74 protein-coding genes and 1 pseudogene are annotated in these 91,989 nt (G+C 73.2%); 39 read left to right on the top strand and 36 right to left on the bottom strand.

Annotated features, from left to right (window positions below; translation table 11 throughout):
- Window positions 1-224 (top strand): BTAD domain-containing putative transcriptional regulator (locus AC156L_RS21695; protein WP_484407204.1); only part of this gene is annotated, 224 nt, incomplete at its 5' end.
- Window positions 225-477: 253 nt separating this feature from the next.
- Window positions 478-702 carry a hypothetical protein gene (locus AC156L_RS21690; RefSeq protein ID WP_330878902.1) on the top strand — a complete coding sequence of 75 codons (225 nt, stop codon included), beginning with the start codon at window positions 478-480 and terminating at the stop codon, window positions 700-702.
- 2 nt (window positions 703-704) lie between these two features.
- Here AC156L_RS21690 and AC156L_RS21685 read toward each other — a convergent pair whose 3' ends face one another.
- Genes AC156L_RS21685 through AC156L_RS21675 form a run of 3 tightly spaced genes read right to left on the bottom strand, consistent with a single transcriptional unit; the run spans window position 705 to window position 3,208 of the window.
- Window positions 705-1,337 (bottom strand): LysE family translocator, encoded by a 633-nt coding sequence (locus AC156L_RS21685; protein WP_330878903.1) that lies wholly within the window; start codon window positions 1,335-1,337, stop codon window positions 705-707.
- A 9-nt stretch (window positions 1,338-1,346) separates the two neighbouring features.
- Window positions 1,347-1,868, bottom strand: a complete 522-nt coding sequence (locus tag AC156L_RS21680) for a pyridoxamine 5'-phosphate oxidase family protein (protein WP_330878904.1) — start codon at window positions 1,866-1,868, stop codon at window positions 1,347-1,349.
- Window positions 1,865-3,208, bottom strand: a complete 1,344-nt coding sequence (locus AC156L_RS21675; RefSeq protein ID WP_330878905.1) for an SUMF1/EgtB/PvdO family nonheme iron enzyme — start codon at window positions 3,206-3,208, stop codon at window positions 1,865-1,867. Before AC156L_RS21675 ends, AC156L_RS21680 begins: the two co-directional genes overlap by 4 nt.
- Before the next feature lie 1,004 nt (window positions 3,209-4,212).
- Here AC156L_RS21675 and AC156L_RS21670 point away from each other — a divergent pair.
- Window positions 4,213-4,488, top strand: a complete 276-nt coding sequence (locus tag AC156L_RS21670) for an SbtR family transcriptional regulator (protein WP_484407205.1) — start codon at window positions 4,213-4,215, stop codon at window positions 4,486-4,488.
- Between the two features lie 122 nt (window positions 4,489-4,610).
- On the opposite strand, the gene AC156L_RS21665 is transcribed toward AC156L_RS21670, so the two are convergent.
- The 3 genes from AC156L_RS21665 to AC156L_RS21655 form a co-directional block, all read right to left on the bottom strand.
- Window positions 4,611-6,050: a dihydrolipoyl dehydrogenase family protein gene (locus AC156L_RS21665; RefSeq protein ID WP_330878906.1), complete on the bottom strand. Its 1,440-nt coding sequence runs from the start codon at window positions 6,048-6,050 to the stop codon at window positions 4,611-4,613.
- Between the two features lies 1 nt (window position 6,051).
- On the bottom strand, window positions 6,052-6,609 hold the full coding sequence (locus AC156L_RS21660; protein ID WP_330878907.1) for a hypothetical protein: 558 nt from the start codon (window positions 6,607-6,609) through the stop codon (window positions 6,052-6,054).
- Between the two features lie 227 nt (window positions 6,610-6,836).
- Window positions 6,837-7,433, bottom strand: coding sequence for a TetR/AcrR family transcriptional regulator (locus AC156L_RS21655; RefSeq protein WP_484407203.1), 597 nt, complete (start codon window positions 7,431-7,433; stop codon window positions 6,837-6,839).
- A 90-nt stretch (window positions 7,434-7,523) separates the two neighbouring features.
- Between AC156L_RS21655 and AC156L_RS21650 the strand changes: the two genes are divergently transcribed.
- Window positions 7,524-8,087: a TetR/AcrR family transcriptional regulator gene (locus tag AC156L_RS21650; protein ID WP_330878909.1), complete on the top strand. Its 564-nt coding sequence runs from the start codon at window positions 7,524-7,526 to the stop codon at window positions 8,085-8,087.
- Window positions 8,088-8,125: 38 nt separating this feature from the next.
- Here AC156L_RS21650 and AC156L_RS21645 read toward each other — a convergent pair whose 3' ends face one another.
- A complete protein-coding gene (locus AC156L_RS21645) occupies window positions 8,126-8,554 on the bottom strand; it encodes an organic hydroperoxide resistance protein (protein WP_330878910.1) in 429 nt (142 codons plus the stop codon).
- Between the two features lie 1,050 nt (window positions 8,555-9,604).
- Between AC156L_RS21645 and AC156L_RS21640 the strand changes: the two genes are divergently transcribed.
- Complete coding sequence (locus AC156L_RS21640) at window positions 9,605-12,655, top strand: AfsR/SARP family transcriptional regulator (protein ID WP_330878911.1); 3,051 nt, start codon at window positions 9,605-9,607, stop codon at window positions 12,653-12,655.
- Between the two features lie 23 nt (window positions 12,656-12,678).
- On the opposite strand, the gene AC156L_RS21635 is transcribed toward AC156L_RS21640, so the two are convergent.
- The 3 genes from AC156L_RS21635 to AC156L_RS21625 form a co-directional block, all read right to left on the bottom strand.
- Window positions 12,679-13,395: an LmbU family transcriptional regulator gene (locus AC156L_RS21635; RefSeq protein WP_330878912.1), complete on the bottom strand. Its 717-nt coding sequence runs from the start codon at window positions 13,393-13,395 to the stop codon at window positions 12,679-12,681.
- Between the two features lie 303 nt (window positions 13,396-13,698).
- A complete protein-coding gene (locus AC156L_RS21630) occupies window positions 13,699-13,905 on the bottom strand; it encodes a hypothetical protein (RefSeq protein ID WP_330878913.1) in 207 nt (68 codons plus the stop codon).
- 196 nt (window positions 13,906-14,101) lie between these two features.
- Window positions 14,102-15,160, bottom strand: a complete 1,059-nt coding sequence (locus AC156L_RS21625; protein ID WP_330878914.1) for an ATP-grasp domain-containing protein — start codon at window positions 15,158-15,160, stop codon at window positions 14,102-14,104.
- A 461-nt stretch (window positions 15,161-15,621) separates the two neighbouring features.
- Between AC156L_RS21625 and AC156L_RS21620 the strand changes: the two genes are divergently transcribed.
- Window positions 15,622-16,578: an O-methyltransferase gene (locus AC156L_RS21620; RefSeq protein ID WP_330878915.1), complete on the top strand. Its 957-nt coding sequence runs from the start codon at window positions 15,622-15,624 to the stop codon at window positions 16,576-16,578.
- A gap of 336 nt (window positions 16,579-16,914) precedes the next feature.
- Window positions 16,915-18,819, top strand: a complete 1,905-nt coding sequence (locus AC156L_RS21615) for an AfsR/SARP family transcriptional regulator (protein ID WP_330878916.1) — start codon at window positions 16,915-16,917, stop codon at window positions 18,817-18,819.
- Window positions 18,820-18,848: 29 nt separating this feature from the next.
- Here AC156L_RS21615 and AC156L_RS21610 read toward each other — a convergent pair whose 3' ends face one another.
- From AC156L_RS21610 to AC156L_RS21585, 6 genes are read right to left on the bottom strand one after another with little or no spacing between them, the layout of a single operon-like run.
- On the bottom strand, window positions 18,849-19,658 hold the full coding sequence (locus AC156L_RS21610) for an ABC transporter permease (RefSeq protein ID WP_330878917.1): 810 nt from the start codon (window positions 19,656-19,658) through the stop codon (window positions 18,849-18,851).
- 7 nt (window positions 19,659-19,665) lie between these two features.
- Window positions 19,666-20,436, bottom strand: a complete 771-nt coding sequence (locus tag AC156L_RS21605) for an ABC transporter permease (RefSeq protein ID WP_330878918.1) — start codon at window positions 20,434-20,436, stop codon at window positions 19,666-19,668.
- On the bottom strand, window positions 20,436-21,386 hold the full coding sequence (locus AC156L_RS21600) for an ABC transporter ATP-binding protein (RefSeq protein WP_330878919.1): 951 nt from the start codon (window positions 21,384-21,386) through the stop codon (window positions 20,436-20,438). The genes AC156L_RS21605 and AC156L_RS21600 overlap by 1 nt, the downstream gene beginning before the upstream one ends.
- Complete coding sequence (locus tag AC156L_RS21595) at window positions 21,383-22,474, bottom strand: hypothetical protein (RefSeq protein ID WP_330878920.1); 1,092 nt, start codon at window positions 22,472-22,474, stop codon at window positions 21,383-21,385. The genes AC156L_RS21600 and AC156L_RS21595 overlap by 4 nt, the downstream gene beginning before the upstream one ends.
- Window positions 22,471-23,271 (bottom strand): hypothetical protein, encoded by an 801-nt coding sequence (locus AC156L_RS21590; RefSeq protein WP_330878921.1) that lies wholly within the window; start codon window positions 23,269-23,271, stop codon window positions 22,471-22,473. The genes AC156L_RS21595 and AC156L_RS21590 overlap by 4 nt, the downstream gene beginning before the upstream one ends.
- Window positions 23,268-24,455 (bottom strand): M16 family metallopeptidase, encoded by a 1,188-nt coding sequence (locus tag AC156L_RS21585; protein WP_330878922.1) that lies wholly within the window; start codon window positions 24,453-24,455, stop codon window positions 23,268-23,270. Before AC156L_RS21585 ends, AC156L_RS21590 begins: the two co-directional genes overlap by 4 nt.
- A 505-nt stretch (window positions 24,456-24,960) precedes the next feature.
- Here AC156L_RS21585 and truD point away from each other — a divergent pair.
- The 9 genes from truD to AC156L_RS21540 all read left to right on the top strand — a co-directional run bounded on the left by truD (window position 24,961) and on the right by AC156L_RS21540 (window position 34,069).
- The gene (gene truD / locus AC156L_RS21580) at window positions 24,961-26,169 is read left to right on the top strand and encodes a tRNA pseudouridine(13) synthase TruD (RefSeq protein WP_330878923.1); all 1,209 of its coding nucleotides are present in this window, start codon (window positions 24,961-24,963) and stop codon (window positions 26,167-26,169) included.
- Entirely contained in the window at window positions 26,166-27,170 is a 1,005-nt protein-coding gene (locus tag AC156L_RS21575) for a hypothetical protein (RefSeq protein WP_330878924.1), read from the top strand. The genes truD and AC156L_RS21575 overlap by 4 nt, the downstream gene beginning before the upstream one ends.
- Window positions 27,167-28,861, top strand: coding sequence for a B12-binding domain-containing radical SAM protein (locus tag AC156L_RS21570; protein WP_330878925.1), 1,695 nt, complete (start codon window positions 27,167-27,169; stop codon window positions 28,859-28,861). The genes AC156L_RS21575 and AC156L_RS21570 overlap by 4 nt, the downstream gene beginning before the upstream one ends.
- Window positions 28,861-29,736 carry a radical SAM/SPASM domain-containing protein gene (locus AC156L_RS21565; protein ID WP_330878927.1) on the top strand — a complete coding sequence of 292 codons (876 nt, stop codon included), beginning with the start codon at window positions 28,861-28,863 and terminating at the stop codon, window positions 29,734-29,736. The genes AC156L_RS21570 and AC156L_RS21565 overlap by 1 nt, the downstream gene beginning before the upstream one ends.
- Window positions 29,733-30,377, top strand: a complete 645-nt coding sequence (locus AC156L_RS21560; RefSeq protein ID WP_330878928.1) for an ATP-binding protein — start codon at window positions 29,733-29,735, stop codon at window positions 30,375-30,377. The genes AC156L_RS21565 and AC156L_RS21560 overlap by 4 nt, the downstream gene beginning before the upstream one ends.
- Window positions 30,378-31,022 (top strand): hypothetical protein, encoded by a 645-nt coding sequence (locus AC156L_RS21555; protein WP_330878929.1) that lies wholly within the window; start codon window positions 30,378-30,380, stop codon window positions 31,020-31,022. It abuts the gene before it with no gap.
- An 86-nt stretch (window positions 31,023-31,108) separates the two neighbouring features.
- On the top strand, window positions 31,109-32,476 hold the full coding sequence (locus AC156L_RS21550) for a glycosyltransferase family 2 protein (protein ID WP_330878930.1): 1,368 nt from the start codon (window positions 31,109-31,111) through the stop codon (window positions 32,474-32,476).
- The gene (locus tag AC156L_RS21545) at window positions 32,473-33,411 is read left to right on the top strand and encodes a hypothetical protein (RefSeq protein ID WP_330878931.1); all 939 of its coding nucleotides are present in this window, start codon (window positions 32,473-32,475) and stop codon (window positions 33,409-33,411) included. The genes AC156L_RS21550 and AC156L_RS21545 overlap by 4 nt, the downstream gene beginning before the upstream one ends.
- A gap of 1 nt (window position 33,412) precedes the next feature.
- Complete coding sequence (locus AC156L_RS21540) at window positions 33,413-34,069, top strand: class I SAM-dependent methyltransferase (RefSeq protein WP_330878932.1); 657 nt, start codon at window positions 33,413-33,415, stop codon at window positions 34,067-34,069.
- A gap of 10 nt (window positions 34,070-34,079) precedes the next feature.
- On the opposite strand, the gene AC156L_RS21535 is transcribed toward AC156L_RS21540, so the two are convergent.
- Entirely contained in the window at window positions 34,080-35,078 is a 999-nt protein-coding gene (locus AC156L_RS21535) for a GDSL-type esterase/lipase family protein (RefSeq protein WP_330878933.1), read from the bottom strand.
- A 277-nt stretch (window positions 35,079-35,355) separates the two neighbouring features.
- Here AC156L_RS21535 and AC156L_RS21530 point away from each other — a divergent pair, with 277 nt between their 5' ends.
- From AC156L_RS21530 to AC156L_RS21440, 19 genes are all read left to right on the top strand, one after another.
- Window positions 35,356-36,201: an SAM-dependent methyltransferase gene (locus tag AC156L_RS21530; RefSeq protein ID WP_330878934.1), complete on the top strand. Its 846-nt coding sequence runs from the start codon at window positions 35,356-35,358 to the stop codon at window positions 36,199-36,201.
- Window positions 36,198-36,887, top strand: coding sequence for a PIG-L deacetylase family protein (locus tag AC156L_RS21525; protein ID WP_330878935.1), 690 nt, complete (start codon window positions 36,198-36,200; stop codon window positions 36,885-36,887). Before AC156L_RS21530 ends, AC156L_RS21525 begins: the two co-directional genes overlap by 4 nt.
- Before the next feature lie 73 nt (window positions 36,888-36,960).
- The gene (locus tag AC156L_RS21520) at window positions 36,961-38,226 is read left to right on the top strand and encodes a nucleotide sugar dehydrogenase (RefSeq protein ID WP_330878936.1); all 1,266 of its coding nucleotides are present in this window, start codon (window positions 36,961-36,963) and stop codon (window positions 38,224-38,226) included.
- Window positions 38,223-39,665, top strand: coding sequence for a glycosyltransferase family 2 protein (locus AC156L_RS21515; protein WP_330878937.1), 1,443 nt, complete (start codon window positions 38,223-38,225; stop codon window positions 39,663-39,665). Before AC156L_RS21520 ends, AC156L_RS21515 begins: the two co-directional genes overlap by 4 nt.
- Window positions 39,650-40,630, top strand: a complete 981-nt coding sequence (locus AC156L_RS21510) for an NAD-dependent epimerase/dehydratase family protein (RefSeq protein ID WP_330878938.1) — start codon at window positions 39,650-39,652, stop codon at window positions 40,628-40,630. The genes AC156L_RS21515 and AC156L_RS21510 overlap by 16 nt, the downstream gene beginning before the upstream one ends.
- Window positions 40,623-41,441, top strand: coding sequence for a phytanoyl-CoA dioxygenase family protein (locus AC156L_RS21505; RefSeq protein WP_330878939.1), 819 nt, complete (start codon window positions 40,623-40,625; stop codon window positions 41,439-41,441). The genes AC156L_RS21510 and AC156L_RS21505 overlap by 8 nt, the downstream gene beginning before the upstream one ends.
- A 28-nt stretch (window positions 41,442-41,469) precedes the next feature.
- Window positions 41,470-42,525, top strand: a complete 1,056-nt coding sequence (locus AC156L_RS21500) for a thioesterase domain-containing protein (RefSeq protein ID WP_330878940.1) — start codon at window positions 41,470-41,472, stop codon at window positions 42,523-42,525.
- On the top strand, window positions 42,522-43,715 hold the full coding sequence (locus tag AC156L_RS21495; protein WP_330878941.1) for a radical SAM protein: 1,194 nt from the start codon (window positions 42,522-42,524) through the stop codon (window positions 43,713-43,715). Before AC156L_RS21500 ends, AC156L_RS21495 begins: the two co-directional genes overlap by 4 nt.
- On the top strand, window positions 43,712-45,667 hold the full coding sequence (locus tag AC156L_RS21490; protein ID WP_330878942.1) for an aminotransferase class I/II-fold pyridoxal phosphate-dependent enzyme: 1,956 nt from the start codon (window positions 43,712-43,714) through the stop codon (window positions 45,665-45,667). The genes AC156L_RS21495 and AC156L_RS21490 overlap by 4 nt, the downstream gene beginning before the upstream one ends.
- 10 nt (window positions 45,668-45,677) lie before the next feature.
- A complete protein-coding gene (locus AC156L_RS21485) occupies window positions 45,678-47,966 on the top strand; it encodes a lantibiotic dehydratase (protein WP_330878943.1) in 2,289 nt (762 codons plus the stop codon).
- Entirely contained in the window at window positions 47,963-48,970 is a 1,008-nt protein-coding gene (locus AC156L_RS21480) for an ABC transporter ATP-binding protein (RefSeq protein ID WP_330878944.1), read from the top strand. Before AC156L_RS21485 ends, AC156L_RS21480 begins: the two co-directional genes overlap by 4 nt.
- Complete coding sequence (locus tag AC156L_RS21475; protein WP_330878945.1) at window positions 48,967-49,803, top strand: ABC transporter permease; 837 nt, start codon at window positions 48,967-48,969, stop codon at window positions 49,801-49,803. Before AC156L_RS21480 ends, AC156L_RS21475 begins: the two co-directional genes overlap by 4 nt.
- Entirely contained in the window at window positions 49,803-50,582 is a 780-nt protein-coding gene (locus AC156L_RS21470; protein WP_330878946.1) for an ABC transporter permease, read from the top strand. Before AC156L_RS21475 ends, AC156L_RS21470 begins: the two co-directional genes overlap by 1 nt.
- A gap of 33 nt (window positions 50,583-50,615) precedes the next feature.
- The gene (locus AC156L_RS21465; RefSeq protein ID WP_330878947.1) at window positions 50,616-51,659 is read left to right on the top strand and encodes a MupA/Atu3671 family FMN-dependent luciferase-like monooxygenase; all 1,044 of its coding nucleotides are present in this window, start codon (window positions 50,616-50,618) and stop codon (window positions 51,657-51,659) included.
- A gap of 30 nt (window positions 51,660-51,689) precedes the next feature.
- The gene (locus AC156L_RS21460) at window positions 51,690-56,603 is read left to right on the top strand and encodes an amino acid adenylation domain-containing protein (RefSeq protein ID WP_330878948.1); all 4,914 of its coding nucleotides are present in this window, start codon (window positions 51,690-51,692) and stop codon (window positions 56,601-56,603) included.
- Entirely contained in the window at window positions 56,600-57,727 is a 1,128-nt protein-coding gene (locus tag AC156L_RS21455) for a GNAT family N-acetyltransferase (RefSeq protein WP_330878949.1), read from the top strand. Before AC156L_RS21460 ends, AC156L_RS21455 begins: the two co-directional genes overlap by 4 nt.
- Window positions 57,728-57,776: 49 nt before the next feature.
- Window positions 57,777-59,825, top strand: coding sequence for a PhoX family protein (locus tag AC156L_RS21450; RefSeq protein WP_330878950.1), 2,049 nt, complete (start codon window positions 57,777-57,779; stop codon window positions 59,823-59,825).
- Window positions 59,826-59,887: 62 nt separating this feature from the next.
- Window positions 59,888-60,880: a phosphotransferase enzyme family protein gene (locus tag AC156L_RS21445; protein WP_330878951.1), complete on the top strand. Its 993-nt coding sequence runs from the start codon at window positions 59,888-59,890 to the stop codon at window positions 60,878-60,880.
- A gap of 384 nt (window positions 60,881-61,264) precedes the next feature.
- Window positions 61,265-62,794: a trypsin-like serine protease gene (locus tag AC156L_RS21440; protein WP_484407199.1), complete on the top strand. Its 1,530-nt coding sequence runs from the start codon at window positions 61,265-61,267 to the stop codon at window positions 62,792-62,794.
- A 46-nt stretch (window positions 62,795-62,840) separates the two neighbouring features.
- Here the strand turns inward: AC156L_RS21440 and AC156L_RS21435 are convergent, their stop codons facing one another.
- The 12 genes from AC156L_RS21435 to AC156L_RS21380 form a co-directional block, all read right to left on the bottom strand.
- A complete protein-coding gene (locus AC156L_RS21435) occupies window positions 62,841-73,103 on the bottom strand; it encodes an amino acid adenylation domain-containing protein (protein WP_484407197.1) in 10,263 nt (3,420 codons plus the stop codon).
- A complete protein-coding gene (locus AC156L_RS21430) occupies window positions 73,100-74,287 on the bottom strand; it encodes an MFS transporter (protein ID WP_330878954.1) in 1,188 nt (395 codons plus the stop codon). Before AC156L_RS21430 ends, AC156L_RS21435 begins: the two co-directional genes overlap by 4 nt.
- 129 nt (window positions 74,288-74,416) lie before the next feature.
- Window positions 74,417-75,130, bottom strand: a complete 714-nt coding sequence (locus tag AC156L_RS21425; RefSeq protein WP_330878955.1) for a 7-carboxy-7-deazaguanine synthase QueE — start codon at window positions 75,128-75,130, stop codon at window positions 74,417-74,419.
- Between the two features lie 63 nt (window positions 75,131-75,193).
- Window positions 75,194-75,850, bottom strand: a complete 657-nt coding sequence (locus AC156L_RS21420; RefSeq protein ID WP_330878956.1) for a 7-cyano-7-deazaguanine synthase — start codon at window positions 75,848-75,850, stop codon at window positions 75,194-75,196.
- 19 nt (window positions 75,851-75,869) lie between these two features.
- Entirely contained in the window at window positions 75,870-76,859 is a 990-nt protein-coding gene (locus tag AC156L_RS21415) for an isopenicillin N synthase family dioxygenase (RefSeq protein ID WP_330878957.1), read from the bottom strand.
- Window positions 76,860-76,870: 11 nt separating this feature from the next.
- The gene (ectB, locus tag AC156L_RS21410; protein WP_330878958.1) at window positions 76,871-78,133 is read right to left on the bottom strand and encodes a diaminobutyrate--2-oxoglutarate transaminase; all 1,263 of its coding nucleotides are present in this window, start codon (window positions 78,131-78,133) and stop codon (window positions 76,871-76,873) included.
- Window positions 78,134-78,165: 32 nt separating this feature from the next.
- Window positions 78,166-78,936: a class I SAM-dependent methyltransferase gene (locus tag AC156L_RS21405; protein ID WP_330878959.1), complete on the bottom strand. Its 771-nt coding sequence runs from the start codon at window positions 78,934-78,936 to the stop codon at window positions 78,166-78,168.
- Window positions 78,933-80,153 carry an MFS transporter gene (locus tag AC156L_RS21400; protein ID WP_330878960.1) on the bottom strand — a complete coding sequence of 407 codons (1,221 nt, stop codon included), beginning with the start codon at window positions 80,151-80,153 and terminating at the stop codon, window positions 78,933-78,935. Before AC156L_RS21400 ends, AC156L_RS21405 begins: the two co-directional genes overlap by 4 nt.
- A gap of 1 nt (window position 80,154) precedes the next feature.
- Complete coding sequence (locus AC156L_RS21395; protein ID WP_484407196.1) at window positions 80,155-81,411, bottom strand: ATP-grasp domain-containing protein; 1,257 nt, start codon at window positions 81,409-81,411, stop codon at window positions 80,155-80,157.
- A 106-nt stretch (window positions 81,412-81,517) separates the two neighbouring features.
- Window positions 81,518-82,105: a GTP cyclohydrolase I gene (gene folE, locus AC156L_RS21390; RefSeq protein WP_330878962.1), complete on the bottom strand. Its 588-nt coding sequence runs from the start codon at window positions 82,103-82,105 to the stop codon at window positions 81,518-81,520.
- A gap of 52 nt (window positions 82,106-82,157) precedes the next feature.
- Entirely contained in the window at window positions 82,158-82,523 is a 366-nt protein-coding gene (locus AC156L_RS21385) for a 6-pyruvoyl trahydropterin synthase family protein (RefSeq protein WP_330878963.1), read from the bottom strand.
- Window positions 82,524-82,674: 151 nt separating this feature from the next.
- The gene (locus AC156L_RS21380; RefSeq protein ID WP_330878964.1) at window positions 82,675-83,313 is read right to left on the bottom strand and encodes a helix-turn-helix transcriptional regulator; all 639 of its coding nucleotides are present in this window, start codon (window positions 83,311-83,313) and stop codon (window positions 82,675-82,677) included.
- 478 nt (window positions 83,314-83,791) lie between these two features.
- Here AC156L_RS21380 and AC156L_RS21375 point away from each other — a divergent pair, with 478 nt between their 5' ends.
- Window positions 83,792-84,955, top strand: a complete 1,164-nt coding sequence (locus AC156L_RS21375) for a hypothetical protein (protein ID WP_330878965.1) — start codon at window positions 83,792-83,794, stop codon at window positions 84,953-84,955.
- A gap of 337 nt (window positions 84,956-85,292) precedes the next feature.
- Here the strand turns inward: AC156L_RS21375 and AC156L_RS21370 are convergent, their stop codons facing one another.
- Window positions 85,293-85,928 carry a helix-turn-helix transcriptional regulator gene (locus tag AC156L_RS21370; protein ID WP_330878966.1) on the bottom strand — a complete coding sequence of 212 codons (636 nt, stop codon included), beginning with the start codon at window positions 85,926-85,928 and terminating at the stop codon, window positions 85,293-85,295.
- A 313-nt stretch (window positions 85,929-86,241) separates the two neighbouring features.
- Window positions 86,242-86,625 carry a hypothetical protein gene (locus AC156L_RS21365; protein ID WP_484407194.1) on the bottom strand — a complete coding sequence of 128 codons (384 nt, stop codon included), beginning with the start codon at window positions 86,623-86,625 and terminating at the stop codon, window positions 86,242-86,244.
- Between the two features lie 410 nt (window positions 86,626-87,035).
- Between AC156L_RS21365 and AC156L_RS21360 the strand changes: the two genes are divergently transcribed.
- The 3 genes from AC156L_RS21360 to AC156L_RS21350 all read left to right on the top strand — a co-directional run bounded on the left by AC156L_RS21360 (window position 87,036) and on the right by AC156L_RS21350 (window position 89,456).
- Window positions 87,036-87,419 (top strand): hypothetical protein, encoded by a 384-nt coding sequence (locus AC156L_RS21360; RefSeq protein WP_330878968.1) that lies wholly within the window; start codon window positions 87,036-87,038, stop codon window positions 87,417-87,419.
- Window positions 87,420-87,486: 67 nt separating this feature from the next.
- Window positions 87,487-88,506: an aldo/keto reductase gene (locus tag AC156L_RS21355; RefSeq protein WP_330878969.1), complete on the top strand. Its 1,020-nt coding sequence runs from the start codon at window positions 87,487-87,489 to the stop codon at window positions 88,504-88,506.
- A 104-nt stretch (window positions 88,507-88,610) separates the two neighbouring features.
- On the top strand, window positions 88,611-89,456 hold the full coding sequence (locus tag AC156L_RS21350; protein ID WP_330878970.1) for a patatin-like phospholipase family protein: 846 nt from the start codon (window positions 88,611-88,613) through the stop codon (window positions 89,454-89,456).
- A 69-nt stretch (window positions 89,457-89,525) separates the two neighbouring features.
- On the opposite strand, the gene AC156L_RS21345 is transcribed toward AC156L_RS21350, so the two are convergent.
- From AC156L_RS21345 to AC156L_RS21325, 5 genes and pseudogenes are all read right to left on the bottom strand, one after another.
- Window positions 89,526-89,849 carry a hypothetical protein gene (locus AC156L_RS21345; protein WP_330878971.1) on the bottom strand — a complete coding sequence of 108 codons (324 nt, stop codon included), beginning with the start codon at window positions 89,847-89,849 and terminating at the stop codon, window positions 89,526-89,528.
- A gap of 119 nt (window positions 89,850-89,968) precedes the next feature.
- A complete protein-coding gene (locus AC156L_RS21340; protein ID WP_330878972.1) occupies window positions 89,969-90,250 on the bottom strand; it encodes a DUF1918 domain-containing protein in 282 nt (93 codons plus the stop codon).
- 45 nt (window positions 90,251-90,295) lie between these two features.
- Window positions 90,296-90,964, bottom strand: coding sequence for a CBS domain-containing protein (locus AC156L_RS21335; RefSeq protein WP_330878973.1), 669 nt, complete (start codon window positions 90,962-90,964; stop codon window positions 90,296-90,298).
- Window positions 90,965-91,118: 154 nt separating this feature from the next.
- Window positions 91,119-91,652 (bottom strand): flavodoxin family protein, encoded by a 534-nt coding sequence (locus AC156L_RS21330; RefSeq protein ID WP_330878974.1) that lies wholly within the window; start codon window positions 91,650-91,652, stop codon window positions 91,119-91,121.
- A gap of 34 nt (window positions 91,653-91,686) precedes the next feature.
- A pseudogene (locus AC156L_RS21325) lies at window positions 91,687-91,989 on the bottom strand (histidine kinase); the annotation flags it as partial.

Here is a 91,989-nt window from a genome sequence, read left to right as displayed (position 1 = left end):
GCCGCCAATCCGACGCCCTCGCCGCCTTCCTGACCATCCGCAAGATGCTCGTCGAACAACTCGGCAGCGAACCCGGCGAAGAACTCCGCCACGTCCAGCAGCACATCCTGCGCACCGCCGACAACCCCGACTCCGTGCGCGTCCCGCCGCAGGGCCGTCCCGCGGGTGGGGTCAACCACCTGGAGAACCGGTGGCGGCTCATCGGCGCACCCAGCTTCGGCTGACGGCGGCCCCGGCCCGCGGGCGGCAGGACCGGTTCGAGTTCGTCGAGGTCGGGCTGGACCAGCCCGACCTCGCACGACGGGGTGGTCGAGCGGGCGGGCCGGTGAGGTCTGGCGGCGCTCGGCGACCACCCGCGGTCCGGTGACGAGGAGGTCCGGCTCGTGGTGCAGGTCGAGAGCGCGGCGGCACTGTCCTACCTGGACGGTCTCGCTCCCCGCCGGAGGGTGGTCGGGGCACCGCCGGGGAGTGGCGCCTGTGGACGGACGCGATCCCGAGGTGGCCCTGGCGTTCCACCGCACCCCCGACCCCGACCGCGAGGGCGAGTTCCCACTGGGACGGTCGCCGCGCGTCGAGACCAACCCCGAACCCGCCCGGTTCCACGTCCACACCATCGTCCGCTCGCCCAACGGCGACGACCACGGCCGCGACCTGCTCGCCCAGCACCACCGGCTCCACCACGGCGGCGGTGGAGCCGGTTGAGCTCAGGCCTCGGACAGGGTGCCCGCGAAGACGCCGAGGAGCACGTAGACGACGCCGCTGGAGACCTCCAGCGTGCGACGGCGGCGCGCGGTCCTGCGGATCTTGCCCGCCAGCGCGCTGGCCAGCACCGCGTACGTGCCGTCGCTGAGGACTCCCAGCGCGACGAACAGTGCGCAGAAGAACGCTATCTGCGTTCCCAGCGAACCGCGGGCCGGATCGAGGAACTGGGGCAGGAACGCGGCGAAGAAGATCATGGTCTTGGGGTTGAGCAGCGCTACGACCACACCCTGGCCGAAGATCCGGTTCATCGAGGACGGCGGTGGCTCGCCCGTGCTCGCGGCAGTGTCCCTGCTGAGCCGGAGCTTCTCGATCCCCAGCCAGATGAGGTAGGCCGCGCCCAGGTACTTGATGACGTGGAAGGCCGTCGACGAGGCGGAGAGCAGGGCGGAGAGGCCCAACGCGGTGGCGACCACGTAGAACAGGGTCCCCACGTGGATGCCGAGCACCGACACGAGGCCCGCGGTGCGGCCCTGGGCGACGCTCCTCGTCACGATGTAGACCACGGCGGGGCCCGGCATCAGGAGCAGCGCGACGGTGGCGGCGGTGAAGAGCAGCGCGTTCGACAGCGGCGGCATCTCCCCGGCCTACCGCTCTCGGGGGCGATCGGGCCACGCCGGGCGGTAGCTCAGCTCCACCGTCCAGATGTCGTCGGGAACCATCCTGCACAGCTTGGTGCCGAACGCCGACGGGTCGGGGCGGAGCTGGAAGCGCGGGTCCCAGTCGTCCTCGTGCGGGCCCGCGTAGCGCGTGAGGATGCGCCTGCCGCGCGGCACGTCGAAGTCGACCACCGAGGCCTTGCCGTGCGCGATGACCTGCCGGGTCTCGCCCGTGTCGTAGTCACAGGTGTCGATGACCAGTTCGAACTCCGGGTCGACCGCCAGTCGCTGCTCCAGGACGGACCAGGCCCCCGTGAGCTTCCAGAAGGCCTGGTCCTCCCAGATGTACCAGAACGGTCGGATCACCGGCCCGTTGAGCGCGATGCGGCCGACCAGCGGGCGGGCGAGGAACCGCTCCACGTCGAACTGGGCGCCGTCGAACGGCCCGAAGACCCCGTTCTCCCGCCTGAAGTGGACCCTGCGTGCCCTGATGTCCCGGTTGACGGTCACCTCGCCACCTCGTACACGCAGCGGAAGCCGACCTCGTTGTGCCGGTCGGTGAGCAGGTCCTTGCCGCGGTAGAAGGTCGTGAGGCAGACCGGTGGAGAGGTCCACGTACCGCCCCGCAGCACGTGGAAGGCCTCGGGCCGGTTCATGAACGTCGATCCCTTGCGGCCCTGGAAGAACGGCGCCATGTCGGACTTGGAGAAGAAGTTCGTCCTGGTGATCTCCCAGACGTTGCCCGCCATGTTCAGGGCACCGTGGGGGCTCGCCCCGGCGGGCAGCGAGTCCGCGGGCAGCACCGGCCGCTTCGGCCAGGTCGTGGTGGTGCGCACGAGCAGTTCCTCCAGTTCCGCCAGGTCGCGCAGCTCGTCGTGCTCGTACGCGGACAGGACGCACTGCGCCTTCGCCCGGTCCCACTCGTCGCCCCACGGGTACACGCGGGCGTCGGTGCCCCTGGCCGCCTTCTCCCACTCGTCCTCCGACGGCAGCCTGCCGCCCGCCCAGCGGGCGAACGCGTACGCGTCGTACCAGTCGACGCCGACCACCGGCAGCGTCGGTTCGTTGAAGCGCGGATCACGCCAGTGCGCGGGTGTGTAGTCCTTGCCGGGTGGCTCGTCGGGGTGGGCGAACTCGGCGCCGCCCCTGGCGTCGGCGAGGAACTCGGCGTACCGCGCGTTGGTGACCGCGGTGCGGTCGATGTGGAACGACTCGACCTCGACCACCCGCAGCGGGTTGTCGGTGTTGTCCATCTGGAACGGACCGATCTCCTGCACGTTGGCCCCGGCGATGAAGGGACCGCCCGGTACCAGGACGGCGTCGCGCAGGTCGGGTTCCCGTCGCGCTGCGCGCACCGCGGCGTGCTTGTCGGCGAAGTGCTCGTCCTCCAAGCGCCGCAACCGGTCCGGGTCGCGGGTGCCGAAGAAGTCCCACAGCGCCCTCTTGGTGAACGCCGCGCCGCAGCCGACCGGCTTGCGCGCGTACGCGGGCTTGCTGAAGTTGCTGGGCCACCCGGAGATCCTGATCATGTGCTCGACCGCTTCCGGGATGCGGTGCTCACCGGCCGACTTGATCGCGGTGAACGCGACCCAGTCGACGTCGTCGTGCGTGGCTTCGCTGATCGCCTCCCTGGCCTCGGCGGACCCGGTGAACCGGGCGGCGAGCGCCTCGACCGCGATGCGGCGCACGTTCCAGTCGGGGTGACCCGCGGTCAGGTCGCACAGGTACCGGACCAGCGGGTCGGAATCGGCGCTCCGGTCGACGGCCTCCTCCAGCCCCCTCAACCGATCCGCGTACGCCTGGTCGTCGAGGGTCGACAGGGCCACCGGCTCAACCAGTTCACCGAACACGTGAATTCCCCTACTCTGGCTGGTGAGAGCGTCGGGTGGCGTTGCGGTCGCCACCCGACGCCCGTTGTCACTCACTGGGCGGCTGTCACCACTTGGTCGCCGCCTCGCCCGCCTCGCGGGAACCGATGAACTCCTCGTTCGTCATAGCACTCCTCCTCTCGATTTCGATCGCTCCACACAACCGCACCGGCGAAACCACACCGGCGCGGAACCCAGCGGGAAAAGAGGTATTGAACTCAGACGCTTGTCACGCCAAATCTGCGTCGAATAGCGGAAGCGCGAATGAACCCGGCCGACAGTGCGGTGAAAAGCGTGTCATGACCATGACTCCCCAGAGTCGCTCCCCAGCAGGTCCTGAAACCCAACGTAGCGACGAGAACAGGGCTCCGCTACACCCCCCTACAGGTTCACCCAGAAGGACCAGCAGCATTGAAGAACACCTCGTGAGGCCTCTTTGCACGCCTTTCAACTGCGATTACCCGATTCACTCCCACCGCGAAAATTAACGAACTCGAACCGCGGAAAGTCACCGTGGAAAAACGTGCACAACACCGCCGCAACGAACACCCGCGACGGCGCACGACCCACCACCGAACCCTCACCACCACGAGTTGCTCGATCACCTCCGACGCGACTCCACCGCGGTCGACCGCTCCCCTCGACCCGAGCGAACCGACAGGAGGAAGACGACCATTTCACGAGAAACAATGATCGAGCCGCCGAACCCGGAAACCACGAGCGGTCGAAAGGCCGCTCGGTCCTCGACAGCGAGGTCCACCCCTGGTCGGGCGCCACACCGCCGTCGACCCGGCGCTCCGCTCACCGTTGGTGGGGTCGCGCCACGTCGGCCGCAGACCGCTCGCCGCCGCCCTCCCGCCGCGACGCGCGCCTCAACCGCGAACTGCTCATCGGCCACGCCCGCACCGCCTTCGCCGAACAGGGCGTGACGGCCTCGCTCGAAGGGATCGCGCGCGGCGCTCCCCGACGACGAGCGCACCGAGGCGCTGCACGACCGCCCCTGCCTGCCCGCCGAACGCGCCCTCTCCGACGCCCAGCGAGCGGGCGCCCTGCGCCCCGACGTCACCAGCGCCGACGTCGTCGTGCCGCTGCGGGCGAGCGGCAGGATCGTCGAGGCCACCAGCGGGGTCGCGTCGCAGGCCTGGCGGCGGCACCTGCACGTGGTGCTCGACGGGTTCCGCGCCACCAACCGGCACGACCTGCCCCGCGCGCCGCTGGACGACGCCCAGCTCCACCGGGCGGTGGCCCGCCCCACCCGGTGACGGGGACGGGCACCGCACCGCCGGGCGCGGCCCGCCTCACCCGGTGACGGGGACGGGCACCGCACCGCCGGGTGCGGCCCGCTCGGTCCGCACCGCGCCCCCGCGCCGACCGTCCGCACGGGTCAGCGGCCGTAGGCCTCCAGCAGCCGCAGCCACACCTCGCTCACGGTCGGGAACGCGGGAACCGCGTGCCACAACCGGTCCAGCGGAACCTCACCGACGACGGCGATCGTCGCGGCGTGCAGGAGTTCGGCCACGTCCGGGCCGACGAGCGTGAACCCGACGACCACCCGCCGGTCCTCGTCGACGACCATCCGCGCGTGCCCCCGGTACCCCTCGGCGTGCAGGGAGGCCCCGGCGACGGCGGCCAGGTCGTGGTCCACCACCCGGATCCGCAGCCCGGCGGCCTCGGCGGCGGACGCGGTGAGGCCCACCGACGCGACCTCCGGGTCGGTGAACACCACCTGCGGCACCGCGCGCTCGTCGGCCGTGGCCGCGTGCCCGCCCCACCGACCGTCCTCGACCGCTCCTCCCCCGGCCCGCGCCACGATCACGTCGCCCACGGCCCGCGCCTGGTACTTGCCCTGGTGGGTCAGCAGGACGCGCCGGTTCACGTCGCCTGCGGCGTAGAGCCTGCCGCCGTCGACCGGTTCGCCACCGGCACCGACGACCCGCAGCGTGTCGTCGACGGTGAGCCAGGAACCCGGCTCCAGTCCGACGGCGTCCAGGCCGATGTCCGCGGTGTTCGGCGTGCGGCCGACCGCGACCAGGAGTTCATCGGCCTCCACCTGCTCGCCGGTGGTGAGCGTGATGGACACCGTTCCGTCGCCGGCGCGCTCCACCGACCGGGCCTCGGCGCCGACGCGGACCGAGACACCCCTGTCCCGCAACGACTCCACGACCGCCTCACCGACGAACGGCTCCGCGAGGGGCAGCACGCCGTCACGGGCCAGCACCGTCACCGACGACCCGAGCCCGTTGAACGCGGTGGCCATCTCCGACGCCACCACCCCGCCGCCGATGACGGCGAGCCTGCCGGGAACGCTCCTCGCGGCGGCGGCCTCCCTGCTGGTCCACGGTGCCGCGTCGCGCAGACCCTCGACGTCCGGGACCAGCGCGCCGCTCCCGGTCGCGACGACGACCGCGTGCCGGGCGGTCACCGTGGTCGTGGCCCCGTCCTCGCCGGTCACCTCGACCACGCGGGCGGAGGTGATCCGGCCGTGCCCCCGGTGCAGCGGAACGCCGATCCGCTCCAGCCAGGACACCTGCCCGTCGTCCCGCCAGTTCGAGGCGAACGCGTCGCGGCGGCGGAGCACGGCAGCCACGTCCAGCTCCCCCGTCACCGCCTCGCGCGCGCCGGGCACCTGCCGGGCGGCCCGCAGCGCCGCACCGCCGCGCAGCAGCGCCTTGGTGGGCATGCAGGCCCAGTAGGAGCACTCGCCGCCGACCAGCTCGCGCTCGACCACGGCGGCGGTCAGCCCGCCCCGCACCACCCGGTCGGCCACGTTCTCGCCGACGGGACCCGCGCCGATGACGACGACGTCGTAGGTCGCGGCGCCCACGTCAGCTCTCCCCGGTGGCGCGGCCGAGGCGCAGCGCGGAGACGAGGAAGAAGATTCCGCCGACGACCGCGTAGCCCGCCACGGTGGTCAGCACCGCGTTCTCCGCGCCCGCCATCGCGATGAACGACGACCCCGCCAGCACGGAGATGCCGCCGCTGAGGATCATCGGCCACTGGCCGCCCATCGCGCGACGGCCGACGCCCACGGCCAGCTGGACGAGTCCGGAGACGATCGCCCAGGCACCCCACACGCGCAGGACCGCGGGCACACCGGACGTGGCGGCGACGGCGAGACCGACGGCGGCGAGCAGGCTGATCCCGATGTTCACGTACAGGCCGAGCGGCGATCCGGTGGCGCGGGACGACCGCGCGTCCACGACCGCCGCGCCGACGTCGAACAGCGGGTAGAGGACGAGCAGGGCGATCCCGAGCGGTCCGAGCTGCGATCCGAAGGCGAACAGCAGGCCCGCCCAGACGATGGCGAACGCGAACCGCACGAAGTACAGCCGGCGCAGCGCCGGGGCGAGTCCGGTGGTGGCGGGCGTGTCGAGGGTGGTCACGGTGGTCCCTTTCCGAGGTGTGCACCGACAGGAGCGCCGTCCGACGACGGCGTGGCGACCTGATGCGATACCGAACGTTCTGTCTCGTCCCAGTATTACGACGGGGGTTCGACGTTGTCAAGACAGAACGTTCTATCTCAGAGTGAGGGCAGCACGGAGGACCGAGGATCGCGCGGCCGGAGTCCCGCGGTGGACGGAGGGGTCCACCGCGCTCGGGAAACCCGTGGTCAGGCGGGGTCGGACGCGGCGTGCGCCCGCACGAGCCCTTCGACGCCCCGCAGGAAGGTCTCGCAGACCAGCGCCGGGTCGAACAGGCAGCCGGACGCCATGGCGCCGTCGCGCAGCATGACGAAGTGCCGGGCGGCGGCCTCGGCCGACTCCTCCCGGACGAGGACCAGCAGCTCCGTGACGGTGTCCAGGAACCACTGCCGGTGGGCGAGGACGGCCCGGTGCACCGGGTGGTCGGGGTCGGAGTACTCCGCCGCGGCGTTGAGGAACGCGCACCCGCGGAAACCCGGCGACCGGATGCCCTGCGCGATCGACTCGCCGACGGCCACGAGGGTCTCGACCGGCGGCAGCCCGCTCGCGGCGGCAGCGCCCACCTGGCCGCGGATGGCCTGGTCGGCCTCGTGAAGGTAGGCGAGGACGAGGTCCTCCTTGCCGGGGAAGTGCCGGTAGAAGGTGGCCCGCGTCACCTGCGCCTCGGCGAGGATGCGGTCGACGCCGACGGAGTGGATGCCCTCGGCGTAGAAGATCCCGCTCGCCGTGGTCAGCAACCGGGTTCGCGCCTCGGACGGCCTGGCCTCTGACGTGCTGCGCACCATGCCTCCATATTATCGAAAGAACGTTCGGTCTTCCATTCGGCGGGGACGGACGGTGATCGCCGGGCGGGCGCGATCCGTATCGTGGGGGCGGTGAACCCGTCGATGCGAGAGCGGCTGCTCGCGGCCGCGACCGAACTGTTCTACGCGCAGGGCCTGCGAGCGGTCAGCGCCGACAGGATCATCGAGCGGGTCGGCACGACGAAGGTGACGTTCTACCGCCACTTCAGGACCAAGGACGACCTGATCGTGGCGTACCTGGAGCACAGCGCCGCCCTCGACCGCCAGGCCGTCGAGCGGGCCGTCGCCGGGGCCGACGGCGACGTCGACGCGGCGCTGCGGCTCATCGGCGAGGAGATCGGCAGGACGGTGTGCGGTCCGGGGTTCCGCGGCTGCGCCTTCCTCAACGCCGCCGCCGAGTACCCCGATCCCGACAGCCCGGTGCGCGGGGTCGTCGACGCGCACCGGGCCTGGTACCGGAAGACCTACGACCGGCTGCTCGCCCCGCTGGGCCTGCCGGACCAGGCCACCGCCACCGAAGCGCTCCTCCTGCTGCGCGACGGCGCGATGATCGCCGGTTACCTCGGCGAGCCGAGCGGCACGGCCGACGCGTTCCTGCGCGGCTGCCGCGGCGTGATCCACGGCGGAGGGCGCTGACCGCACCGGTCAGCCGTCCCTCCACAGTGGAGTCGAGGTCAGGCCGCGACCGCCTCGACCGTCACCGGGACGTTGCCGCGGGTGGCGTTGGAGTAGGGGCAGCCCGCGTGCGCCGCCGCGACGAGGTCGTCGGCGGTGGCCTGGTCCAGACCGGGGAGGTGGACGCGGAGCGCGGCGCCGAGCCCGAAGCCGCCCTCCGGGGTGGGGTGCACGCTCACCTCGGCCACCACCGACGACTCGTCGACCCGCACCCTCCGCCGTCCCGCGACGAGCTTGAGCACCGAGTGGAAGCACGACGACCACCCCACCGCCAGCAGCTGCTCGGGGTTGGTCGCCCCACCGGGGCCGCCCAGTTCCACGGGGAGCGCCAGCGTGACGTCGAGCAGCCCGTCGTCGGTGCGCCCGCGCCCTCCCGCGCGACCGCTGCCGGTCGAGGTGGCGGTCGCGGTGTACAGGGTCTCGGCCATGCCTGGCTCCTCAGGTAGACGAACTAGTAACTCTACCTGTGAACCTAGCAGTGCTCCCCCGGCGAGCACCAGACGTCCGCGGTCAGACCGGAACGGGAGCCCCTGCACCGCCAGGGCCACGGGCGCGACGGCCTGGACCGCCCGACGACCGACCCCACCCGAGACGACGTGGACCAGCACCCGGTGCCTCCGCCCCACGTGCGCGGTGTCCACCAGGGACCGCCACGCGGTGAGCGGCAGCGCCGCCGCCCGCTCGCGGCTGGTGGTCGACGGCTCGCGGACGAACTGCCGCGCGGGGGCGGTGACGTGCTCGGCGCAGCCGCCCGCCGCGCGGGAACCAGGGCGTGCCGCACGTCGCGCAGGGCCGTGACGCCGAACCCGGCCTCCTCCACGACACCGGACACGTCCCGGCCCGGCACGAACGGCGGCTCCCCGAGCACCCCGCCACTGCGGGGGCATCGAGGTGAAGGGCTCGCCACGACCACTGCGCGCCCGACGGGACAGCACCCCGACCACGACGTCCACGCCTCGCGGTGCCGCGCACCGCTGGACCCACTGGCGGACAAGTGCTCCGCCCCGGCCATCGGCGCGCCGGGACGGTGCCAGTTGGGACGCACTCCACATCCCTGTCTCCATTGGAGACGGAGAACCGTCGCGGTGGCGCACCCGGCTCAGGACGTCCTCGCGGTGCACGGGACCGCGACACACCTGACACGACCTCGCGACACACCCGAGGAAGAATCCCGTTGGCGGCCAACCCCTTTCGCCAACCGGACGGGTGCGGGGCGTCGGTCGCGCACAACCGCTCCCCCACCGCGCCCGGTGAAGGACCACACGCAGAACCACCGGCAGAACTGGGGCGGGGACAGGAGGATCGGCGTCGAAATGCGGCGAGTAAGCGCCATCCACGTGGCAATGCGGGCCCGTGCTTGGGAGACTGCGAGTGACCCCTGTCCGGCAGCAGCACCTCCCAGGCGCGCCGTGTCGCGTTCCTGGCGCCCGATGTCGACAGGACGTGGTTCCCCGTCCAGAAAGCCAGTGGTGAAGCGGATGCCCACCGACAGCAGTCAGGACTCCAGGCTCCGGATCAACGTCCTGGGGTCGGTGGAGTGCTGGTTCGGCGGTGAACGCGTCCGGCTCGGAGGGCTCGTCCAGGAGCGGGTGCTGGTGTCGCTGGTGCTGGAGGCCGGTCAGGTGCTGTCCGTCGCCCAGCTCGTCGACGCGGTGTGGGAGGACTCCTCCCCCGCGACGGCGACGCACCAGGTGCGCAAGGCGGTGGCGCGCCTGCGGCAGCTCATCCCCGGCGGTTCCGGGGTCCTGGTCACCGAGACGTCCGGTTACCGGGCGGTTCTCACCACCGACCAGGCGGATCTGCTTCAGTTCAACGCTTTCCTGGCCGGCGCGAGGACCGCGATGCTCGACCGGGACGAGGAGTCCGCGGCCGACCACCTCGAACGGGCGCTCGCGCTGTGGCGGGGCGAGGTGCTCTCGGGCGAGGGCGGACAGCTGATCAGGGGTGCGGGCGCGGCGTTGCTGGAACGGCGGACCGCGGCCGTCGAGCAGTTGATCAACCTTCGCCTGGCCCGCGGCGAGAGCGCCGAACTCGTCGGCGAGCTGCGCGCGCTCGTGGCCGCGCACCCGTTGCGCGAGCGGCTCCGCGGCCAGCTGATGCTCGCCCTGTTCCGGTCCGGCAGGCAGGCCGACGCCCTGGAGGAGTTCGGCCAGGTGCGCTCGCTGCTGGCCGACGAGCTGGGCATCGACCCCGGCACCGACCTCACCGCGCTGCACGAGCGGATCCTGCGCAACGACCCCGATCTCGTCGTCCCCGCGCCCGCCGCGCCCGCACGGCACCCGCCGAGGCCGCTGCCCGAGCCGGACCCGCCGCGGCAGACCCGTTCCCTGCCCAACGACCTGACGGACTTCATCGGGCGGAAGCAGGAGTTGGAGATCCTCAGGCTGCTCATCGACGCCCCGCCGAACCGCGGCCCCCGCGTCCTCGCGATCGACGGGATGGGCGGGGCGGGCAAGACGTCGCTCGCGGTGCGGACCGCCTACAGCGTCGCCGAGCGGTACACCGACGCGCAGCTCTACCTCGACCTGCGCGGGTTCACCCCGGCCGAGCAGCCGATGTCCGCGCCCGCGGCGGCGGAGGCGCTGCTGCGGATGCTGGGCGTCCCGACCGGGAACCTGCCGGACGAACCCGCGGCGCGCGTCGAGTTCTGGCGGGCGTCGGTGGCCGACCGGAGCGTGTTGCTGTTGCTGGACAACGTCTCCGACGTCGCGCAGGTGCGCCCCCTCCTGCCCGCAAACCCCCGTTCCCTGGTGCTGATCACCAGCCGCACCAGGCTGATCGACCTCGACGGGGCGCACTGGATCTCGCTCGGCACGATGAGCAGCGAGGACAGCACGGCCATGGCCGCCACGGTGTTGAGCGACCAGCGCGCCGCCGCCGAACCGGAGGCCGTGGCCGACCTGGTCGAGCTGTGCGGCCACCTGCCCCTCGCCCTCCGGATCGCGCTCAGCAGGCTGGCCAACCGGCCGAGGTGGTCGATCGCGTACCTGGTCGACCGGATGAGCGACGAGTCGCGGCGGCTCGACGAACTGCGGTCCGACGAACGCGGGGTCGAGCTGACGCTCAAGATCTCCTACGAGGGCCTCGACGCCCGCCACCGGGCGTCCTTCCGCCTGCTCGGGCTGCACCCCGGCCGAGACATCGACGTCAGCTCGGCTGCGGCGCTGTTCGGCTGTTCCGAGTCGGCCGCGGAGACGACGCTGGAGACCCTCCTCGACGCGCACCTGTTGCAGCAGCACGAGTTCGGCTACTACGCGTTCCACGACCTGGTGCGCAGCTTCGTGCGCCAGACCCTGAACTCCACCGACCACGGCGACGCGGCGGACGTGCCGACCGCGCTGGAGAGCCTGCTCGACTACCTGGTGCACACCAGCGACCACGTGTGCAACCTCCTCTTCGCAGGCCGCGTGCGCCTGCCCACCGGGCTGGCGAACCCGCCGCCCGTTCCCCCGCAGCTGCTGGACCACAAGAACGCGCGGGTGTGGCTGGCGCGGGAGCGGGCCACGCTGGAGGCGGCCGCCGTGCTGGCGCACGAGCGGGGGTTCGACCGGCACACCGCCCACCTCACCCGCAACGTCGTCTTCCAGCTCGACGCCATCGGGCTGTACACGGAGTTCGCCGAGATCACCGAACTGTCCGTCCGGTCCTCCCGCAGGCTCGGGGACCGCGAGCTGCTGCACCTGAGCCTGGCCAACTCGGCCGTGGCCAACTGGAAGCTCGGCCGGTTCGAGGCCGGGATCGCCGCCATCTCGGAGGCGCTGGAGATCGCCCGCGAACTGGGGGACACGCGGGGCGTCGCGAAGGGCATCGGGATGCTGGGGCTGCTCACCGCGCACACCGGGCGGTTCGACGAGGCGCTGCCGATGCTCCAGGAGTCGATCGGCATCAAGCGCGAGCTCGGGGTGGCCAGGGCCGAGGCCGAGTCGCTGGTGAACCTCAGCTCCCTGTACGAGGAGTGGGGGCGCTACCCCGAGGCCGTGGAGGCCGCGAGCCGGGCGGTGGCGCTGGACGACGAGCACCACATCCACGGGCAGCAGATCATCGCCTGCGCGAGCCTGGCCCAGGCGCACATCGGCATGCACGCCTACGAGAAGGCCGACGCGCACCTGGGCGTCGCCAGGGCCCTGGTCGAGGAGTTCGGCGCGCCCGCGGGGAACGCCGCCCTGGTGTTCGCCCTGTCCGCGCTGGCCCTGCACCGGCTCGGCAGGCACGACCTGTCGAACCACTACGCCGACATGGCCCTGAGGAACCACCGCGGCCACTGGACCACGACCCGCCAGGTGGAGATCGACAACATCGTCGGCAGGCTGCGCCGGGCCCAGGGCCGCTACTCGGACGCCCTCACCCACCACGAGAGCGCGTGCGAGGTGGCGGCGGCCATCGGCTACCGCATCGCCGAGGCCCGCGCGCTGGCGGGCATCGGCGAGGCCGAGAACGCCCTCGGGCACACCGAGGCGGCGCGGGAACACCTGCGGCGCGCCGACGAGAGCTTCGCGGCCATGGGCGTGCCACCGGCGGCCCGCTCCTGAGCGACGACGGCCCCGCTCCCCCACTACCCCGTCACCGGGTCGTCCTGCTCCACGCTGCCGCCGCCACCGTCCGGCCCCTGCCCGAGGGCCATCTGGGCCGCGTTGTCCAGCGCCACCAGGATCCACTTCTCGAAGTCGACACCGTCCTGCTCGGCCGCGGACCGCCACCACCGGACCTGGCCCTGCGGCGCGGTCACCCTGGGCAGCACGACCTCCTGGGCCGGTCGGCGGTCGCGGGAACCGGTGCGGGACCGGCGGATGGCCTCGCGCAACCGGTTGCGGGACCAGCGGTTCAGCTCCGCCTCGTCCAGCCAGCGGTCCTGCTCGTCGTCGGGGAGCGCGGCCACCTCGGCGTGGTGCTGGAAGCTGAGCTGCTCGCGCCTGCGGGAGTAGTCGAACCTGCGGGCGATCCACGCGTAGTTGCGCAGCGTCTGGTAGTCCAGCCCGGCCTCGTCGATGGCGTGCCGGTAGCGGTCGCGGTACTGCTCCTGGCCGCGGACCAGCCAGTCGCCGAGGCACCACGCGCTCGAATCGGCGATCCGGGCGATCTGGACGCCCGCCCTGGCCCAGCCCTCGTAGGTGAGGGCGGTCGGGAGCGTCAGCCCGACGCGCGAGAACAACACCCGCCCAGCGGTGTCCGCGGAGCGGTGCGGCTCGGGTCGGGCGTGGGGAACGGCGCCGTTGCCGTTCCCCGCACGCGGCGGGCCGCCGGAGCCGGGCGGGGTGACCGTGCTTGGCATCGTGCTCGACCTTTCGTTCGCGACGTGCCCGAGCGGGTGCGCGTGCCGACCGGCAACCGCCGGGACCGCGGTCTGGACACCGCGCCCTGGAGCCGGCAAAATTTTCCGCGGCCCACAGGCGTTCCCGGCGCAGCACCGGGCAGGCTTCGGCGCGCAGCACCGGCCGTCCTCCGACACCGGGGTGAGGGCGGTCTGGTCATGCGGGGGTCGTGCCGGTAAGCGTTGTCCCGAAATCGGGTCATCCACCGGATTCCCGTGGCACACGGCCATCAGCAGGCGGTCCACGGCGTCGTCCGGTGAGCATCACGACATCTCCCCGGCCGCGGAACTCGGCCCCTCCTCCGAGCAGCAGTCCGGCACTTCCCCGGAATCCGGGCTCGTCGACAGCGTGCCGAACCCGGACGCCGCCACCGCGCGAACGTCGTGCCGCGGAACGTGGATCTCCTGCGTCGTGCCCAGGTAGCCCGCGGCGGCCGCCGTGACGAACACCGCCAGGGACACCGTGCCCAAGACCTTCCGGAGGACACCCTGTCGGGAGGTGTCAACCCGGCCACCGGATCGCGTCGTTCCGCTCATGTCGATCTCTCCTCGCACTGGTCGTTCGGCTTGGCTCCAATCCTGTGAGCAGGCGATTCCTCTGAGTTCCGCGTGCGGTACCCGCCCGCGGGAACGAAAAGGGAACTCGTGCGAAACGGACACGCGGTGATCAGCTCGACGAGGCTCCCGCTTCGTCGAGACGCGTGCGGACGACCTCCGGCGACACCCCCTCCACGACCACGCTCGACTCCCGACCCCCCTCGGGGGAGCCAGGAACCGGGGAGAACCGCGCCCCGGCGAACCACCGCGGTCGCGGCGGCTGGAGGAGGGCGCCCGCCAACGCCCGGAACAGCTCGGTCGGGACGTCGAACCCGGTGGCGACCTCGATCAGCTCCGACACCCCGTCGACGCTGAAGCACGGCCGCGACCGCAGGACGCGGGGCTCGGGACCGACCAGCGCGACCCGCGTCTGCGCGGGGCCGAACTCGTGGCCGATCAGGTCGAGCATGCTCGTGACGGCGGCCCTGACCCGCACCATCCTGGATTCGACCAGGCTCGCCGGGTACACGTAGGACCTCGTCCCGGTGCCCTCGACGCGCTCGGTGATCCCGACGACCCGGTGCATCCCGTCGACGGTGAGCGTGGTGACGACGACCTCGGGGTCGGAGGACAGCTTCTCGACCACGAACGGGCCCCGGTGCGGCTCGTGCGCCCGCACCCACTCGTCGGTGTCCTCGTCCGACCGGACGACCACCTCGTCCCGGTCCGTGCGGATGACGGCCTGCCACCCCAGGTCGCCCACCACCTTGCGCACCTCGTCGACCGTCGCGACGGTCGACTCCCCCACCGCGGAACGCCAGTTCGGGACCAGCTCGCGTCCGAAGGGGTCGTCGTCCGCCCACGCCGCCGAACGGGGCTCGCGCAGGGGGAAACCCTCGCCGTCGAGGACGTGGGTGATGCCGTGGTCGCGGACCAGCCCGCGGACCACCGCCGCGATCCCCGGCCCCCGCCCCGCGTCCACGTGGACCACCCGGTCGGCGGGCAGCGGCACGTCCTCGGCTCGTCGCTCCCCGTCGAGCACGACCCGCAGATCCAGCCCCGCCCGCACGGCCTTGCGCACGAGCGGTGGGCCGGGGAGGACGAGCAGCAGGCGCGGGGGCGGCGAGGACTGGGCGATCACGACGACGCCCCTCTCCGCCCGGTCCCCGCTGATCTCTTCACGTGACAACGCGACATGACGTTCTCCACAGTTCTGCCGGCCGCCCGAACTCACCGGCCGCCACCGGCGATCGACGTGATTCCTCTTGAGTTGACGTGGTCACCGCCACGGCAGCCGTCCCGAACTCCGCCCAGTGCGCCACGGGCACGACCCCGCACCGCGGGCGGGTCGTGGCGGGTGGCGTTCCGCTCACGGGGGATGACCTTCGGGAGGCTTCCGCAGGATAGGTCCTCCGAGTCCGGAGCACAGCAGAATACGCGCGCAGGCGCGAACACCTCCGACGGACGCCGGCGGGACGGCGCGCACGCCGTCCCGCCGGCGGGACACGGCCGACCCGCGCCCTCCCGTCGGCGGCACACCGCTTCCGCGGTCCGGACTTGAACCGACGGCCACCTCTCGAAGAAGGTCCAAGCCGACCCCCGCGCGACGATTCACCGCGGACCACCCCACGACAGGACTGGACGACGACCATGAGCGAAGCCGAACTCCTGCCGCACGACCGGTTCCTGGAGTCGATGGACTCCGGCTACGGACGCCTCGGAGCGTCGAGGGCGAGCCAGGCGACGTGCCGCATGACGCAGAACCGCCTCGGCCGGGAGCTGCGCGACCGCGGCGAGATCGACCTCACCGGGACCGAGCAGGACGACTGGTCGTTCAGCGTGTTCTCCCAGGGCGACGAGGACGGCCTGCTGCTGGCGATCTTCTCGGTCCTCGGCCACGGTGGTCGACGAGTCCTCGACATCGGCTCCGGCAAGGGCCTGATGGGCAACTCCGCCAACCTCCTCGTGCACCACCGCTGGCGGGGGTGGCTGGTCGACGCCGACGCCCGCCGCCAGCGCATCGCCCGCGCGTTCTTCCGCGCCCAGTACGAGACCCGGTGGACGATGCCCGCGCTGCACACGCGGGTCCTGAGGTCCGCCGACGCGATGTCGGTGCTGACCGACCTCGGCGTCCCGACCGAGGTCGACCTGCTGTCCGTCGACATCGACGGCGACGACCTCTGGATCCTGGACGCGCTCCACGAACTGCGTCCGCGGGTGGTCGTGGTGGAGTTCCAGCACTACTGGGCGCCCGACCTGGCCGTGTCGGTCCCCCGGGTGCGGGACGCGGGCCTCTCCGCGGCGCACCGGTGGTACATGGGGGCTTCGCTGAAGGCCTTCGACGACCTGCTGGTCGCGCGCGGCTACGAGCTGGTCGCCATCTCCTCGGGCGGCTTCAACGCGTTCTACGTCCACCGCGAGGAGAACCGGGGTCGGATATCCCGCATGACGGGGGACCAGGCGGCGGCGCGGGTCGAGTGGACCGTCGAACTGGCCGAGCGCTCGCGCGCGGTGAGCGCGCTCCCCGTGCAGCCGGTCCACGTCGAGAACGGGCGCCTGGTGTGCGACGGACCACCGCGGGTGGTGCCGAACGAGTGGTCCCGGTAGTCGCTCCCGGTACTCCACAGTGGACACGCGATCGCACGGCGGCCGAGCCCGCGCGGGCGGGACAGGCCTCGACCGGAGGCCCGTCCCGCCGGCGGGACACCGCCGACGTGCGCGGCCTTGCCGCTCCCGAAGACGCCTGCCTATGCTCTTCGCAAGGCGAACGAGCACGGGAATCCCCAGCTGACGGCGTTTCGCCGCCCACCGTCCGACGCACTCCAGCGGTCATGGACGAACGACGCGCTCCGGTCTCCCGGTACGGCGCGATTCACCGACATCCGAGGGCCCACGTCCGCCGCGACGGCGGGCTCCGGAGTGGAATGCAGTCGAAAGAGGATCATGAGCGACATCCAGCGTTTCGTCGGACGACAGGAGCACGGCGGCGATCCGGACCGGCGCGGGGCCGACCCGCTGCGGTTCACCGTCCTCGGACCGGTGCGAGCGGTGCGCGGTGGCAGGACGCTCCCCACCGGTTCCCCGCAGCAGCAGGCGTTCCTGGCGGCGCTGCTCCTCCACTCCGGACGCGCGAGCGGGCTGTCCGAACTGGTGCACGCGCTGTGGGGCGAGAACCCGCCCGACGCCGCGGTCTCCACGGTGCGCACCCACGCGTGGCGCTGGCGCACGCTGCTGGAGCGCGGCGGCGGAGCGCCCAGCGTCCTGGTGTCGGTCGGTGACGGCTACCGCCTGGTCGTCCCGGAACTGGGACTGGACCTGGACTTCGCCGAGAACCTCGCGCACCGCGCCAGGCTGGCCGCCGCCGACGGCGGGCTGGAGCTCGCGGACGGCCTGCTGGCCGACGCCCTCGCGCTGTGGCAGGGCAACCCGCTGTCCGGCCTGCCCGGCCCGTTCGCCGAGCAGCAGAGGATCCGCCTCGGTGAACTCCGGCTGGCGTGGACCGAGGAGCGGCTCCGCATCGCGCTCGCGCTGGGGCACCACGCGCTCGTGCTGCCCGAGTTGACCCTGCTGGCCGCGGAGCAGCCGTCGCGCGAGCACGTCCACGAGCTGCTCATGCGGGCGTTGCACGCGGCAGGCCGCCAGACCGAGGCGCTGGCCGTGTTCAGCCGCCTGCGCCACGCACTGGTGGAGGAGCAGGGCATCGAGCCGGGGCAGGCCCTGAAGTCGCTGCACCACAGGATCCTGGCAGGCGGGACACCCGACCCGCAGTCGAGCGCCTGGCGGCCGGGGCGGGCGGCCGGAGTGCCGGGGATCGTGCGCGCGGGCGCGGTCCCGGTACCCAGGCAGCTGCCCCCTGGGACCGTGGACTTCACCGGTCGGCACGAGGAGATCGCCACGGTGGTGCGCGGTCTCACCGCGCCCGCGCGCCGCTCGCCCGCGGTCGTCGCGATCACCGGCGCCATCGGGGTGGGGAAGTCCGCGCTGGCCCTCCAGGCCGCGCACCGGCTCCACGACGCCTTCCCGGACGGCGAGCTGTACGCCGACCTCGGCTCCGACGACGCGGGGTCGACCACCGCCGGGGTGCTCGAAGGGTTCCTGCGCGCGCTGGGGCTGCCCGCCGACGCGGTGCCGGAACGGGTGTCCGAGCGGTCGAAGATGGTCAACACCGTGCTCGACGGGCGGAAGGTGCTCGTCGTCCTCGACAACGTGCGCGTCGCGGAGCAGGTCCGGTCCCTCGTGCCGGGGTCGGCGGGGTGCGGGGTGCTGATCACCGGCTGGGCGCCCCCGTTCGGGGTCTCGACCACCGAACGGGTCTGCCTCGGGGTCTTCACCGCCGACGAGGCGCTGGCGCTGCTCGGCGCGGTGGTGGGCCCGGACCGGGTCGCCGCCGACCGACCGGGTGCGCTCGCCCTGGTCGAGGCGTGCGGGCTGCTGCCGCTGGCGGTGCGGTCCGCGGGGGCGCACCTGGCCGCCAGGCCGGGCTGGAGCTTCGACGTGCTCACCGCTCGGCTGGTGAGCGATCCCGCGGGCACCACCAGGTTGGGCTCCGGCGACCGGTCCATGCTCACCGCGCTGCGCGCGATCGAGGGCCAGCTCACCGACGACCAGCACCACGCCTTCCTGGCGCTCGCCTCGGAAGGGCCCGAATTCGGTCTGCGCGCGGCGAGTTCGGTGCTGGGCGTCGCCGAGCAGGAGGCGGAGGACCTGGTGGAGTCGCTGGTGGACGTGGCCGTGCTGGAGTCGCCCGCACCGGGCCAGTACCGCTACTCGCACCTGCTGTGGTCCTTCGCCCGCTACTACGCGCGCTTCCACTACGAGCGGCCGGACCCGACGTCCCGGATAGCGTGACGCCGGGACGACCGTTCCGCGGGCCGGGCTCAGGAGTAGACCACCGATCCGGTGCGGCGGGCGCGGGCGGCGGTGAGCCGGAAGACCGCGAGCGCGAGCGCCAGCCAGCACGCGCCCGCGACCGCGGCGGGCAGCGCGCGGGACAGCACGGTGCCGAGCGGCTCCGCGTCGGCCACGGCGCGAACGGCCCGGAGGCCGTGGGTCAGCGGCAGGCACTCGGCGGCCAGCTGGACGGCGCCCGGCCAGTACGACACCGGCACCTGCACCCCGCAGACGGCCATCATCACCAGGTAGGCGGCGTTGGAGGTGATGTTGCGCAGGCCCGTGGTACCCAGGACGGCCGCGGCCAGCACGAGCCCGAACGCGTAGGTGCTGAACGCGGTCAGCAGCACCAGCGGGACCACCGTGAGGAACTGCCCCACCGTCCAGTGCACCCCGAACAGCGGGGCCAGCACCAGCAGCGAGACCAGGGAGGTGCCGGACCCGCTGATCGTCCACTGGAGGCTTCGGCCGACGAACACCAGCCCCAGTTCGGCGGGGGCGGCCACGAGCAGCGGCAGGGTGCCCGCGCGCCGCTCCCACGTCGTGGAGGCCACCACCATCATGACCTCGATGACGCAGGTCATCAGCGAGTTGCCGATCACGAGGTACCTGGTGTGCTCCGCCGACCCGATCAGGTGGCCGACCACGGTGAAGAACGCGACCTGCGCGAGCATCCGGCCGAGCCAGCCGACGGTCCAGCTGGTCGGGGTGTAGGTGGCCCTCAGGTCCGCCAGGGCGTTGAGGGAGGCGTGGCGGACGACCGCCAGCGGACGGGGTTCGGCGAGCAGTTCGGTCATCGGGCCCTCACGTGTGGGAGAGGTTGCCGAGTTCGCGCGCGCGGCGCACGAAGCGGCGGGTCAGGGCGGCGCCGAGCAGGTAGCCCGCCACCCCGAGCAGGGCGACCGCGCCCAGCTCCGGCAGCACGTTGCCCGTCGGCGCCGGGTCGAGCGAGGTGCGCAGCAGGTCGCCGCTCCAGGACAGGAAGACCAGGCGCGACAGCGGCTGGACCCAGTCGGGCAGGAACGAGATCGGCACCATCACCCCGGACAGCAGGTAGATCGGGTAGCTCAGGGTGTTCTGCACGGTGCGCGCGGACGGGGTGAGCACGAAGACCGCCGACAGCGAGGTGGCGGTGCCCGCCATCGCCAGCGCCGACAGGAGCATGCCCGCCCCGAACACCAGCGGGTGCGCGACGTCCAGCACGATCCCGAACAGCCCGGCGGCGACCAGCCAGGACTCGGCGAAGGTCAGCAGGCCGAGCACGGTGACGGTCGTGATCCGGGCGGTCACCAGGAGGGGGAAGGACACCGGGGTGGCCACCAGCCCCTCCAGCGTGCCCCAGGAGCGCTCGTTGCCGATCAGGTCGCCCGCCAGGAACAGGGCGACGGCCCACAGCGACATCAGGCACGGCGCCAGCACGGCGTGGGTCGCCAGGTCCGTGCGGCCCGCGAACTGGCTCAGCGCCAGGAAGACGACGGTGAACAGCGGTGCGGTGACGAAGACGCTCAGCGTGTCCGGTGTCCGCCAGGCCAGGGCGGCCTGGAACCGGAACGCGGCGAGCACCGTGCGCGGCATCAGCCCACCACCATCCCTCGTCCGCCGACCAGGCGCAGGTAGACCTCTTCGAGGCTGGGGCGGCCGGTGCGCAGCGAGGTGGCACCGGCCGCCACGAGCAGGCCCAGCACCTCGGCGGTCGCGGCGCCGTTCTCGGTCTCGATCAGCGTGCTGATCCCGGTGGTGGACGTCGAGATCACGCCCGGCACCGCCCTGACGGCGTCGACGAGGCCCTCGGGCATCGCGTCGACCTCGATCCGCTCGTAGTGGGAGATCAGCCGACCGATGGTGGCGGGCTCGCCGGAGGCCAGCACCCCGCCGCGGTCGATCAGGGTGACGCGGTCGCACACGGCCTCGGCCTCCACCATGTCGTGCGTGGTGAGCAGGACCGTGCGGCCGTCGGCCCGCAGACCGGCGACCAGGTCGCGGAACTCGTGCGCCGCCACCGGGTCCATGCCGGAGGTGGGTTCGTCCAGGATGAGCACCCTGGGGTCGGCGACCAGCCCGCGGGCCAGGTGCAGGCGCTGCTTCATGCCCCTGGAGTAGGTGTCCACCCGGTGGTCGGCGCGGTCCGTCAGACCGACCCGGTCGAGCAGCCGGTCGACGCGACTGCCGAGCCCCCTGCCGCTCAACCCGTACATCGCGGCCCAGAACCTGAGGTTCTGCCGGGCGTTCAGCCGCCCGTAGAGCCCTTTGTCACCACCGAACACGATGCCGATCGACCGCTTGACCGCCGCCGTCGCGGTCACGACGTCGTGGCCCAGCACGGACGCGGTGCCCGCCGTGGGCAGCAGGACGGTGGACAGGACGCGGCACAGCGTCGTCTTGCCCGCGCCGTTGGGACCGAGCAGCCCGTGGACCGTGCCCTCGGGCACCGCCAGGTCGACCTCCCGCAGCGCGCGCACCGGTGGCGCGCCCTTGCGCTTGCCGGGGAACGTCCTGGTGAGTCCCCTGATCTCCACCGCGTTCACGACGGGCTCCCTTCGACGGCACCGGGGCGGTGCGGCCGGTCCAGTTCCCGCAGCGCCGATTCGTGCAGCAGCGGGTCGACGAGTCCGGACCCCACGAGGAGGTAGTCCCCGAAGGGCGTGGCGGCGAGGTGCGCGTCGCCTGCGCGGCGCACGGCGACCACCTCCCGCTCAGGCCTGCGTTCCACGCGCAGCGGCATCCCGTACACCGGCACGCCCGCGGCGATCCTGCGGGGGACGTCCGTCCCCGGCCCGGTCCCGTGCGCCGCGCGGGTCTCCAGTTCCCGCTCGGCGTGCGGGGCGAGCGATCCCGCCAGCGGGGCGAGCGCGCGCAGGTCCACGACGGACGCCGCGCGCGACACCAGCTCCGCCAGCTCCGGCGCCACCCGGTGGCGCGCCGCGGCGTCCACGACGGACGCCAGGTCGTCGGGGGCGTCGTCGTCGAGCACCACCAGGTCGAGCACGTCCTTGGCGGTGAACGCGCGCTGGAACCGCTCCTCGGTCACCGACAGCAGGTCGGCCAGCCACGGGTCCGGGGGCAGCGGTGCCCGTACCGGCACCGCCGCCTGGTCGCCGGGGAAGGCCATGGTGCTGATGTCGACCCTGATGTCCCTGTCCAGCACGGCGTCGGCCGCGGGCCAGGTCAGCGAGGCGACCACGTGCCGGTCCGGGCCCCCGCCCAGCAGGGACACGCTCACCTCGGGCGTGGTGGGCGCGAGGGCGTCGACCAGCCGCGCCACCCGCCACAGCGCGACCTCGTCGGGCACGACCAGGTCCAGGTCGCCCGCCGGCCGCAGGATCCCGCTCGGGTAGCGGCGCGCCAGCGCGGGCCCCTTCATGACGTCGACCCGGACCTCGGAGGAGACGTGCTCCACCACGGCCGCGTAGTCGGCCGCCCGGCCGCGCGCCCTGCGCAGCTCGTCCGCCGAGCCGCTGCCCAGCCGGACGCCCTCCTGCTCGAAGACCGAGAGCACCAGGTGCGGCAGGGTGAACGCGGTCGAGCGGGCCTTGCGCAGCAGCGCGCGCAGGCTCTCGTGCTCCTCCACCTCCAGGGTCCGGTAGAGCAGCGGGATGTCGAACCGGGTGCTCATGGCGCGGTGCCTCCGTCTCCGAGCGGACAGCGGTAGAAGCTGTGCCAGGTCCGCCAACCGCGGCGGAACAGCGAGCCCAGCACGCGGTCGCCCGCCTCCGGCGTGGCCACGACGTGGCCGACCAGGGGGCGGCCCTCCTGCCGGGCGTAGGCGGCGCACACCGCGACCAGCGCGGAGACGAGCGCGCGGACGTCGTGCTCCGGTTCGACGAGCGCGTCCAGCAGTTCGACGAACCCGACTCCCCTGACCTCGTCGACGGCGTCGGTGAGCAGGGTGGCGTGACCGATCGGGTCGGCCTCCGGGCTCGGGCCCACGACGTACGTGCGCCGCGCCGGGTGCGCCATGGTCGCGGCCGCGGCCTCCGCGGCGCCGTCACCGGGACCGCCGAGTTGGTGCTGCGCCAGGGTGAACGCCCGCTCCAGCCAGTCCCGGACGAACGCCCGGTCCTCCTGCCGCTCCAGCCGCACGTCGGCGGTCGGCGGCCCGACCGGGCCCTCGTAGCCGACGTAGACCAGTTCCCTGGTCCACCCGCTGCCCGCGAGCAGGTCGCCGGGTGTGGTGGCGTCCACCCGCACCAGCGCGGAATCGTTGCCGGGGAAGGCCTCCGCCAGCGCGGCGCGCAGCCGGTCCCGTGCGGCCGCGGTGCCCACCAGGCCCCCGTCGCAGTACTCGACGAGGACCCGCCGCCGCCTGCTGACCGGGTCGACGTACTCGCCCGCGACGTAGGGCACCCCGTCCAGTTCGGCCAGCAGCCCGGCCGAGGTCGCCGCCTCCAGGTACGCCGCCGCCGCTGTCACGACGCCACCGACACGCACAGGTCGGCGAGCACGCGCCGGGCGGCCAGCACGACCTGCGCACCGGTCACCTCGCGCAACGCGGCCAGCTCCTGGTCCACGGACCACTCGACGGTGCCCGCCAGCGTCCGCTGCGCGATCAGCCTGGCGTACTCGGCGGGCACCTCGCTCCCCCGCACCAGGTGCATCTCGGCCTTCCGGCGCGCGGCGGCCAGGTCCTCGTCGGACGGACCACCGCTCGCCAACTCCTCCAGCGTGGCCGTGATCACCTCGACCAGGGCCTCGCCGTTGCCGACGTCGACGCCCGCCAGCACCCGCCAGGCACCGGCCTCGGTGTAGGCGCGCGACCACGACTGGAACGCGTAGGCCAGCCCTCCGTCGTTGCGCAGCCTGCGGTAGAGCAGCGACGCGGGGCTGGAGCCCATCAGGTTGGACAGCAGGACGTAGGCCAGCCGGTCGGGGTCGGTGGCGCTCGGGCCGCGGCCCCCGACGCACGTCCAGGCGAACCCGTCGGGCCAGCGGGGCGCGGGGCGGGTTCGCGGAGGCGGGCTGATCGGGACGCTGCCACCACGCCCCGACCGCCGGGCCGGAGAGCGGTGGAGCCCGGTCGCGCCGGGCAGGTCCGGCCCGACGACGACCAGCGCCATCGGACTGGTCAGGAAGACGTCGCGGTGGTGGTCGAGCACGTCGTCGAGCGACGTCGCCCCGACCTCCTCGGCCGTGCCGCCCACCGGCCTGCCCAGGGGGTGGGAGCCGAACACGTCGGCGAGGAAGGTGTCCTGGACGACGTCGCTGGGGTCGGCCGCCGCGGCGGCCAGTTCCTGGAGGACGACGGCGCGTTCCCGGTCGAGCACGGCGGCGTCCAGCCGCGGCTCCAGCACGGCCCCGCGCAGCAGGCGGGTCACGTCCGCGGCGTCGGAGGCGTGCACCTGGGCGGTGAACAGCATCAGTTCGAGGCCGGTCTCGGCGTTGGCGTCGCCGCCGAGGCGCTCGACGTGTTCGCACAGCGACGTGGGCCCCACGACCGGTGCCGACATCAGCAGGTGCTCCAACAGGTGCGCGAGACCACCGCGGTGGGCCGGGTCGTTCCTCGCGCCGTACGCCACCGCGAGGCACAGGCTCGTCGTCCGCAGCCTCTCGTCGACGTGGCCGAGCACGGGAACCTGTCCGGGGGCCTGGTCGGCCATGGTCGTCCTTTCCGTATCGGGCTGGCCCACGCCGTGGACCGCGACCCGTGGTCGCGGTCCACGGCGGCACTGCGCGATCCGCCGGGGATCACGGTGTCCGTCAGCTGTTCTTCACCTTGACCTTGTCCAGGCGGGGACGCAGGTTCGCGGCGTGACGACGCATTCTCTTCACCTCCAGACCAGGAGAGCAGGGAATCGGGCACGACAATTGCGAAGTAATGCGGAGCGCATGATCGCCGTACTCGACTTCGACTTGTCCGAAGCTAGCAGCGCCCCCGAACCCGAGCAACCCCGAACCCGCCGAAAAACAGATCCAGACTATTTGAGACGGCCTAAGAACGGCCGGGACCACGTCAAATATTTGACGACTATCTTTTGCAGATCCTCCGGTTAGCCACACGGGTCGGCGAATCCCTACCGTGGCCCTCGTCGGCTCGAACGTCCCGCCACACGACGTCGACCTGCGACGACATCAGGGCCTGACCAGCAGCCAAGGAGGAATCGGGTGTCGATATCAACAAGCGCGGACGCTGGGACCGTCGGCGGCCCCGGTCGGACCGGAGGCCACGGGCTGCCCCACGAGGAAATATCGCCACCATTCGACCACCTCGCTCCGGCGACGCCCACGACGAATGCTTTCGACGTCGTCCTCAAGCGCCGACCGGAAGACTTCATCGTCGTCGAGAACCTCATCCCTCCGGTCACCCAGGAAAGCGGAGCCGCCGTCCGACTGGCCCGGTTGAACAAACTCGGTTACACCACCTTCGAGGCGGTGTCCGCCATCGGTGAATTCTTCGAGGTCCCCCGCGCGGACGTCGGTTACGCCGGGCTCAAGGACGAGGACGGGATCACCGAGCAGCTCGTCAGCCTGCCACCGGGCCTGGACGCGAGCCGGTTCGCCGAGTTCACCGCCTTCCACGGCGGAACCACGCGGTACATGCGCCTGTCGGACGCCGGGCACGGCCGGGAACCGCTGCGGATCGGCCGCCTCAACGGCAACGGCTTCCGCCTCGTCGTGCGACGACTGGCGCCGGAGCTCGCGGAGGTGCTGCGGTCCGGCGCCCGCGAGCACACCCTGTTCTTCGTCAACTACTACGACACGCAGCGCTTCGGCGTGCCCGGCGGTCCGAAGAGGACTCACCTGATCGGCCGGGCGCTGCTCGACGGCGACCACGCCGCGGCGTTCGACCTCCTCCTCCGGTCCGGTGCGGCGGAGGCGGTGGCCGCGGCCGGGTTCTCCGGCCCGCCCGAGGCGTTCTTCTCCGCCCTCGATCCCCGGACGGTGTCGTTCTACCTGTGCTCGCACTCCTCCGGCGCGTGGAACGAGGAGGTGCGCCGCACCCTGGCCCGCGTGGCAGCGCGCGAACCGCTCGCCGTGCTCAGGGACGGCATCCCCTACGCCTTCGCGACCTCGACCCCGGACGTGCTGGCCCTGCTGCGGACCGCCGCGGACCTCCCGTACGACAAGTACCGGTGGGAGGACGGGGAGATGCGTCGCTCCACGTCCGTGCGGCCCACCGTCGTGCAGGCGCGGATCACCGTCGACGGTGTCGTGCCCGACGAGTTCTTCCCCGGCCGCTCCGCCTGCGAACTGTCGTTCTTCCTGCCCTCCGGCTGCTACGCCACCACCGCCGTGAGCCAGTTCCTCACGCTGCTGTCCCACGACGCGCCCGCGGCCCGCGGCGGCGCGAACCGGAAGGTCGAGAGCCCATGACCACCACCGTCGACCCGCACACCTTCCGCGTGCGCTGGTGCGGCCAGGAACTGACCGTCTCGGGAGCCGACCCGGCGCTGTGGCTCGGGCTGGACGGCGGTCGCGACCCGATCCGGCTGGACCGCTTCCGGGTCGAGGCCGTCGGGGCGGGTGCCGCGGGCACCGAACCGGCGGTCCGGCACGTGCCGGACGGCGAGCCGCACATCACCAGGGCGGGAGACCAGGTCGTCGTGCACGGCCCGGCGGACTTCTGGCTGCGCAACGAGCGCATCGGCTGCGTCGTCGTGCAAGCCTGGGACCGCAACTTCCTGCGCGCGGGCAGGATCGTCGTGCACGGGGCCGTCGTCGACCTCGACGGCGAGGGCGTGCTGCTGACCGGCCCCAGCGACTCCGGCAAGACCAGCGTCGCCCTGGAGCTGTGCACCGCGCACGGCGGCAGGATGATGGCCAACGACCACGCCGTCGTGGACCTCACGGGCCCGCGACCCGTCGTGCTGCCGGGCGAGGACAACACGTTCGCGTTCCGCAGCCAGGCCATGTGGCTGTCCGACCGGGAGCTCTACCGGGAGCTCTACGGCGAGCCGGACGACCTGCGACCGCACGAGCGCCGCCGCACCAGGCCCGAGGAGCTGGGCATCGAGGTCGGCACCTCGGCGGTGCCGCTGCGGCGGATCTACTTCGTCGGCGTCGGCACGACGGTGCACCCCGTCCGCTACCCGAGCCCGCGCACGCGCTCCTGGATCCGGCTCTACGCCGACATCACCGGCCGCGTGCGGGCCTCCACCATGCTGCTGTTCGACGACGACGGCCGGATCGGTCCGGCGCTGCCCGACCTCGCCGACCCGACCACGACGGTGGCGGTGGCGCGGCGGCTGAGCCCCGTGCTCGACTCCGGCATCGTCCACGACCTGCGCGGCACACCGGAGTGGTGCGCGCGGGCCGTGGTCGACGACCTGCGCGCCGACCGGCACCCGCGAGCGGCGGGGAGGTCGACGACGTGAGCGTCTCCGCGCACTTCTGCTTCTACCGCAGCCTCTACTCGCAGTCCGCGGCGTCCGTCACGGTCGCGATGACCGCCGCGGCGGTCCGCGCCACCGGCCGCTCCGCGACGCTGACCCTGCTGGCCAAGGGCGAGCACCGCAACGCCTCGCAAGCGCTCGCGGACGCGCCCCCGGACGCCGTGCTGCTGGCCAAGCCGAACTTCCAGGACGCGGCCGAATCGCTGTGGCTGGTCGACGGCCTCGGCGAGGCGGCCGACTACCGGGCGGTGTTCCTGTTCGGGGTGTACGCCACCGGGAACGCCGAGGAGCTGCTGGCCCTGCTGCCCCACGTCGACGGCGTCGTGGTGGGAGAGCCGGAGGCGACCGTCCCCGGTCTGCTCGACGCGGTCGAGCGCGGCGACTGGCGCTCCGCTCCCCCGCCCGGCGTGCTGGTGCGGGGCGACGACGGGACCCCCGTGCGCGGCGACGGCCTGCCGTCGACCATCTCCCTCGACGGCGGACTGCTGCCGGTGCGCGACGTCGAGGAGGGCGAGGCGGCCAGGATGGCGAACCTGGAGGCGGGCAGGGGCTGCGTCGCGATGTGCACCTTCTGCCACGTGCCGACCATGGACATCGCCGTCGGCGCGCCCAAGCGCCGCGCGAAGGAACCCGCGGCCGTGGTGGCCGAGATCGCCGCGCTCCAGGCGATGGGCAAGCGGTACTTCGTCTTCAACGACCCGCTGTTCTGGGCAGGACCGCGCGACACCGCGCGGGTCACCGAGATCGCCGGGCTGATGCTCGAACTGGACCGCAGGCCGTACTTCATGGTCTACCTGCGCACCCGGCCGTTCCCCGACGACGACCTGCTGGCGCTGCTGGCCGAGGCCGGGCTGGTGCGGGTGTTCATCGGCGTGGAGTCCGGTTGGGCCCCGACGCTGAAGATCTACCGCAAGGGAACGGCGCAGGACGAGTACGCCGAGGCCAAGCGGAGGTTCGAGGCGCACGGGATCAGCCACCACATCGGTTTCCTCGCGTTCAACCCGTTCTCCACCCTGCCGCAGCTGCACTTCGACGTGGACTACCTCGCCGGGCACGGCCAGCTGCACCGGCTGGGCACGATCCTGGAGCGCGCCCGCCTGGTGCCCGGTACGAAGCTGCGCCGGGACACGGAGCGGGCGGGGCTGATGCGGCTGCCCCGCGACCCGCTGACCGCCGACGCCGCGTACAGCTACGTCTTCAGCGACCCGCGCGTGCACGTCGCGCACCGCTGCCTGGAACAGGCGCTGCGGCGCGACTACGGCGGCAGGCAGAAGTTCCTGGAGTACCACTTCACCAGCACCGAGTTCCTGCGCCACCTGGTGGCCAGGCAGGCGGCCGTCGAGGGGACCCCGCCGGTGCCCGCGCGGTGGTGGGACGACCTGCGGGCCATGCACGACCGGGTCAGCACCCTCGTCTCGGACTACTGCCACGCCCTGTTCGACGTGGCCGACGGCGTCGAGCCGGACGCCGCGCGGGCCGCGATCGAGGCGGGCCGCGAAGCGGTGCTCGTGGACGCGCACCGACGGGCGGGCACCAGGGCCTTCGTCCAGGACATGACCAAGCTCGAACGCCGAACCGAGGTGGCCGCCGCGGTCCTGACGCGCGACGTGGCGCGGGCAGGCTACCGGGAACCCGTGGAGTCCCTCTTCACCTCGACCGAAGGGAGGGTGTGATGCCCGCGCTGCCGGACTTCCCGCGCTTTCTGGAAGTGCAGACCGTGACCGCGTGCAACGCCGCCTGCACCGTGTGCCCGCACCCCGAGGTGGTCAACGAACTGCCCAGGGGTCGCATGAGCGACGAGCTGTTCGGCTCGATCGTGGAGCAGTGCGTGGACCACCAGGAGGGCCTGACCTTCGCGCCCTACCTCAACGGCGAGCCGCTGATCGACCGGCGGCTGGCCGAGCGGATCGCGCTCGTCAACGACAGGCTCCCCGCCGGCTCCGTGGAGGTGTCGACCAACGTGTCGATGCTGGACGACCGCAGGCGCGCGGAGCTGGCCGAGGTGCGCGTGGACGACCTGCGCCTGTCGGTGTTCGGGTTCACGCCGGAGACGCACGCCCGGCTGATGCCCGGCCTGCGGTTCGACAGGGTGTGGGCGAACATGGTGGCGCTGGCCGAGGACGACAGGTGGCGCCGGTCGGTCGGCGTCGTGGGGGTCGTGCTCCTCGACCACCCCGCGGTCACCGAGGAGGACGTCGAACTGGCCGAGAAGTACTGCGCGGACAACGGTTTCGAGCTGTACCGCTGGGGGGTGCTCGACCGCAGCCGCAACGTGGCGAGCTTCTCCAACAACACGTGGCGGGACCGGGTCGTCGGGTGCGAGCAGAACCGCCACCGGGAGCGGCTGCACGTCCGGTTCGACGGCACCGTGATCCTGTGCTGCCAGGACTGGCGCGCCGAGATCGTGGTCGGGAACCTGCGCGAGTCCTCCATCCAGGAGCTGTGGCACGGCCCGGTCTACACCGCGCTGCGCAGGCAGATCGAGGACGGCAGGCCGGGCGTGGCGCCGGAGCTGTGCAGGCGGTGCAAGCTCTCGGTGCCGGGATGACGGCGGGACTGGTGGTCGGCGTCGACGGGGTGGTCGCCAGCGGCAAGACCACTCTCGTCCGCGAGCTGACGAGCAGGCTGGGGGCGGTGCTCGTGCCGGAGTACGCGCCGCACCCCGGCGTGGGGCCCGGCGTCGCCCCGCCCGCGGACGTGCCGTCCGGCTGGCGGGTGCAGCGGCACTACCTCGTCGAGGAGGAGCGGCGGGGGCGGGCGGTGGGTCCCGGCACCACCGCCGTGCTCGACCGCACCGTGCTGTCCCAGGCCGCGCACGTGGACGCCGTGCACCGCACGGGAGGTCCGGACCTGCGGTCGCGGCTGGCGGACTGGCTGGCGCGGGGACGTGCGGTGGAACCCGATGTCGTGGTGACCCTCACCGGGGAGCGCGACGCGTCGCGGGAGCGGTGCGCCGTGCGCGAGGCGGGCCCGGACCGGCACGGCACCGCCGACCTCTACGTGGACGAGGAGTACCAGCGGGCCTTCGACGCGTTCCTCGGCCGCCTGGCGGAGCGCCTGCCGGACCGGGTCGTCGTGTTCCCGCCGTGCCCCGAGCCGCGGGCGGTGGCGGACCGCGTGCTGTCGCGGTCCGCGCGCCGCCGCCCGCCGCGCCTGGTGACGGCGCTCGTGGACGAGTTGTGGTGCTGAATGAAGACGATCGTGGAACTGCTCGGACCGCCTGCCGCCGGGAAGACGACGCTGGCCGGGGTGCTGAACGGCGGGATGTCCGTGGTCCCCGAACAGCTCAGGGCGCTGCTGCTCGAACCCGACCCGCCGCCGCCCGGCGAGGAGAGGCAGGCCGCCGTCGCCCGGCGGATCGCCGCGGAGGTGGCGGCCAGCCCCGAGGGCACCGTGCTCGTGGACGTCGGGTGGCTGTCGCTGATCTCCTTCGCCTGCGCGGAGTGGCCCGTCGAGCGGGCCCGGCGGGTGGCCGACGCGGTCGTCGACGCGGCACGCGCCGCCGGGGAGTGCCGGTACGCCGGGCTGGTGGTGCTCGACGCGGGTGACGAGGAACTGCGCGGGCGCGCCGCGGCCGACGCGCCGACCGGCCGCCGACGCGGTGCCCTGGAGGACAACCTGGCCAGGTTCCACCGGGAGGACGCGCTGCTGCGCACGGCGGAGGCGTTCCTGCCACCGGGGACGGTGCTCCGCCCCCACCAGTCCGATGTGGATGGCCGGGCCGCCGAGGTGCGGTCGTGGCTGGCCCGCGGCGGAGCGGGGGTGGACCCGTCGAGCCTCCTGCGACGGGTTGCCGGGCTGTGGACGCGGGTTACCGACACGAGCACGAGGTGATGCGGGATGAACGAGAAGTCCGGCGGTTCCCCGGCACGCGGCGGGTCACCGCGCCGCCGTCCGGTCCGGCCCGCGGGGGTGACACCGTGAAGCCCTCCGCACCGATCAGGGTGACGGCCGCGGCGGCCGTCGGGATCGGGCTCGCCGCGCGGGGACTGCTGTGGCGCTCCAGGGTGCGGCGCTCGGCGTCGGCCCCGACGTGGGTGCCGCCGCCGCGCGGGGCGGAGCCCTCCCCGGACGTCGCGGTGGTGGTCCCGGTGCTCGCCGAGCAACCGCGGCTCGACCGGCTGGTCGAGCACATGCGCGACCTGCGCGCGGCGGGCGAACCGGTGGCCCTCGTGCTCGCCTCCACGACCCGTGAGCCCGCCGTCCCCGGTCTTCCGGGGACGCCGGAGCTGTGCGACCGCTGGGCGGCCCGGTACCCCTGGATCTGCCACCACCAGGTGGACGACCCGGCGGGGATGATGGCCTCGCAGCTCAACGGCGTGCTCGACGTGTGCTCGCGGGTGCGCGAAAGCCGGTACGTCGCCATCTACAACGCGGACTCGCTGCCCGCGGCGGGCACCCTCAGCACCGCCGCGCAGATCATGGACCGCCACCCGCGCCCGGTCGTCGTCCAGCAGCACGGCCTCTACCTCCGCAACTGGCACGACCTCGGCACCGCACCGCCGTTCTCCCGCGCGGTGCTGCGGGCCGCCGCGGCCTGGCAGTGCCGCTGGAGCCTGGGCTTCGAGCGGGTGCACGCCCTGCGGTCGGCACGGGCCCGCGTCGCGCCCGCCGCCCGACGCCTGCCTGCCCCGTTCGCCTACGTCATCGGCCACGGCCTCCAGATGCGCCTGGCGGACCTGGTCGCGGCGGGCCGGTTCACCGAGCGGTTCCCGAACGAGGACGCGCACCTGTCGGTCGCGCTCGCCGCCCGCGGTGTGGCGGTGGTGCCCAACCCGCACTGGGAACTGGCCGACAGCCCGGACTCGCTGCGCGGCCTCCTGGTGCAGAAGCGGGTGTGGTTCCACGGACCGGCGGGCGCGCTGCGCTACCGGCGCGACCTGCGCGACAGCGGCGTCGCCGCGGACCGGGACCTGCGCCTGCCCGCCTACCGACTGCTCCACCACGCGATCTGCTGGGCGGGCGGGCCGCTGCTGGCGGCGGGCGCGCTGCTCGCGGCCGGGCCCGCGACGTTCGCCGGTGTGCTGGCCGGACTCGTGGTGTACCTGGTGCCCGCCAACGACCTCGCGCTGCGGCGGGCCGCGGAGCTCTCCGGCCTGCGGGTGCGGCCCGCCGAGCGGCTGGAGGCCGCGCTCGGCGCGCCGGTGGCCTACGCCCTGCACGGCGCGTCCGCCTACTGGGCCGTGGCGCTGTCCCTGCGGCACGCCCTGCTCGGCACCGCACCGGGCAAACCGCGCACACCCATGCGGTGGACGGCGGACTCGAACCCACTTGAGGAGGCTCTGTGATCGAGGTACGGCTCGAACGGGTCGGAACCGTGCTGCGGCTGCGGGTTCCCGACGAACTGGCGACCGCGGTGGCCGGGCTGCGGCACTACCGCGAACCGGACCCGGCGGCGCCCGTCACCCACGAGGTCACGGTCACCGACGCGGCCACCCCCGGCTTCCGCTACCTGGAGGACGCGACCGAGTTCGCCGCGCCGATCCACCAGGTGACCAGGGACGGCCTCCAGGTGGTGGTGGAACAGGCCTTCTGCCGCGCGTTGGACGCCGCGGGCCGGGTCGTCCTGCACACCTCGGCCGTCAGCGACTCCCGCCGGGTCTGGGCGATGTGGGGCCACAGCGGCGCGGGCAAGACCACCCTCGCGCTGGGCCTGCACCAGCGGCTCGGCTGGCCGCTGATCTCCAACGGTTCGCTCGTCGTCGGGCTCCAGGACGGCGTGCCGACCGCGATCGGCACGGTCAAGCGGCACGTGAAGCTGCGCGCCAGCTCGCTGCGCCACCGGCCCGGCGGAGCGGGAAGCGGGTCGAGCACCGGCGGCTACGAGGACAAGGTCGACGTGGACCTCGGCGAGTTCGGCGCCGACCGCGTCACCCTGCCGCTGCCGATCGAGCGGCTGATCTTCGTGCGGCTCGTGGCCGCGCTGCCGGGTGCGCTGGTGGCCGACCTCGACCCGCGCCGGATCGCAGTGCAGCTCTACGAGGACATGGTGCGCCACCTGCACGGCGGTGAGTTCTTCGTGTTCGGCGGGGACGGCCGCGTGCTGTGCCCGGTGCCGTCCGCCGCCACCGACGCGGGCCACCGCGCCAGGGTGCGACTGGTGGAGGCGTTGACCGCCCGCTCCACCGCGCTGACCGGACCGCTGGACGACTGCCTCGCCGTGCTGACCGGTGCCGGGTCGGCGCGGTCGCACCGGCCGGAGGTCGAGCGCACGGGGGCGTGAGGTGGAGACCGGGCTGGACGGGTTCGGCTGGCGGACCCTGGAGTCGGCCCGCATCCCCAGCACCCTGACGTGGGACCGCGACCTGCTCCTCTCGCTGCCCGGCGGGCGCGTGCTGGACATCGGGTGCGGACCGGCACCCGGTTCGGTGCCGACGCCGGGGGGCACCAGGATCTGCCTGGACCACAACCTGTCCGCGGTCGCGAACGCCCGCGGGTCGACGCGGTGCGACCTCGCGGTCTGCGGCGACGCCTCCGCGCTCCCCTTCGCCGCGGGCACCTTCGACGTCGTCCTGTGCAAGGCCGTGCTGACGGCGGTGGTGGACGAGGGGAGGTGCCGTTCGGTCATCTCCGAGTCCGCGAGGGTGGCCCGGCGCGGCGGAGCCGTGGTCGTGTCGGACTTCCTGATCAACGACCGCGATCCGTACTACGCCGCCCGGTACGACGCGTGCGCGGTCGGCCCCTACGGCACCTTCCTCGCCGTCGACCCCTCCGGCGGTTCCGCGGGCGACTACACCGCGCGGCACTTCGACAGGCGGTGGGTGGTCGACCAGGTCGCGATGAGCGACGCGCTGGACCTCGTCGGCTACACCGAGCAGCGGGTGCGCACGCGGTCGGGGCGGGAGTCCGTCGGGTTCACCGCCGTCGTCCACCGCAGGTGACCCCGCCCGGTCAGGTCCTCCGCCGCGGAGCCAGGTGCGGGGCCAGCCTGGTGGCCATGAGCCGGTAGCCCGCCGCGGTCGGGTGCAGCCCGTCGCCCAGCAGGTCGGCCTCGGCGGGCCCGAGGACCTCCGGACCGTGCACCAGGCTCAGCCGCGGGTCGACGTGCCGCAGCTCGTCGTGGATCCCGACCAGCTCCCCGCGCACGTCGGCCAGGGTCATCCCGGCCCCGTTCACCGCGTGCTCGCGGGCCGGGCTGGTGATCGGCGTGATCAGCACCACCGGGGTGTCCGGGTGGCCGTCCCGCACGGTGGCCAGGAACCCGGCCACAGCGGGCCGGAACGTGCGCCGGGTGAAGGACGACCTGCCGTGCACGTTCACCCCGAGGCACAGCGCGATCAGGTCGGCCGGGCCGTCCCGCACGAACCGGGCCACCACCGGGTCGAGGTGGCACTGCCCGGAGAACCCGAGGCAGCGCAGGTCCCAGTCGTGCTCCGCGGCGACGAGCGCGGGCCAGGTCTCCGACGGTCCCGCGGCGGCCGTGCACTGCGAGATCGAGCTGCCGTAGAGCACCCACCTCGGGCGGGGGTCGACCGGGACCACGGTGCTCGCGCCGAACAGCGACAGGGCTCCCAGGCGCGCGAAACCGAACTGCGGCAACCAGATCCGCACCACCTTCTCCCCCGGCGGCAGGTCTGTCCCCACCACGCCGTCGCCGTCCACCGCGCACCGGGCGTGCAGCACGCCGTCCACGACGACGTCGAACGGGGCGGGCCGCCGGACGTCCTCGGGGCTCTCCGTCCGCACCGGCCAGCTCAGCCCGGTGGCGTCCGTGCGGAACTCCACCCGCGCTCCTGCCGCCATCCGCGCCTTCTCCGCCAGCTCCGGGTCCACCGGCCACGCCGAGGCGGGCAGCCTCGACGGCACCACCCACCCGCCGTCCCGCCGGACCTCGGCCACACCCCGGACCGCTCCCACCCCGGAGCCCACGTCCACCACCAACCGGTCCACCGGACAACCCTATCCGGATTCGAGTCGTTGAGACGCGGAAAAGGGTGGGACCCGGTCGAATATTTCACGGTTACCGTTCATATATCTCGATGATTGCCATCGCGGTCGACGAATGTCTACCGTCGTCACCGTGCACGGAACGCCTTGCCGGCCGGGTTCCACTTGGACGGAATAAGACGACATCACCATCTCGCCCGTCATGACACCCAGGGCCCGGCCGGCGAGCAAGGCGCAATTCCGTGCACATCACCACCACAAGGCGAGGAGCAGATCCAGGGTGAGTCTGGAGACGAACATGTCGAACGCCTTCTACGACCCGGAATTGTATTCCCGGAAAATCGGCTACGCCCCGCGCTTCGACCGGGTCTACGCGGACAGGCTCGCGGGAGCGCCCGCCGGTTCGACCGTGATGGAACTCGGGTGCGGCACCGGCGACGTCCTGCTCCCGCTGGCCCGCAACGGGGTCCGCGCCATCGGCGTCGACAGCTCGGCGGACATGCTCGGCCACTTCGAACGCCGTCTCCGCGACGAGCCCACCGCCGTCTCCGAGCGCGTGAGGCTGATCAGGGAGACCCTCCCCGACGTGCCGCCCGCGGGCCCGGTGGACGCGGTCATCCTGCCGAACGACATCGTCTCGCACCTGGTCGACGACGCGGCCGTCGACCGGCTGTTCGCCAACGTCCGCTCCGCCCTCGGCCACGACGGCGTCCTGCTGCTGGACGTGGCCCGGTTCGACGTCGTCGAACTGGGCTCGATCGCCGCCGCACCGCACGGCCTCACCCGCCCCCACGGCTTCTTCCCCTACACGGGCGACCACCACCTCCGGGTCGAGGAGCACCTCACGTACGACAGCGCCTCGGGCGTGGCCGACAGCGTCATGCGGTACGAGGTCCTGGACGCGGACGCCGAGGTCAGGTCGGTCCGGTACCGCAAGCTCCGGCTCCGCCCCAGGCGCACGCGCGAGATCACCCTCGCCCTGCGGCTCGCGGGCTTCGAGGTCACCGACGTCGAGGACGTCGGGCACCTGCTCGGCAAGGGGCCGGGAGAGCCGGGGGACGTCCTGGTCCAGGCCCGACCGGCCCGCCGCTCCTCGACCGTCCCGCACGGGGGAGGCACCCGGTGAACGCCTACGACACCGTGCTGGTGATCTCGCCGCACGCCGACGACGAGGTGCTCGGGTGCGGTGGGCTGCTGGCCCGCCTCGCCACGGCGGGCAGCCGGGTCCACGTGCTCTACCTGTCGGTCGACGGGATGAGCCACTACGGGCTGGCGAACCCGGTCACCTTCCGGGAGAGGACCGCCGAGATCGACCGGGTCGGCAAGCTGCTCGGCTTCGAGCACACCATCGCCTACGGCGACCGGCAGCTCACCGAGCGCCTCGACACCCTGCCCCGGCGGGAACTCGTCGACCTGTTCCAGGACCACGTCGACCGGCTCCGACCCGACCTCCTGCTGCTGCCCAGCGGGGACGACTACGACCAGGACCACGTCGCGACGTTCTCCGCCGCGTTCGCCGCCGCCCGTCCCATCGGCCGCACCTTCGGCAAGTGGCTCGTGCCGCACGTCATGAGCTACGAGATGTCCAAATTGCAGTGGGCGAACAAACCGCTCGCCCTGTCCACCGCATTCATCGACATCAGCGACCACCTGGAAACGAAGCTGGCCGCGTTGCGCGAATACACCAGCCAGCACAGACCGGTTCCCCACATTCGCAGCGAGGAATCGGTGTCGGCTCTCGCCGTGCTGCGCGGCGCCGAAATAGGAGTCCGCTACGCCGAGGCGTTCGAAGTCCACCGGACCCTCCTCTAGTGCCGCGACGGCACCAGGTCCACACCTCAGTCGGCAGTCGGCCGGGCGGAGCCCGGCGGAGGGAGAACCGCACATGGAAGCGGTACGCACCGATCGCGTCGTCGTGGTCGGACTCGGCTACGTCGGCATCCGGATAGCGCACGAGGCGGTCATGGCCGGGCTGTCGGTCCACGGCTACGACACCGACCGCGAACGGGTCGACCTGCTCAACTCCGGTCGCTCCTACGTCGACGACCTGAGCGACCCCGACGTCGCCGCCATGCTGGCCCTGGGGTTCGAGGCGAGTTCCGAACCGGGGGTCCTGGCCTCGGCCACGGCCGTCGTGGTCTGCGTCCCCACCCCCCTGCGCGCCGACCGCACACCCGACCTGGCCGCCGTCCGCACCGCGGCCCGCACGATCGCGCCGTTCCTGCGCGCCGACGTGCTCGTGTCGCTGGAGTCGACGACGTACCCCGGCACCACGGAGGAGGTCTTCCGGCCGTTGCTGGAGACCGGCGGTCTCACCGCGGGCGAGGACTTCTCGCTGGTGTACTCCCCGGAGCGGATCGACCCCGGCAACCGGAGGTTCGGGCTGCGCAACACGCCCAAGATCATCGGCGGGCTCACCCCGCAGTGCGCCGAACACGCGGCGCGGGTCTACGGCAAGATCGTCGACCGCACGGTGTTCACCGCGGGGCCCCGCGAGGCGGAGATGGCCAAGCTGCTGGAGAACACCTACCGCAACGTCAACATCGCGCTGGTCAACGAGCTGGCGATGAGCTGCGAGGCGCTGGGGATCGACGTCTGGGACGTCGTCTCGGCGGCCGCCACGAAACCGTTCGGGTTCGAGAGCTTCCGGCCGGGTCCCGGCGTGGGAGGGCACTGCATCCCGGTCGACCCGCGCTACCTCTCGCACTGGGCGCGCACGTCGGGACGGCGGCTGGGCGTCGTCGAGGCCGCCGACGAGGTGAACACGGGGATGCCCGCCTACCTGGCGGGCAGGCTGGAGCGTTCGCTGCGCGAGCGCGGCCTCCCGCTCCGGGAGGCGTCGGTGCTGCTGCTGGGGGTGACCTACAAGGCGGACATCGCCGACACCCGCGAGACCCCCGCGGCCCCGCTCGTCCGGATCCTGCGGGAGCGCGGCGCCCGTCCGCACTTCCACGACCCGCACCTGTCGGAGTGGTCGGTCGACGGCGTCCCGGTGGCACCGGCCGACCTCGACGGGCAACTGTCCACCATGGACGTCGTCGTGCTGCTCCAGCCCCACGCGGCCTACGACGTCGACGACGTCTGCGCCCGGTCGCGCGCGGTGTTCGACGCGCACGGCGTCTCCAGGTCCCCGAACGCGGTGGCGCTGTGAACGGGCGGCGGACGGACGGGACCCGCGCGCTCGCCGTCTCGGTGGTCATCCCCGCGCACAACAGGTCGACCGCGCTGCGCAACGGTCTGCGCAGCCTGAGGACGCAGACCCTGGCCCGCGACGCGTTCGAGGTCGTGGTCGTCGACGACGGCTCCGAACCACCGCTGTCCGGTGAGGTCTCCGACCTCGTGGACGGCGACCACGTCCGGCTGGTCCGCCACGACTCGGCGCTCGGCGCGGGCGCCGCGCGGAACACCGGTGCGGCGGCGGCGCGCGGCGAACTGCTCGTGTTCCTCGACGTCGACTGCCTGTGCCACCCGGACCTGCTCAGCGCGCACCTCGGGGCGCAGGCGGGCGGCCCGGTCGCGGTCTGCGGCTACGCGGGCGGCCGGGAGACCACGCCCGCGGCGTGGCGGATGGCGCTGGGCGACGACTGGGACTTCGCCGACGCGGAGGCGACGTTCGCCCGTGCCGCGCGGACCCCGGCGCTGCACGACCCGCTCACGGAGCTGCTCGCCGTCCCCCGGCCCGCCGACTGGGCGTTCTTCTGGACCCTCAACGTCAGCGTGCCCAGGTCGGCCTTCGACCTCGTCGGCGGGTTCAACCGCGACTTCGAGGTGAAGGGCTGCGAGGACCTCGAACTGGGCTACCGGCTGGCGAAGGCCGGGTTCCCCACCGTGTTCGCCCCGGACGCGATCACGATCCACCAGCCGCACGAGCGCGACCGCAACGCCGAGGTCGTGCGGGACCGCCGCAACGAGCACGTCCTGGTGCGCGCGTACCCCACCGTCGAGGTGGAGGCGGTGTGCAGCTACGACATCGCGAACTCCCGCGAACTGGTCCCCGCCGTCGAGCGGTTCGCCGAGGGCCTGGTGGCGGAGACGTCGGACTGCGCCCACCTGGGACGGCTGCCCCGGCTGGTCGAGCGCATCGCGGCGAGCGGCCGGGTGCTCCTGGTGGGCGCCCCGGCGGGGTGGCCCGAGCACCTGCGCGGGCACACGACGGTGTGCTACCCGAGCGACGTCGGCCCTCAGCGGCACCTCCGGTTGCTGGGGACCCGGATCCCCGTGGAGGACGGGCACTTCGACCTCGGTGTGCTCACCGACTACTGGCGCCAGTTCCCGGAGCGCACGGTCAGCCGCGTCCTCGCCGAGATGCACCGGACCTGCCGGGACGTGCTCGTCCTGTCGGGGGTGAGCGGCACGCCGGTCGAGCGGCCCGACCAGGACCTCGCCGCGGCGCTGGCCGCCCACGACCACCCGTACTGGGAGTTCACCGTCCGGCTGCGCCGGGAGCTGCACCAGTTCGACCTGGCCGAGTGGGAGCGCGGCGGGCAGGGGACGACGGCGTTCCGCTGCGCCCCGATCGACTGGCCGACCGCCGAGCTCGGCGGGAACACCGCCGTCGCCGTGGAGGAGGGGCCGTGCGCACGCTGGTGACCGGAGGAGCGGGCTTCATCGGCTCCCACCTGACCGAACACCTGCTCCGGGCGGGTGACGAGGTCGTCGTCCTCGACGACCTGAGCACCGGCAGCCCGTCCAACCTGGCCGCCGTGGCGAACCACCCCGGTCTTCGGCTCGTCGTGGGCTCGGTGTGCGACCGGGAGGTGGTGGACCGGTGCGCGCGCGGTGCGGACCGCGTCTTCCACGCCGCCGCGTCGGTGGGCGTGCTCAAGATCCTGGAGAAGCCGCTGCACGGCCTGCGCACCAACGTGCACGGGACCGAGGTCGTGCTCGACGCCGCGCTCCGGCACGGTGCCCCGGTCCTGATCACCTCCACCAGCGAGGTCTACGGCAAGAACACCAGGACCGGCCTGCGCGAGGACGACGACCGCGTGCTGGGCTCGCCGCTCAAGAGCCGCTGGTCCTACGCGGAGGCCAAGGCGGTGGCCGAGTCGATGACCCGCGGCTACGTCACCGAGCACGGGCTGGCCGCGGTCATCGTCAGGCTGTTCAACACCGTGGGGCCGCGGCAGACGGGCCGCTACGGCATGGTGGTGCCCCGCTTCGTCGGGCAGGCGCTCACCGGGCGGCCGCTGACCGTCCACGGCGACGGCCGCCAGGTCCGCTGCTTCTGCCACGTCCTCGACGTGGTCCCCGCGCTGGTGGCGCTGCTGGACGACGAGCGGGCGCACGGTGACGTGTTCAACCTCGGCGGCACCGAGCGGGTGAGCATCGGCGAGCTGGCCGAGCGCGTGATCGCGGCCACCGGCTCGACGAGCGACGTCGTCCACCTGAGCTACGAGCAGGCCTACGGCGAGGGGTTCGAGGACATGCGCCGCCGCGTCCCCGACTCCTCCAAGGCGTTGGCGCGGATCGGTTTCCGCCCCCGACGCGACCTGGACGACGTCATCGCCGACGTCGCCGACCACTGGAAGACCCGCCTGGAGGTCGAACATGCGTGACCGGACTCGGAGGACGACGGAGAGCGCGGACTTCTTCTCGACGTACGGCTTCGTCGTCCTGAGGAACCTGCTGGACGGGGAGGAGGTCGCCCGGCTGCGCGCCGAGGTGCTCGAAGCACTGTCCGCCAACTACGAACTGCCCTCCGAACAGGTGGTGGAGGCGAGCGGCACCGCGGGCTTCTACCTGCCGATGACGGGGCCGAGGACGCCCGTGAGCCGGGCGCTGCTCGCGGACCCGAGGATCATGGACGCGGCCAGGGGCTTCCTCGGCCGGGACGTGCTCCCCAAGCCCGCCAAGGGAATCCTCTACCGGGACGCGTCGAGCTGGCACGCGGACTCCTCCGACCGCGAGCTGAGGGCCGTCAAGGTCGTCGCCTACCTCGACCCGCTCGACGCCGGTACCGGCGCGCTGCGGGTGCTGCCGGGGTCGCACCACGCGGACGTCGGCGAGGCGCTGCGGGCGCACCGGGCGAACAACCCACCCGGCGCGCCCGTGCTCGACGAGGAGCTGGAGTCGGCGCTGTGGCCGGGACTGGCGCTCGACTCCACGCCCGGCGACGTCATCGCCTTCGACGTCAACCTCTGGCACGCGAGCCTGTCGGGCCGCGACCGCCTCCAGTGGAGCGCGTCCTACGCGGCCGTCCCCCGCGACGACCGGGAGACGGCCGCGGTCCGCGACTACGTCGTCTCCTTCCTCGGCGCGGGCCACGAGTACGACACCGAGCACTACCCCTACTTCGACCCGGACTGGTCGCGCCCCGACGCGCCGTCCTACGCCCGAGCCCTGACCCGGATCTGCGCTCCCGCCTGACGGGTTCGGCGCGCGAGCAGAACAGGAGGTGACCACCGTGTCCGGCTACTACGGCAAGAGGTTCCGCGACGAGCTGGAGGCCGCGGTCGCCGAGGCCTACGCCGACGAGCTGGGGGCGACCGAGGTCACCCCTCGGGACGGGTTCGGGGCGCTCGGCGGGCACGCGACCGCCGCGTCCAGGGTGGCCGACAGGGTTCGGCGGGTCACCGGTGCCCCGGTGACCGCCCGGTCGGTGGTCGAGCACGACACCGTCGAGCGGGTCGCGGCCCACCTGCGCTCCCTGGCCCCGGTGGACAGCTGCGTGCAGCTGCCCGCCGGAGCCGTCCCCGGCGCGGTCAACCTGTTCTACTTCCACTCCGCGTCGGGCAACGCGTTCGCGATCAGGACCCTGCGCAAGCACCTGCCCGTCCAGTTGGCCGGGGTCCGGGCGGCGGGACTGCACGGCGAGCGCGACGTGCCGAGGACCATCGACGAGTTCGCCACGATCTACCTGGAGCAGGTCCTGCGGGTGCAGCCGGACGGGCCGTACCTGCTGTGCGGCTTCTCCACGGGCGGCACCATCGCCTTCGAGATCGCGTGCAGGCTCAGGAGGTCCGGGGCGCGGGTCGGCCTGCTCGCCATGTTCGACAGCCAGCCGCCCGACCCGGCGGTCCTGTCCAGGCTGGGGTCGGAGGAGGACCTCAAGCGGGGCAGGCTGCGGGAGCTGCTGCGCCGGGTGGGCGACACCTCCGACGCCGAGGTGTCCCCCGGCGACGCGGGTGTGGTGGAGGCGCTGCGGCGCTCGCACGCGCTGGCCGAGGAGATGGACGCCGAGACCCTCGAACGCCAACTGCTGGTCTTCGCGCGCACCCTGCGGGCCGACTGCCTGTACGAGCCGGGCCACTACGACGGCGAGGTGCACTACTTCGCCGCGGACACCCCGGTCGAGCTGGTGCCCGCCTGGCGCCCCCACGTGGGTGCCCTGCACCTGCACGACATCGACGCCGAGCACTACGAGTACGCGATCTTCGCCGACCAGGGGTTCCGCACGACCTTCGCGGCGCTGGTGGACGAGGCGCTGGCCGGGAGGACTGACGCCGGATGACCGACAACGGTGCACGAGCCGAGAACCACGACCGCAACATCGCCGAGTTCGAGCGCAGGGCCGTGGTGCTGACGAGCAAACCGAGGGTGCTGTTCATCGAGTTGACCGAGAACTGCAACCTGTCCTGCCCGATGTGCCGGTCGGCGGGCCCCTTCCTGCCCTCCCGCAACATGAGCGTGGAGCTGTTCGACCGGGTGGCCGAGGAGCTGTTCCCCACCGCCGAGATCGTCGACCTGCGCGGCTGGGGTGAGAGCACCATCCTCAAGCGGTTCCCCGATTTCGTCGACAAGACCCTGGCCCACGGCTGCCGGATCCGCCTCGTCACCAACCTCACCGTGCCCAACGAGGAGCTGTGGCGGAAGCTGGTGCGCGGCGGGGCGCTGATCGCGGTGTCGTTCGACGCCGGGGAACCGGAGACCTTCGAGGTGCTCCGCAAGGGCGCCAAGTTCGACGTCGTCCTGCGCAACCTGCGGATCCTCGCCGACGAGGCGCGGGTGAGCGGTGTCGGCACGGACGGCATCCACCTCAACGTCGTGGTGCAGCCCGCCGCCCTGCCGGAGTTGACCCGGATCGTGCGCGTGGCCGCCGACCTCGGGATCAAGGTCCAGCTCAACCCGCTGACGACCTCCGAGGACGATCCGGACAACCTGGTCCACCACCGGGAGAGGATGCTGACCGAGCTGACCAGGATGGCCGAGGCCGCGCGGGCGCAGGACGTGACCGTCCAGGTCAACGCCTCGCTGGACCCGCTGTGGGCGGACGACCACCACGCGGACAAGACCTGCACCCACCCGTGGATGTACTGCTACGTCAACCACCGGGGCCAGGTCGGCTTCTGCGACCACCTCATCGGCGCTCCCGCCGAGCAGCACCTGCTCGGCGACCTCACCACCACGAGCTTCGACGACATCTGGAACGGACCCGCCTACCAGCGGCTGCGCGCGGCGCACGGCCGGGGCCGCGAGGCGCTGTCCGAGCGGTTCGAGGAGTGCGAGTGGTGCTACCACAACAGGTACGTCGACTTCGACGAGACCTCCTACGAGCCCTACCGGGCGCACCAGGTGCGGCTGACGCCCGCCCTGTGCGCGGGTTTCACGCCCGCACCGTCGCGAAAGGTCCCCTCCCGCCTCACCCTGCCCCTGGCGGTGGTGCCCACGGGCAACGGCAACCGCAGCAAGGAGAACCCGTGAACGAGCAGAACGTCCCGGTGCCCGCCGACCGCCGTTGGCCGAGGTGGCCGGAGACCGACGAGTGGTCGGTGCAGGCCGTGGGCGGCGCGCTGCTCAGCGGCAGGCTCGCCGTCAGCGGTGCCCGCAGCACGTGGGCGTCGCGCAACGTCGCCGCCGCGAGGGCGCTGGCCGACCGCGCCGGGCGCGAGCACTGCGTGCTCACCACCAGCGGCTCCAGCGCGATCCTGGTCGCGCTCCAGGCGCTCGGCGTCGGTCCGGGCGACGTCGTGCTGATGCCCGCGACCACGTGGGTCAGCTGCGCGACCTCGGTGCTCAGGGTCGGGGCCACGCCCGCCTTCTACGACGCCGACGAGGAATCCCCCTGCCTGGTGGGGGAAACGCCGATCGAGTCGCCGGCCGTGGTGCTCGCGATCCACCTCTACGCCCAGCACGCCGACGTCGACGCGCTCCGGGCGCGCTTCCCCGACTCGCTGATCGTCGAGGACGCCTCGCACAGCCAGCTCTCGCTCACCGCGGACGGCCGCCGCATCGGCGGCCTCGGCGACGTCAGCATCATGAGCCTCCAGGCGACCAAGGTGCTCACCAGCGGTGAGGGCGGTGCCGTGCTCACCGACGACGAGGAGGTGGCAGCGCGGGCGGAGTCGCTCGTCATGGACTCCCGCAGGCGCGCGGAGCTGCCCGCCGAGTCGGCCGCCAACGAGCTGGAGCCCGCGTTCCTGCTGCACGGCGCCAACCACTCCGTGTCGGAGGTGTCGGCGGCCCTGCTGCTCGACCAGCTCGACCGGCTGCCCGCGCAGGCCGCGCTGCGGTCGCGGGCCGCCCTCAGGTTCGTCAACCGGCTCGCGGCCGAGGGCTGGCACTGCCCCTCCGACGACTGGGCGCTGCGGTCGGGCAACTTCTACGGCCTCGCGGTCCGCGTCCCCGACGGCTCGGGCACTCCCGAGCAGGTGGTCGCGCGGGTCGCGGAGGCGACCGGCCTGACGTTGGACCGGGTGTACCCACCGGTGCCGGAGGGTCCGCTGTACCGACCGGGAACGGTCAAGCAGTACTCGGGGATCGGGCACCTCGCCGCACCCACCAAGCGCTCACGCCAGTGGCACGAGACCCACGTCGTCGTGCCCCACCACGCCTTCCTGGCGCTGGACGACCAGCTCGACGCCCTCGCCGCCGCGCTGACGGGCGCCTCCGCGCCGACGCGGGCCGTCGCCCGGCGCCCCTCGATCGAGGTCGTGGTCGTCACCAAGGGCGACCGCCCCTCGCTGGAGGCCGCGCTGGCGGGCGTCGCCGCGCAGCGGGTCGACGCCGACGTGCGGGTCACGGTCTGGTGGGACGGCCCGGCACCTCGCGACCACACCGCGGTGCTGGGCCGCCCCGAACTCCGGGTGATCACCGTGGACACCGGGCGGGTGCTGCCGGAGGCGCCGTTCGAGCGGATCGCCGCACTGCGCCAGCTCGCCGCGCAGACCTGCGACGCCGACTACACCGCCTTCCTCGACGACGACAACGTCTGGGCGCCCGACCACCTGGCCAGCCTGCTGGCGCTGGCGTCGCGGGACCTGCCCGCCGTGCACTCGTGGCGCACGCTGGTCGGCTCCGACAGCCGACCGGTGGCGGTCGACCGGTTCCCGTGGCTGCCACCGGGTCGGGAGGCGGTGGACCGCTGGCGGTCGCTCCAGCGGGCGGGCGTCGTGGACGCCGGGGGCACCGTCGTCCGGGACGACGTCCGGGCGGGCATGGTCGACATGGGCGCGTGGCTGTTCGACACCCGGCTGCTGCGGCTGCTGCGGTTCAGCCGCCCGCGCACCCCGGACGAGGTCGCCGCGCGGCTCGGCGAGGACGACGTCGTCCTCGAACAGCTCGACCGGCTCGGCGTGCCGACCGCGTGCACGGGGCTGCCGTCGCTGCGCTACCGCCTCGGCGGCATGTCCAATCCCGAGCACGCCGCGATCTGAGGGGTGGCACGTGGGTCCGCACGACGCTTCGCACCTGGTGCCGCTGGACGGCGCCGGGTGGCACGTGTGGCGGGACTTCGTCCTGCGCAGCGCCGGTTTCCCCGCCGCCGACGTGCTGCTGCTCGGCGACCCCGAGCTGGCCGCGTCCGCCGAGCGGTCGTGGCGGTCCGCCGACGACCTGGCCGGGTTCCGGCTGGAGTGGGAGCGGTGGCAGCGGGAGCTGGACCGACGGCTGCGGGCGCTGGCCGCCGACCCGCGCTTCCGGGAGGCCGTCGCCTGGCAGAACCCCGCGGTGGTGCGCAACGCGCTGGACGGCGTGCGCTCCCGCCGCGTCCCCGGCAGGCGCCCCGACCAGAGGCACGTCCTGGCGATGGCCAACTACCTCCAGCGCTACACCACCAAGAACGACACCATCGGGTTCTTCGGGCCCGCGACCTGGGCGACGCTGACCGACGACGAGGCCGTGGTGCGGCTGCGCCCCGGTGCGGACCTGGTGACGGACCGGACGCTGTACTTCGAGGTCTGGGCCGTCGACGCGCTCGCCGCCCGCCTGTCGGAGCACCCCGACGTCCAGCCGTGGCTGGTACCGCGCCCGGTCGGCGGCTGCTGGCTGGACGGCGACGTCCTGCGCAGGCCGCACGGGGACCCGGTGCGCCTGAGCCCCGGCCACGCCGCGCTGCTGCGCGCCTGCGACGGCACCAGGACCGTTCGCGACCTGGGTGCGGACGCGCTGCCGACGCTGCTGGGGTGGCGGGACGGCGAACTCGTGCACCTCACCCTCGAAGGTCCGGTGGAGGCGCACCCGGAGCGGACCCTGCGCGCCAAGCTGGCGCTGATCGGCGATCCGGTGACGCGGCGGTGGGCACTGGGCCAGCTCGACGAACTGGTGCGGGCCCGCGACACCGCCGCCGCCGCGGCGGGCGACGCGGACGAGGTGCTGGCGGCGGTCGCCGACCTGGGCGAGACCTTCCACCGCCTCACCGGACGGGACGCGACCCGGCGCCACGGCGAGTCCTACGCGGGCCGGGGGCTCGTCTACGAGGACTCGCGCCGGGCGGTCGACCTGGAACTGGGCCTGCCGGTGCGGCGGGCCGTCGGCGCACCGCTCGGGCTCCTCGCCGACAGCGCCCGCTGGCTGGTCGCCCGCGCGGCCCGCGACTACCTCGACCTGCTGGACCGGCTGTTCGACTCGTGCCTGGCCCACGACGGCGGGACCTCGGTGCCGCTCGCACGGCTGCTCGGGGTGGCCACGCCCCACCTGGTGGTCCGATCAGGACCGCCGCGCCCGGTCGCCGCCGCCGTGGCGGAGTTCCAGGAGAGGTGGGCGCGCGTCCTGGCCGTACCGCCCGGTGTGCGCGAGCACCGGGTTCAGGCAGACCGGATCGCCGAGCGGGTGGCCGAGCTGTTCCCCGCCTCCCCGCCGCCGTGGTCGTCCGCCCGCTACGTCGCCCCCGACCTGATGATCGCCGCCGACGGGCTCGACGCCCTGCGGCGCGGGGAGTTCACGGTCGTGCTCGGCGAACTGCACCTCGCGACCAACACCACCGAGAGCAGGATGTTCGTCGAACGGCACCCCGACCGCGCCGCGCTGCTGGCCGCGAGCGAGCAGGACCACGCGGGCCGCCGGATCTACTCCGTGCCCACCAAGGACTGGCCGCAGGTCAACTCCAGGGTCTACCCGGCGGCGCTGCTGTCGGAGCGGTTCCGCTACTGGTGCCTGCACGACGACGACAGCGGCGCCCCCGGCCCGGTGGTGCCGTCCGCCGCGCTGGAGGTGCACCGCGAGGCCGGGCGGCTCGTCGTGCGCTCCCGGCGCGGGGACGGCGACTTCGACCTGCTGGAACTGCTGGGCGAGCAGCTGTCGGCCGCCGTGGTCGACGCCTTCCGGCCGCTGCCGCCCGCCCCGCACCGGCCGAGGATCTCGATCGACCGGCTGGTGCTGGCCAGGGAGACCTGGTCGTTCCCGCCCGCCGAGATCGGGTGGGCGACGGCGAAGCAGCCGGTGGACCGGTTCCGCGGCGCCCAGCGCTGGAGGGCCGAGCACGGCCTGCCGAGGCTCGCCTTCTACCGGGTGCGCGGGGAACGCAAGCCGATCTTCCTCGACTTCACCTCCGGTCCGCTGGTCGACCGGTTCGCCAAGGCGGTGCGCCAGGCGGGCGGCCTGCCGAGGCCCGAGCCGGTGACGGTCGCGGAGATGCTGCCCGACCTGTCGCAGAACTGGCTGGAGGACGCCACCGGGGCCGGTTACACCTCCGAACTCCGGATGGTGCTCGTGGACGACGGGGAGGCCGTGGCATGAGCGCGGAGATCGCGATCGACGTCCGGGCGCTGTCGAAGTCCTTCGTGGTGACCGAACGGGAACCCGGCCTGCGGGCCGCCGTGGGGAACCTGGTGCGGCGCAGGACCCGCACCGTCCACGCCGTCGAGGACGTCACCCTGACCGTGGCGCGCGGCGAGGTGGTCGGCTTCCTCGGTGCCAACGGCGCGGGCAAGACCACGGTGCTGAAGATGCTCTCCGGCCTGCTGCACCCCACCTCGGGTGCGGCGACCGTGCTGGGGCACGTGCCCGCCCGGCGGGAGCGCGAGTACCTGCGCCGGATGGCGCTCGTGATGGGCAACCGCCACCAGTTGCAGTGGGACCTGCCCGCCTCGGACTCCTACGAGCTCAACCGCGCGATCTACCAGGTCCCCCCGGCGCGGTTCCGGCGCACGCGCGAGGAACTGGTGGAGCTGCTGGAGATCGGGGACCTGATCAGGAAACCGGTGCGCACGCTGTCGTTGGGCGAGCGGATGAAGGCGGAGCTGGTCGGTTCGCTGCTGCACCGGCCGGAGGTGCTGTTCCTCGACGAACCCACGCTCGGGCTGGACGTGACGATGCAGAAGCGGGTGCGGTCCTTCGTCGCCGAGTACAGCAGGCGCCACGGCGCCACCGTCCTGCTCACCAGCCACTACATGGCCGACGTGCAGGCGCTGTGCAGGCGGGTGGTGGTGATCCACCGCGGCGGGCTGCTGTTCGACGGCGACCTGTCCGCGCTGGGCGAGGAGTTCGCCGCACACCGGGAGATCGAGGCGACGCTCGACGAGGTGGACCCCGACCTTCGGGGCTGCGGTCAGGTGCTCTCCTCCGAAGGGGGGCGCGTCCGGCTGCGGGTGCCCCGCGCGACCGCGCCCGCCGCCATCGCGAAGCTGCTGTCCGAGCACAACGTCCTCGACCTGACCGTGGAGGCGCCGCCCGTCGAGGACGTCATCGGGCAGGTCTTCTCCTCCGGGACCGCGGGCGCGGTGGCGGAGGTGCCGCGATGACGGTGGTGCGGGAGCGTCCGGCGGCGAGGCTGCGAGCGCTGGCGGACTTCTACGTCCAGGCGGGCAAGCTCTCCGCCGTCCAGCACTTCAGCTACCGGGCGGCCAACTACCTGTTCCTGGTCGGCATGCTCGCGGAACCGGTGATCTACCTCGTGGTGTGGCGGACCGTCGCCGAGGCCAAGGGCGGCAGCGTGGGCGGCTACACCGCGGGGTCGCTGGCGGCCTACTACATCCTGTGGACCCTGGTCCGGAACATGAACCTGGTCTACGCGCCCCCCGGTTTCGAGTGGCGCATCGCCAGCGGCCGGATGTCGGGACGGCTCCTGCTGCCGGTGCACCCCGTCCACCACGACCTCGCCGGGTTCGCCGGGGCCAAGGTCGTCTGGATCGTGCTGTGGCTGCCGATCGCGGCGCTGCTGACGTGGGTGTTCGAGCCGACGATCGACGTCCGCCCGGTGCAGGTGGCGGTGTTCCTGGTCGCGATCTGGGGCGCGTTCGTCATCCGGTCGCTGCTGCTGTGGCTGCTCGGCCTCGTCACGTTCTGGACCACCCGCGCCAGCGCGCTGTTCGAGCTGTACCTGGTGTTCGAACTCCTGCTGTCGGGACGGCTCGTGCCACTGGCCCTGCTGCCCGACTGGGCGCGGTCGGTCGCCGACCACCTGCCGTTCAAGTGGACGTTCGGCTTCCCCATCGACTCGCTGGTGAGCAGCCGGTCCACCGCGTGGCTGCTCGGCGGCCTCGCCGCGCAGGCGCTGTGGATCGCGGTCGGCGCGGCGGCGGTGGCCGTGGTGTGGAAGCGGGCCGTGCGCCGGTACGCGGGGGTGGGCGCGTGATGGCCGGGCTGGTGTGGCGGTTCCTCCGCGTCCAGGTGCTCAACGAGGTCCAGTACCGCGCGAACTTCCTGGCGCGCCTGCTGAACTCCGCGCTGTCGCTGGTCACCGGCGCCGCCGTGCTCGCGCTGGTGTTCGGGGAGGTCGACCGGCTCAACGGCTGGACCTCCCAGCAGCTGCTGGTGGTGATGGGCGTGTTCACCATGATGAACGGCTTCGTGCAGATGGTGGTGATGCCCGCGGCGCTCAAGCTGCTCACCGACATCCAGGACGGCGACCTCGACCACGTGCTGACCAAACCGGCCGACGCGCAGCTGGTGGTCAGCGTCCGCGCGGTGCGGCTGTGGCAGGGGCTCGACCTGCTCACCGGTGCCGGGGTGGTCGCGGTCGCCGTGGTGTGGCTCGGCGACGGCGTCGCCCCGCTCGCCCTGGTCGCGTTCGCGGTGTCGCTGGTGCTGGGCGCGGTGCTCGTCCACAGCTTCCTGATGATCGTCACCACCACGGCGTTCTGGTTCGTGCGGCTGGACAACGTCGCCGAGCTGTTCTCCGGGGTGTACCAGGCGGCGCGCTGGCCGGTGGGCCTCTACCCCGGCTGGCTGCGGGTGGGCCTGACCTTCCTGGTGCCGATCGGCCTGGCCGTCACCGTCCCCGCCGAGGCGCTCACGTCCCGGCTGACGCTCCAGTCCCTCGCGACCCAGGCCGCGCTGGCGGTCGCGCTCGCGCTCGCGTCCAGGGCTCTCTGGAGGGCCGGGCTGCGCCGCTACTCCGGGGCCTCCGCCTGACCACGACCGTCCCGACCCGACAGGGAGAACCCGATGGACATCAGCCTGTTCTACTTCGCCGACGACGCCTCGGGCGACGACCGAGGGCGGTACGACCTGCTGCTGGACGGCGCCCGCTTCGCCGACGAGGCGGGGCTGACGGCGGTCTGGACGCCCGAGCGCCACTTCCACCGGTTCGGCGGCCTGTACTCCAACTCGGCGATCACCGGCGCGGCCGTGGCGTCGGTGACGAAGAGGATCGGGGTCAGGGCGGGCAGCGTCGTGCTGCCGCTGCACGATCCGATCCGGGTGGCCGAGGAGTGGTCGATGGTCGACAACCTCTCCGACGGCCGGGCCGCGGTGGCCTTCGCCTCCGGCTGGCACGCGGTGGACTTCCTGCTGCACCCCGACCCCACCCGCGCCTACGCCGACCGGCGGGCGCTGTTGGCCGAGCACGTCGAGGTGGTGCGCGCGCTGTGGGCGGGGAACAGCATCACCAGGACCGACGGCAGCGGCGGGACGTCCACGGTGCGGATCTTCCCGACCCCCGTGCAGCCGGAACTGCCCTTCTGGATCACCAGTTCCGGCAACCCCGAGACGTTCCGCACCGCGGGCAGGCTCGGCGGGAACCTGCTCACCCACGTGCTCGGCCAGCGACCGGCCGTGCTGGCCCGCAACATCGGCGTCTACCGGGACGCCCTGCGCGCCGCGCACGGACCCGACGCGCGCGGCCACGTGACCCTGATGCTGCACACCTACCTGGGCACGTCCGACGACCAGGTCCTGGAGGAGGTCCGCGAGCCGTTCAGCCGCTACCTGGCCAGCTCGCTGGACCTGACCACCCGCTCCGGTCCGACCACGGAGGGCATCGACGAGGTGAGCGAGGCCGACGCGGAGGCGCTGGTGCGGCGCGCCTTCGACCGCTACTCGAGGGAGAGCGGGCTGTTCGGGTCCCTGGCCACGGCGCACCGCGCGGTGAGCGCGTTCGCGGAGGCGGGCGTGGACGAGATCGCGTGCCTCGTCGACTTCGGCGTCGACCGGAAGTCGGTGCTGCGGGGCATGGACCACCTCGGGGAACTCGTCGCCGACCTGCGCTGACCGCCGGACCGACCAGAAGGGGAACGCCTCATGGACCACAACACCTCAGCCCGGTCGCTGCACCGGCTCGTCGAGGACTCCGCCGCCCGCACGCCGGACGCGGTCGCGGTCGTCACGCCCGACCGCACCCTGACCTACCGCGAGCTCGACGGGCTGGCCGAGGCCGTGGCCGTCGGGCTGCGGCCGGTCGTCGGCCGGGACGAACTCGTCGCGGTCGCCCTGCGCAAGGGGTGGGAGCAGGTCGTCGCGGTGCTCGGCGTCCTCAAGTCGGGAGCCGCCTACCTGCCCGTCGACCCCGGCCTGCCCGAGGCCCGGCTGCGCCAGGTCCTGGAACTGGCGCGGTGCCGGATCGCGCTCACCCGGCCCGGTCTGCTCTGCGGGCTGACCGGCGTGGAGCAGTCCTTCGTGGACGAACGGCTGACCGCGGTGGCGGGCCCGCCCTCCCCCGACCTCCCAGGGGACCTGGCCTACGTCATGTTCACCTCGGGGTCCACCGGTGTGCCCAAGGGCGTGATGATCGAGCACGGCGGCGTCACCGAGACGGTGCTGGAGGTCGACCGCAGGTTCGGGGTCGGGCCCGCCGACCGGACCCTCGGCCTGTCGTCGCTGAGCTTCGACCTGTCCGTCTACGACGTCTTCGGGCCGCTGGCCGTCGGCGGCGCGGTCGTGCTGCCCGACGCCGACGCCGCGGGCGATCCCGAGCACTGGGTCGAGTCGATGCTGCGGCACGGGGTCTCCGTGTGGCACAGCGTGCCCGCGCTGATGGGGATGCTCCTGACCTGGCTGGAGGACACCGGGACGCCCGCGCCCCCGGCGCTGCGGCTGGTCATCCTGACCGGTGACTGGATCCCCGTCGACCTGCCGGACCGGATCCGCGCGCACTTCCCGGACGCCACCCTGGTCAGCATGGGCGGATCCACCGAGGACTCCATCTACTCGCTGGTCCACGTCATCGACGAGGTCGACCCGACCTGGACCAGCATCCCCTACGGCGTCCCGCTGCCGGGTGAGGGCTGCCTCGTGCTCGACGACGACCTGCGGCCGGTGCCGGACGGCCTGACCGGTGAGCTGTGCATCACCGGTACCGGGTTGGCGAGGGGCTACTGGCGCGATCCCGAGCGCACCGCGGCGAGCTTCCCGACCCGCCCCGACACCGGGGAGCGCCTGTACCGCACCGGGGACCGGGGCCGGGTGATGCCCGACGGCGCGATCGAGTTCCTGGGCAGGGCCGACAACCAGGTGAAGGTCAACGGGTTCCGGATCGAACTGGGCGACGTCGAGGCCGCGCTGCTGGCCTGCCCCGGCGTCCGCGGCGCGGTGGCCGTCGCCACCGGTCCCCGGACCGCGCTGACCGGGCTCACCGCCTTCGTCGTCGCCGAGGACTTCGACCCCGCGCGGGTCGAGGCGCGCCTCGTCGAGCTGCTGCCCGCCTACATGGTGCCCGGTGCCCTCCGCCCGCTGCCCGCGTTCCCGTTGAACGGCAACGGGAAGGTCGACCGCTCCGCGCTGCGCGAGCTGGCCGCCGAGTCCGGTCGGACCGACGACGACGAGCCGCCGAGGCCGGGGGTCGAGCAGCTCGTCGCCGACCTGATCGCGGACCTGGTCGGACGTCCGGTCACCAGCCGCACGGCCCACTTCTTCGACCTGGGCGGCAACTCCCTGCTCTCCGCGCAGGTCGCCACCCGGCTGCGGCGCGTGTTCGACGTGGACGTGCCCACCGGGCTCGCGCTGTCCCACCCCACCGTGGAGCGCATGGCGCTCGCGCTGGGCGGGGCACCCGCGCGTGCGGCGAGCACCGAACCGCCCCTGGTGCCGACGTCCGTCGCGGGCGCGCCGTCGCCGGTGTCGTTCGGGCAGGAGCAGGTCTGGTTCCTCGACCGGCTCGTGGGCGGCAACCGCGCCTACCACTTCCAGTGCGGCGTGCGGTTCACCGGAGACCTGCGGCCGGACCTGGTCCAGCGCGCGCTCACCGAGGTCGTCGCCCGGCACGAGGTCCTGCGCACCACCTTCCACGACTCCCTCGACGGACCGGTGCAGGTCGTGCACCCGCCCACCGAGGTCCCCCTCCCCCTGGAGGACCTCCGCCACCTCCCGGAGTCCGAGCGCGAGGCCGCGCTGGCGCGCGGGCAGCGGGAGGAGATCGCCCGCTCGTTCGACCTGGAGCACGGGCCGCTGATCGTCTGGAAGCTCTACCGCGTCGCCGACGACGACTGGGTGATCACCGAGACCGAGCACCACCTGGTGCACGACGGCTGGTCGGTCGCCGTGCTCTGGCGCGAGGTGTCCGAGCTCTACGGCGCGTGGGTCCGCGGCGCGGAGCCCGCGCTCGCCCCGCTCCCGGTCCAGTTCGCCGACTTCTCGGCCTGGCAGCGGGAGCGCTACCTCGGCGGCAGGCGCGCCGAGGTGCTCCCCTACTGGAAGCGCAAGCTCGCCGGGGTGACGCCGTTCGACCTGGCCGTCAGCCGCCCCCGGCCCGCGAAGCAGACGTTCAGCGGACGGGCGCTGCGCGTCGCGCTGCCCGGACCGCTCTACGCCGGGCTGCGCGAGTTCGCCGCCGCCGAGGGGCTGTCGCTGTTCGTGCTGATGTTCTCGGCGTTCACCCTGCTCATGCACCGCTACAGCGGCGCGCGGGACCTGTGCGTCGGCTCGTGGATGGCGAACCGGGACCGCGTGGAAACCGAGAACCTGATCGGGATGCTCGTCAACATGGTGGGGCTGCGGACCGAGGTCACCGGTGCCGAGTCGTTCCGCGAGCTGGCCTCGCGGACCAGGACCGCGGTGCTCGAAGCGCTGGCCCACCAGGACGCCCCGTTCGAGGACGTGGTGCGCGAGCTGAACCTGCCCCGCGACGCCAGCCGCAACCCGCTGGTGCAGACGTGCTTCAGCTTCCACGACTCCCCCGTGCCGCCCTTCGACTGGCCGGACGCGGTGGGCACGCTCACCGAGTACCACAACGACACCGCCAAGTTCGACGTCAACGTGGTCGTCGTGCCGAGGGCCGAGCAGCTCCGGACCTCGGGGGCTCCCGGTGAGCGGGAGCGGCTCACGCTGATCTGGGAGTACAACACCGACCTGATCGACCCCGACGCCGCCGAGCGCATGGTCGGCCACTTCCAGCGCTTGCTGGCCTCTGCGGTGGACTCGCCGGACGCGCCGGTGGACTCGCTGGACATGCTCGTCGACGCGGACCGGGAGGCGGAGGCGGCCACCGTCCCCGAGGTGTCCGTGGACGAGAGCGGTCCGACCCTGGTCGACCTGTTCCGGGAGCGCGTGGCCGCGCGGCCCGACGCCGTCGCGGTCAGGGCGGGTGACGACGTCCTGACCTACCGGGAGCTGCACGACCGGGCGGCGGGGCTCGCGGGGGCGCTCGCGCGGCGCGGCGTCGAGGTCGGGGACCGGGTGGCGGTGTGCGTGGACAGGTCCTGCGAGCTGGTGGTGGCCCTGCTCGGCACCGCCATGGCGGGTGCGGCGTACGTCCCGCTGGACCACCGCCACCCCCGGTCGCGCAACGACTTCGTGCTCGCCGACGCCGCCGTGGAGGTCGTGGTCACCGAGCGGGCGCTGGCCGGGCTCTTCGACGGCCGGAAGGTCGTCCTGGTCGACGGGAGCGGTGCGGGTGGCCCCGTCGTCACGGCGGTGGGCGGCGACGACCTCGCCTACGTCCTGCACACGTCCGGCTCGACCGGCGACCCCAAGGGCGTGCTGGTGCCGCACGGGGCGCTCTCGCACCTGCTGAGGGCGATGTGCCGCCAGGTCGGGATCACCGAGCGGGACGTCCTGCTCGCCGTCACCACGGCGACGTTCGACATCGCCGCCCTGGAGCTGTTCGCTCCCCTGGTCGCGGGCGCCACGCTCGTCATCGCGCCGACGAGGGTCGTGTCCGACGGCGAGGCGCTGGCCGCGCTGCTCACCGCGTCGCGGGCCACCGTGGCGCAGGCGACCCCGATGACGTGGCGGATGCTCGCCGAGGTCGACTGGCGGCCCGAGGGCGGCTTCACCGCGCTGTGCGGCGGCGAGACCATGCCCGCCGACCTCGCCGCGTGGCTCGCGGGCAGGGTCGACCGGTGCTGGAACCTGTACGGGCCCACCGAGACCACCATCTGGTCCACCGCGTACCGCGTGCGGGGTGACGAGACCGCGGTGCCGATCGGACGGCCTCTGCCCAACACCGAGGTCCGGGTGCTCGACCCCGCCGGGATGCCGACGGCCGTCGGGCTGCCCGGTGAGCTCCACATCGGCGGAGCCGGGCTCGCCGCGGGCTACACCTCGCCCGAGCTGACCGCCGAGCGGTTCGTCGAACTCGCCCCCGGCCTGCGGTTCTACCGGACCGGTGACGTGGTGCGGCGGCGCGCGGACGGCCACCTCCAGTTCCTGCACCGCGTGGACAGCCAGGTGAAGCTGCACGGCTACCGCGTCGAACTGGAGGAGGTCGAGCACGCGCTGCGCTCGCACGACGCCGTCGGGGACTGCGCGGTCGACCTGCGGGGCGATCCGGTGCGCCTGGTCGCCTACGTCGTCCCGAAGCCCGGTGCCGCGCCCGCGAGCGCGGAGCTGACCGCCCACCTGGCCGGACGGCTGCCCGCGTACATGGTCCCGGTGGACTTCGTGCCGCTGCCCCGGATCCCGACCTCGGCCAACGGGAAGACCGACCGCCGCGCGCTGCCCGACCCCGCCCCAGAGCTCCTGGTCGACCAGGAGCCCACCGCCACCGAGGCGCTGTCGGAGCGGGAGGAGGACCTGGCCAGGATCTGGGCCGAGGTGCTGGGGCGCGACCGGGTCGGCGCGCAGGACGACTTCTTCGTCCTCGGCGGGCACTCCCTGCTCGCGCTGCGGCTGGTGTCGAGGATCAAGGCCAGGATGAGCACAGCGATCAGCGTGGACCTGGTGTTCGACCACCCGACCGTCCGCGAGCTGGCGTCCGCGCTCGGCGACGGTGCCCGGTGATCACGACGGCCGTCCACGACGACGTGGCGGCGTTCGCGACCGAGTACCGGCGGCTCGCACCGGACGTCCCGCTGCACGAGTCCGTCGCGTGGCTGCGGTACTGCGACCGGCGGTCCCGGGGGCGCATGCGGTACGTCACGGCCAGGGGTGACCGCGGCGAGCTGCTCGGCCTCACCGCGTTGCGCGCGACCGAGGACGGGTCCCGCGCCTCCGCGAACTACGACGTCGTCGAACTGCTCTGGCCGGGCCCGAACGGCACGCCCCCGGTGCCGGTCGACCGGCTGTACCCGCAGCTGTTCTCAGCGGTCTCCGGGTCGCGCTGCCTGTTCCGGGTCCTGGGCGGTGTCGAGACCGAGGTCCGCGCCGCACTGGCCGCCGCGGCGTCGGCACTGGCCGACGCGGACGGCTCGGTGCTGACGTTCGCCTACCTGCCCGACGGCGCGGTGGTCGAGGAGATCGCGGAGGCGTTGGGGACGCGCGAGCACGCCGTGGTCGGCGCCGACACCGTCCTCGACGTCGAGTGGACGGACTTCGAGGGCTACCTCGCCCGCCGCCCGCGCGGGCGGCGCGGCAGCATCCGCCGGGAGCGCGGGCAGTACCTGGCCTCCGGGCTGACGACCGCCGTGCACGAGTCGACCGCGGTGCTGGGCGAGCGGACCGCGCTGCTCCAGGTGCGGCTGGCGGACAAGTACGGCGTGGCGGCCTCGGTGGAGTCGGTGCTGGAGGACTACCGGGACCTCGCCTCGACGCTGGACGACGACGTGCTGGTGTTCACCGCCGACCGCGACGGCACGGCCGTCGGTGTGTGCGTCTGCCTGCGCGACGGGGACACCCTGCACATCCGCAGCGTGGGCTTCGACTACTCGGCGATCGGCGACGCGTTCGTCTACTTCAACCTGATGTTCTACGAGCCCCTGCTGTGGGGGCTCGACGCGGGCGTGCGCCGGTTCCGCTTCGGGAACGGCGCCTACCGCGCCAAGGAGCTGCGGGGTTGCAGGCTGGAGCCGCTGCACGGCGTGGTGCGGTGGCCCGGCTCTCTCACGGCCGAGTGCGCGGACTCGGTGGCCCGGCGGGAGGTGGACGTCCGCGCGGAGGTCTGGGGTGCCGCACGCGCTCCCGCGTGACGGCGCTCCCGCTCACGGCTGTTCCCGGCACGACTGCACGGAGGTCGCCTTGTCCCAGGGGAAGCAGTACCCCGGTCTCCCGCTGCTGCCCGACCACCCGCTCGGCCGCTCGGCGAGGACCTGCGCCTACCGGTGCGGCAGCGCGTGCGCGCGGGACGAGCCGAACCGGTCGGACAACGAGTACTTCGGCGACGTCGCGGGCGGGGTCCTGTCGCGGCGCGGTCTGCTGCGGGCGGGCGTGGTGCTGGCCGTCGCGGGTGGCGCGGCGCTCCGCACCACCGCCGCGCCTGCCGAGCCCGGCGCGCACCCGTGCGCCCCCGGCGTGGACTTCGAGCCCGTCGCCCCCAACCGCGAGGACGCCGTCGTGGTCCCGGAGGGCTACGTGCAGGAGGTCCTGATCCGCTGGGGCGACCCGGTGCTCCCCGGAGCACCGGAGTGGGACTTCGACAACCAGACCGCGGCCGCGCAGGCGGCGCAGTTCGGGTACAACAACGACTACTGCGCCCTGGTGCCGGTTCCGGGGTGCGACGACCGGTGGCTCATGGTGAACAACCACGAGTACTCGTCCGAGGAGCTGATGTTCCGCGAGTGGGGCTCGCGGCCCCTGACCCGCGAGCAGGCGGAGATCGGCTGGGCAGCCCACGGCATGTCCGTCGTGCTCGTGGAACTCGACCACCGCACCGGCAGGCTCCACGCGAGGGTGGACGGCGAGCACAACCGCCGCATCACGCTGACCACGCCGTTCGAGGTGCGCGGACCGGCCGCCGGGTCGCCGTACCTGACGACCTCGGCCGACCCGACGGGCACGGTGGTGCTGGGCACGCAGAGCAACTGCTCCGGCGGCCTCACGCCCTGGGGCACGGTGCTCTCCGGCGAGGAGAACGTCACCATCGCCTTCGCCAACGCCGACGCGGTCGCCGATCCCGTCGCGAGGTCGCGGCTCGCCCGCTACGGCTTCACCCGCGGAGCGGGCATCCGGCAGTGGGAGCTGTTCGACCAGCGCTTCGACCTGGCGCGGGAACCCAACGAGGCCAACAGGTTCGGGTACGTCGTCGAGGTCGACCCGTTCGAGCCCGACGAGCCGCCCGTCAAGCACACCGCCCTCGGCCGGTTCAAGCACGAGGGCGCCAACGTGATCGTGGCGCGGGACGGGCGCGTGGCCGCGTACATGGGCGACGACGAGCGCTTCGAGTACCTGTACAAGTTCGTCACCGACGGCCGCGTCAAGCCGGGGCGCAGCAGGCACGCCCGCCAGCACAACAAGCGCCTGCTCGACTCCGGCACGCTGTACGTCGCCAGGTTCACCGGCGACAGCCCGGCCGAGGAGGTCGACGGGTCGGGCAGGCCGCCGTCGGACGGCCTGTTCGACGGCAGCGGGGAGTGGATCCCCCTGGCCCACGGCGACAGGTCCTTCGTGCCGGGGTTCTCCGCCGACGAGGTCTACGTCTTCACGCGCGCGGCGGCGGACGCGGTCGGTGCGACCAGGATGGACCGCCCCGAGGACGTCGAACCGCACCCCCGGACCCGCAGGGTCTACGCCGCGCTCACCAACAACACCGACCGGGGCAAGCCGGGCCGGGAGGGCGCCACGGAGGTGTCACCCCGCGTGGGCAACAGGAACGGGCAGGTGCTGGAGATCGAGGAGGCCCTGTCCGACAACACCGCGACCCGCTTCACCTGGCGGCTGCTGCTGGTGTGCGGCGACCCGAGCGCGGCCGACACCTACTACGGCGGGTACGACAAGACCCACGTCAGCCCGATCTCCTGCCCCGACAACGTCACCTTCGACGGCCACGGCAACCTGTGGATCACCACCGACGGCAACGCGCTCGGCTCCAACGACGGGCTGTTCGCCACCCCGCTGGACGGGGCGGAACGCGGCCACGTCCGGCAGTTCCTGACCGTGCCGATCGGCGCGGAGGCCTGCGGACCGGTCGTCGCGGAGCGGTTCGTGCTCGTCTCGGTGCAGCACCCCGGCGAGGTCGACGACGCCACCGTGGAGAACCCGGCCTCGCACTGGCCGGGTGGTGGCACCAGCCAACCCCGACCGGCCGTCGTCGCCGTCTACCGGGCCGACCGCGGCCGGATCGGCGGCTGAGCGGTGGACCACCCCGCCGTTCCCGGACGCGGCCCGCACCCCGCTCGGCACGAGGTGGTGGGATGACGGCCGTGGACGACGACCGGCTCGCGGAGTTCGCGGACCACCTGTGCGCGCACTTCGCGGTCGAACGGCGAGGCCCCCGCAGCATCGTCCCGGCGGGGCGGGGTTCCGTCGGCGTGGTGTGGCGGCTGGAGACCGGCGCGGCGCGCTACGCGGTGAAGGAGTTCCTGTGGGGGCTCCAGGAGTCCGAGGTGGACCGCGAGGTCACGTTCCGGGACCTCACCGCGGACGTCGGAATCCTGTCGCCCGCGAACGTCCCGTCCACCTCCGGCGGCTACCTGGTCCGGCTGCCGCCGGAGCTGGACGGGAAGCTCGTGCGCGTCTACGAGTGGCTCGACGGCACCCCGGTCCGCGCGGGCGAGGTGCCCGACCTGGTCGGCGACGCGCTGGGCCGGATGCACGCGCTGGGCGCTCCTCCCGTCAACGACCCGGACCCGTGGTACTCCACCAGTCCCGACGAGGCGGCCTGGTCGACGGTGGTGGCCGCCGCCGCGCGGGCGGGCGCCGAGTGGACCGCGGACCTGGTGGCCGCCCTGCCTCGGATCCTGGACCTGGCGGCGATCACGGCGGAACCGCCGACGGACGCGCAGCAGCTCCTGCACCTGGACGTGCAGCCGTCGAACCTCCTGGTGGTCGGGGGACGACTCGCCGTGCTCGACTGGGACGGCACCGACACCGGCAGTCCCGAACGGGAGCTGGGCTTCGTGCTCGCGCACTGGCACGCCGTGGACGGGACCGTCGACGCCTCGGGCGCGGCGCGCCTGGTGGAGCGGTACCGGGCCGCGGGTGGCACGGCCCGGCTGCGCGGCCTGTCGTCGTTCGGGATGCGGATCGCCACCCACCTGAACTACGTGCACTGCCAGGCGGAACTGGCGCTGGACACCGACGCGGACGCCGCGACCAGGCGCACGGCGGAGCAACGCACCCGCGACCACCTCGCCCGCCTGCCCCGCCGCGACGACCTCCGCGCGCTGCTCGACCGCGTGGGCTGATCCCCGGCGGCCACGTCACCCCCGTCGACCAGGCGCACCGGCACGGCGCCGGACAACGAGCGGCCGGTGGGGGTCGGGCACCGGAGGCCGACGTGGCGGGGCAGGCGAGTCCGTCCTGCGCGACCGGTCCGAGCGGTGCCCCGGCTGCTCCACGCGGGCAGCGCGGCCCACCGCCACGGCGGGCTCACCGACCCCGGCACCCGCTTGGTCCCGTTCCCGACGGGCTCGACGTCGCGGGCCCCGCGCCCCGGCGGCACCCTCGGGCGGACCGGCCGCCCACCCCGCGACGTCGAGCGAGGTCCTGCTCCGGTTCCGCCTGCGTCCGTTGCCGAACCACCACCTGATCATCGCCTCACGCGGACACCGGCCCAGCACGGTGGGGCCATGCGAAGCACCACCCTGCTGGCCGCCACCGCGCTGGCCTTCTCCGTCCTGGGCGCGACGCCCGCGCTCGCCGTCGTCGGCGGCACCGGGTCGACCGCGGCGTACCCGTTCGCCGGGTCCTTCCAGCCCTCCTACCCCGAACCACCGAGGCCGGACGGGCACGGCTGCGGCGTGCAGGTCCTCGCGCCGCGGTGGGTCCTGACCGCGAGCCACTGCGCCGGCAAGAACCCCACGAACGCCAGGACGGGCGTCCCGCGCGGCTGGAAGGTCCGCGTCGGGTCGCTCGACACCACCTCGGGCGGCGAGGTCGCCGAGGTCGACCACTACTACCGGCTGGCCACCAGCCGCGACGAGGGCGGCTTCTGGGGCAGGGACGTCGCGCTGCTGCACCTGCGCACCCCGGTCAGGGCCGAGCCCGTGCGGATCGCCTCGACCACCCCGGCGGACGGCACGCCCGCGCGCATCCTGGGCTGGGGCATGACCTGCGAGGACAGCACGAACCCCGACTGCTTCCCCACCAGGCTGCACGAGGCGGACACCGCGGTTCAGCCGATCTCGACGTGCACGGCAGCGGCGCCCGTCGGCGAGCTGTGCGTCGGCAGCCGGGACGGCCGCGTCGGCGCGCGGAACATGGATTCCGGCGGGCCCGCGCTGGTCCGCGAGGGCGACGACCGGGTCCTGGCCGGGGTGGTCAGCGGGCCGAGCGGCGACGGCGAGCCCGTGCTGTACACCGACGTCACGAGGCACACCGACTGGATCGACGGCATCATCTCCGGCACGGACGTGCCGCCGGACGACGTGATCCCGGACGTGGAGGGCTCGGTCGGCCTGGACGGCTGCGTCGGCTCGGTGGTCCGCCCGCCGGGCGCGGCGGCGTGGAACGGCGCGCTGCTGCTCACCAACGGCCACTGCGTCCAGGGCGACCGGCCCGCGCCGGGCAGCGCGCTGGTCGACCTGCCCGCCGCCCGCGAGGTCTCCATCGCCGACGCGCAGGGCTACCCGCGGGCCACCGCCCGCGCGACCCGCCTGGTGTACGCCACGATGACCGGCACCGACGTCGCGCTCTACCGGCTGGACAAGAGCTACGCGCGGCTGGCGGCCGAGGGCGCGAAGGTCTTCCGCCTCACGTCCGGGCCGGTGCGCGCGGGTGATCCGCTGACCCTGGTGCACGCGAGCGGCCGTTCGACCTGCACGGCCGAGGCCGTCGTCGACCGCCTGCGGGAGGGCGCGCACGAGATGGCGGGCTCGATCCGCTACGCCACCGACGCGGACTGCGCCCCGTCACAGGGCTGGTCGGGGTCGCCGCTGCTGGCCGCCGACGGCGTCACCGTGGTGGGCGTGCACAACACCCACAACACCGCGGGCGAGGCGTGCACCGACGACAACCCCTGCGAGGTCGCGCCGGACGGGACGACCACGGCGGTGCGGGGCCGCGCCTACGGCCAGCAGGTCGACCGGATCGCACCCTGCCTCGGTCGCGGGACGCGGCTGGACCTGCACCGGCCGCACTGCGCGCTGACCAAGCCCTGAACCCCGTTCGCCCGCCCCGGATCCGGGGCGGGCGAACGGCGTCGGCTCAGCGGCGGGCCGTGACCGCCTCGACGGCCGCCATGATCTCGGCGGCCCACCGGGACGCGGTGGAGTCGTCGTACAGGTCCGTCGAGTACTCGACGTCGAGCGCGAGGACGTCCCCGTCCAGGGTGAACACCACGTACAGCTCGGTGCGGGCCAGCCCTGGGACGACCTGCCCCCGGATGCGGCCGGTGGCCCCGCCGAGCCGCACGTCGACCGGCGGTTCGGCCACCACCGTGAAGAGCACCGCGGGGTACGGGTCGTCCGCCTCGTGCGGGATGGCCGCCCGGACCACCTCGCTCAGCGGGAGGGCCTGGTGGTCGAGAGCCGCGTACAGGCGCTCCGCGAGGTCGTCACCGGGCCTGGTCCTGACCAGCACCGCTTCCCCGACGTAGCCGATCATCGTCTCGTGCTCGGACCGGGTCCGGCGCGAGCTGGACACGGCCAGGACGACGTCCGGCTGACCCGACCTGGCCGCCAGCCAGTCGGCGAACCCCCGCGCGATGACCACGTGGGGTGTCGTGCCCGCCCCGGCCGCCGCCGAGCGGAGGTCCGCGGCGGACGCCGAGGTGCGCACGGTCGCGCCCGCACCCGACAGCACGGCGGGACGGGGGCGGTCGGTCGGCAGCGGGGAACGCAGGGTCGCCCCCGCGAGTTCGGTGCGCCAGAACGACTCCAGCGCCCGCCGGTCGCGCAGCGCCTCCTGTTCCGCCCTCGCGTGGTCGGGGTACTGCGCGGACGGCGGCGGCAGCTCCGCCCCGGCGTAGAGCGCGCTCAGCTCGTTCCAGAACACCGAGGCGGACCAGCCGTCGAAGACCATGTGGTGCACCACGACGGCCAGCACCCACCGGCGTTCGCCGATCCGGGCCAGTCCCACCCGCCACAGCGGTGCCGTGCCCAGGTCGAACGCCCGCTCGGCCAGGTCGAGGCACCAGCGGTCGACGTCGGCCTCGGCCAGCTCGGTCACCGCGAGGTCCACCGGGAACGGCCGGAGCACCTCCTGCCGGTCGTCGCGGATCCTCGTGCGGAGGGCCGAGTGGCGGCGGGTCAGCTCGTCGAGCGCTCCGCGCAGCAGTGCCGGGTCCAGGTCTCCCCCGATGTCCACCCTGGACAGACCGGCGTAGATCGCGGGGTTGGCGTGCGCGTGGTGGCGACGCCGCAACCGCCGCTGGGCGGACGTGAGCGGCGCCGTCCCCTCCACGTCGAGCCTGGCGGCCATCCCGCGGATGGTGGGGTCGCGGAAGAACTCCGTCATGGAGCACTCGGCCCCCACCCGGTCCCTGACCCGGTTGAGCAGCCGGACGACCGTCAGCGAGTGGCCGCCCAGCTCGAAGAAGGACTCGTCCAGACCGATCTCCCGCCGGTCCAGCTCCGCGCACCACAGCTCGTGCAGCACCCGCTCCGCGGGCGTGGTGGGCGCCGACTCCCGCGCCTCCCCCGTGCCGGGTGGCGGCAGCTCGGCCTCGTCCAGCTTCCCGTTGGCGGTCACCGGCAACCGGTCCACCAGCACCCACCGGCGGGGCACCAGGTAGGACGGCAGCCGCTCGCCGAGCAGGTCGGTGAGCGCCGCCGGGTCGGCGTCGCCCGCGACGTACGCCACCAGTTCCCCGTCCCGGACGAGCACCGCCGCCTCCCGGACGCCCGGCAGCCCCGACAGGACGTGCCGGACCTCGGCCGGTTCGATCCGCAGCCCCCTGATCTTGACCTGCTCGTCGACGCGGCCGTGGAACTCCAGCGTCCCGCCTGCCCGCCACCGGGCGAGGTCGCCGGTGCGGTACCGACCGGGGGCGACGAACGCGGCGGCGGTCTCCTCGGGCCGCCGGAGGTAGCCGTCGGCGACGCACACACCGCCGAGCTGGATCTCCCCGATGGCGCCCACCGGCACCGGTCGGCCCCGCGCGTCCACCAGCTCGACGCGGACGCCCTGGACGGGCCTGCCGATCGGCGGGTGCGTCTCGCTCGGGTCGACCCGGCACGTCGTGACCCCGATCGACGCCTCGGTGGGGCCGTAGAAGTTGTGCAGCGCGCAGTCGGGGTGCCCCGCGAGGAAGTCCCGGACCGCGTCCGAGACGACGAGCGCCTCGCCCGCCGACACGACCTCCCTGAGCGACGGCAGCACCGGGCGGGTCTCCAGCAGGTGCCGCAGGGCCGTGAACGGCATGGTGAACCGCTCCACGCCGTGCTGGCGGACCACGTCGGCGACGGCCGCCGGGTCGTACCGGGTCTCGTCGGGCATGAGCACGAGCGCGGCACCGGACGCGAGGGTCGTGAAGACCTCGTACACGCTGCCGTCGAAGGCCGGTGACGCCCACTGGAGGGTGCGCGTCGGCGGGCGCTCGGCCAGGTGCCAGCGGACCAGGTTCACCGGTCCGCGGTGCGGAACCAGCACGCCCTTCGGCCGCCCGGTCGACCCCGAGGTGTACAGGCAGTAGGCCAGGTCGTCCGGCCCGACCCCGCGGTCGGGGCGTTCGGCGCTCGGGTCGACGTCCTCGACGAGCAGCGACGGCGGTCCCTCGACCACCGGTCGCCCGCGATCGGTCACGACCAGGGCCACGGCGGCGTCGTCGGCCATGAACCGCAGGCGCCGCGGCGGGAGCGACGGGTCGAGCGGCACGAACGCGGCCCCCGCCTTGAGCACGCCGAGGACCGCGGCGACCAGCGCCCGTCCCCTGGGCAGGTGGACACCGACCAGGTCGCCCCGCCCGACGCCGGAGGCGATCAGCCGGTGCGCGATCCCGTTGGCGCGCTCGTCCAGCTCGCGGTAGGTCAGCTCCCCGTCGTGACCCGTCAGCGCGACCGCGTCCGGGACGCGGTCGGCCTGCGCCTCCACCACCTGGTGCAGGCACAGCGGGGAGTCCTCGACCTCGGCGCCCTGCCAGGACTCCAGCAGCAGCCGGTCGCCCTCCACCAGTCCGTCCAGTTCGGACAGTCGGACGCCCTCCACCGCCAACCGCACCACGTGGTCGAAGTACGCCAGCAGCCGGTCGACGGTGGCGCGGTCGAACAGGTCCGTGTCGAACTCGACGATGCAGCCCACGCCGTCGGCGCGCCGGGTCAGGTACAGGACCAGGTCCAGCGGCGCCCGCTCGCTCGGCAGGTCCACCAGCGTCGCGGCCACGTTCGGCGGCGCGAACTCCACCGAACCCTCGTGCTCGTACTCCACCGCGACCTGGAACAGCGGGTTGCGGTGGGGGTCGCGGCGCGGGTTCAGCTCGCGGACGAGCTGGTCGAACGGCACACCGCGGTGTTCGTAGGACTCCATCGTGGACAGGCTCAGCGCACGCGCGAACTCGGCGAACCCCTGGTCGCCGGACAGGTCGAGCCGCAGCGGCACGGTGTCCACGAACATGCCGACGGTGTCCTGGGCACCCGGTGGCCGCCCGGCCACCCCGGTGCCGAGCACGAAGTCGTCCTGGCCGCTGAACCGGGACAGCACCACGGCGAACGCGCCCAGCAGGACCGTGAACACCGTCGCGCGCTGCTCCTGGCCGAACCGCCGCACCCGCTCGGTCAGCTCCGCGTCCAGCTCGTGGACCGCGCTCGCCCCCGCGCCCGTCCGCACGGCCGGCCGGGGCCGGTCGGTGGGCAGCCGCAGCTCCGGGGCGTCGCGGAGCAGGTCGGACCAGTACCGGAGGTCCGCCTCGGGATCGGTGGCCCCGCCGACCTCGGGCACGGCGACGACCGGCAGGACCGGTTGCCGCGGCCACGCGCGGTAGTGCGCGGCCAGTTCGCGCGTCACCACCACCGTGGACGGCGAGTCGAAGACGATGTGGTGCGCCACCAGGAACAGGACGTGGTGGTCGGCGGCGAACCGCAGCAGGGTCGCGCGCAGCAGCGGGCCCTCGGCCAGGTCGAACACCTCGCGCCCGGTCGTCCGCAGGACCTCGTCGAGCGCCTCGGCCTGGTCCGCGCCCGCGACGTCCACCACCGGGACGTCCACGTCGACCCGGTCCAGCACGACGGCCCTCGGCTCACCGTCGACCTCGCGGAAGACCGTCCGCAGCGCGGGCTGCCGCTCGACGACGCGCCGCAGCGCGCCGCGCAGGGCGTCCGGGTCGAGCACGCCGTCGAACCTGATCGCCTTCGGCTCGTTGTACGTGCTGGTGCCGGGGTGCAGCCGCTCCAGGAACCAGATGCGCCGCTCGGCGGCCGAGAGCGCCCGGTCGCCGCCGCTGTACCGGCGGCGGAGGGCGTCGAGCGCGGGCAGCCCCGCGAGCACCCGGTCGGCGGGGACGCCGAAGTCGACGAACGACGCGATCTCGTCGACCCCGGCGGCGAGCAGGCCCGCCATCACCTTCTCGGAGCTGTCCAGCGTCCCGATCAGCGCCCGCGACTCGCAGTAGCGCTGGTACGCCTGCTCCAGCAGGAAGTCGACGTCCTCCGGTGCCGTGTTGTCCAGGTCGATCCGCACGCCGAGGCTGTTGGTGACCTGGCCGAACAACGACAGCGACGAGCGCAGGTAGCCGCAGAACGGCTCGAACGCCTCGGCGCGCACGGCGTCCAGGTCGTCGCCCAGGTAGGTGTGCACCAGCACGACCACCCGTCCGGCGGCCGGGTCCAGCCCCGCCTCCTCGCGCGTTCGCCGGTACAGCGCGATGTTCGCCGCCAGCTCCTCGACGGTCTGCGACATCAGGTTGGTCACGACGCCGAGCCCCTCGGTCGCGGCGCGGCGGTAGCTGTCCGGGTTGCCGACCACGGCGATGGACATCGGCGGTCGCGGCTGCACCGGGCCGGGGTAGAGCCGAACGTCGACCGGGTCGCCGTCGCCGCCGGTGACCTCGACGCTCTCACCGGACCACAGCCGCCGCACGGTGTCCAGGCGCGTGTACACCTCCTCGCGGTGCCTGCCGTAGTTCTCCGGGGCGAGCGCGAAGTCCCTGGAGTGCCAGCCGCTGGCGAAGCACAGCCCGATCCGGCCGCCGGACAGGTTGTCGACGACGGACCACTCCTCCGCCACCCGGATGGGGTGGTGCAGGGGCAGCACGACGGACCCGGCGTGCAGCCTGATCCGGCTGGTCCGCCCGGCCAGCGCCGCCGCGAGCACCGACGGGTTCGGGAACAGCGAACCGAAGGAGTGGAAGTGCCGCTCCGGCAACCACACCGCGTGGAAGTCGTGGTCGTCGGCGAACACCGCCGCGTCCGTGATGAGCCGGTACTTGTCGTGACCCGCCTGGTCCGGGTAGTCGCCGAAGAAGTAGAGGCTGAAGTCGACCGCGGCACCGCTTGCCGGGTAGGGCGCGTCGTACGGGCCGAGCGGGGACGTCGGCCGCGGTTCCGGTCGCGTTTCCGGTCGCGGTTCCGGTCGCGGGCGTTCGGGGAGCGGCGGCGCCGACGTCGGCCCGTCGCCGCCGAGGAACTCCAGCTGGCGCGCCATCAGGGTCGTGACCTGGTCCACCATGTGCCGGGCGAGGTCGAGCTGCTGGTCGACGACGGACCGCGCCCCCTCGTGCCGCTCCGGCTCGACCACGACCGGTGCGGGTGGTGGGGGCGGTGCGGGCGGTTCGACCGCCGCCACCGGCGTGCGCGGCCCGAGCAGGGCGGCGAGCTTGCGCGGTGTGTCGGTGCCCTCGAAGAGGTCGCGCATCGGCACGCGGACGCCGAACCCCTGGTCGAGTTCGCGGACCATGGCCATCAGCACCAGCGAGTCGGCGCCCATCTCCAGGAACGACCGGTCCTGGTCGACGGTGGCCGGGTCGGTCCCCAGGTGCCGCGCGGTGAGCGCGCGGACCGCGTCCGCGGTGCCGCCGTCGGCGCTGGGGGCGGGCTTCACGTCGGGGCGTGCCACCGGCCTCCGTTCGAGCGGGTAGCCCGGCAGCGGGACCCGCCCGCCGGGGGCGAGCGCGGTCCAGTCCACGTCCGCGCCGCCGCGGTAGGCCTCCGCGACCGCGAGCGGCAGGGCGTCCGGGGTGCCCTGGCTCGGTGCCCACCGGCTGCCGGGCGACGTGCGCCTGCCCAGGCGGGTGAGCACGTCGCCGGGGCCGATCTCGACGACCAGCGCCGCGTCGCCCACCCGTGCCAGCGCCAGGTCGAACCGGACCGGCAGGCGGGCGTGCCTGCCGAGGTGATCGGCATCCACAGTGGACAGAATGGTCCCGTCCAGGCCGTTGACCACGGGGATGCGCGGCGGTCGCAGGTCGACCTTCTCGGCGTGCCTGCGGTACTCGGGCAGGACGGGGTCCAGCAGGGCCGAGTGGAACGCCCGGTCGACGTCCAGCACCCGCCACGACACCTGCCGCCGCTCCAGCAGGGCCTTCGCCCGCTCGATCGCCGGGAGGTCGCCCGAGAGCACCTGGGACAGGGGCCCGTTGACCGCGGCCAGTTCGGTCCCGCTGTCCCGCGCGACCTCCCGCGCCACGGCGGGTTCGGTGGCGACCGCGATCATCGCTCCGGGTTCGGTGGACTGCATCAGCTCACCGCGGACCGAGGTCAGCCGCACACCGTCCTCGAAGGACAGGACGCCTGCCGCGTGCAGCGCGGCCAGTTCCCCCGCGCTGTGGCCGAGGACGGTGTCCGGCCGCACGCCGAACGACCGCCACAGCTCGACCAGCGCGGCCTGGTACACGAACAGCCGCGGCTGGAGCAGGGGGCCGGTGTAGGCGTCGAGCAGGGGCGCGGTCACGGGGAACTCGCGGCGCAGCCGCTCGGCGCTCTCGGCCACCGGGCCGCCCTGCCCGCTGAACGCGAACACCAGCGGCCCGCCGCCACCCGCCCGCGGGGTCTCCGACAGCGCCCGCACCAGGTCGGCGGTGGTCCGTCCCACGACCGCGGCCCGGAGCGGCAGGTGCCGCCTGCCCAGCGCCATCGTCGTCGCCACGTCGGCCGCCGCCAGGTCCGGGTGCGCCACCAGGTGGGCCCGCAGCCGTTCCGCGGTCTCGGCCAGCGCCCGCGGGTCGCGCGCGGACAGCGGCACCACGACCGCCCCGCCGGTGTCCGGCGTCGGGCGAACGGGCGGCGCCTCCTCCAGGACGACGTGCGCGTTGGTGCCGCCCACGCCGAGCGCGCTGACCCCCGCGCGGCGGGGTGTGCCGTCGGTGGTCCACGGTCGGCGCTCGGTGGCGAGCACGAACGGGCTGCCGTCGAGCCGCAGCGCGGGGTTGGGGCGGCTGAGGTTGATGGTCGGCACCAGTTCCCGGTGCTCCAGCATCAGCACGGTCTTGATCAGCCCGGCCATGCCCGCGCAGCTGTCGAGGTGGCCGATGTTCGGCTTCACCGACCCGAGCGCGCAGGACCCGGTGCGGGCGGAGGCGAAGGCCTGCGACAGGGCCTCGAACTCGATGGGGTCGCCGACCGGCGTCCCGGTGCCGTGGGCCTCGACGTAGGACACGGTGCCCGCGTCGACCCCGGCCCGCGCCAGCGCCTGCCGGATCACGGCGGCCTGGCCGGACACGCTGGGCGCGGTGAACCCGGCCTTCGCCGTGCCGTCGTTGTTCACGGCCGTTCCCAGGATCACGGCGTGCACGGTGTCCCCGTCTGCGAGGGCCCGGTCGAGCCTCTTGAGCAGCACGGCCGCCACGCCGTTGCCGCCCACCGTGCCGTCCGCGTCGGCGTCGAAGGTCCGGCAGCGCCCGGTCGGGGACAGGATCGAGCCGGGGAAGTGCCGGTACCCCGAGTCCTGGGGGGTCCGCACGGCCGCGGCGCCCGCCAGCGCCAGGTCGGCGTCGCCGCTCAGCAGCGCCTGCACCGCCAGGTGCACGGCCACCAGCGACGTCGAGCACGCGGTCTGCACCCCGATCGCGGGCCCGGTGAGCCCCAGCCGGTAGGCGACCCTGGTGGCCAGGAAGTCGGGCTCGCCCCCGATGGTCGCCTGCATGGCGCTGGGCACGTCGGCGACCGCGGTCGCCTCCGGGTCCATCCGGTCCTGGTGGCCGTAGAGGTTCATGCCGGTACCGGCGTACACGCCGATCCGGGTGCCGGGGCGCGCCGGTCCGGCGTACCCGCCGTGCTCCAACGCCTGGTGGGCGCACTCCAGGAACAGCCGGTGCGCGGCCTCGGTGAACGCGGCCTCGCGCGGGCTCACGCCGAAGAAGTCCGCGTCGAACGAGTCCACGTCCGCCAGGACACCACCCACCGGCACGACCGCCGGGTCCGCGGCGGGGCCGAACACCCGGACGCTGTCCACCCCGTCGCGGAGGTTGGCCCAGAACCGGTCGACGTCGGGCGCGTCGGGGAAGCGGGCCGCCATCCCGACGATGGCGATCCGGTTGTCCGGCCCGCCGTCCGCCGGTAGCGCGGGCGGGCGCGGAGCGGGTTCGACGTCCTCGGACAGGCGCCCGACCAGGTGCGCCGTCAGAGCCGCGACGGTCGGGTGCTCGAACACCGCCGTCGTCGCGACCGGTGTGCCGAGCCGCTCCTCCACGCGCTTGCGCAGCTGGAGGAGGTGCACCGACGTCAACCCCAGCTCGTAGAACGGCGTGTGCGGATCCGCGTCCGCACCGACGGCGTCGCGGACGACCGCCGCCACGTCAACCGAACGCGGAGCGGACTCCACCTCTTCCGGCACACGCCCGGCCGGGTCCGCCACCACAGCCGCGACGGTCGACTGCTCCACCACCACCGCCGACGCGACCGGCGCACCCACCCGCTCCTCCGCACCGACGGCGTCGGGGACGTCCGGCCGGTCGCGCAGCGCGGCTCGGCGCACCTTGCCGCTGGGTGTGCGGGGGAACTCGCCCGCCGGGACGGCGACCACGCGCGCCGCGGTCAGCCGCAGCCTGGTGAACACGGCTTCCCTGATCCGCCTGCCGACCTCGTCCGGGTCGGGTGCCACGGCCTCGAAGAACACGACCAGGTCGTCGGTCCCGGTGCTCGGGTTCGGGATCCCGCGGGCGCCGACCCCGCCCACCGGCACGCCGTCGACCGCGCCCGCCACCTCCTCGACCTCGTGAGCGGGCACGTTCTGTCCGTTGAGGACGATCACGTCCTGCTCCCGGCCGGTGATCACCAGCTCGCCGTCGACCAGGAACGCCAGGTCGCCGGTGCGCAGCCACGTCCCGTCCGGCAGCGCGGCCCCGGTCGCCGCGGCGTTGTTGGCGTACCCGGCGGTCACCCGGTTCGAGCGCACCTGGAGCGCGCCGATCCAGCGCTCGGGCAGCACCTCCCCCTCCGCGTCCACCACCCGGAGCGCGGCACCGGGCGCGGGCCGCCCGACCGCGACGAACGCGGTGCCGTCCGGGTCGTCGGGCTCGACCCACCGCAGCTCGCCGCGCAGGCTGGACCTGGCCACGTGCCGGACGCTGCCGGGAGAGGTCCAGCGCCCCAGCGTGATCGCGGTCGTGGTCTCCGCCATGCCCCACACCGGCATGAGCGCCTCGGGCCGCACGCCGAACGCCGCCGTGGCGTCCAGGAACCGCCGCACGACGGGCACGAGGACCTGCTCACCGCCGCAGAACAGGGTCCGGATCGCCGAGAGGTCCCAGGACCGGTCCGGCGCGCGGGCCAGCTCGTCGGCCACGAGCTGGAGGCCGAACGTGGGCGACCAGCAGTGGTTGACCCGGTGTTCGGCCAGCTCGTCCAGCCAGGACAGGGGATCCGCCACCACGGACCCGGTCGGCAGGTGCACGTTGGTGCACCCCGTGAACACCGGGAGCACGTGGTAGAGCAGGAAAGCGCCGCTGTGGTCGACCGGCAGCCAGTTCAGGGTGACGTCGCCGGGCCGCAGGTCCATCTCCCGCCGGGTGCCCGCGGCGAACTCCGCCAGCGCGCGGTGGGTCAGCCGGGCCGCCTTCGGCGTTCCGGTGCTCCCCGAGGACAGGATCAGCAGCGCCACGTCGGTCTCGTCCGGTCGGTGCAGGTCGGCCGCGGGCGGACCGTCCTCCCACCGCGCGATGTCGACGCCCGGTGGTCCGCCGAGCCTGCGCAGCGCCGCCGCGCCCGCCGCGTCGGTGAGAACCAGCGGCTCGTCGAGCAGGCGCCACGTGCCGCGCACGCGGTCGAGCGCCGCTCCGCTCGACGCGGGTTCGGTGATGGCGACCGGCACGACGCCGCCGAGCACGCACGCCCAGAAGGCGGGGAAGAAGTCCTCGGGCGGCAGACCGTGCAGGACGACGTGGTGGCCCGCCTCCAGTCCAGCCTCCCGCAGGCCGGTCAGCAGCCGCCTGGCCCGTGCCAGCAGCCGCGCGTAGGTCAGCAGCCCGCCGGGGGTTCGGACTCCCGAACCCGGAAACCCCTCGGCAGCCCGCACAAGAGCCTCGACCGCGTCGCGCGGGTCGTCGTCGGTCAGCTCCAGAGGGGCGCCGTGGCTCAGCGCGCGCGGTGGGTTCGTCCTCAATGGTTTGTCCCTTGGGTGCGGTTCGAGTCGAGTGCAGAACGGTTGCCGCGCAGGGTGAACAGCAGCAGGAACGCCGCGGCGGCGACGCAGGTGGCACCGTGGAGCAGCCCGACCGCCACCGGTACCGGCAGCGCCCCCAGCAGGAAACCGGCGGCCACCGTCCCGGCGGCGAAACCGGCGGCCTCCACGCTCGCGGACAACCCGAACAACCTACCGCGCTGGTGCTCGGGCATGGCCTGGAACCGTGAGACGTAACAGATCTCGGTGAACCCGTCGGCCAGGCCGGCGACGGCCGCGGCGACGACCACGACCGGTGTCGGCACCCCGGTGAACGCGACGACGAACGACACGGACATCAGGCAGGTTCCCACCGCGAACGCCCGCTCGGACGGCGGTGCACCGCGGCGCTTGACCCACCGGGTCACCAGGGGGTGGGCGCAGAGGGTGCCGACCGCCCACGCGGTCATGAAGTAGCTCATGAACGCCACCGCGCCGTTCTGCTCGGCGTACAGCGGAAGCGCCACGTTGTGCGACGCGGAGCCGAGCGCGTCGGCCGCGCGCAGCACCAGCAGGCAGACGACGACCCAGCCCAGCGCGAACCGGTGCCGCAGGGCGGGCGGGGTCGTGTCGGCGGAGGTGACCTCCCTGGCCCGCCGGGGCAGCAGGGCCACCGCCGCGGCGCAGCAGAGGAACGACGCGGCGGTGATGGCGAACGCGGCCTGGAAGCCGCCGACCGGGATGATCGTGCCCGCCGACGCCAGGCCCAGCACGGTGGCCACGGCCCGGCCCGTCACCAGGTAGCCGTTGGCCCGCGTCCTGTTCTCCTGGCCCACCAGGTCCGGGACGGCGCTGCGGAGCGCGACGGTGAACACCGTGTTCCCCGCGCCGAGGACCACGCACGCCACCACGAGGGCGGGAATGCCCGGCCACAGCAGCAAGGCGACCACGGCCGCGGCCCGCGCGAGGTCGGCGCCGATCATCAGCCACCGGTCCGCCCGCCCCGCCAGCCGCCCGGCGGGCACTCCGCTGACGAACCCGGACAGCACCCGCAGAGCCAGGGCCGCACCGGTGCCGAGCGCGCTGTCGGTGAGCTGGAAGGTGAACAGGCTCAGGACGATCAGGTTGAGGTAGGTGCCGAAGACCGACAGCGAGTAGGCGGTGGTGAAGAAGACGAACGAGCGCACCGTCCTACCCCGGTGCCGTCTCGGGACATCGCGGGGTCTGGTCACCAGGTAGCACGACGGGTCTCTTCACCTGCGTTCCGGTCCGGGCGGCGGGGTGGTGGGGACGGGCCGGGCCCGCCCCCACCGCCGTCACACCGCGCGCTTCTTGCCCCACACCAGGGTGTGCAGCCTGGTGGTGAGGTTCCAACCCCGGTCGACGACCTCGTCGGCCAGGTTCTCCATGTGCTTGCCGATCTCGTCGCCGCTCTGCCCCTCCGGCATGATCCACACCGACGTGATGGCGAAGCGGTCGACCAGTCCGGCGACCTCGTCGAGGTCGTCGGTGTCCCGGCAGACGAACTTGAACATCGTCTCAGGTGTCGTCGCCAGGCTCGTCAGCGACGCCGGGATGATCCGGCGCGCCTCCGGGTCGCCCGAGTGCGCGAGCTTCGGCGAGACGTTGAAGCGGACGCCCGCGTCGACCAGCTCGGGCGCGGGCGCGTGGGTGCCGTTCGTCTCGATCTCGATCTCGACCCCGTTGCGCACGAGGATGTCGATCAGCGGCACGAGCCGCGCCTGCTGGCCCAGCGGCTCTCCGCCGGAGATGACCACCATGTCGACCCCGAAGGCCAGCAGCTCCTCCGCGACCGAGGCGACCGTCCTGCGGTGCAGCTCCACCTTGGGGTCGTACTTCACCCCGCTCGCGCTCACGCCCTGCCAGTCCCAGGTGTACGGGGTGTCGCACCAGTGGCACGACAGGTTGCACCCGCCGAGCCGCAGGAACGCGCACCTGCGCCCCATCGACCGTCCTTCGCCCTGGACCGTGGGGCCGAAGATCTCGTTGACCACGAGTTCCGGTTCCACAAGGCACCACCTCCTCGTGTGTCGTGACTCCGAGCGCTCGCCCGGTGGTCGGCTGGAACTTCCCTACTCGGCGTACTCGGTGGGGTCCTTGACCCCGAGCTCGTCGAATGCCCCGCGCCGTTCGGCGCAGGCCGCGCACACCCCGCAGTGCAGCTCCTCGCCGCGGAAGCAGGTCCACGTCTGCTCCCACGGCACCCCGAGCTCCTCGCCCAGAGACACCACGCCGGTCTTGTGCAGCTCGATCAGCGGCGCGAGCAGGTCGAGTTCGGGACGCGCGGTGGCCACCTTCTCCATGGCCAGGAACCGCGTGAGGAACTCCGGCGAGGTGTCGGAGGGACCCACGTCGTCGGCCATGACGCCGAACGCGACGGCGTCGGCCTCCTCCACGACCGCCAGCGCGAACGCCACCGACAGCAGCAGCGCGTTGCGGTTGGGCACGATGTTCGGGTTGCGGGTGGTCGGCGTGCCGAACTTCGGCACCTCGACCGTCCGGTCGGTCAGCGACGAGCCGCGGAAGACGCTCTTCACCGCGCTCAGGTCGGCCTGCTCGTAGGGGAACCCGAGCCGGTCGGCCGCCGCGCGCGCGAACGCCAGCTCCTTGTCGTGGCGCTGCCCGTAGTCGATGGACAGCACGTGCAGGGTGTGGCCCCGCTCGGCCAGGTGGTGCGCCATGACGACGGAGTCGATCCCGCCGGACACCACTGCGATGATCTTGCTCAAGGGAACGTTCCCCGTCCGGTCAGGAGGTGGGTTCGATCACGACGCCGAGCTTCGCGAGGACCGCGTGGCGGGCCACCGCGGTGGGCATCCCCGCGCCGCCGCCGATCGGCTCGGCCAGCGGCTCCACCACGGTCTCCGGGTCGGTCTCGAAGAAGAACACCAGCGACAGCAGCTCCTCGTCGGGTGCGGTGGGGCTGGGGGCCAGCACGCGGTGCTTGAGCGCCCTCCAGCGGCCGTCGGTCCACTGCTCCATGAGGTCGCCGAGGTTGACGATCAGCGAGTCGGGGCCGTAGGGCGGCGCGAACCAGTCGTCCTCCTCGTTCCACGCCTGGAGCCCGCCGACGCCGAGCTGGCGGCTCAGGACGGTGAACGTGCCGAGGTCGGTGTGCGGGCCGTTGCGGAGCTGGCCGCTGGCGACCCCGCCGACGGCGTTGAGCGACGGGTACCAGCTCGCGTTCTGCGTCCAGGTCGACTTGGTGGCGCGGGAGGTGAAGTAGTCCTCCGGCAGCCCCAGCACCGAGGCCAGCAGCCGGTTGACGCCCTCGGCGACCCGCACCATGTGGCCGGTGTAGGCCTCGGCCGCGGCCCTCAGCTCGGGCATCTCCTCGGGCCAGCGGTTGGCCGGGTAGTAGATCCGGTCCAGGTCAGGGCTGCCGGTGCTGTGGGTCGGGCTGGCGTAGAAGGACTCGTGCAGGTCGGGCGCGCTCGGCGCCTCCTCGCCCTCCTCCCTCGGCACGCCGACGCCACCGCCGGGGTGCATCTCCAGCCAGCCGCTGTCGTAGGCGGCCTCGATGGCGTAGCGGGCCTTGACCTCGCGCGGCAGGGCGAAGAACTCCTTGGCCCGTGCGCGGAACTCGTCGATCACCTCGCGCGGCACCCCGTGCCCGTCGAGCAGGAACATGCCCGTGCTCCGCAGTGCCGCGTCCAGCTCGGCCGCGACGTGCTCTCGCTTGTCGGCGGAGGCGGTCAGCCACTGCTCCAGGTCGACGGACGGGACGGTCGTCTTCACAGCTGCTCTCCTCAATGACGTGACCGCGTGAGAACGGAGCTCACGCTGGTCCGGATGATGCGCAGTCCTTCGTCGATCTCGTCGTCGCTCGTGGTCAGCGGCGGCAGCAGCTTCACCACGTCGTCGTGCGCGCCGGAGGTCTCGACCAGCAGGCCGTCGCGGAACGCCGCGGCGCACACCTCGCTCGCCGCGCCGGGTTCGGGCAGCCGCAGTCCCACGGCCAGTCCCCTGCCCCGCACCTGGAGGCCCGCGCCGCGGTGGGCGGCCACGACGTCCTCCAGCGCCGCCGTGACGCGGTCGCCCCTGGCCCTGGTGGACTTCTCCAGGACGTCGTCGCTCCAGTAGGTCCGCAGCGCCTGCGCGCCGGTCACGAACGCCGGGCTGACGCCCCGGAACGTGCCGTTGTGCACGCCGGGCTGCCAGACGTCGAGGTCGCGGCGGATGAGCGTGAGCGCCAGCGGCAGGCCGTAGCCGCCGATGGACTTCGACAGGCACACGATGTCCGGCACGATCCCGGCGTCCTCGAAGCTGAAGAACGCGCCGGTGCGCCCGCAGCCCATCTGCACGTCGTCGACGATCACCAGCACCCCGTGCCTGCGGCACAGGTCGGCCAGGTCGCGCAGCCACTCGGCGCGCGCGGTCCCCAGGCCGCCCTCGCCCTGCACGGTCTCGACGACCACGGCGGCGGGGCGGTCCAGCCCGCTGCCCGCGTCGGACAGCAGCCGCTCCAGGTAGCGGGAGTCCGGCAGCGCGCCGTCGAGGTACCCGTCGTAGGGCATCGGGGTCGTGTGCGCCAGCGGCACGCCCGCCGCGGCGCGCTTGGTCGCGTTGCCGCTGACCGCCAGCGCGCCCAACGTCATGCCGTGGAAGGAGTTGGTGAAGCTGACGACCTGGTGGCGGCCCGTCACCTCGCGGGCGAGCTTGAGCGCCGCCTCGACCGCGTTGGCCCCGCCGGGACCGGGGAAGACGACCTTGTAGTCGAGTGCGCGCGGTCGCAGCACGACGTCGTCGAGGGTCTGGAGGAAGTCGCGCTTGGCCACGGTGAACATGTCCAGCGCGTGCGAGACGCCGTCCCTGCTGATGTAGTCGAGCAGGGCGTCCTTCAGCACCGGGTTGTTGTGGCCGTAGTTGAGCGCTCCGGCCCCGGCGAAGAAGTCCAGGTAGGGCTTGCCGTCCTCCGAGTAGAGCGTGCTGCCCTCGGCGCGGTCGAACACGACGGGCCAAACCCGGCTGTAGCTCCGCACCTCGGACTCGAGGTCTTCGAAGATGGTCATGTCACGATCCGTTCTGCGCTGGGTGGCGCGCGTCAGGAGCGGCTCGGGCTCGCCGGTTTCCGGACGTGCAGCAGGAACCAGTGCCTGCCGAGGCGGACACCGCGGTCGGAGGAAGCCGCTGCGACGTAGCGGGAGAACAGCTCGCCGTCGGCTTCCGAGTCGTAGTCCTCGAAGATCGGGACCATGTGCAGGAACGTGTCGAGTTCGCCCGCGTCGAGGAAGAACTCCTCGTAGGTGAAGTTCTGCTCGCGCGCGGTCGTGAAGCCCGCGGCCTCCAGTTCGGCGCGCGCCTGCGTGGCCTGGGGCACGTCGTCCCACCGGCCGTGGAGCTGCCCCCGGCCGAAGACCTCCTTCAGCTCGCGCACGTCCTGCTCGCCGATCCCCAGGTACACCAGGGAACCGCCGGGCTTGAGCACGCGCAGGTACTCCCGCGTGAACAGCGGGCCGCGGCGGGAGGTGACCACGTCGAACGACTCGTCGGGGTAGCCGGTCGCCGAGGCGTCCCTCAGCTCGAACTCGACGTGGCGCAGACCGGAGCCCGCGCGGTGCCTCACTGCTGAGTCGAGCATCTCCCGCGCCATGTCGATGGCGTGGACCCGCCCGAACTCGGGGGCGATCCGCAGCAGGTTGCGGCCGTCGGCGCAGCCGACGTCCAGCAGTGCCGCGTCCGGGTGGCCGTGGCGCGTCGTGATCTCGTCGAAGGCGTCCTCCGGGTCGCCGTCCGGGAAGACCTCGGTGCGCTTGGCCCCGCTGGAGTAACCCCCGAACCTGTCCGCGACCTTCGAGTAGAACTCCGAGTTCATCGTTGCCCCTCCGGGTGGGTGCCGGTCGGCCTGGCACGGGCCGCCAGCACGAGGACGGTCGCGGCCGCGCCCGCGACCGGTGACAGGAACAGGAAGGCCGGTGCTCCGTGCGCGCCCGCGAGCGCCGCTCCCGCGGCGCTGCCGACGGCGAAGCCGACCATGGTGACGCTGGTGGCCCAGCCCTGCACGACGCCGTCGGCGCCGGTCGGGGTCAGCTCGCCGAGCGCGCCGTAGAAGCGGGCGAACGTCGTGCCGATGGCCAGTCCCGCGAGCGGGCACGCGGCCAGCACGGCGATCGGCGACACCAGCATCGCCAGACCCAGCACGCACGCCCCGGCGGCGAAGCACGCGAGCAGCGCGGGCAGCTTCACCGACACCAGCGTCGAGGACGCCCCGAGCGCGAGCGCGCCGACGATGCTGCCGATGGACATGCAGGCCAGGAACCAACCGCTGTAGCCGGTCACGCCCTGCTGCTGGGCGTGGATGGGCAGAGCGATCTCGATCGCGGACAGCGCGGCGGCGAAGAGGAACAGCGCCCCGAACGCGGCGAACAGCGACCGGGACGCCCACCGGGGCGCCGAACTGGGCGGCGTGGACGTCGGGGCGCTCCCGCCGCCGGGCGCCGCGAGCAGCAGCACCGCGACCGCGGTGAGCACCCCGATGGCGATGAAGGGCACCTCCGGGCGCGCGGACACGCTCAGCCAGGTGGCCAGCACCGGGCCGGTGATGAGCGTGGCGTCCATCAGCGCGGACTCCATCGCGTTGCCCGACGGCCTGCCGCGCAGCCGGTCGGTCGCCGTCCAGTGGGAGCGCAGCAGGATGCCCGCAGGCGGCACGAACAGCCCCGCCGCGCACGCCGCCAGCAGCACGACGGCGAACGGCAGCCGCTGCGACGCGCCGACGACCAGCCCGGCGACGCCGAGCAGGTAGCCGAGCAGGCACAGCAGCAGCACCACGCGGCCCGACCGACCGGTGACCAGCCTGCCGCGCAGCGGACTGGTCACCGCGGTCGCGACCAGCATCACCCCCGCCGCGCTGCCCGCCGCCCCGTAGGAGTAGCGGGGCGACAGCAGCAGCACCGCGCTGACGGGGAACATGCTGTACGGGATCTTCGACAGCAGGCTCACGACCGCGAGCCGCCGGTCGACCGGTGTGGACAGCACGTCCCGGTAGGTCTCCACGAAGCCGAACGACCTCGTGCCGCGCGTCTGGGTCATGTCAGCCGTTCACGCCCGCGGGGACCGGGTCGGGCTCGATCTCCAGCGTCACCAGCGATCGGACGGTCGCCAGGGTGGCGATCACCGCGTCCTGGTCGGGACCGGTGACGAACACGCTGACCGGGATGTTGAGGCTGTCGCGGGTCAGGGGGACGTGGTCGCCGGGGGCGCACTCCACCATGACCCGGTCGATGCCGGGTAGGCCGTCCAGCGCCTCGATCCCGTGCACCGCCCGCAGCGTGCCGGGGGCCTCGTCGTTGCGGATGACCAGGGAGCCGAAGACCGCCCGGAAGTCCGGCGAACGGTCCATGATGGACGGTCGGCGGCCGAGGTAGCACTCGATGGAGTCGTGGTAGGGCCGCATGAGGTCGCTGTAGCGGCCCCACATCTCCATCGCGGGCCCGCCGGGCTGCCGGGCGCCGACCTCGATGAGGTACACGCCGTCGGCGTTGCACTTCACCTCGGTGTGGCTCGGGCCGCGGCGGATGCCGTAGGTGTCGAGGACGTCGCGCACGTAGTCGCTCAGCCGCGCGAAGTCCGGGTCCGTCCCGTCGATCTGGACGGTCTCCCACACCGGGAAGTCGTAGTCGCCGTCGCCGGGCTGGCGGTACTCCCAGATGTCGACCAGGCGGTGCTCGCCGTCCGCGCTGTAGTGGTTGACCGCGAACTCGCGGCCCCGGACGTAGTGCTCCACCAGCCACTCGGTGATGGGCTCGTCGAACACGTCGTGGGTGACCAACCCGTCCAGCGCGCCGAGCGACCCCTCGTCGGAGATCACCACGACACCCTGCGAACAGGACCCCATGGTGGGCTTGACGATGGCGGGAAACCCGATCTCCCCGATCGCCTCGGCGATCCCCTCCGTGGGCACGAGCCGGAACTCCGGCACCCGCAGGCCGCTGTCGCGCGCCCGCTGCCGCATGGCCGCCTTGTTGCGCCTGGCCCAGGCGAGCGCGTGGTCGTTGCCCGGCAGGCCGAGGCGGTCCGCGATCATGTCGGCCAGGTACACGGCCGTGTCCAACGTCGGCAGGACGGCGCGCACGTCCAGCCCGCGGTCCGCGACCTGCTTGGCGACCTCGTCGACGTCCGACGCGTACAGCGACACGTCGTCGCCCACCTCGTGGCCGGGGCTGCCCGCGCTGTACTCCACGGTGTACACCGACACGACGGTGAACCCGAGTTCGCGGGCTGCGGCCTTGTACCTGGCCCCGGTGCGGATCGGGTCGACCAGCAGGACCGCGGGTGCTTCCTCTGTCATCAGGTGTTTCCTCTGGAGTGGTGGCGTGTCCAGGTGCGTGGTCGGGGCACGGGAGGGAGCGGCGCCACCGGCCTGGCGCGGCCGGTCCGCCGGGTGTGCCCCCGGATCAGGGACGGGCGAGGGAGAGCAGTTCGCCGCGCAGCGCGCTGTCGGTGGCGAAGGCGCCGTGGTAGGCCGTGGACGTCATCAGCGCGCTGGCCTTGATGCCGCGCATCGTCATGCAGAGGTGCTCGCCGCGGGCGATGACGGCGACGTCCGGGGTGCCGGTGATGGTGGTGATGTCGTGCGCGATGTCGGCCACGAGCCGCTCCTGGACCTGGAGCTTGTGGGCGTGGCGGTGCGCGACGCGGGCGAACTTCGACAGCCCGAGCAGGTGCCCGGTCGGCCGGTAGGCGATGGTGACGGCCGCGTTGAACGGCAGGAGGTGGTGCTCGCACAGCGACCAGACGCGGATGTCGGAGACGATCACGAGCTGGCTGGTGGTCGTGGACTCGAAGAGCGTCTCGACGGTACCGGGGTGGTAGTCGACGAACTCTCGCCACCAGCGGGCGAAGCGCTGGGGGGTGTCCCTGAGCCCGTCGCGGTCGGGGTCCTCGCCGATCTCCTTGAGCAGTTGCCGCGCCACGTCGACGAGCGGGTCCTCGTCCGGTGGTTCGGCCAGGTCGATGATGTCGCGTCCGGCGTGGGTCGTCATGGTGGCGTGGAGCCTCTCTGTGCCGCGGGATCCGGGGAGTGGACGGCCGGTGTCAGGGTCGGTACTCGGCCCAGGTCTTGGGCGTTTCGGACACGCGGGTGGCGGTGAGTTCGGGGTACTCGGCGGCCCACTGGTCGAACATCCAGACCGCCATGTTCTCGGCCGTCGGGTTTCCGGGGACGATGTCGTTGAGGTGCTGGTGGTCGAGCGTTTTGTCGAGCCACGTCTTGAACGTCGACAGGTCGCCGTAGTCGCGCACGAATCCGGTCGGCGTGAGGTCGTCGACCGTGGCCGCGGAAAGCTCCAGTTCGACGACGTAGTTGTGCCCGTGCAGCCGTGCGCATTGGTGGCCGTCGTGCAGTCCCGTGAGTTGGTGACTGGCCGAGAATTCAAACTTCTTGGTGATGCGCAGAGGCATGGATTCCGTCCCTCTCGACGAGGAGATATGCGATTCACATCGATGCAAAACCGATCATGCTCACGTCGATCGGGAGACGGAACGTCCGTCCGGACGGACTTTTCGTGCAGGCCGTCGCCATCGATTCACATATCAGCGGATCCGAGGGTGGTCAAATATAGCCTTCGCGCACGGCGAACGCGACCGCGTGTGCCCGATTCCTCAAATGCTTGCGCCTCATCACGTCGGACAGCACGCCCTTTACCGTTCGCTCGGACAGCGAGAGGCGTTCGGCGATCTCCCTGGTGTCGAACCCCTCCGAGACGAGTCTGAGCACCTCCAGCTCCCGCTCCGTGGGGACGGCCTCGGCCGAGATGCTCTCGCGCCTGCCCCTGCGCGAGCCGCGGGCCTGCGCGGACAGGTGGGACAGCATGTTCACCGCCGAGTCGCCACCACCGCGGAACACGCTCCGCACCGCTTTGACCAGGCGTGCGGGGGTGATGTGGTGGAGGTGGACCACGCTGCGGGCACCCAGGCCGCGCACCATCTCGACCTGCGGTTCGTCGAGGTCGCCGACGACGAGCACGACCCGTCCGCCCATGTCCGCGACCAGCGTCCGCAACCGGACCACGGCGCCGGCGTCGAGGACGTCGACCAGGACAACCCCCACGCTCCACGCGCGGTCGGCGTCCGACCGACCGGCTTCGTCGAGGACGACCACGTCGGGCCGGTCCTCCAGGAACTCGATGACACCCGCGCGGGACAACGGGTCGCCGTCGTACACGACCACTGGGATTCTGTGCGTCGACATGCGGTGATCCTTAACGCTGGACAGGACTCCAGAGTAGCTTCCGCATACCGCCGGGGCTCCAATCGAGACGCCTGGCGGAAACCTGCCGACATTGGGCAGGCAAGGGGTGTTACAGGGAAATGCCCTCACCACCGCGAATGGCGTCCACCTGCGAATACCCAAAGCGTGGGACCCACCATCGCACAATCCGCACGCCCCCTTGCGGCGATCGCCCGGATCCGATATGGCCGGAGTGCTGTCGAGTAGGGCGGGCGTTTCCCCACCCGAATGGGCGTATTGTTGCCACAAGTGGGCGGAACTTCTTCGGTGACCATCGCCACAGATGAATTCCCAGCCATCGGAACCCTGCACGAAAAGTCCGTCCGGTCGAACGTTCCCCCTCCCGCCCGGCGTGAGCATGATCGGTTGCACACCGAGCGGACCACCGACCGCGACGGGCTCCGCGACAGCCTCGAACGAAGACGAGGAGTCGTCCTGCATGAACATCCTCACCGAGACGCACCGGTGGCGCATGCGCGCCGGGTACTCCTGGGACCAGAGCGAGAACCCGCGGCTCGTCGCGCTGCGCAGCGCGGTCGACACGCGGCTCCGACGCGCGACGTCAGCGGTGTCGGAGGCCGATCCGGACGGCCCGAGCATCGGGTACGCGGGCGTGCACCACGGCGTGGTGATCCGGCAGCTGCTGGAGCAGCGCCGCGAGATCGGCGGTGTCGCGACCACCGACCGCCGCGAGCACCTGCTGGACCGGGGGCGGCTGTTCCGGCCCGGCGGCCTGCCGGACGCCGACCTGGTGGCCGTGAGCGGAACGGCCGCGCAGATCGGTTCCCTGCCGAGGGACAGCGCCCTCGTCCTGCCGTACCGGATGCACCTGTCGGTCGACCTGACCGGCGACGGCTCCTGGCGGCGCGGGGTCTCCAAGCGGGAGCGCCAGTGGTTCAACGCCCTGCGCAACAGCCGCGAGGTGGCGATCGACGTCGCCACCGACGAGGAGTCCTTCGACCTGTTCTACGACCGGATGCACGTGCCGACGATGGAGCTGCGGCACGGCGAGCGGACCCGCAACGAGACCAAGGCGCGGGCGCACGAGTGCCTGTTCCGCCGGGGTCTGCTCGCGTTCGCCGTCGTCGACGGGCTGCGGACCGCGGGCGTGCTGTGCCACCGCAGCCCGGACGGCTCCGTGCTCACGGTGCGCCTGCTGGGCGTGCGCGACGGGAGCCAGGTCCACCACGACGACGGCGCCCTCAAGGCGCTCTACCACCTGCTGCTCGGGTGGGCCGACGACAACGGCTGCTCGCGCGTCGACTTCGGCGCGGTGGAGGCGTGGATCAGCCAGGGCATCTTCCAGTGGAAGCGCCGGTTCGGCCCGACGATCACCGTGGCCCCCAACCACAACGGCAGGCTGCGGGTGTGGTGGCGGGCCAACCGGGACACCCCCGCGGTGCGGGACTTCCTGGTGGCGAACCCGGTGTTCGAGCTGACCGACGACCTGCGACCGCGAGCGGTGTACTTCCACGACGACTCCCGACCGGCTCGCTACGACCTGTCCCACAAGTGCGCGGGCAACGACGACGTCCGCGCCGTGCACCTGGACCAGTTCCTGGCGGGGCTGCCCACGGTGCTGGCCTCCGGCTCCGGCCGGTGACGCGCCGCGGGATCAGTCCCCCCGCTCCACCGGGCGGGGCTCGGGCTCGACAGGACCGTTCACCGTCGGTGACGGTTCGTCGACGGGCCGAGCGCTCCGCCTGGTCGAGAAGTACAGCGCGAGGTCGTCGAGCATTCGGCCGATGTACGGGCTGAACGACAAAGCCACCTCCGCTCGGCCGGGGCCGCCCACCTCGAACAGCGTGGTTCGGGCCCCTTTACCCCTGCGATTCGGGATGACGGGACATCGCCATTCTCACCGAAGCGGGCCTGCCCGAAAATGTAAATTCGGACGGTCTTTTCGTGCAATTCCCGCGACGCGGCTCCCCGGAGGCGGATCAGATGTAGCCCTCGCGCACCGCGAACGCGACCGCGTGCGCCCGGTTGCGCAGCCGTCTGCGCACCATCACGTCGTGCAGCACGCCCTTGACCGTGCGCTCGGAGTACGCGAGCTGGTCCGCGATCTCCTTGGTGTCCAGGCCCTCGGCGACGAGCCGGAGCACCCCCAGCTCGCGCGGCGTGGGCTCGGCGGCGGGCGGCAGCGACGTCCCCGTCCGCCGGTGCGCGCCCCGCAGCTGCGCCAGCAGCCGCGCGAGCAGGTCGGACGGCACGTCGCCCTCGCCGCGCGCCGCGGTCTCCACCGCCCTCACCAGCCGCTCCCCCGTGGCCTGGTGCCGCCAGACGACGCACTGCACCCCCGCGTCGAGCACCATCTCGACCTGGAGCTCGCTCAGCTCGCCGGTCACCAGCACGACCTTCTGGTTCGTGCTGAGGACGAGCTTGCGCAACCGGACCACGCCGACGGGGTCCACCCGGTCGTCGAGCACGACCGCGACCCCGTTCGCGCGGTCGGCGACGGCGACGTCCTCGTCGAGCACCACCAGCGAGCGCTGCTGCTCCAGGAAGCCTGCGAGGCCCGCTCGGGACAGCGGGTCACCGCCGTGCACGACGACCGCGATTTTGTGCACAACCATGAGAACAATCCTTCGGGCTGGGCCGCCACGCACTCCGAAACAGACAAACACCCCGCAGGCCCACCAGGTGGACGCGCGGGGCGAACACAACGAATACGCGACGGCATAGCGGAGCGTAATGCGACTGTAACGGGACACTTCGACAGTAGCGACAGGTACTAAACCGGTCAAGTAACCGTGATGGGGAGGAATCGCCCGCTTTTCGGACACGGAGGTGCCGGTGACGTGCCGTGTCCGACCCGGCCCGCACCACCCGTGGGCGGCGCGCTGTGACGCACGCACCAGGGCGCGGCACGGGCGCGCGCGACCCGCCTCAGGCGGCGCCGACCGGAGCCGGGTCCTCGGGCAGCCGCCGGCCACCGCCGCGGTCGTCCGTCGCGAAGCGCGCGGCGAGGTCGGGGACGCGCAGGAGGCGCGCCGGCGCGGTGACGGTCCGGAGGGCGTCGACCGCGCGCCGGGTCCTCGGCACGGCCAGGCGCAGCAGGCGCGGTTCCACCTCGCCCTGGATCGCGTCGACGAACGGCCGCGGCACCCGGTCGTGGTTCGCCGGCGCGGTCGGCAGGTCGTCCGGGTGCCGGTTGACCTCTCCCGCCAGGACGTGGGCGCCGACAGCGCGCCGGAGGCGCCCGTCCCGCTGCAAGCGCGCGGTGTCGCCCACCAGGACGACGCTCCCCCTCGACCAGGTGTCGGCGCGCACCTGGACGACCTCCTGGGAGTGGAAGAACGGGCTGGCCCCACGCGTCGACGAAGCGCTCGGTCCGCCACCCCGCGTCGCGGAACCCGTCCGCCCAGAACTCCTGCCGCCGCCGCACGGGCGCGCGGTGGACCGCCGACGCCTCCTCGGACTCCCTCGGCACGAAGTACACCCGCGTCTCGGTCGGGTCGTGGCTGCGGCGCGTGATCTGGCGGCCACCCGGAACAGTGCGGGTGTCGCGGACGAGGACCCGCGGCGACCGCGTCCGTGCTCCCCCGGTCATGACCACCCCGGAATCCCTCTGTGAGTGATTTTCAGGGTTGCCCCGTCAGCGAGGGATTGTTGAGCAGCCGTCGCCCTGCTGGCACTTCCGCGCCAAGAAGGACCTCCTCGCCGCCGTGGCGGAGGCGGCGATGGCGCCCCACGCGGCGCAACCCCTGCCCGTGCCCGGCGACGACTGGCGCGAGTGGTTCCGGACAGCACCCGCAGCGTCCGCCGCACGCCGCCGCCGCGCCGCGACGGCGCGAGGCTGCACGCGGGCACCACGCCCACCGCCGACCTCGACCGGCTCCGCCGCAAGCTGGAGTTCCTCGTCACGCCTGCCCGAGCAGCACGCGCGGACGGCGCTGGCCGCGGGCCGCTTCACGGTCGGCAGCGTCCTGGAGGAGCAGGCGGACCCCGGTCCCGACGGCGGCGCGGACCTGCCCGCCGACCTCTCGCCGGTCGGCCACGGCTCGGCGTTCGAGGCGGGCCCCGGCCTCCTCGCGGACGGCCTGGCGCACCGCGCCGGCTTGTGACGGCCTCCCGACGGCCGATAGGGTCGCCGGGCGTTGGATCGCTTTCCCCCCAAGGTAAGGATCTTCGATGGCACGGCTCGGTCGCACCGACGTCGACGTCTTCCCGCTGGTGCTCGGCGGCAACACGTTCGGGTGGACCAGTGACGAGGAGAACTCGCACCGGGTCCTGGACGCCTTCGTCGCGGGCGGCGGCAACTTCATCGACACCGCGGACAGCTACACCTCCTCCGTGCCCGGCAACTCCGGCGGCGAGTCGGAGACGATCATCGGCTCGTGGCTGGCGGCGCGGGGCAACCGCGACAGCGTGGTCATCGGCACCAAGGTGAGCCGGCACCCCGAGTTCAAGGGACTCGCCGCCCCCACCGTCACGGCGGCGCTGGAGGCGTCCCTGGTCCGGCTGGGGGTCGACCACGTCGACGTCTACTACGCCCACTTCGACGACCGGAGGACCCCGCTCGCCGAGACCGCCGCCGCGTTCGACTCCCTGCACCGAGCGGGCAAGATCCGCGTGGTGGCCCTGTCGAACTACAGCGCCCCGCGGATCCGGGAGTGGCTCGACATCGCCCGCCGCGAGGGCTACGAGCCGCCCGCCGTCGTCCAGCCGGACTACAACCTCGTGACGCGCCGCCGCTACGAGCGCGAGATCGCTCCCCTGCTCGCCGACGAGGGGATCGCCGCCGTGCCGTACTTCGCCCTGGCGAGCGGGTTCCTCACCGGCAAGTACCGCGAGGTCGGCCCGCTCGGCAGGGCGGCGCCGTACTTCGCGGTGATCGGTGCCCTCCTCACCGGCAAGAACCGCAGCAACAGGCAGGAGTTCGGCGAACGGCTCCGGCGGGTCCTGGCGAGCCGGTACTTCACCGAGGCCGGGTTCGCCGTCGTCAAGGCCGTGGAGGACGTCGCGTCCGCCCGCGGGGTGGCGATGTCGACGGTGGCCATCGCCTGGCTGCGCGGCCGTCCCGGTGTCGTCGCGCCGATCGCGAGCGCCCGCACGGTCGACCAGCTGCCCGCCCTGCTGGCGTCGGCCGAGTTCGAGCTCACCGCGGAGGAGACGGCGGCGCTGGACGAGGTGTCGGCCCGCGTCGGGTGACCGGTGGGCCGTCACCCCCGGTCGACCCCCGGCGCAGAACGGCGGAGTCCCCGCAGGCAGCGACCGGTACGGGCCCGCGACGCCCGTGCCGGCATCGTGGAGCCGTGGACGACGAGGAACGCGCGGTGGTGCTGGGCGGTGGCGGGGTCACCGGGATCGCCTGGGAGATCGGTCTGGTGCACGGGCTGGCCGAGGCGGGGGTGGACCTGACCGGGGCCGACCTGCTGATCGGGACGTCGGCGGGCTCCGTCGTCGCGGCCCAGCTCGCGGGCGGCACGCCCCTGGAGCGGCTGTACGCGGACCAGCTGCGCCCGCCGCGCGACGAGATCGCGGCCCGGCTGACCCGCGGCATGGTGCTGCGCTACGCCGCGGCCTACGCGCTACCGGGCACCGGGCAGCGCAAACGCGCCCGTCTGGGCCGGGCCGCGCTGCGCGCGCGGACGGTGTCGGAGGCCGAGCGACGTGCGGTGTTCGAGGGCAGGCTCGCCCAGCGCGGCTGGCCGGAGCGCGCGCTGCGGGTCACGGCCGTCAACGCCGAGGACGGCTCGTTCGCGGTGTTCGACCGGGACAGCGGGGTGCCGTTCCTCGACGCCGTCGCCGCGAGCTGCGCCGTGCCGCTGGTGTGGCCGCCGGTGACCATCGACGGCCACCGCTACATGGACGGCGGGATGCGCTCGCTCGCCAACGTCGACCTGGCCGCGGGCCACGAGCGGGTCGTCGTCCTCGCGCCGATCACCAGGGGGTTGAGCCGCGCCGGTCGCCCGGACGTCCAGCTCGCCGCGCTGGACGCGCGGTCGATCCTGCTGAGCCCGGACGACGCGGCGCGCGCGGCGATCGGCGGCAACGTCCTCGACCCCGCCCGACGAGCCGCCGCGGCCGAGGCGGGCCGGGCGCAGGCGGCGGCGGTCGCGGAGGCCGTGCGGGCGGTGTGGGACGGGCCCGCCCGCTGAGCGCGGCGCGGAAGGGCTCCCGCGGGCGGAGCGGTGCCCGCGGGAGCCCTCCACCCCCGGTCCGGTCGATCACACGATGGCCAGGGCGCAGGCCGCCCCCGCCACCAGGAAGCGCACACCGGTGGCCATCAGCGCACCCGTGCAGGCGACGGCGGCGTTCGGGGTGCCGATCGCCGCCGCCGCGGAGCAGATGGAGATGCGCAGGTTGCTCGGGTAGTAGTTGCTGTTGATGAGGTGGTCGACGCACTCGCCGACGCCGAGGGTCGTGACCTGCTCCCGGCTCGGCGGGACCGGGGCCGGAGCCGCTTGCGCGGGCGCGGCTCCGAGGGTGACGGTGATCGTGGCGACGAAACCGACGACCGCGGCGGCGAGGAACTTCCGCATGCGTTGCACGTGATCTCCTTGGGAACGTGCCGGTGACCCGAATCCGGTTGGTCTCGGGCGGGTGGTGCTGCCGCCGAGCGTCACCGAAGCACGTGGGAGATCTGCCAAGGAAGTGTTGTACCGCCTGCTCAGCGCGGGTGTGGTGCGCGGTCCGCATCGGTGGAGCGCTGGACCGCGCGGGCCCGCGCCGCCACCCGCGCGTCCAACTCGGCCAGCTCGGCGGCGGTCACCACGTGCGCGTCGGGGCCGGGGTAGACGAGCGCCTCGTGGTTGGTGTCCAGCCAGCGCACGACGTAGGGCGGTCGGCCGTCCGACCGCCGGACCCCCACGATCACCCCCCTGCGCGCCGACCTGTCCGCGATGGGCTGTTCGACGAGCAGCCAGTCACCGGTCTCCGCGTGCATCCTCATCCCCTCCTGGTGCTGCCGCTCTTCCGCTCTTCCGTCGAACGGGGTTCAGTACCCTGGCTCCAGGCCCGAGTCGACCTTGATCGCCGTGTCGTCCCAGCCGTGCGCGAGGTCGGACACGACGTCGACCACTCCCGGCACCGCGCGGACCAGGCGCTCGGCCAGCTCGGTGTCGGTGCGGCGGTCCAGACGTCCCCGCACGGTCACGACCCCGTCGTCGACCCGAACGTCGACGGTCGCCGGATCGACGAGCAGGACGCGGTGGAACACCTGCTCCAGCACCTCGGAGCGGATCTGCCCGTCGTCGCGGAGGAACAGGCCGAGCAGGTCGCGGCGGGCGACCACACCCGCGAGCGCCCCGGTGGCGTCGACCACGAAGAGCCTGCGCGCGCCCGACCTCGCCAGCTGCCGCGCGGCGGCGCTCACCGGCGCGTCGGGGGCGATCGTCATGACCGGCGTGGTCATCACGTCCCCGGCGACGACACCGAGGGCCTTGCGCCACCGTTCCTTGCGGGCCCGGTCGACCAACAGCCCCGGCGGCGGTTCGGTGCCGCCGCGGAACTCCTCCTCGGGCAGCAGGTCCGCCTCCGACACGACGCCGATGGGCCGATCGCGGTCGTCCACCACGGGCAGCGCGCTGACCCCCCGGCCGTCCAGCAGCTCGACCAGCTCCCTGAACGGCGTGGCGGCTCGGACGGCGACCACGTTCCGGGTCATCACCCGGTCAACACTCGGTTCTCGCACCACGACCTCCGTCGACGGGACCTCCTCCCCAGTGTCGGCGGACGGGCTCGGCTGGTGCAGTGGCGAAAGTCCGCGGAACGGCAGCGAAGGTCCCGCGGGCGGGTCGCACGCGGCTCACCGACGGTCGTCAACTCCCCCGCACGTGCCTGCGTGCCGCGTGCGCCGCCGCGAGCTTCGCGCCCCACCGCTCGGCGCGCTCGACCTCGCCGTCCCTGAGCGGGCCCGGTGTGCCGGTGACGAAGAAGCTCTCGGACCGCACGAGCATCGGGAAACCGAGTCGGCGCAGCGTGCCGAGGGCGCGGCGGGCGGCGGAGCCGGGCACCAGCGGGATCTTGACCCGCGTGTCGAAGGCGGTGACCGCCGCGGGCGTGCCGAGGGGCCGCAGGGAGTCCAGCCACTCGCGCACACCGATCCCGGTGGACACGACCTCGCCCGCCGCCCGGTCGGCGGCCGACCCGCGGGTGCTCGGTCTGCTCAGGCCGAACGCGTGGGTGGGCGCGCCGACCACCAGCAGGTCCACGTCGTCGGGCAGGGTGGTCGGTGCCGCACCGACGTCGACGACGTCCACCTCCCCCGTCGCGGCGATCCCCCTGGCCACGGCGTTCGCGACCTCCCCCGTGTTGCCGAACATCGACTCGTAGACGACCAGCGCTCGTGTCATCGCACACCTCTCGTCGGGTCTCCCGCGTTCGTCGCCCGACGATCTCCTCCGCACCGGGACCCGCGCCCGCGGTGACGACCAGCTCGCCCTCCTCCGACAGCACGATCATCGAGGAGTGCGCGCCGGTGAGCTCCACCATGCGCTGGGCGATGAGCCGCAACGCGTCCTGCGCCGACGCACCGCCCAACAACTCCGAATTGATCTCCGCGGGGTCGCCTCCAACCACCGCTCCCGCATCCGCGACCGCTCGAACAACCGCGCGTTCTCGATCGCCACCCCCGCCGCCGCGGCCAACGCCTGGAGCACCACCTCGTCATCCGGCGTGAACCCCGCCCCA

Source organism: Umezawaea sp. (assembly GCF_057122925.1).
The sequence above is the reverse complement of the archived record's forward strand: the minus strand, read 5'-3'. Positions and strand labels throughout refer to the sequence as shown.

Coding starts and splice junctions, on each gene's coding strand:
- AC156L_RS21375 (WP_330878965.1), top strand. CDS start 83,792: ATGAACATCCTCACCGAGACGCACCGGTGGCGCATGCGCGCCGGGTAC.
- AC156L_RS21520 (WP_330878936.1), top strand. CDS start 36,961: ATGGAAGCGGTACGCACCGATCGCGTCGTCGTGGTCGGACTCGGCTAC.
- AC156L_RS21635 (WP_330878912.1), bottom strand. CDS start 13,395: ATGCCAAGCACGGTCACCCCGCCCGGCTCCGGCGGCCCGCCGCGTGCG.
- AC156L_RS21585 (WP_330878922.1), bottom strand. CDS start 24,455: ATGGCCGACCAGGCCCCCGGACAGGTTCCCGTGCTCGGCCACGTCGAC.
- AC156L_RS21460 (WP_330878948.1), top strand. CDS start 51,690: ATGGACCACAACACCTCAGCCCGGTCGCTGCACCGGCTCGTCGAGGAC.
- AC156L_RS21330 (WP_330878974.1), bottom strand. CDS start 91,652: ATGACACGAGCGCTGGTCGTCTACGAGTCGATGTTCGGCAACACGGGG.
- ectB (WP_330878958.1), bottom strand. CDS start 78,133: ATGACCATCTTCGAAGACCTCGAGTCCGAGGTGCGGAGCTACAGCCGG.
- AC156L_RS21400 (WP_330878960.1), bottom strand. CDS start 80,153: ATGACCCAGACGCGCGGCACGAGGTCGTTCGGCTTCGTGGAGACCTAC.
- AC156L_RS21355 (WP_330878969.1), top strand. CDS start 87,487: ATGGCACGGCTCGGTCGCACCGACGTCGACGTCTTCCCGCTGGTGCTC.
- AC156L_RS21615 (WP_330878916.1), top strand. CDS start 16,915: ATGAGCGACATCCAGCGTTTCGTCGGACGACAGGAGCACGGCGGCGAT.
- folE (WP_330878962.1), bottom strand. CDS start 82,105: ATGACGACCCACGCCGGACGCGACATCATCGACCTGGCCGAACCACCG.
- AC156L_RS21380 (WP_330878964.1), bottom strand. CDS start 83,313: ATGTCGACGCACAGAATCCCAGTGGTCGTGTACGACGGCGACCCGTTG.
- AC156L_RS21440 (WP_484407199.1), top strand. CDS start 61,265: ATGCGAAGCACCACCCTGCTGGCCGCCACCGCGCTGGCCTTCTCCGTC.
- AC156L_RS21470 (WP_330878946.1), top strand. CDS start 49,803: ATGGCCGGGCTGGTGTGGCGGTTCCTCCGCGTCCAGGTGCTCAACGAG.
- AC156L_RS21575 (WP_330878924.1), top strand. CDS start 26,166: ATGACCACCACCGTCGACCCGCACACCTTCCGCGTGCGCTGGTGCGGC.
- AC156L_RS21445 (WP_330878951.1), top strand. CDS start 59,888: ATGACGGCCGTGGACGACGACCGGCTCGCGGAGTTCGCGGACCACCTG.
- AC156L_RS21405 (WP_330878959.1), bottom strand. CDS start 78,936: ATGAACTCGGAGTTCTACTCGAAGGTCGCGGACAGGTTCGGGGGTTAC.
- AC156L_RS21645 (WP_330878910.1), bottom strand. CDS start 8,554: ATGGCCGAGACCCTGTACACCGCGACCGCCACCTCGACCGGCAGCGGT.
- AC156L_RS21480 (WP_330878944.1), top strand. CDS start 47,963: ATGAGCGCGGAGATCGCGATCGACGTCCGGGCGCTGTCGAAGTCCTTC.
- AC156L_RS21475 (WP_330878945.1), top strand. CDS start 48,967: ATGACGGTGGTGCGGGAGCGTCCGGCGGCGAGGCTGCGAGCGCTGGCG.
- AC156L_RS21360 (WP_330878968.1), top strand. CDS start 87,036: ATGGCGCCCCACGCGGCGCAACCCCTGCCCGTGCCCGGCGACGACTGG.
- AC156L_RS21340 (WP_330878972.1), bottom strand. CDS start 90,250: ATGAGGATGCACGCGGAGACCGGTGACTGGCTGCTCGTCGAACAGCCC.
- AC156L_RS21385 (WP_330878963.1), bottom strand. CDS start 82,523: ATGCCTCTGCGCATCACCAAGAAGTTTGAATTCTCGGCCAGTCACCAA.
- AC156L_RS21595 (WP_330878920.1), bottom strand. CDS start 22,474: ATGAGCACCCGGTTCGACATCCCGCTGCTCTACCGGACCCTGGAGGTG.
- AC156L_RS21655 (WP_484407203.1), bottom strand. CDS start 7,433: ATGGTGCGCAGCACGTCAGAGGCCAGGCCGTCCGAGGCGCGAACCCGG.
- AC156L_RS21640 (WP_330878911.1), top strand. CDS start 9,605: ATGCCCACCGACAGCAGTCAGGACTCCAGGCTCCGGATCAACGTCCTG.
- AC156L_RS21685 (WP_330878903.1), bottom strand. CDS start 1,337: ATGCCGCCGCTGTCGAACGCGCTGCTCTTCACCGCCGCCACCGTCGCG.
- AC156L_RS21335 (WP_330878973.1), bottom strand. CDS start 90,964: ATGACCCGGAACGTGGTCGCCGTCCGAGCCGCCACGCCGTTCAGGGAG.
- AC156L_RS21370 (WP_330878966.1), bottom strand. CDS start 85,928: ATGGTTGTGCACAAAATCGCGGTCGTCGTGCACGGCGGTGACCCGCTG.
- AC156L_RS21560 (WP_330878928.1), top strand. CDS start 29,733: ATGACGGCGGGACTGGTGGTCGGCGTCGACGGGGTGGTCGCCAGCGGC.
- AC156L_RS21465 (WP_330878947.1), top strand. CDS start 50,616: ATGGACATCAGCCTGTTCTACTTCGCCGACGACGCCTCGGGCGACGAC.
- AC156L_RS21620 (WP_330878915.1), top strand. CDS start 15,622: ATGAGCGAAGCCGAACTCCTGCCGCACGACCGGTTCCTGGAGTCGATG.
- AC156L_RS21495 (WP_330878941.1), top strand. CDS start 42,522: ATGACCGACAACGGTGCACGAGCCGAGAACCACGACCGCAACATCGCC.
- AC156L_RS21505 (WP_330878939.1), top strand. CDS start 40,623: ATGCGTGACCGGACTCGGAGGACGACGGAGAGCGCGGACTTCTTCTCG.
- AC156L_RS21555 (WP_330878929.1), top strand. CDS start 30,378: ATGAAGACGATCGTGGAACTGCTCGGACCGCCTGCCGCCGGGAAGACG.
- AC156L_RS21605 (WP_330878918.1), bottom strand. CDS start 20,436: ATGCCGCGCACGGTGCTCGCCGCGTTCCGGTTCCAGGCCGCCCTGGCC.
- AC156L_RS21565 (WP_330878927.1), top strand. CDS start 28,861: ATGCCCGCGCTGCCGGACTTCCCGCGCTTTCTGGAAGTGCAGACCGTG.
- AC156L_RS21395 (WP_484407196.1), bottom strand. CDS start 81,411: ATGACAGAGGAAGCACCCGCGGTCCTGCTGGTCGACCCGATCCGCACC.
- AC156L_RS21610 (WP_330878917.1), bottom strand. CDS start 19,658: ATGACCGAACTGCTCGCCGAACCCCGTCCGCTGGCGGTCGTCCGCCAC.